The organism is Micromonospora sp. WMMD987 (genome assembly GCF_029581435.1).
In the GTDB taxonomy this organism is placed as follows: Bacteria; Actinomycetota; Actinomycetes; order Mycobacteriales; family Micromonosporaceae; genus Micromonospora; species Micromonospora rifamycinica.
Genome location: NZ_CP120861.1, coordinates 1,839,318 through 1,954,660 on the forward strand (window position 1 = coordinate 1,839,318; position 115,343 = coordinate 1,954,660).

Genomic DNA, 115,343 nt, shown 5'->3' on the forward strand with positions numbered 1-115,343 from the left:
GTTGCGCTCGTAGGACCAGAGGGTGTTCCACTCGGTGCTGGTCAGGCCGCTGAGGTAGTTCCCGCCCGACTCGTAGAGCTGCATGCTGTTGGTGAGCAGGACCGCGTTGTACTTGCCCACCCCGTTGCCGTCGACCAGCGTGCTCGGCGAGAGCGTCTGCGTCGTGGTGTACAGGATGTCGTAGCTGGCACCGACCCGGTTGAGGGTGGTGGTGAGCGTGGCCACGCCGAAGTCCGTCGGGTCGGTGGCCAGGATCAGCGACCTCAGCGCGACCTTGTCGTTGATCGCCTGGGTGCCGACGCCGCCGCTGCGCGCGGCCGACCGGGACGGGGCGACCTTGACGGTGCCGGACCGGGTGGGCAGCGGGCCGGGCCGGGCCTCCTTCTTGCTCGCGACCTGACCGAGACCGGGTGCGCTCGGCGGCTGGGCCGCCGCGCTCGGCGCGGCCGGCTGGGCGAGGCCCGGAGTCTGGGTGCCGAGCAGGACCGTGAGTGCGGTCAGCCCGGCGAGGGCGAGTCGTTTCGCGCGCGGACGCGCAGGTCCGGTGTGGACCATGTGGGTGACCTCCGATGAGGAGACGAACAATGCCGCGATCCTGTATGGACTGCGGGGTTGCCATCGAAGGCTAGCAATTACGCGTCCGGATTCCGCGCTAGATCCTGTCGCATGTGGAGCATTGACGCAAGCGTGATCGGATGTTAGCGCCGTACCTGCGAAGGTGACTTCCGGTAACGTGTTTTCCGGCGACCGTGAAGGCGAGTCATGTGGTGCCGGGTGTGCTGACGTGCTCTTTCCCCGGGGTGCTGAAACACGGCATTCACGTTCGCTTCACAGCGACGTAGCCGGCGGCGTCCAGAATGTGGTCGTCGGGTGGGGGTGAACGTCCGATCGGGTCGGCCATTCGCTCGGGCTGCGGCAATTGACGAGCGACAAGTGTGGCCGATCAGTCCATGCTGGCCCACCGATCAGCCGATCGCGGACCCGTCCCTTTGGCCGGCGTGATGGGTTTTGGTTGCTTTGGGAAGCCCATGCAGCGGATCTCCAGGTGTTTTCCCAGGTGAAAGCCATATTGATTGTGGTGACTGGCGCTCCTGCCTGTCTTTTGTCGGGCAAATCGCATGATCGACCGCAGATCGTGGGGAATGTCGAATTTCTTCGACAGTTCATCCGGCGGACCTGTTCGTGAATGACGAATGTCGCGGCGGTGGCCGGGGGAGTCGACCGGTGCCACCGTGCTCCGTTCCCGGTGCCGTGACTTGCCGATTTCCGTCCACCGGAAGGGCTTCGCTGATTCGCCAATCAGGATTTCGGCCGGGTCGTTCCGGGTGCGCCCGATCGCTGCCGATGGAACTTCCACGGGACGCAAATGCAGAAGTGGGGGTGCGCGGCGGTCAACCGTCGGCGGGACCGGACAGGGAACAGCGGACGCCGAACAGCCCGAACCACCCCCGGATCGGCGGGCCACGGGTCGACGGAAGGGGTCGAGCGCCACCCGACCGTGCGCATTTCCCGGCCGCTTTCCGCCGCGCGGGTCACCATCGCCGCCGGTCGGGCGTCGTCGCCAGCAGGAGCGTCGACCCGGCCGCGAAGACCGCCGCGCCGAGGAGGACCAGCCCCGGTGCCGCGTACGTCAGCGACCAGGCGAACACCGCCCCGGCCGCGACGGGCACCACCGTCTCGGCGGCGGCCCCGATCCCGGTCAACGCCCCCTGCACGGTGCCCTGCTCGTCGGGCCGGACCAGCCGGGAGAGCCACGCCTGCGCGGCGGCACCACCCACCGAGCCGAGCACGCCGGCCGCCTGAAGCAGGTAGAGCAGCCAGGGCGTGCTCACGAACGCCGTACCCGCCAGCGCGGCGACGCCGAACAGGCCACCGACCACCGCGGCCCGCCTGTCCCCGAGCCGGCGCACGATCGGCCCGACCGCCCCGGCCTGGAACAGTGCCCCGGCGAGCGCCCCCGCCGCGAGCACGACGCCGACCCGCGCAGTGCCCCAGGCGAACTGGTGCGTGAGGAAGAACGTCCAGGTGGACTGGTGGGTCATCCGGGCGACATCGGCGCAGCACCGGGCGTACGCGAGGCGTCCGAGCACCGGCCGACGCAGGACGACGAGGATGGCGCCCACCGGGTTCGCCGTCCGCAGGGTCAGCGGGGTCCTCCGGTCACCGGGCCGCGACTCGGGCAGCACGAACCATCCGTATCCGACGTTGGCGAAGGACAGCGCCGCCGCGGCGAGGAACGGCAGTCGCACGTCGACGGTGCCGAGCAGGCCGCCGACGGTCGGGCCGGCGACGAAGCCGAGCCCGAACGCGGCACCGACCAGGCCGTACGCGTGGGCCCGTGCCTCGGGTGCGGTGACGTCCGCGAGATACGCGTTGACCACGGTGCCGGTGCCGGCGCACGCACCGGCGAGGGCGTGGGACAGCAGCAGCGTCCACGGGTCGGGCGAGACCGCGTGCACCAACCAGTCGACGCCGAGACAGCCCAGCGAGACGAGCAGGACCGGCCGCCGGCCGTACCGGTCGGAGAGCCGCCCGAGCAGCGGCGAGACGACGAACTGCAACAGGCCGTAGGTCGAGCCGAGCAGGCCGGACCAGCGGACAGCGGCGGCGGCGTCCTCGGTGACGGCGGTCAGCAGGGCCGGCACGATCGGCACGATCAGGCCGAGCCCGAGCATGTCCAGGAAGACGGTGACGAGGAGGAACGGGAGAGCGGGCGTCCGGCGCACGGGGGCTCCTGGGGGCGAGGGGGCGGGCCCCCTCGCCACCCACGGTCAGCCGCAGGTACGGAGGATCAGATTATCGGTGCGGTCAAACGGTTTTCGCCGTCCACGGCCGGACCGGAGTGCGGTGGGACGACCTCAGTCGCGGCAGCCGGCCGGGCTGTCGCCGCCGGACGGCACGGAGGCGACCACCACGTCGGAGATGGGGCTGAGCCACTGCAACGGCCCCTCGTACGCCCGGGGCACCGTCACCGTGACCGCGGTCTCCCGGTCGAGGGTGGTGAGCACCGTGGCGTCCGGCCGTTCGGCGGCGTACCAGCACACCCGGTTGACGGTCCAGACGTCGGCGGTGGGCTCGATGGTCGGCTCGGGACCGCCGCAGGCCACCGTCAACGCCGGGTCGCCGTACGCGGCGTTCTGCTCGGCACCGGCGGTCACCGGACGCTGGGCCAGTTCCCGGACGGTGGCCGGCAACTGCGACACCAGGGCACGGCACACCACACCGGGCCGCCCGGCCAGCACCGGGGCGGCCATCTCGACCGGAGCGCCGGACTGGGGGCGCAGGCTCGTCGGCGACGGGCTCGGTGCGGCGGCCGGTGGCTCCGGGGACAGCCGCGCGACGGTGAAGCCCGCCACGGCCACCGTCACCGGGACGGCGACCAGGGTGGCGAGCACCGCGGCCCGCCGGGTCGACCGGTCCCAGCCGGCCCGCCGGCCGTCGGCGGCCGACCCGTCGGGCAGCCGTCCGGGTGCCCGGTCGGCGGTCGTGGGTGCCCCGGTCGCCCGGTCGGCGGCGGGCGCGGCGTCGGTCGGATTCTGCGGGGAGGAGGTCTTCTCGTCCACTTACAGGCGCACCACCGAACACGTGAGGGTGCGGGTGATGCCGGGCACCATCTGCACGTTGCTGACGATCAGTTTGCCCAGTTCGTCGACCGTGTTCGCCTCGGTGAGGACGACCACGTCGTACGGCCCGGTGACGGCGTCGACGCGTACCACGCCGGTAAGGTCCGCGATCAGACCGGCCACGTCCCGCGCCCGGCCCACCTCGGTCTGGATGAGGATGTACGCCTGTACCACGACTCGACCTCCGTCCGTCGCCGCCGGGGGCGGCCCGAAGGGTGAAAATACCCTACGGAGCAGGCGTGATCCCTATCGGTGGTCACGGACAAGCAGCTAGCGAGGGTGTCGGAAGGAAGACATGGGTGTCGCGGACGTCGGCGAGTTCGGCCTCATCGACCGGGTCACCGCCCGGCTGACGTACGGATCGTCGTGCCTGCTCGGGCCGGGTGACGACGCCGCCGTGGTGGCCACCCCCGACCGGCGGGTGGTCGCCTCCACCGACGTGCTGGTCGAGGGGCGGCACTTCCGGCGGGACTGGTCGAGCGCCCGGGACGTCGGACACCGGGCGGCGGCGGCCAACCTCGCCGACATCGCCGCGATGGGCGCCACCCCCACCGCCCTGCTGGTGGCCCTCTGCGCCCCCACCGACCTGGACACCGCCTGGGCGGAGGAGCTGGCCGACGGGCTGGCCGCCGAGGCGGCGCTGGTCGACGCGGGGGTGGTCGGCGGGGACATGTCGGCCAGCCCGACCCTGACCGTGGCGGTGACCGCCCTCGGTGACCTGGGCGGCCGGGCGCCGGTGGTCCGCTCCGGGGCGCGACCGGGCGACGTGGTGGCGCTCGCCGGCCGGACCGGGTGGGCCGCCGCCGGGCTGACCGTGCTCTCCCGGGGCTTCCGGACCCCGCGCCTGCTGGTCGAGGCGTACCGGCGGCCGGAGGTGCCCTACCCGGCCGGACCGGAGGCCGCCCGGCTCGGGGCGACCGCCATGATCGACGTCTCGGACGGGTTGCTGGCCGATCTGGGGCACCTGGCCGGGGCCAGCGGCGTCGGCGTCGACCTGCGTCGGGACGCCTTCGAGGTGCCCCGCCAACTCGCCGACGCCGCGCGGGCGCTCGGCGTCGACCCGTACACCTGGATCCTGACCGGTGGCGACGACCATGCCCTGGTCGCCACCTTCCCCCCGGCGGTGGCCCTGCCCCCGTCGTGGCGGGCGGTGGGCCGGGTGGCCGAGGGCGCGGGGGTGACCGTCGACGGTGACGCGCACGACGGACCGGCCGGCTGGGACCACTTCCGGTAAGGGGCGGTCGTACCCTTCACCCCGTGAGTGAGATCGAGATCAGTCCGGCCGGCTTCGACTCGCCGGTGGCGCAGACGCTGATCCGGGCGACCATGGCCGACCTGAGCGCCCGGTACGGCGGCACCGGCGACGAGACCCCCGTCGAGGCGGCCGAGTTCGCACCGCCGGACGGCGACTTCCTCGTCGCCCGCCTCGACGGCGAGCCGGTCGGCTGCGCGGGGTGGCGCAGCCACGGCGAGGACAGCGCCGAGCTGAAACGGATGTACACCGCGCCGGGTGTCCGGGGACGCGGGGTGGCCCGCGCGGTGCTGACCGCCGTCGAGGAGTCGGCCCGCCGGCACGGACGCAAGCGGCTCATCCTGGAGTGCGGTGACCGGCAGCCCGAGGCGATCGCCCTGTACACCTCGGCCGGGTACGAGCGGATCCCCAACTTCGGCTACTACGCCGACGCACCCGGCTGCCTGTCGTTCGGCCGGGTGCTCTGACCGCCGCCGGGCACACGACAGTACCGGCGGGCCGTGATGGCCCGCCGGTACCGGTCGGAGCTGAAGCGGCGGCGGTGCTACCGGGTCAGGCGCGGGTGACCTTGCCGGCCTTGATGCACGAGGTGCAGACCTTGAGCTTCTTGGTGTTGCCGCCACCGGCCGGGGTACGCACCGACTGGATGTTCGGGTTCCAGCGGCGGTTGGTCCGCCGGTGCGAGTGGGACACGTTGTGGCCGAAGCCCGGCCCCTTGCCACAGACGTCGCACACGCTAGCCACGGGATACTCCTGAGATTGATACGTTCATGAGGTCGCCGGCAGGCGCTGCCCGGACAACCTGGTCAGGTTACCCGATGGACCCCGGGCCGGACCAACCGGCCCGGGACGCGGGGACACGCCGGCCGACCCCGGCGGGTGTCGGCCACCGCCAGTAGGCTTCTGGCCGTGCCGGACACCCTCGACGCCGCCGCGGTGGGCCACTGGTGCGCCAGCGGTCTCGCCGCGCTGCGCCGGCACCAGGGCGAGATCGACGAACTCAACGTCTACCCCGTCCCCGACGGGGACACCGGCACCAATCTCGTGCTCACCCTCACCTCGGCCCAGCAGGCGCTGGCGATGGACCTCGGCACCCTGCCCGGGGACGGCACCACCGCGCACGGCCACGCGCTGCGGCTGCTGGCCCGGGGCGCGCTGCTCGGTGCCCGGGGCAACTCCGGGGTGATCCTCTCGCAGATCCTGCGCGGCCTCGCCGACACGCTCGGCGGCGTGCCCACCGTCGCCGGCCGGGCGCTCGCCGCCGCGCTGCGCGCCGCCACCACCGCCGCCTACGCCGCGGTGGCCCGGCCGGTCGAGGGCACCGTGCTCAGCGTGGTCGCCGCCGCCGCGACCGCCGCCGAGCAGGCCGACAGCGACGACCTGCGCGCGGTGGCGCGGGCCGCCGCCGCAGCGGCCACCCACGCGCTCGCCCGCACCCCGCAACAGCTCCCCGCGCTGGCCCACGCCGGTGTGGTCGACGCCGGGGGCCGGGGGCTCTGCCTGCTGCTCGACGCGCTGGTCGAGGTGGTCACGGGGGAGTCCCCGCCCGAGCCGACGCCGGTGGTCCGCCCGGCCCGCCCGCCGCTGACCGGCGTCCGGGAGACCGGCTCCCCCGAGTACGCCTACGAGGTGCAGTTCCTGCTCGACGCCCCGCACGAGGCGGTGACCCGGCTCCGCGCCACCCTGGCCACGCTGGGCGACTCGCTGGTGGTGGTCGGCGACGCGGGCTCACCCGCGGAGTCCACCACCTGGAACGTGCACGTCCACGTCAACGACGTCGGGGCGGCCGTCGAGGCCGGGGTGGCCGCCGGGAGGCCGTACCGCATCTCGGTGACCCGCTTCGCCGACCAGACCGCCGCCCCCGATGCCGTGCCCGCCCCCGGTGCCGAGCGGACCGCCGCCGGGGTCGTGCCCGCCGCCGACCTCCGGTCCGTGCCCGCCCCCGGGAGCCGGGCCGCCGTGGTCGTCGCGGCCGGGGCCGGCATCGCCGAGCTGTTCGGCGCGGAGGGGGCGACGGTGGTGCCGGGCAACCCGTCCACCGGCGAACTGCTGGACGCGATCCGGGCCACCGCCGCCGCCCGGGTGGTGGTGCTCCCCAACGACCCGGACACCCAGGCGGTGGCGAGCGCCGCGGCCCGGGAGGCGCACCGGCTCGGGGTGAAGGTCAGCGTGGTGCCGACCCGCTCGCCGGTGCAGGCGCTGGCCGCGCTCGCCGTCCGGGATCCGCAGCGCCGGTTCGCCGACGACGTCATCGCGATGGCCGAGGCGGCCGGCGCCTGCCGGTACGCCGAGGTGTGCCGCGCCAGCCGGGAGGCGCTGACCGTCGCCGGCCCGTGCCGCCCCGGTGACGTGCTGGCCCTGGTCGAGGGGGAGGTGCACCTGATCGGCAGCGACCTGGTCGACACCTGCGCCGCCGTGGTCGACCGGATGCTCGGCGGCGGCGGGGAGCTGGTCACCCTGCTCACCGGCGCGGACGCCCCGACCGGTCTCGCCGAGGCGGTCCGGGCGCACATCGGCCAGCGCTGGCCGTTCGTCGAGGTCCAGGCGTACCCGGGCGGGCAACCGCACTATCCGCTCCTGGTGGGGGTCGAATGACGACGACCGAGCCGGCCACGGTCGACACCGCGCTGTCGAAGCTGGTGGGGGAGAAGACCGCCAAGGCGCTCGCCGGTCACCTCGACCTGCACACCGCCGGTGACCTCATCTACCACTTCCCGCGCCGCTACGACGAGCGTGGCGAGCACACCGACATCCGCTCGTTGGACGTCGGTGAGCAGGTCACCGTGCTGGCCCAGGTGCAGCGCACGGCGGTCCGACCGATGCGCCAGCGGCGGGGCAACCTGCTGGAGGTGACCGTCGGCGACAACTCCGGCGGGACGCTGACGCTCACCTTCTTCGGCAACCAGGCCTGGCGGGAGCGGGAGCTGCGCCCCGGCCGGTGGGGACTGTTCGCCGGCAAGGTCACCGAGTTCCGGGGCAAGCGGCAGCTCAACGGCCCGGAGTACGTCCTGCTCGGCGAGGGGGGCGAGGGTGAGGTGGCGGCCTCGGAGGAGGTCGAGGAGTTCGCCGGGGCGCTGATCCCGGTCTACCCGGCCGCCGCCGCCGTGCCGACCTGGGTGATCGCCCGGTGCGTCCGGGTGGTGCTGGACACCGTCACCATGCCGGACGATCCGCTGCCGGCGTCGATGCGGGTCGACCGGAAGCTGGTCGGCATCGGCACCGCGCTGCGGGAGATCCACCGGCCCTCCAGCAAGGAGGGGCTGTACCGGGCCCGCCGCCGGCTCACCTGGGACGAGGCGTTCGCGGTGCAGCTCACCCTGGTCCAGCGCAAGCTGCGGGCCGCGTCCTGGCCGGCCACGCCGCGCCCGGCGAAGGCGGGCGGCCTGCTCGACGCGTTCGACGCCCGGCTGCCCTACGAGCTGACCCCGGGGCAGCGGGACGTCGGCGTCGAGATCGCCGCCGACCTGGCCACTCCGCACCCGATGCACCGGCTGTTGCAGGGCGAGGTCGGCTCGGGCAAGACCGTGGTGGCGTTGCGGGCGATGCTCCAGGTGGTCGACGCGGGCGGGCAGGCGGCCCTGCTCGCCCCGACCGAGGTGCTCGCCGCCCAGCACCACCGGGGCATGCTCGACCTGCTCGGCCCGCTGGCGCAGGCCGGTGAGCTGGGTGCGGCCGACGACGCGACCCGGGTGGAGCTGGTCACCGGTTCGCTGGGCGCGGCGGCCCGCCGCCGGGCGCTCGCGGAGGTCGCCGGGGGGCGGGCCGGCATCGTGCTCGGCACCCACGCCCTGCTCTACGAGGGGGTCGACTTCGCCGACCTCGGCCTGGTGGTGGTCGACGAGCAGCACCGCTTCGGCGTCGAGCAGCGCGACGCGCTGCGGTCCAAGGCCGACCAGCCGCCGCACGTGCTGGTGATGACCGCCACCCCGATCCCGCGCACGGTGGCGATGACCGTCTACGGCGACCTGGAGACCTCCACCCTGTCCCAGTTGCCGCAGGGCCGGTCCCCGATCGCCTCGCACGTGGTGCCGGTGGCCGAGAAACCGGCCTTCCTGGACCGGGCCTGGCGGCGGGTCCGCGAGGAGGTCGACGCCGGTCACCAGGCCTACGTGGTGTGCCCGCGGATCGGTGAGGGGCCGGCGGACGAGGACGAGCCGCCCCGCGAGGACGACAACGGACGACGCCCGCCGCTGGCGGTGACCGAGGTGGCGCCGCTGCTCGCCGAGGGGCCGCTGCGCGGGCTGCGGATCGGCGTCCTGCACGGCCGGCTGCCCGCCGACGAGAAGGACGCGGTGATGCGGTCCTTCGCCGACGGCGACCTGGACGTGCTGGTCGCCACGACGGTGGTGGAGGTGGGCGTCAACGTGCCCAACGCCACCGTGATGATCGTGCTGGACGCCGACCGGTTCGGTGTCTCGCAGCTGCACCAGCTCCGGGGCCGGGTCGGTCGGGGTACGGCCCCTGGGCTCTGCCTGCTGGTGAGCGAGGCGGCCGAGGGCTCGTCGGCGCGGGAGCGGCTGGACGCGGTCGCCTCCACCACCGACGGCTTCAAGCTGGCCGAGCTGGACCTGGAGCAGCGCCGGGAGGGCGACGTGCTGGGGGCGAGCCAGTCCGGTCGCCGCTCGCACCTGCGGCTGCTGTCCCTGCTGCGCGACGCCGACCTGATCCGGGACGCCCGCGCCGAGGCACTCGTCCTGGTCGAGGAGGATCCGGCGCTGGCGCGGCACCCGGCGCTGGCGGCCTCGGTCGCCGCCCTGGTCGACGAGGAGCGCGCGGAGTACCTGGAGAAGGGCTGACCGCCGCCCCCGCCGTCGAGTGGCAGGGGCAGCAGCCGGGCGGCGGGGCAGCAGCCGGGCGGCGGCGGGTGCCGGCCGGGCGGTGTCGTCCGGACCGGCTGCGTCACCGCCCGGCGGGCGGCTCAGGGCCGGCGCTTCTCGACGACGGTCCAGCCGGTCCACCCCCGGTCGGCGACCAGCCTGCGCAGCCGCCGGACGACGGGATGGGCCGCGTCGGCGAACGAGTCCATCAACCGGACGAACGCGGGGTCGGGGGTGACCTCCTTCTGCATGTCGAGCTTTCCGGCGGCTTCCGCCTGCGCGAACATCTCGGCCATCAGGTCCGCCGTCTCGTGCAGCAGTTCCTCGTCCTGCCAGTTCTCGGCGATCCGTCCGATCAGCCGGTAGAACTGGACGACCTGGGGGTTGTCGAGCTGGGCCACCTTGTCGGCCATCATCGCCGGGATCGCGTCCGGCCACCGGGCCGCCATCAGGATCCACCCGTCGCGTTCGCCCTCGACGGCGACCGGTGGCACCCCGGCGGCGCGGAGCCGGTCCAGATAGTCGACCACCTCGGCGGGGACGGCGAGGGTGTCACCGTCACGGAGCCTGGCGATCCGCCGTCGGTGCTCCTGGAGTGCCCGGATCTGGGCCCGTAACTGGTGGTCGATCTCGGTGGTGGCGGCGGCGAACGTCGCCGGGTCGGCGTCGAGCAGCTCGCGGACCCGGCTCAGCGGGACGCCGGCCTCGGCGAGGGTCCGGATCCGGATCAGCCGCACCACCGCGGCGGCGTCGTACGTCCGGTAGCCGGAGGCGTCGCGTTCCGGTTCCGGGAGGAGCCCGATCTGGTGGTAGTGCCGTACGGCCCGGATGGTCACCCCGGCGTAGGACGCCAGCCGTCCGATCGTCAGCATGGTGTCAAGCCTGCCCTACGCCGGGGCACCGTCAACCGACCTTGCGGCGGTGGACGGCCATCGCGCCGCCCCACGCGACGACGAGGATGCCGGCGCACCAGGCGAGCGCGGTCCACACCTCGCCACCGACCTGCTGCCCGGCGAAGAGGGCGCGGATCGTGTTCACGATGGACGTCACCGGCTGGTGCTCGGCGAAGGCCCGCACCGGGCCGGGCATGCTCTCGGTGGGCACGAAGGCCGAGCTGACGAAGGGCAGCAGGATGAGCGGGTAGGAGAACGCGCTCGCGCCGTCGACGGACGTGGCGGTCAGGCCCGGGATGACCGCGAGCCAGGTCAGCGCCAGGGTGAACAGCAGCATGATGCCGGCGACCGCCAGCCAGGCCGGCACGCCGGCCCCGGAGCGGAAGCCCATGGCGAGGGCCACCAGCACCACCAGCACCAGCGAGATCAGGTTGGCGACCAGCGAGGTCAGCACGTGCGCCCAGAGTACGGCCGAGCGGGCGACCGGCATGGACAGGAACCGCTCGAAGATGCCGCTCTTGAGGTCCAGGAACAGCCGGTACGCGGTGTAGGAGATGCCGGAGACGACCGTGATCAGCAGGATGCCGGGCAACAGGTAGTCGACGTAGCGGTCGGAGCCGGTTTCGATCGCGCCGCCGAACACATAGACGAAGAGCAGCAGGAACGCGATCGGCATGATCGAGGTGGTGATGATGGTGTCCGGGCTGCGGCTGATGTGCCGCAGCGAACGCCCCAGCAGGGCGGCGGTGTCACCGAGGAGGTGTCGGGTCATCGGGGGTCCTCAGTCGCTCGTGCCGTCGGGGCGGCGGTGTCCACGGTGGTGCCGGTGCCGGTGCCGTTCCCGCCGACGATGGCGAGGAAGACGTCCTCGAGCGTCGGTTGCTTCTCGACGTACTCGACGGTGGCGGGCGGGAGCAGTCGGCGCAGCTCGGCCAGGGTGCCGTCGGCGATGATGCGCCCGTCGTGCAGGACGGCGATCCGGTCGGCGAGCTGCTCGGCCTCGTCGAGGTACTGCGTGGTGAGCAGCACGGTGGTGCCCTGCCGGGCGAGTTCCCGGACGGCCTGCCACACCTCCAACCGGCCCTGCGGGTCGAGTCCGGTGGTCGGTTCGTCGAGGAAGATCACCGGTGGTTCGCCGACCAGGCTCATCGCGATGTCGAGGCGACGGCGCATGCCACCGGAGTACGTCGACACCCGGCGGCCGGCGGCGTCGGTCAGGATGAAGCGCTCGAGCAGGTCGTCGGCGATCCGGCCGGGGTGTCTCAGGTGCCGCAGCCGGGCGACCAGCACCAGGTTCTCCCGGCCGGTGAGGATCTCGTCGACGGCGGCGAACTGACCGGTCAGGCTGATGGACTCCCGCACCGTGGCCGCCCGGGTGGTGACGTCGAGGCCGTGCACGTGGGCCGTGCCGGCGTCCGGTTTGAGCAGGGTGGACAGGATGCGGATCACGGTGGTCTTGCCGGCCCCGTTGGAGCCGAGCAGGGCGAAGATGCTGCCCCGGGCCACGTCGAGGTCCACCCCGCGCAGCACGTGCAGCTCGCGGTAGGACTTCTGGAGACCCCGGATTCGGATGGCGGGTCCGCCGGTGGCCGGCGGTTCGGTCGATGCTGTCGTGGGCACGGCATCAGCATCCGGGGTTGCCGTTGCGTCAGGGTCAAGCCCGCAACGCACAGGGCGCGTCGACCGGTGGGTCGACGCGCCCTGTGGGGGTGCCGCGGGTCAGGCGGTGAAGCGGATCCGGCGGCGTCGGGCGACGACGAAGAGCACCGCGCCGGCCGTCAGGAGCGCGGCGGCGCCGGCCGCGATGGCACCGGCCGCCGCGCCGGTCACCGGGAGGCCGCCGTCCTGGTCACCGCCGCCGGCACCACCACCACCGGTGGACGGGCAGTCCTTCGGCTGCTCCCACTTGAGCGGGCCGCCGGAGTCGAGGTCGCCGGTGACGGTGACGGTGAGGCCCTTGCTGGCCGGGAAGCTGACCGTGCCGGTCCGGCCGGGCTCGACGGTCAGCTTCTTGGGCTCACCCTTGTTGGGGGTGAAGACCGAGGTCAGCGAGGTGCCGTCCTCCGGGTTGCTGATCCGGAAGACCATTTTGTCGCAGGTGGACTCGTAGCTGGCGTCCGGCGTGCCGACCTCGGGCTGCTGGCAGTCCTCGGGCTTCTGCCAGCCGCCGGTGAAGTCCTTCATGCCGGTGGCGGCCACGGTGATCTCCTGCGCCTCCCCGGCGCTGAGCTTCCGCTTCTCGATCTTGCGCAGCGGGACGGTCACCTTGTCGGTGAAGCCGCCGCTGCCGGTGATGGTGAACGTCGCGTCGGCGTTGCCGCTGCGGTTGACCAGGGTCAGCTCGACGTTGCCGTCGCAGTCGGACTCGGCGATCACCTCGGGCGCGGCCGAGCAGGTGCCCGAGCCGCCGTTGAACCAGGCGCGCGGGCCGGTGGAGCGGGCGCCGATGCCGGTGGGGCTGCCGACCTTGCGGTCGCCGTACCGGTCGCTGGTGTCGGTCAGCGGGTCGATCAGCTTGCTGCCGAAGACGAAGTCGACCTGGGTGTAGCAGTTCGGCACCTCGACGGCGAAGTCGAGGGTGGCCACCCCCAGCTCGCCCGGGGCGACCCCGGTGAACTTCTTGATCGACTTGTCGAGCACGTACTGCGGGACGGCGAACTTCGCCGACGGCGTCACGTACGACACCAGGGCCAGCTCCTGCTCCTGGCCGCGGCAGAGCGGGCCGTTGGTCAGGGTGATCGAGGCCTTGCCCGCCGGGCCGTCGAAGGTGTGCGTGTAGCGCGCGTCGGCGGCGGCGACGCAGGGCGGCTCGCCCGACCCGACGGTCGCGGTCGGGCTCGGTGCGGCGGTCGCCGTGGGGGTGGCCGTCGGCGTCGGCGAGGCCGGGGCGGCGCTCGCCGGGGCGGTGCAGGCGAGGACCGTGGCCAGGCCGGCCAGGGCGGCGGCGGTCACGGCGAGCGGTCGCCGGAGCGACAGCTGGGGACGGATCACGCGTACTCCCGGGGTGAGGATGCGTCAGGGGCGCGACGGGGGTGGCGTTGCCTGGTCGCGGTGCGCGTGCGGAGCGCCGCGACGGCGCCTTCCGGCGCCCCGGCCGGCGGAGCGGCACCGGCACCGGGCAGACCTTAGTGGGCCTACGGAGGCGGGCACAGCGCACAGGATGACCCGTGCGCGTTGTTATCTATTTGACATCATTGATGTACTCCAGGTGATCGGATGGACACGAAGCGGCCGTCCACCGTGCCGCCCGCCCGCTCCGGGCTTCGCGTAGCGTCGCAGGCATGGACAGGGGGAGACGGTGACCCGGATCGTGGCCGGCACGCTCGGTGGGCGGCGGATCGCCGCGCCCGCCGGGGCCGGCACCCGACCCACCTCCGACCGGGTGCGGGAGGCGCTGTTCAGCGCCGTCGCCGCCGAGGTGGAGCTGGTGGGCAGCCGCTTCGCCGACCTGTACGCCGGCTCCGGCGCGGTCGGACTGGAGGCGCTGTCCCGGGGGGCCGGGCACGTGCTGCTGGTCGAATCCGATCCCCGGGCCGCCCGGGTGATCCGGGAGAACGTGGCCGCGCTCCGGGCCGCCCCGACGGCCCGGCTGGTCACCGGCAAGGTGGCTGGCGTGCTCGCGGCCGGCCCCGACGGCGGGCCGTACGACGTGATCTTCGCCGATCCTCCCTACGCGGTGCCGGACGCCGAGGTCACCGCCCTGCTGACCGCGCTGGTGGAGCACGGCTGGCTCGCCGCCGACGCGCTGGTGGTGGTCGAGCGGTCGACCCGTACCGGCCCGGTCGACTGGGTGCGGGGCATCACCGCCGGGCGCAGCCGGCGTTACGGCGAGACCACTCTTTGGTACGGTCGCCGATCATGAGACGTGCGGTGTGCCCCGGCTCCTTCGACCCGGTCACCAACGGACACCTGGACATCGTCGGACGGGCCAGTCGGCTCTTCGACGAGGTGATCGTCGGTGTGCTGGTGAACCAGTCCAAGAGCGGCCTGTTCACCGTCGAGGAGCGGATCGACATGCTCCGCGAGGTGACCTCCTCGTACGGCAACGTGCGGGTCGAGTCCTTCCGGGGCCTGCTGGTCGACTTCTGCCGCGCGCAGGAGGCGAGTGTGCTGATCAAGGGCCTGCGGGCGGTCAGCGACTTCGACTACGAGTTGCAGATGGCCCAGATGAACATCGGCCTGGCCGGCGTGGAGACCCTGTTCATGCCGACCAACCCGCTGTACTCGTTCCTCTCGTCCAGCCTGGTCAAGGACGTGGCCAAGTGGGGTGGCGACATCTCCTCGCACGTCCCCGACACGGTCCGCCGGGCGCTCACGGCCCGGCTCACCGTCCCCCGCCCCTGACCACCCGGGCCGGGCGTCGTCGGGTCCGGCGGCGCGTCGGGCCGGGGTGGTGACGGCGGTGGTGGCCGGAGCACGACATCATGTGGTGCAGCGCCGAAGCCGGGCGCAGGCCGCATCATGTAGGTCGGCCGACGAACGACAGGAGTGAGGTACCGGTGGACCCGCTCGATCGCATCGACGAACTGATCACCATGGTGGAGCAGGCGCGCTCCGTCCCGATGTCGCGCAACAACTGCATGGTCGACCGGGGAGAGATGATCGCCGCCCTCGACGAGATGCGGGCCGACCTCCCCGCCGACCTGCGCCGCGCCGCCGCCCTCCTGGAGGAACGGGACAAGATCATGGAGGCCGGCAAGCGGGAGGCCGACCGGATCATCAGCGAGGGTGAGGCGGAACACGCCCGACTGGTGTCGGTGAACGAGATCACCGTCTCCGCCGAGCACGAGGGGGCGCGGATCATCGCCGAGGCCCGCGCCGAGGCGCAGCGGCTGCGGGAGGAGGTCGACGACTACGTCGACACCGCGCTGGCCAACTTCGAGCAGTTCCTCACCCGGGCGCTGGCGTCGATCGAGCGCGGGCGGGACAAGATGCACGCGCTGCGCGAGATCGGCACCTTCGGTGGGGACGAGGCGGAACGCCCGTTACCCTTCTGAGCGGCACCTCATCCCACCGACGGACGGGTCGGGCGTCGCCCCCGGTTCGACGACCCGGTGGCCGCCCAGGTAACCTTTTTTGTCGGCCTCTCACCGGCCGGAGTCTGACTATGCCCAAACACTCGCCATCATCACTCAACCCCAGGGCGCCGCTGGTCCTCGACACGAGGGACCTGCCGCGTCGCCCTGGTGCGTTGCGTACGCATCGGCGGGTCGTGCCGGCACCGGTGGACCTCGGCGTGGAGTTGATCGGCGTGCCGGCGGGCGCGGACCTCGACCTCGATCTGAGGTTGGAGTCGGTGTCCGAGGGCGTGCTCGTCTCCGGGACCGTCACCGGTCCCGTCCAGGGCGAGTGCGGCCGTTGCCTGCGTACGATCGACTACTCGTTGACCGTGAACGTCCAGGAGCTGTACGCGTACGAGAACAGCACCACGGACATCACGACCGACGAGGACGAGGTGGGCCGGATGCAGGACGATCTGATCGACCTGGAGCCGGCGCTGCGGGACGCGGTGGTGCTCACGCTGCCGACCAACCCGCTCTGCCGGGAGGACTGCCCAGGACTGTGCCCCGAGTGCGGGGTGCACTGGGACGATCTGCCGGCCGATCACAGCCACCAGCAGATCGACCCGCGTTGGGCGAGCCTGTCGCAACTGAACCGTACAGAGGAGTAGGAACCGTGGCCGTCCCGAAGCGCAAGATGTCGCGCAGCAACACCCGGTCCCGCCGGGCGAACTGGAAGGTGGCCGCGGTCGCGACCGTTGCCTGCCCGCAGTGCAAGTCCCCCAAGCTGCCGCACGCGGCGTGCTCCGTCTGCGGCACGTACAACGGCCGCCAGGTTCTCGAGGTCTGACCTGGACGCCGAGTGACGCCCCCGACGACGGGTCGGGTGGTGCGCGCACCCAGGCGATCGCCCGGTGCCCCGGCCCCGTCCGACGCCGGCCGGCCCGCCCCGGCCGGTGTCACGGCGGAGCCGGGCACCGCGCGGATCGCCGTTGACCTCCTCGGCGGGGACGATGCTCCCGCCGTCGTGGTTGACGGCGCTCTGCGGGCCGTGCGTGCCGACCCGGACCTGCACCTGCTGCTCGTCGGCCCGATCGAGGCCGCGGCCGGGGTGGTCGACGCCCTGACCCCGGCCGAGCGGACCAGGATCACGGTGCGGGCGACCCGCACCGCCGCCGGTCCGGCCGACCACGCCCCCCGCGCCGACAGCACCGTCCGCGCGGCGGTTTCCGCCGTCCGCGACGGCGCCGCCGACGCGCTCGTCTCCGCCGGCTCCACCGGTGCCACCGTCTCCGCCGCCGCCCTCGGCTTCGGCCGCTGGGCCGACGTGCGCCGCCCCGCCCTGGTGGCCACCCTGCCCGCCGTCTCCGGCCCGGTGGTCCTGCTCGACGTCGGCGGCTCGCTGGAACCCCGGCCCGCCACCCTGGTCGGGCACGCCGTGCTCGGCGCGGCCTACGCCGCCGTCGCGCACGCCGTCGCCGCGCCCCGGGTCGGCCTGCTGTCGGTGGGCACCGAGGCCGGAAAGGGGGACCGCCCGCGCCGGACCGCCGATCCGTTGCTCGCCGCCGCGCCGCTGCCCTGCGGTGCCCGCTACGTCGGCCTGGTCGAGGGGTACGACGTGGCGCTCGGCGTCCGGGCCGACGTGGTGGTCACCGACGGCTTCACCGGCAACGTGCTGCTCAAGGCCATCGAGGGGGCGTACGCCATGGCCGGGGGGCCGCCCGCCAGCGGTGGCGCACCACGGGCGGCGGCCCTGCTCGGGGTGGCCGGCACCGTGGTGGTCTGCCACGGCGCGGCGACCCCCGAGGACGTCGCCTCCGGGATCGCCCTGGCCGCCCACCTCTGGCGTCGCCGGGCCACCGACCGGGTCCGGGAACAGATCCCGCTGCTACCCGGCGGCGACGGCACCGACCAGGACGGCGGGGAACCACCGGCCCGGCCCGCCGGCCACCCCGCCGCGGACCACCGCGAGCCGGAGCGGCGGCCGTGAGCGGCGGCCGTGGGTCGGCCGGCGCCACGATCGTGATCGAACAGGTTGCCCGGCGTGCGGTCGGTGATTCCGCGCGCCCGGAGTCGGGAACGAAGCAGAGGTAGGGACATGACCAACGACAAGCGGCGGCGTGCGCCCGTCGGCCACCTGGAGGCGGCGTTCGGGCTGACACTCGACGCCGAGCTGCTGGAGCGGGCGCTGACCCACCGGTCGTACGCGTACGAGAACGGCGGGCTGCCCACCAACGAGCGGCTGGAGTTCCTCGGTGACTCGGTGCTCGGCGTGGTGATCACCACGGCGCTGTTCCGCAACCACCCGGACCTGCCCGAGGGGCAACTGGCGAAGCTACGGGCCAGCGTGGTCAACATGCGCGCCCTGGCCGACGTGGCCCGGGGTCTCGGCCCGGACGGTCTCGGCGCCTACCTGCTGCTCGGCAAGGGGGAGGAGAGCACCGGCGGGCGGGACAAGGCCAGCATCCTCGCCGACACCCTGGAGGCGCTGCTCGGCGCGATCTACCTCCAGTACGGCCTGGACACCGCGGCGATCGTCATCCACCGGCTGTTCGACCCGTTGATGGCCGAGTCGGCGGGCCGGGGCGCCGCGCTGGACTGGAAGACCAGCCTCCAGGAGCTGACCGCCGCGCTGGGGCTGGGCGTGCCCGAGTACCGGATCGAGGGCACCGGCCCGGACCACCTCAAGACCTTCACCGCCTGGGTGGTGGTGGCCGGCAACCGCTACGGCGGTTCCGAGGGACGCAGCAAGAAGGAGGCCGAGCAGCGGGCGGCCGAGGCGGCCTGGCGGGAACTCACCGAGCAGGCCGAGCGGGACCGGGTCGCCGCCGAGCAGCCCGACCCCGCCGCCACGACCGCCGCCGCCACGAACGCCGCCGGGTCGGCTGCCGCCGTCGGGCAGTCCGACACCGGCGGGTCGACCGCCGCCGACCCGGACGTCCACGGGACCAACGGGGCGGGCCGGGCGTACGGGACCGACGGGTCGGCGGGTACGCGGGAGCCGGTGGCCGACGAGACCGCCGAGGCGGGGCTGGGCCGTGCCTGAACTGCCCGAGGTCGAGACGGTCCGGCAGGGGCTGGCCCAGTGGGTCACCGGCCGGCGGATCGCCTCGGTGGAGGTGCGCCACCCCCGGGCCGTCCGACGGCACGTCCCCGGCGCGGCGCACTTCGCCGACGTGTTGGCCGGTCGGACGGTGACCGACGTGCGGCGGCGCGGCAAGTACCTCTGGCTGCCACTGGACAGCGGGGACGCGCTCGTCGGCCACCTGGGCATGTCGGGGCAACTGCTGCTCCAGCCGGCCGAGGCGGCCGACGAGCTGCACCTGCGGGTCCGGTTCCGGTTCGCCGACGACGGGCCGCAGCTCCGCTTCGTCGACCAGCGGACCTTCGGTGGGCTGGCGGTCAGCGAGGGCGGTGCCGAGCTGCCCGCCGAGATCGCCCACATCGCCCGTGACCCGATGGACCCGGAGTTCTCCGACGCCGGGTTCGTCGCCGCGCTGCGCCGCCGCCGTACGGAGGTCAAGCGCGCCCTGTTGGACCAGACCCTGCTCTCCGGGGTGGGCAACATCTACGCCGACGAGGCGCTGTGGCGGGCCGGGTTGCACGGTGCCCGCCCGACCGACGCGCTGACCGCCCCCGCCGCGGGCCGGCTGCTCGGGCACGTGCGGGACGTCCTCGGCGAGGCGATCAAGCAGGGCGGCACCAGCTTCGACGACCTGTACGTCGACGTCAACGGGGAGAGCGGCTACTTCGACCGGTCGCTGAACGTCTACGGGCGGGAGGGCGGGCCCTGCCGCCGCTGCGGTGCGCCGATCCGCCGGGAGGCGTTCATGAACCGGTCGTCGTACAGCTGTCCCCGCTGTCAGCCCCGCCCCCGGGGAGCCCTCAGGGGCTGACCCCGAGCCGGTTCGGGGTTGCGCCGGTGTGTCACGGCGTACCGTCGCCGGATTTTCCCCGATCCCGACGGTCCGTCCCCTCTCGGTGCGTCCCCGACCGCTCCCGCGCCGTCGGGGACGGGCCGGGGACGTTCCCCGATGTGCCCCACCGCCGCGGTCCCTACCGTCAGCACGGTCGGCAGGGCGTCGGCGGGAAGGGGACGACGATGGGCGGCAGACCGGTGACGGTGCGGTTGGCGCGGTGGAGCGCCGAGCACCCGTGGCGTGCGATCGCACTCTGGGTGGTCTTCGTGGCGGTGTGCTTCGTCGGCGGCAACGCCGCCGGGCTCAACGAGGCCACCGCCGCGGACCAGGCGATCGGCGAGTCCGGCCGGGCCGACGTGATCGTCACGGAGGGCAGGTTCACCGATCCGGCGGTGGAGAACGTCCTCATCACCCCGCGTACCGGCACCCTCGACCGGGCCGCCGCGCAGGCCGCGGCGACCGACGCGACCGAACGGCTGCGACAGGTCGCCGGGGTGGCCTCGGTGGGCGAGCCGGTGCCGTCACGGGACGGGGCCGCGCTGCTGGTGCCGATCACCATGGCCGGTGACCCGGAGACCGCCGCCGACCGGGTGCAGCCGTTGCGCGACGCCACCGCCGCCGCCCAGGCGGCCCACCCGCAGCTCCGGGTCGAGCAGGTCGGCGGCCCGTCGATCAACCAGGCGCTGGACGACACGCTGGGGCGGGACTTCAAGCGGGCCGAGCTGCTCAGCCTGCCGGTCACCCTGGCCATCCTGATCGTCGCCTTCGGCGCGCTGATCGCCGCCGGGGTGCCGGTGCTGCTGGCACTCTCCTCGGTGGCCGCCGCGATGGGACTGTCCACCCTCGCCTCCCACCTGGTGCCCGCCACGGACACCACGGCCAGTGTGATCCTGCTGATCGGGATGGCCGTCGGAGTGGACTACTCGCTGTTCTACGTCCGGCGGGAACGGGAGGAACGGGCGAAGGGCCGGTCCGGGCTGGACGCGGTGGAGATCGCCGCCGAGACGTCCGGGCACGCCGTGGTCGTCTCCGGCTTCGCGGTGATCATCTCGATGGCCGGACTGCTGCTCGCCGACGACGTGGTCTTCTCCTCCCTCGCCGTCGGCTCGATCCTGGTGGTCGCCGTCGCGGTGACCGGCTCGCTGACCGTGCTGCCGGCGCTGCTGGCCAAGCTGGGCCGTTGGGTCGACCGGCCGAGGGTGCCCCTGCTGTGGCGGCTCACCGCGCCCCGCACCGGCCGGCACGGGCAGCCCGCCCGACCCCGGTTCTGGCCGGCGGTGCTGCGGCCCGCGCTGCGCGCCCCCCGGGCCACCCTGATCGTCTCGGTGGGGCTGCTGCTCGCCCTGGCCGCCCCGGCACTCGGCATGAAGCTGAAGTTCCCCGGCATGGAGGACCTGCCCCGGACCACCCCGGCGATGCAGGCGTACGACCGGTTGACCGCCGCCTTCCCGGGCACCGGCACCAGCCACACGGTCGCCGTCCGCGCCCCGGCCGACCAGGCCGACCAGGTACGTGCCGCGCTGACCGGGCTGGCCCGCAACGCCGCCGCCGACCCGCTCTTCGCCCCGGTCGAGGCGGACGGCCCGAAGATCGAGGTGTCGGCGGACCGCCGGGTGTCGGTGCTGGAGGTGGCCACCCCGTACGCCAGCCGGGACGACCGGGCGGTGCGGTCGCTGCACGAACTCCGCACCGACCTGCTGCCGGCCGCCCTGCGCGGCGTCCCCGGCGTCGAGTACGCCGTCGGCGGCGGGGTGGCCGCCAGCGAGGACTACGCCCGGCACATCCGGGAGAAGCTGCCACTGGTGATGGCCTTCGTGCTGGCGTTGACCTTCCTGGTGATGACCTGGACGTTCCGGTCGGTCGTGGTGGCCCTCACCTCGATCCTGCTCAACCTGCTCTCCGCCGGAGCCGCCTACGGCCTGCTGGTGCTGGTCTTCCAGGGCGGTTGGGCGCAGGACCTGCTCGGCTTCACCTCGATGGGGGCGATCGTCTCCTGGCTGCCGCTGTTCCTGTTCGTGGTGCTGTTCGGGCTCTCCATGGACTACCACGTCTTCGTGGTCAGCCGGATCCGGGAGGCGGTCCGCGCCGGCAGGTCCAACGCCGACGCGGTGGCGTACGGCATCACCTCCTCGGCGGGGGTGGTGACCAGCGCGGCGATCGTGATGGTCGGGGTGTTCGCGATCTTCGCCTCGCTCAGCACGATCGACATGAAGCAGCTCGGTATCGGGCTGGCCGCGGCGATCCTGCTGGACGCCACGATCATCCGGGCGGTGGTGCTGCCGTCGGTGATGACCCTGCTCGGCGGAGCCAACTGGTGGGCACCCCGCTTCCTGCGCGGGCGCGGGCGGCCCGCCGCCACCCCACCGACCACCCCGCCCGCCGAGCCGACGCCGGAGCTGGTCGGGGCACACTGACCGGCCCACCCGCCGCCGGCCGCCCGCCGGGGTGGTGCGGTGCCGTGACCGCCCGCCCGGGTGGTGCGGCGAGGGGGCAGGCGGCGACGGGTGACCCGGACCGCGACCTGCGGTCCGGGTCAGCCGGGTGTGCCGGGCACCGGCCCCGGCGGGCTGGGGCACGGTGCCCGCCAGGCGTCCAGGGTGCGGTTCTTGCGGATCGAGGCGAAGCCGTAGCCGACGGTCGTCACGCAGAAACGCGCCGGATCGCCGACGTACTCGACCTGGAACACCGGCTTGTCCGCGTCGGCGAAGGGGAGCAGCCTGGCGCAGCGGCGCAGCCGGACGCACTCCTCGTCGACCGCGAAGTCGAAGTCCGGCGCCAGCGCGGCCACCTGCGCGACGTCGCCGACCAGGCCCGGGGAGAGGCCCAGGTTCCGGGCCAGCCCGGCGGACCGTCGGTTGAACGCCAACTGGTCGTCGAAGTCGAGCGGGAAGCCCGACCGGTGGGCGTACCCGTCCGCGTCGACGAGGGCCACCGCGCCGAACCCCTTGCCCCGACAGAGCCGGAACCGGTCGGCCAGCACGGGACGCAGCAGCTCCCAGCGCCGGACGTCCACCCACCGGCTCCCGGGCCGCCCGGCCGCGGCACCTCCGACCGCTGCCGGGTAGCGCCCGGCGTCCGGGTCGGTCCCGGCGTACGTCCCGACCGGCACGTGACAGATCAGCCGCCGGTCCCGCCGCCGCAGCGCCCCGGTCTCGGCGGTGCTCACCCGGACCGGGTCGAGGAGGAACACGTCGGCCTCGACGGTGGTGTCGACCGGTCCGGTGAGCTGCCACTGCCACCGCCACTGCCGGGCGGCGGCGGGCGGCCAGGGGGTCGGTGCGCCGGGTGGCCCGAGATCGGGCCGGCAGGCGTACACCGGGGTCAGCAGGGCCAGCGCCACGGCGGCCGGTAGCGCCCGGCGGCGTCGGGGCCGGGCGGACGCGGCGGACCCCCCACCGTGCGTCGCGGACGCTGGCAGCCGGACGCGCATCGGCAGCTCCCGGGTCCGGTGCGGTGCCCGCCGCACCCCTCACCCGGTGCAACGAACGCCCCCCGGTGACGATGCGGGCACGTCGTCACCGGGGGGCGTTCGTTTCGCTGGTCAGCGCGGGGCGGCGAAGTCCTGCGTCCAGTACGGCCCGTTGCCGTTGGCCACGCCGACGCCGATCTCGGTGAACGCGCAGTTGAGGATGTTGGCCCGGTGGCCGGAGCTGTTCATCCAGGCGTTCATCACCGCGGCCGGGGTCGGCTGGTTCCAGGCGACGTTCTCCCCGTAGGTGCGCCAGGAGTAGCCGGCGCGGTCCAGCCGCTGCCCGGCGTCGCTGCCGTCGCTGCCGGTGTGCGTCATGGTCTTGTGGTCGGCCTGGTCCTGGCTGTGCCGCTGGGCGGCGAGGGTCAACTTCTCGTCGACGGTGACGGCGGCGCAGCCGGCCTTGGCCCGCTCGGCGTTGACCAGGTCGACGACCTGCTGGGTCTGGCTGCCCCCGCCGCCACCGCTGACCGCGGCCCGGGTGGTGGGGGCCGCGGTGGGGATGTCACCACCCCGGGTGGTCCGCCGGGAAGCCGGCTCGGTGCGGCTCGGGGCGGGGGTCGGCGTGGCGGTCCGGCTCGGCGACGGGCTCGGCGACGCCGTGGCCGGGCTCGGCGACGCGCTGGGGGAGGGGGAGGCCGGGGCGGTGGTGGCCGGGCCGGTGTCCGAGACGACCGGCGCGGTGGCCACCGGCTCGTCGAGGGCGGCCCGGTCGGTGGGCCCGTCGTCGGGCAGCATCAGCGCGCCGACACCGAGGCTCACCGCCAGGGTCGCCGTGGCGGCGGCCCCGCCGATGAGCAGGGGACGCTTCAGCCGGCGGCGCGGCCGGGCGGGTGCGTTCGTCGACGGCCGCCCACCGACCGGCACGACCGCCGGGGCGAGCGCGGTGGCGTCCGGCTCGGGATCGGCGGACCACGGCGCGACCCCGGCCCGGTCTGCCGTCCGCCCGTCCGCCTCGTTCCCCCAGGGACCGGGCCGCCCGGCGACCCCGGCCGTCCCGTCGTCCCACTGCCCGGCCGGCTCTCCGTGCCACTGCCCGGTCTGTTCGCCGGCCCACTGCCGCCCGGTCTGTTCGCCGGCCCACTGCCCGGCCTGGTCGTCGTGCCACTGCCCGGCGCGCTCTCCGTGCCACTGTCCGGCGTGCTCGTCGGCCCACTGTCCGGTCTGTTCGCCGTGCCACCGCCCGGCCTGGGCGTCGTCGTGCTCTCCGTGCCACTGCCCGGTCTGCTCGTCCCGCCAGGGCTCGGCCTCTCCGCCCGGCCACGGCCCGCTCTGTTCTCCGTGCCACTGCCCGGTCTGCTCGCTCCGCCACGGCTCGGCCTGCTCGCCCGGCCATGGTCCGGTCGGCGCGTCCGGCCGGCTCCCGGTCCGTCCGGCGGCTCCCCACTGCCCGGTGGGCTCGCCGGTCCACTGTCCGGTCGGCTCGTCCCGCCACCGGCCGGTCGCACCGGCCGACCCCTGGCCGACCTGCTGGTCCCGCCACCGTGCGGTCGGCTCCGTCGGCTGACGGCCGGGTGCGGAGTCGGCCCAGGCGTCGCCGGAGGGCGTGGAGTGTGCCGGCCCGCCGTGGTCGTCCCACCGGTCCCGTCCGCCCCCGGAGCGCCCGCCCGAGTGGGGGTGTGCCGGCCCGTCGTGTCCCGGGGCCTCGTGTCCCGGAGCCTCGTGCGTCGGGGCGTGGTGTCCCGGAGTCTCGTGTACCGGGTCGTCACCGAAGAGGTACGCCGAGCGGGGCTCGGGGCGGTCGGTCAGCCAGGCCGGGTCGTCCGCCGACGGCTGCGGCCGTCGGTACGCGGCGTCCGGGTCGTTCGGATCGGTCGAGCCGTACACGCCTGTCGCCTCCACGGGTCGGTTGCGGGCCGGGGTGACGCTACGGCGGCGGCGACGGGAGCAGCAATGCGGCTAAGGAAGAGTTAAGGCGGGACAGCCGTCCAGGGTGACCGTACCCGGGTGGGAAGGCGTAGAGTCAAGAAGTCCGGACAGAGAGTGTCCGAGCCTTGCGGCCCCCGGCGCAGCGGTCAGGGTAGGCGTGTAGATGATCTACGGCCTGCGAGAACTTGACGAACGGCGGGTTGTCGCCCAATATATAGGTGTCGCCAGTCGCGCCCAGCCACGCCCGGATTCCGATGGCCTGGTAGTAGTCGCGAACACGAAATGGGCGCGCGTTGGCCGGCTTTTCCGGCAGCGCATATCAAGGAGTCAGCATGGCGAAGGCCCTCTACGGCCACGTAGGTGCAGCGCCCGACCGGCGTCTGCTCGACGAGGTCACCCGACTGCGTTCCAGGGTGCAGGCTCTGGAGTTCGAGATCACGCGCCTGCGTGCCGACAACGATCGGCTCGCGGCGGCCGCGGTGGAGGTCGACGACCTTCTCCGGCTGGCCGAGCCGGCGCTCACCTGATCTTCGGATCCGCAGAAAACTGAACAGCACCACCGCGAAAAAGCGCGCCGACACTATTGTGCCGGCGCGCAGTGCTGTCTCCGGCGCATTTCGCTGATCACCAATTCGCGATCTTGACGCCCGATGTGGCGTAACACACTCGACCATTCCTGCCGACCGGGCGGGGCGTCGGCGTCCCGGGCCGGGGCGGGTCGCGTGCCGGTCACCCCGCACCGACGGGTTAGTCTGCGGGTTCACCAGGTCCGCGCAGCCCGCGACGCCTGCGGTGGCCACCGGACGAGGATCGAGTAGGTGCATCTCAAGAGTCTGACGGTGAAGGGGTTCAAGTCCTTCGCCTCCGCCACGACGTTGAAGCTGGAGCCCGGGATCACCTGCGTGGTCGGCCCGAACGGCTCCGGCAAGTCCAACGTCGTCGACGCCATCGCCTGGGTGCTGGGCGAGCAGGGCGCCAAGGCGCTGCGCGGCGGCAAGATGGAGGACGTCATCTTCGCCGGCACCGCCGGGCGGGCACCGCTGGGTCGGGCCGAGGTCACCCTCACCATCGACAACACCGACGGCGCGCTGCCGATCGAGTACACCGAGGTCTCCATCACCCGCCGGATGTTCCGCTCCGGCGAGAGCGAGTACGAGATCAACGGCGACTCCTGCCGCCTGCTCGACATCCAGGAGCTGCTCAGCGACTCCGGCATCGGCCGGGAGATGCACATCATCGTCGGCCAGGGCCGGCTCGACGGCATGCTGCACGCCAAGCCGGAGGACCGCCGCTCGTTCATCGAGGAGGCGGCCGGCGTCCTCAAGCACCGCAAGCGCAAGGAGAAGGCGCTGCGGAAGCTCGACGCGATGCAGGTGAACCTCAACCGGCTGACCGACCTCACCGCCGAGCTGCGCCGCCAGCTCAAGCCGCTGGGCCGGCAGGCCGAGGTGGCCCGCCGGGCCGCCGCCATCCAGGCCAACCTGCGCGACGCCCGGCTCCGGCTGCTCGCCGACGACCTCTACACCCTGCGGGCCACCCTGGACAAGGAGATCGCCGACGAGACGGCGCTGCGGAGCCGACGCGAGGAGATCGAGGGCGAGCACGCCGAGGTCCAGGCCCGTCTCGGCGAACTGGAGGCGGCGCTCGCCGAGGACGCGCCGCTGCTCGCCACCGCGCAGGACACCTGGTACAAGCTCTCCGCGCTCTCCGAACGGTTCCGCTCGGTGGAGCAACTGGCCCGGGAACGACTGCGCCACCTCAGCGCCACCGGCGACGACGAACGCCCCGGCCGCGACCCCGACCAGTTGGAGGCCGAGTCGCAGCGGGTCCGCGAGCAGGAGGAGGAGCTACGCGCGGCGCTCACCGACGACCAGATCCGGCTCGCCGAGGCCGTCGAGCACCGGCAGGAGCTGGAACGCCAGCTCGCCGCCGCCGAGCGGGAACTGGTCGCCGCGGCCAAGGCGATCGCCGACCGGCGGGAGGGGCTGGCCCGGCTGACCGGCCAGGTGAACTCCGCGCAGGCCCGGACCACCAGCGCCGGTGAGGAGATCGACCGGCTCGCCGCCGCGCACGCCGACGCCCTGGCCCGCGCCGACCAGGCCCAGGCCGAGCTGGACGCGGTGGCCGAACAGTCCACCGAGGCCGACCGGGACAACGCCGAACTCGACGACCGGCACGCCGAAGCGGTGGCCGCCCACGAGCGGGCGCAGGCCGTCGTGCGGGCGTTGACCGACACCGAGCGGGCCGCCGAGAAGGACGCCGCGACCTGGAAGGCCCGCGAGGAGGCACTCGCCCTCGGCCTGCGGCGCAAGGACGGCGCCGGGGCGCTGCTCGCCCGCGCCGACGAGGTGCCCGGCCTGCTGGGCAGCCTGGCCGGACTACTCACCGTGGCCCCCGGCCACGAGGCGGCGCTCGCCGCCGCGCTCGGCGGGCTCGCCGACGCGGTCGCGGTCAGCGGGGTCGACGAGGCCGTCGAGGCGATGCGGCTGCTGAAGATCACCGACGCCGGGCGGGCCGGTCTGCTGGTCGGCAGCCCCGCCGGGCCGGGTATGACCGGCTCCGCCGACGCGCTGCGCCCCCGGCTACCGGAGTCCGCCCGGTGGGCACCGGACCTGGTGGAATGCGCTGCCGAGCTGCGTCCCGCCGTCCACCGGGCGCTGCGTGACGTGGCGCTCGTCGACGACCTCGCCGCCGCCGCCGAGCTGGTCGCCGGCAACCCCGAACTGCGCGCGGTCACCCCGGACGGGGACGTGGTCGGGGCGTACGCGGCGGCGGGCGGGTCGGCCAAGGCGGCCAGCTTCATCGAGGTGCAGGCCGCCGTGGAGGAGGCCCGTACCAACCGGCACACCGCCGAGCGGACGGCCGCCGAACTGCGGGAACAGCTCGTCGACGCGCGGGCCGAGGTGGCCGCCGCGAAGGAGGCGGTGCAGCACGCCGCCGCCGCGAAACGGGAGGCGGAGAGCCACCGTAACGCCGCCGCCCGCCGGCTGGCCGAACTCGGCGCGGCGGCCCGGTCGGCGAAGGCGGAGACCGACCGGCTCGGCGAGAGCCGGTCCCGCGCCGAGGCAGCCCGGGAACGGGACCTGGCCGCCCTCGCCGAGCTGGCGGAACGGTTGCGGCTCGCCGAGGACACCCCGATCGACGCGGAACCCTCCACCGAGGAACGGGACCAGCTCGCCGCGCTGGTGCCCCGGGCCCGGCAGAACGAGATGGAGGTCCGGCTCGCGGTGCGTACCGCCGAGGAGCGGGTCGCCTCGATCGCCGGCCGGGCCGACTCGCTGGCCCGCCAGGCCACCGCCGAGCGGGCGGCCCGGGAACGGGCGGCGGCGCGGCGGGCGGCGCGGACCCGGGGGGCGGCGATCGCCCGCGCCGTGGTCGGCGGCGCCCGCGAGGCGCTGACCCGGCTCGGCACCTCCATCGCGCGGGCCGAGGAGCACCGCGACGCGGTCGCCCGCGAACGCGCCGCCCGGGAGGCCGAACTCCAGGAGGTACGCGGCGCGGCCAAGCGGCTCGGCGCGGAGTTGGAGCGGCTGACCAGCCAGGTGCACCGGGACGAGGTGGCCCGCGCCGAGCAACGGCTGCGCATCGAGCAGCTGGAGGCCAAGGCCGCCGAGGACTTCGGCCTGGACGTGGAGACCCTGGTCGCCGAGTACGGCCCGACCCAGCCCGTCCCGCCGACCCCGGTGGACGTCGCGACGGCCGAGCGTGACGGGCTGCCGGTGCCCGAGCCGGTCCGCTACGAGCGGCCGGTGCAGGAGAAGCGGGCCGCCAAGGCGGAACGGGAGCTGGCCCTGCTCGGCAAGGTCAACCCGCTGGCGCTGGAGGAGTTCGCCGCCCTGGAGGAGCGCTTCAAGTTCCTCTCCGAGCAGTTGGAGGATCTCAAGGCGACCCGGCGTGACCTGCTCACCGTGGTCAAGGACGTGGACGAGCGGATCCTGGAGGTCTTCGCCAGTGCGTTCGCCGACACCGCCCGCGAGTTCGAGCAGGTCTTCACCGTGCTCTTCCCCGGCGGTGAGGGCCGGCTGATCCTCACCGAACCCGACGACCTGCTCACCACCGGTGTGGAGGTGGAGGCCCGGCCGCCCGGCAAGAAGATCAAGCGGCTGTCGCTGCTCTCCGGTGGCGAGCGCTCGCTGACCGCGGTGGCGATGCTGGTGGCGATCTTCCGGGCCCGGCCCAGCCCGTTCTACATCATGGACGAGGTGGAGGCGGCCCTCGACGACGTGAACCTGGGCCGCCTGATCACCCTGCTGGCCCAGTTGCGGGAGAAGAGCCAGTTGATCGTCATCACCCACCAGAAACGGACCATGGAGATCGCCGACGCGCTCTACGGCGTCACCATGCGCAGCGGCGTCACCCAGGTGATCAGCCAACGGCTCAACCGGACCGACGACGAGCGGTCCGACCGAACTGAGGAGAACCAGTAGTGGCACGGGAACGGCCGACGGCACTCCTGCTCGACTTCGACGGCGTACTGCGGCACTGGGATCCGGCGGTGGCCGCCGGCATCGAGCGGGAATACGGCCTCTCCGCCGGGGTGCTCGGCGAGATCGCCATGCACTGGGGGCGGCTCCAGCCGGTGCTGACCGGCCAGGTCAGTCACGCCGACTGGGTGTCCAGCGTGGCCGACGCGCTGACCGAGTCGGTCGGCCCGGAGCGGGCGCGGGCGGCGGTCGAGCAGTGGCAGCGTTACCGGGGCGAGGTCGACGCCGACGTGCTGGCCTTCGTCCGCGCGGCGCGGGCCGCCGGGATCCGGGTCGGGCTGGGCACCAACGCCACCGACCTGCTCGACACCGACCTCGCCGAGTTGGGTCTGGTGGGCGAGCTGGACGTGGTGGTCAACTCCTCGGTCGTCGGGGTGCACAAGCCGGCGAAGGAGTACTTCCAGGCGGCCTGCGCCGCCCTGGAGACCCTGCCCGCCCGGGTGCTCTTCGTCGACGACGAGGACTGGGCGGTCCGGGGGGCGCGGGCGGCCGGGCTGTCGGCGTACCGGTGGAGTGGGCCGGAGGGGTTGCGGTACCTGCGGGCGGCGCTGGGCTGCTGACCCCGGGGAGTGGGCCGCGCCGAGCCGGCCACCGGATCACTCGCCGGTGACCCCGTCGAGGCGTTCCCGGAGCAGGTCGGCGTGGCCGTTGTGCCGGGCGTACTCCTCGATCAGGTGCAGGTAGACCCAGCGTAGGCTGAAGGTCCGCTTCTTGGCGCCGACCTCGGTGAACGTCTCGTCGAGCGAGCGGCCGGCGGCGGCGGCCCGGGCCAGGGCGACCTGCTCGTGGTAGGTGGCGAGGTCGGCCTCGGCGTCGGCGTCGCTCACGTCGAGGTCGGCGTCCGGGTTCCCGGGGGTGAAGTACGGGTAGTCGACCTGCTGCCCGGCGAAGTTCTCCCGGAACCACCAGGCCTCCACCTCGGCCAGGTGCCGGACCAGCCCGAGCAGGGTCAGCCCGGACGGCTCCACGCTCGGGGTGCGCAACTGCTCGGCGGTCAGCCCGGCGCACTTGAGCAGCAGGGTCTGCCGGTGGTAGTCGAGCCAGCTCTCCAGCATGGCCCGTTCGTCGCCGACGGGGAGTTCAGGGGTCCGGGTGATCTCCGGCGCTCTCCAGGTCATGCCGTCATCCTCGCCGTCCGGTCCGACATTCCGCGAGCCGGTTTCGGTCCGGGGCACCGCCCACGCCCCGACGGTCAGTCCCGGTTCCCGGTGCGGACCACCGCCGCTCCGGCCGAGGCCGCCACGGCGGACTCCTGCGCGACGGTGTCGGTCAGGGCGTCCCCGGTGTGCTGGCGCAGCGGGATCTCCTTGATGAAGATCACCGCGATCAGGGCGATCAGCCCGAACGGGGCGGCGGCCAGGAAGATGTCGCCGGCACCGTGGCCGTAGGCGCTCTCCACCACGATCCGGACCGGACCCGGCAGGGTGTGCACGTCGGGCAGCACGCCGCCGCTGCCCGAGCCGGCCCCGGGCAGGCCGAGCCCGGCCAGGCCGTCGGCGATGTAGTCCTTGACCCGGTGGCCGAGGACCGCGCCGAGCACGGAGACCCCGACCGCGCCGCCGAGGCTGCGGAAGAAGGCCACCACCGAGCTGGCCGCGCCGAGTTCGTGGGCGCTGACCGTGTTCTGCACGGCGAGCACGAGGTTCTGCATGGTCATGCCGAGCCCGAGGCCGATCAGCGCCATGTAGAGGGCGAGGTGCCAGTACGGGGTGTCGTAGCGGATCGTGCCCATCAGTGCGAACCCGGCGGTGAGCAGCGCCGAACCGGCGACCAGGTAGCGCTTCCAGCGGCCGGTCCGGGTGATGATCCGGCCGACGACGACGGAGGAGACCAGCAGGCCGAGGATCATCGGCATGGTCATCAGGCCGGACATGGTCGGGCTCTCGCCCCGGCTGATCTGGAAGTACTGGCCGAGGAAGACCGATGCGCCGAACATCCCGACGCCGACCGCGATGCTGGCCACGACGGCGAGGGTGATGGTGCGGTTGCGGAACAGCCGGGGCGGGATCATCGGCTCGCTGGCCCGGTTCTCCACCCGGACGGCGAGCACGCCGAGCCCGACCGCGCCGGTCACCATGACGGCGCTCTGCCAGGAGAGCCAGTCGTACCGGTCGCCGACCAGGGTGACCCAGATCAGCAGCAGCGAGACGGCGGCGGTGATCAGCGTGGCACCCCACCAGTCGATCTTCACCTGACGCCTGACCACCGGCAGGTGCAGGGTCTTCTGGAGGACCACCAGGGCGGCGATGGCGAACGGCACGCCGACGTAGAAGCACCAGCGCCAGCCGAGCCAGGAGGTGTCCACGATGACGCCGCCGATCAGCGGGCCGCCGATGGTGCCGGCGGCCATCACCGCGCCGAGGTAGCCGCTGTACCGGCCGCGCTCGCGGGGAGCGATCATCGTCGCCATGATCACCTGAGCCAGGGCGGTGAGGCCGCCCGCGCCGACGCCCTGGAGCACCCGGCAGGCGATGAGCTGCTCGGTCGACTGGGACAGTCCGGCCAGCACGGAACCCAGCACGAAGATCGCCAGGGAGAGCTGGACCAGGATCTTCTTGCTGGTCAGGTCGGCGAGCTTGCCCCAGATCGGGGTGGTCGCCGTGGTCGCCAGCAGGGTCGAGGTGACCACCCAGGTGTAGGCGGACTGGCCGCCCTTCAGCTCGGTGATGATCCGCGGCAGCGCGTTGGAGACGACCGTGGAGGAGAGGATCGCGACGAACATGCCCAGCAGCAGTCCGGAGAGGGCCTCCAGGATCTGCCGGTGGGTCATCTCGACACCGGTCGCCCTGGTGGGCGCTGTCGCCTGGGTCATCGTCGCTGCCTCCGGTGGTGAAAAGGGTGCCTCGGGCAACCGTAATCTTTTGTTGCCTCAAGCAACAACCGGAGGCGACGGACCGCTATTCCGGCCGGGACGGCGCGGGGGGCGGCGTGGCCGCCCCCACCCGCCGCCCGTTGCCGGGCCTCAGAACGTCTCGTTGAACCGGTGCATCAGCCGGGCGAACTCCTCGACGTCCCGCTTCGGCCAGGTCTCCAGAGACCGGTTGATCTGCTCCATCCGGGCCGCCCGTGCCGTGTCGAACCGTCGGGTGCCCTCCCCGGTCAGCCGGAGCTGCGCCGCGCGCCGGTCGTCCGGGTCGGGATCGCGGCGCACCAGGCCCAGCGTCTCCAGCCCCTGGATCTGCCGGCTCAGCGTGCCCTTACCGATGCCCAGCAGGGCGGCCAGGTCGGTGAGCCGGGTCGGGCCGGACCGCCGCAGCCAGAGCAGCAACCCGTACGCGTTGGGCTCCAGGTTGGGGTGCACCTCTCCGGCGATCTCCCAGGACAACGCTCGACCCCGGCGCAGCAGGGCCGCCAGTTCGTGTTCCAGCACGCGCAGGGTCTCGGGGAGATGATCGTCCACGGGACCGAGGGTACGTGTCAGAAGTCACTTCGCCGAGGAAAGTTGCTGCCGGGCAACTTCTCGGAGGTGCCCGTCACTGGTGGTCCCCTCGATCAGCACCTCGGCCTCCCGCCCCCGGTGGCGCAGCGTGCTCACCGCGTTGCCGAAGTACGGTCCGGCGAGCTTCTTCCAGCGCACCGTCGGGCGGCGCACGCCGGCCGAGCGGGCCAGCGCCCGGGTGGCCGCCGCCGGCCCGGCGCTCCACCCCAGCTTCATCAGCGGGCGCATCGCCGCCGGCACCTGGTTGTGGATCGGCGAGCAGGTGAGCTGGTGCACCGGGGTACGCACCGCCGGGTCGTCGAACCGGGCGCGGGCCACGTACGAGTGGTGCACGTCGCCGGAGAGCACGCTGATCGAGGCTGGCGCCGGGTACGCGGGGCCGGCGCCGACCCGGTCGCCGGCCGTGGCCGGTGTGCCGCTGCCCAGCCGGGCGAAGAGGGCGCCGAGGGCGTCGAACGAGCGGCGGAAGGCGGCCCAGTGCTCCAGGTCGAGCGCCCGGCGCAGCTTCTCGGCCAGCCCGGCCAGCCACGGCCTGCCGGAGTCGGCCAGCCTCTCGTTCCACGCCTCCACGTGGTGGATTCCCGGCGGCAGCAGCCAGGGCAGCGACGCCCCGATCACCAGGTGGTCGTAGACGCCGTGCGCCCGGTCCAGGAACCAGGACCACTCGCCGGCCGGCAGCATCGACCGGCCGCCCGGTTCGAGCACCCGGCTGCACCGGTTGTCCAGCATGACCAGCCGGGTGCGGCCCAGGTCCAGCGCGTAGCTCCACTGGTACTGCACGGCCCGCCAGCGCTCGGTGTCGTGCGCCTCGTCGGCCTCCCGGTCGACCCGCTCACCGAACTCCCGCAGCACGTCGGTGGCGTCCCCGGCGGCGAGCACCTTGGCGTAGAGCGGGTCGGCGACGATCTCGTCCGGGGCCAGGTTGCCCAGGTGCTGGTAGACCCAGTAGGAGGCCAGCCCGCTGCGGATCCGCTCGGCCCACCAGGCCTGCCGGCGCATGTCGGCCCGCCACGACTTCGAGGTGTTCCAGTCGTCGATCACCTCGTGGTCGTCGAAGATCATCACGCTCGGCACGGTGGAGAGCAGCCAACGGATCTCCGGGTCACGCCACGACTCCAGATAGAGCTTGGTGTACTCGTCGAAGCTCACCACCTGGTCGGCCGGGGCGTCCTTCGGCCGCCGCCGACGCCGCTTGAGCAGCCGCCTGACGGTGGGCGAGGTCACGTCGGCGTAGACCTGGTCACCGAGCAGCACCAGCAGGTCGGGCAGGTCGTCCGGGTCGGGCGCGGCCATCAGCCGCCGGGCGTACGCGTCCAGCGCGTCCGGGGGCAGCTTGCGGGTGGTGTTGTGCTGGGTGGTCTCCCGGCACGACCCGAAGATCAGGCTGACCGGCTGGTCCCGGTCGTCGGCCGCCCTGGTCCGGATCACGCTGGGCGGGAACCCGTCGCGGGCCACCGGCCAGACCAGCTCGTCGTCGACCAGCACCTCGTAGCTGGTGGCGTGGTCCGGGGTGAGCCCCTCCACCACCACCAGCGCGTAGTGGTGGTCGTACGCGGAGAAGGTCGGCGCGGAGCCGGTGGCGCCGTCGGCCGTGCGGACGGTGACCACCGCGGACCCGCTGGTCTCCACCCACACCGTGGCCCGGGTGCCGACGACCCGACGCAGCAACGGGCCGATGAGCAGGCGCGGCTCGGGCATGGGTGGCACCTTTCGAGGAGAGGACGGTTCATCTCTGCTACCCCGTGGGCGGGTGGGTCACCCCCGGCAGCGGCGAGCGTACCCGCAGCTGGCTCAGCTTCGGAGGCGGTGAGTGGGACGCCGTCGCCGGCATCTGACAGGATTTCGGCATGACGGACTACCTCCTCGTCGCACTGGCCCTGCTCGGCGTGCTGATCCTCGGCGGTCTCGGCCTGGTGGTGCCCCGGCTGCGGCGGCGGGCCGAGCCCCCGCTGCCGCAGACCGAGGTCGACACCCGGGCGGAGGAGGACCTGGCCGGGCCGCCCGTCGAGGCGGCGGAGTCCGACCTGTCCACCGGCGTCCTGGTCGAGCCGCCGGTGGTGGTGACCCCGCCGCTGGAGGTCCCCGAGCCGACCGCCGGCCGGCTGGTCCGGCTGCGGTCCCGGCTGGCCCGCTCGCAGAACGCCTTCGGCAAGGGCCTGCTCGGCCTGCTCGCCCGCGACCACCTCGACGAGGACGCCTGGGAGGAGATCGAGGACAGCCTGATCACCGCCGACGTCGGCATCGACGCCACCCGGGACATCGTCGACCGGCTCCGCGAGCGGACCCGGGTGCTCGGCACCCGCTCCGCCGGTGAGCTGCGCGACCTGCTCGCCGCCGAGCTGGTCAACGCCCTCGACCCGACCCTGGACCGGTCGCTGCGCACCACCGGCCGCGACGGCCAGCCGGCGGTGCTGCTGGTGGTCGGGGTCAACGGGGCCGGCAAGACCACCACCTGCGGCAAGATCGCCCGGGTGCTGGTGGCCGACGGGCGTTCGGTCACCCTCGGGGCGGCCGACACCTTCCGGGCCGCCGCCGCCGACCAGCTGGAGACCTGGGGCGGCCGGGTGGGCGCCGAGACGGTCCGTGGGGCCGAGGGGGCCGACCCGGCCAGCGTGGCCTTCGACGCGGTCCGGCGGGGCATCGACGCCGGCACCGACACCGTGCTCATCGACACCGCCGGCCGGTTGCAGAACAAGATCGGCCTGATGGACGAGCTGGGCAAGGTGAAACGGGTGGTGGAGAAGCACGGCCCGATCGACGAGACCCTGCTGATCCTGGACGCCACCACCGGGCAGAACGGGCTGGAGCAGGCCCGGGTCTTCACCGAGGTGGTGAACGTGACCGGTGTGGTGCTGACCAAGCTGGACGGCACGGCCAAGGGCGGCATCGTGATCGCCGTGCAGCGCAAGCTCGGCATCCCGGTCAAGCTGGTCGGTCTCGGCGAGGGCGCGGACGACCTGGCCCCGTTCGACCCGGCACAGTTCGTCGACGCGCTGCTCGGCGTCGAGCCGCTCGCCCGGGACGCGTAACCTCGCGTGGGCAACGACGATCGCGCGTACGCCGGGTGGCGTGACCCCCGCCATCCGGCACCGGGCCTGGGGAGACCGTACGTGACCTCGCAGGAGATCCCGCTGCACGGCGGGAACGTGAGCACCGTGGTCCGGGTCGGCGACACCGTCCGGCGCAACGCCGGCCCGTGGACGCCCTCGGTGCACGCCCTCCTGCGCCACCTGGAGTACGTCGGGTTCACCGGCGCCCCCCGGGCGCTGGGCATGGACGAGCGCAACCGGGAGGTGCTGTCCTACCTCGAGGGGGAGTGCGGGGAGTACCCGCTGGCCCCGCACTGGGTCACCGACGAGGCGCTGGTGACCGTGGCCACCATGCTACGGATGTTCCACGACGCCCAGTACGGTTTCGCCCCGCCGCCCGGCGCGGTCTGGCGCTCGTTCGGCCCGCCACCGCCGGACACCGAGGTGATCTGCCACCACGACGCCGCCCCGCACAACGTGATCTGGCGGCCCGACGGCACCCTCGGCCTGATCGACTTCGACCTCGCCTCGCCCGGCGCCCGGATCTACGACGTGGCGTACGCGGCCTGGACCTGGGTGCCGATCTTCGCCGACCGGGACTCGATCACGCTCGGCTGGAAGCACCCGGACCGGCCGCGCCGGCTGCGGCTCTTCGCCGACGCGTACGGGTTGATCCCCCGGGACCGGCACCGGCTGATCCGGACCATCCGCAAGCGGATCGTGGACCACGTGGAGGGCATCCGACGGATGGCCGCCGCCGGTGAGCCGGCGTTCGTCCGGATCGTGCACAAGGGTCACCTTCGTCGCCCGATGCGCGACCTGCGCCTGCTGGACTACGAGCGGCACGCCCTGGAGCACGCCCTGCGCTGACGTCGGGGCCGCGGACCGCGCCCGGCTCGGACCCGGCACGTCCCGCCCGCGTCGATCCCGGCACGTCCCGCGCTGGCCGTGCCCGGCGACCCCGCGCCCCGGGAGTCCGGGAGTGGCCTTCCGGCCGGTCGCCATCGGGGAAAGAGGGGCCGTTCGTCACCGGACGGCCACTCTTTCGTTCTCCGAATTTCATGATCGTGCTTCTTCACACGCCGGAAACAACCCGTCACGTGTCGGAAATCGAGGGGTGTCGGTCCGGAAACAGCGGCCGACCAAGCTTCCGCGCAACCGGCGTACGGGCGACGCTGCCCCGGAAGCCGCGAAGGAGGGAACTTCACCTTTAGGAGGCCAGCGTGCCTGAAGCACCGACGATCGACGGCGGCAACACCGTTTGGCTGCTGGTTTCGACCGCTCTCGTGCTGCTCATGACCCCGGGACTGGCGCTGTTCTACGGCGGCCTCAACCGGGCCAAGGGCGTGCTCAACATGATGATGATGAGCTTCTCCGCCATCGGGCTCATCTCTGTTCTGTGGTGGTTCTACGGTTTCAGCATCGCCTTCGGGACCGACGTCAACGGTTTCTGGGGCGACCCCGGTGCGTACCTGGGCACCAAGACCTTCCTCGCCGAGACCGACCTGTGGGGCGCCACGGCGGAGAACCCCAGCGGCATCGGCGTCCCGCTGTACGTGTTCATGGCGTTCCAGATGGTCTTCGCGGTGATCACCGTCGCGCTGATCAGCGGCGCGATCTCCGACCGGGCCAAGTTCGGCGGCTGGCTGCTCTTCGCCTTCGGCTGGGCCACCCTGGTCTACTTCCCGGTCGCCCACTGGGTGTGGGGCGGCGGCATCATCGGTGCCAAGATCCACGCGCTCGACTTCGCCGGTGGTACCGCGGTGCACATCAACGCCGGTGCGGCGGCCCTCGCCGTCGCCCTGGTGCTCGGCAAGCGTCTCGGCTGGCCGCGTGAGGGCATGAAGCCGCACAACATCCCGCTGGTCGCGCTCGGCGCCGGTCTGCTGTGGTTCGGCTGGTTCGGCTTCAACGCCGGGTCGGAGCTGACCGTCGACTCGGTCGCCGGATTGGCCTTCATCAACACCCAGCTCGCCACCGCCGCGGCGGTGCTCGGCTGGATCGCGGTGGAGTGGATCAAGGACAAGAAGCCGACCATGGTCGGTGCCTCGTCCGGTGCCGTCGCGGGTCTGGTCGCCATCACCCCCGCCTGTGGTTTCATCGCCCCCTGGGCCGCGGTCCTGCTCGGCATCGTCGCCGGTGTGGTCTGCGCGCTGGCCATCAGCCTGAAGTACAAGCTCGGCTACGACGACTCGCTCGACGTGGTCGGCGTGCACTTCGTCGGTGGCTGGATCGGGTCGCTCTGGCTCGGCCTGTTCGCCACCAACTCGGTCAACGCCGCGATCAGCGACGTGGTCGGGGCCTCCGACGGCCTGTTCTACGGCGGCGGCGTCACCCAGTTCGGTCGCCAGGCCCTCGCTGGTCTGATCGTCACCGCCTGGTCGTTCGGTGTCGCCTGGGTGCTCGCGTTCGTCATCGACAAGACCCTCGGTTTCCGGGTCAAGGCCGAGGACGAGGTCGAGGGCATCGACATCAGCGAGCACGCGGAGAGCGGCTACGACCTGTCCCCGAGCACCGGCGGTGCCGGTGGTGGGGCGTTCGCGATGGCCGGGATCACCCCGGGCGGCGCGAAGCCGGCCTCCCCGGAGGCATCCCCGGAGGCCACCGCGCCGGTGGACGAGAAGGTCGCCGGATAACGTTCGGAGAATGGAGGGCTTGGACATGAAGCTGGTGACCGCGGTCATCAAGCCGTACCAACTGGACGCGGTGAAGGAGGCCCTGCACGCCCTCGGCGTCGCCGGCCTGACCGTCAGCGAGGTCCAGGGGTACGGGCGTCAGAAGGGGCACACCGAGGTCTACCGGGGTGCCGAGTACACGGTCGAGTTCCTGCCCAAGATCCGGGTCGAGGTGCTCACCGACGAGATGGACGTCGACAAGGTGGTCGACGCGATCGTGGCCGCCGCCCGGACCGGCAAGATCGGGGACGGCAAGGTCTGGGTGACCGGCGTGGAAGAGGTCGTCCGGGTCCGTACCGGCGAACGCGGCCTCGACGCCCTGTAGGAGGACCACACCAGATGACCTCGTCGATCAAGAGGAATGCGTCGGACGACACCGGCGACGGAGACGGAAACCTCTTGGTCGACGGGGTCGTCCGGATTCCCGGGGGGATCGGGGAACCGGCCCGGGTGCGACGGGCCGGGGCCTTCGACGCGTGGCTGCGCGGCCTGCTGCCGGGGCGGGAGGGCATCGCCCTGGTCGCCGTCGGTGGACTCGGCCGTCGGCAGTGCTCCCCGAGCGGCGACCTCGATCTCGTCCTGCTGCACGCCGGGGTGGCCGGGGTGGACGAGTTGGCCGCCTCGCTGTGGTACCCGATCTGGGACGCCGGGATCCGGCTCGACCACTCCGTGCGTACCCTCGCCGAGGCCCTGTCGGTGGCCCAGGACGACGTCAAGGTCGCCCTCGCCCTGCTCGACGCCCGGTTCGTCGCCGGTGACCGGACGCTCGCCGACACCCTCACCCGCACCGCCACCGACCACTGGCGGCGGACCGCCGTCCGCCAGCTGCCCGCCCTGCGGGAGATCACCGAGGTGCGCTGGCGCACCCACGGCGAGCTGGCCTTCCTGCTCGAAGGTGACCTCAAGGAGGCCGCCGGCGGGCTCCGTGACGTGGGCATCCTGCGGGCCATCGCCACCGCCGGGATCACCGACGCGCTGCGCCCCGCCGTCCGCGCCGCCCACCTGCGGCTGCTGGACACCCGCGACGCCCTGCACCAGCAGGTGGGCCGCCGGGTCGACCGGCTGGTCGCCCAGGAACGTGCCGGGGTGGCCGCGCTGCTCGGACTGCGCCCGTCGACGGCCGAGGCCACCGACACCGGGGCACGGGCGGAGGCCGGCGACGGCGACGCCCTGCTGCGTCGGGTGGCCGGCGACGCGCGTACCGTCAGCCACGCCCTCGACGACGCCTGGCGGGCCGCCGACCGGCTCCGCTCCGGCCGACGCCGGGGCGCCGACGGTCGGCCGCTGCGTCGCCCGGTGGCCCGGGACGTGGTCGAGCACGACGGGGAACTGGTGCTCGCCCGGACCGCCATCGGAGCCCGCCCCGACCCGAGCCTGTCGCTGCGGATCGCCGCCGCGGCGGCCACCACCCGGCTGCCGATCGCCCGCGCCACCTGTGAGTGGCTGGCCGCGTACTGCCCGCCGCTGCCCGCGCCCTGGCCGCCGGCCGCCCGGAGCGCGTTCGTCACCCTGCTGGGTGCCGGCCCCGGGCTGGTGCCGGCCTGGGAGACCTGCGACCGGTACGGCCTGGTCGACGGCTGGCTGCCCGAGTGGACCCGGCTGCGCAGCCTGCCCCAGCACAACCCGGTGCACCGGTTCACCCTCGACCGCCACCTGGTGCAGGCCGCGTACGAGGCGAGCCGGCACACCCGCGACGTCGAACGCCCGGACCTGCTGCTGATCGGCGCGTTCCTGCACGACATCGGCAAGGGGCTGGACGGCGACCACTCCACCGTCGGTGCGCCACTGGCCGAGGCGGTGGCCACCCGGATCGGCCTGCCCGTCGAGGAGGCGGCGCTGATCGGCACGCTGGTCCGGCTGCACCTGCTCCTACCCGACGTGGCCACCCGCCGTGACCTGTCCGACCCCAAGACGGTCGCCGGGGTGGCCGAGCGGGTCGGCGACACCACCACCCTGGAGCTGCTGCACGCCCTGGTGCTGGCGGACGCGGCCGCCACCGGCCCGGCCGCCTGGTCCGGCTGGAAGGGCCGGCTGATCGCCGAGCTGGTGGCCCGGGTGCGGACCACCCTGGACACCGGCGTGGTACCCGCCCCACCGGACCCCGACCCGGCATTGGTCGCCGGGCCGCTGCCGGTGGTCCACCTGACCGACGACCGGGTTTCGGTGGCCGCGGCCGACCGGCGGGGGCTGCTCGCCACGGTGGCCGGCTGCCTGGCCCTGCACCGGTTGGACGTGATCTCGGCGGACGCCGCCACGGTCGACGACCGGGCACTGGTCGAGTGCCGGGTACAGCCGCGCTACGGGCTGGCCCCGGACCCGATCGCGCTCAGCGCCGACCTGCGTCGCGCGGTTGCCGGCGACGTCTCGGTCACCCAGCGGCTGCGCGGCCGGGCGCTCGCCGCGCGCAGCCAGGGCGCCGCGCCGAGGGTGGTCTGGCACCGGGAAGCGGCCACCGACGCGGTCCTGCTGGAGCTGCGCGCCGCCGACGCGGCGGGTCTGCTCTACCGGGTCACCTGCGCGTTGGACGAGGCCGGGGCGCAGGTGCGCGCCGCCCGCATCTCCACCCTCGGCGGTGACGTGGTGGACGCGTTCTACCTGGTCGGTGGCTGGCCGTCGGACGAGCAGCGGGACCAGATCGAGGCGGCCGTCCTCGCCGCCGTGTAGGACCGCGCCGCCCGCTCCCCGACCGCGCCGCCCGCTCCCCGACCGCGCCGCCCGCTCCCCGACCGCGCAGACGGTTCCCGGACGGCCTCCGGGTCGCGGGCCGCGCCCGTCGATGCGGCCTTCGGGTCGCGGGCCACGCCCGTCGATGCGGCCTTCGGGTCGCGGACTACGCCCGTCGATCTGGCCTTCGGGTCGCGGGCCACACCCGTCGACGTGTGCCGGGGCCCCGCCGCCGCCGCCGGGCCGCCGCGGCGTGGGCCCCGCCGCCGCGCGTACCCACGTCGGCCGGGGGGACGGTCGGGCTGGCTGCCCGGGACCGGGCCGACTGGTGGTGGTCGCCTACCGGTCGGGTCCGGTGGTTTCCTGACCCGGGTGGTGCCGGCGGGGTGACGACGCGCGTCCGTCGCCTTCGGCGCGGCGCGGGACGGGGCGAGCGGGGCCGGAGCGGGAGCACGGCCGGCGGGCTACCCTAACGGTGGGCTGGACAGCCGGCCCGGCCGCATTGTGCCCGCCGATGACGACAAACGGGATGTTCGCGTGTTTGACACCTTGAGTGACCGCCTGTCCGGAATCTTCACCAAGCTCCGTGGCAAGGGCCGGCTCACCGACGCCGACATCGACGCCACCGCGCGCGAGATCCGGCTGGCGCTGCTGGAGGCGGACGTCGCGCTGCCGGTGGTCAAGGGCTTCATCGCGAACGTCAAGGAACGGGCCCGCGGCGCGGAGGTCTCCCAGGCGCTCAACCCGGCCCAGCAGATCGTCAAGATCGTCAACGAAGAGCTGGTCAACGTGCTCGGCGGCGAGGGGCGACGGCTCCAGTTCGCCAAGCAGCCGCCCACGGTGATCATGCTGGCCGGTCTCCAGGGCTCCGGCAAGACCACCCTCGCCGGCAAGCTGGCCCGCTGGCTCAAGGCCCAGGGGCACCAGCCGCTGCTGGTCGCCGCCGACCTCCAGCGTCCCAACGCCGTCGGGCAGCTCCAGGTGCTCGGTGGCCGGGCCGGCGTCGAGGTGTACGCCCCGGAGCCCGGCAACGGCACCGGCGACCCAGTGCAGGTCGCCCGCGCCTCCATCGAGCACGCGAAGCGGGCCGCCCGCGACATCGTCATCGTCGACACCGCCGGCCGGCTCGGCATCGACGCCGAGATGATGCGGCAGGCGGCCGACATCCGCGACGCGGTCGACCCGGACGAGGTCATCTTCGTCATCGACGCGATGGTGGGCCAGGACGCGGTCCGCACCGCCGAGGCGTTCCGCGACGGCGTCGGTATCACCGGCGTGGTGCTGTCCAAGCTGGACGGCGACGCCCGGGGTGGTGCCGCGCTGTCGGTGCGGCAGGTCACCGGCCAGCCGATCCTGTTCGCCTCCACCGGCGAGAAGCTGGAGGACTTCGACGTCTTCCACCCCGACCGGATGGCCAGCCGGATCCTCGGCATGGGCGACGTCCTCACTCTGATCGAGCAGGCCGAGCAGGCCTTCGACACCGATCAGAAGGAGAAGATGACCGCCAAGCTGATGGGCGGTGAGCAGTTCACCCTGGAGGACTTCCTCGACCAGCTCATCGCGGTGCGACGGATGGGTCCGATCGCCAACGTGCTGGCCATGATGCCCGGCATGGGGCAGATGAAGGACCAGCTCGCCGAGCTGGACGACAAGCACTTCGACCGGGTCACCGCGATCATCCGGTCGATGACCCCGGCCGAGCGGACCAACCCGAAGATCATCAACGGCTCCCGGCGGGCCCGCATCGCCGGTGGCTCCGGCGTCACCGTGATGGACGTCAACCAGCTGCTCAACCGCTTCGCCGACGCGCAGAAGATGATGAAGCAGATGGGCGGCATGATGGGCCTGCCCGGCGGCGGGCGGCGCAAGGCCACCAAGTCGCCGAAGAACAAGCGCAAGGGCACCAAGGGCGGCAACCGGCCGCGCAGTGGCGCGGGTGCCGGGTTGCCGGGCGGCTTCCCGGGCGGCATGCCGCAGCTCCCGCCGGGGATGGACCCGAACGACCTGGCCGGTGGCCAGGGCCTGCCGCCGGGCTTCAAGCTGCCGAAGATCGACTTCAACAAGTTCGGCAAGGGCGACAACCGGCCCCGCTGACGCACGTCGGTGGCGGGGCCGGCGGGAGGTCCCCGTACGGGCGCTGCCGTGATCGGGTCGGGGGCGGCGGGAGGTCCCCGTACGGGCGCTGCCGTGATCGGGTAGGACTGTGCGCATGGCTCTGCATGTGCGCGGTGTGCTCCTGCCCGACGACGAGGTACGGGATCTCTGGCTCGACGGCGACCGGGTGACCTTCGACCCGGTGCCCGGTGCCCGGACCGTCGTCGACCGGGGATTCGTGCTGCCCGGCCTGGTCGACGCCCACTGTCACCTCGGCATCGCCCGGGGTGGTGCCCCGGTCACCTCCCTCGACCAGGCCCGCGCGCTGGCCCGTACCGACCGGGACGCCGGGGTGCTCGCGCTGCGTGACGCCGGCTCGCCGTTGCCGTACCCCGAACTCGACGACGAGCCGGAGCTACCGCGGCTGGCCCGCGCCGGCCGGCACGTCGCCCCGCCCAGGCGCTACCTGCGCGACATCGGCCTGGAGGTCGACGCGGCCGGGGTCACCGCGGCCGTGACGGAGCAGGCCGCCGCCGGCAACGGCTGGGTCAAGCTGGTCGGCGACTGGATCGACCGGGGGATCGGCGACCTCGCGCCGGCCTGGGACGCCGACACGATGACCGCCGCCGTGGCCGCCGCGCACGCCGCCGGGGTACGCGCCGCGGTGCACACCTTCAGCGAGTCGGCCGTGGAGATCATGGTGCGGGCCGGGGTGGACTCGGTGGAGCACGGCACCGGCCTGAGCCTCGACCTGATCGACCTTATGGCCCGGCAGGGCACCGCGCTGGTCCCCACGATGATCAACATTCGGACCTTCGGCGGCATCGCCGACGCGGCCCGGAACAAGTTCCCCGGGTACGCCGACCACATGATCGCGCTGCGCGACCGGTTCCCCGGGGTGGTGCGCGCGGCGTATGAGGCGGGGGTGCCGATCTACGTGGGCACCGACGCGGGCGGCGGCATCGACCACGGACTGGCCGCCGAGGAGATGCTGCTGCTGCACGAGCAGGCCGGCATGCCGGCGGTGGACGTGCTCGCCGCCGCCTCCTGGCGGTCCCGGGAGTGGCTCGGCTTCCCCGGTCTCGTCGAGGGTGGCCTGGCCGACCTGGTCGTCTACCCCGAGGACCCGCGCCGCGACCTGACCGTGGTGCGCACCCCCTCCCGGATCATCCTGCGCGGCCGGCTGATCCGCTGACCCTCGCCGCTCCCCGCCTCCCCGCCTCCCCGTGCCGTCCGTCCCCGTGCCGCCTGTCCCCGTGCCGTCCGTCCCCGTGCCGCCTGTCCCCGTGCCGCCTGTCCCCGTGCCGCCCGTCCCCGTGCCGCCCGTCCCCGTGCCGCCCGTCCCCGTGCCGCCCGTCCCCGTGCCGCCCGTCCCCGTGCCGCCCGTCCCCGTGCCGCCTGTCCCCGTGCCGCCCGCTGGCAAGATCGCGCTCGATCCAGGATGTAGTGGCCTCGCGGTACGGGGATGCCACTACATCCCGGAAGTAGCACGATCTTGGCGTGGGGCGTGGGGCGTGGGGCGTGGGGCGTGGGGCGTGGGGCGTGGGGCGTGGGGCGTGGGGCGTGGGGCGTGGGGCGTGGGGCGTGGGTTTTTGGTGGGTGGGATCCGGGTGGGGCCGCGCCCGATCGCGCCGGCCCGGAGGAGGGCGCATAGGATGTGCGGTCATGGCTCGCGTGCTCACTCCCCGTGCGGAGGACTTTCCCCGCTGGTACCAGGACCTGATCGCCAAGGCGAAGCTGGCCGACAACGGCCCGGTCCGGGGGACCATGGTCATCCGTCCGGCCGGCTACGCCATCTGGGAGCGGATGCAGGCCGAGATGGACGCCCGGATCAAGGCGGCCGGCGCGGAGAACGCCTACTTCCCGCTGTTCATCCCGGAGAGCTATCTCAAGCGCGAGGCCGAGCACGTCGAGGGCTTCTCGCCGGAGCTGGCGGTGGTCACCCACGGCGGCGGCAAGCAGCTCGCCGAGCCGGTGGTGGTGCGCCCCACCAGCGAGACGGTGATCGGCGAGTTCATGGCCAAGTGGATCGACTCGTACCGGGACCTGCCGTTGCTGCTCAACCAGTGGGCGAACGTGGTCCGCTGGGAGTTGCGCCCCCGGGTCTTCCTGCGCACCAGCGAGTTCCTCTGGCAGGAGGGGCACACCGCGCACGCCACCCGGGAAGACGCCCGCGCCTACGCCCGCCGGATCCTGCACGAGGCGTACGAGGACCTGATGGTCAACGTGCTGGGCATCCCGGTGGTGGTCGGGCTGAAGACCGCCCGGGAGCGTTTCGCCGGGGCGACCGCCACCTACACCTGCGAAGGCATGATGGGCGACGGCAAGGCGCTCCAGCTCGGCACCAGTCACGAGCTGGGGCAGAACTTCGCCAAGGCGTTCGACATCAGCTACTCCTCGGCCGAGGGGGGCCGGGAGCACGCCTGGACGACCTCCTGGGGTACCTCGACCCGGATGCTCGGCGGGTTGATCATGGCGCACGGTGACGACAACGGCCTGCGGGTGCCGCCGCGGCTGGCCCCGGTGCAGGCGTACGTCATGATCGTCAAGGACGGCGAGGGGGTCGGCGAGGCGGCGGCCAAGCTGCGCGACGCGCTGCGCGACGCCGGGGTCCGGGTAGCGCTCGACGACCGCGTCGACACCGCGTTCGGCCGCCGGGCCGTCGACGCCGAGCTGCGGGGCTATCCGGTACGCGTCGAGGTCGGCCCCCGCGACCTGGCCGCCGGCAACGCGGTCGTGGTCCGGCGTACGGACGGCTCCAAGGCGCCCACCCCGGTCGCGGACGTGGTCGGCGCGGTCCTGGCCGCCCTGGAGGCCGACCAGCAGGCGCTGCACGACGAGGCGCTCGCCCACCGGCGGTCCCGCACCGTCGAGGTGGCGACCCTGGCCGAGGCGATCGAGGCGGCGGCCACCGGCTGGGCGATGGTGCCGTGGTCGGCGGTCGGCCTCCCGGGTGAGGCCGAGGCCAACGGTCAGGGCGTCACCGTCCGCTGCCTGCTGCGGGCCGACGGCTCCGTCCCGGACCACGAGGACGAGCCGGACCTCACCGCCATCCTGGCCCGCGCCTACTGAGGCCCGGCCCACCGACATCGGCGGCGTACCACGGGTCCGGCTCCGCGGACCCGGCCCCGTGGTCCCGCGTCCGCCCGGTGCTGTCGGGGCACGGTGGGTGCCGTGGGCGTGGCCCTGTGGTCCCGCGTCCGCCCGGTCCTTCGGCGCACGGCGGGTGGCGTGGGCGTGGACCTGTGGTCCCGCTTCCGCCCGGTCCTTCGGGGCACGGTGGGTGCCGTGGGCGTGGACCCTGGTCCGCGTCCGCCCGGTCCCGGCGTGTCAGGGACGCCGTGGGCGCGACGCGCCCCGGCCGCGCCGCCGGGGCCGGCGTGCCGCAAGCCCTTCTAGACCAGTGGAGATGTGGTGCGTTTCACGCCAGGTCAGCTGATCATGCACCGGAACGTGCGGCACGGCCGCATCGGTTGGGTCCGGGCGGCCCGGGTGGTTCTCGACGACGACCGGGGGCTGCTGCTCTGGGTGGCCCGGGACACGCCGGTGGCGCACGAGGTGTCCGAGGCGGGTCTGGGCATGCGGGCGATGCCGTTCACCGAGTGGATCGCCACCTCCTACCGGCTGGCCCGGGGGCGGTGGAACGGCCCGCCGCTGCTGGAGTTCCTGCCCACCGGGGCGGACCACTCGGTGTGGTTCTTCCGCGACCAGCAGGGCCGCTTCGCCACCTGGTACGTCAACCTGGAGGAGCACGGCGTCCGGTGGGACGACGGGTCGGTGGCCGGGGTGGACGTGGTCGACCAGGACCTGGACGTGGTGGTCAGCCCCGACCGCAGTTGGCGGTGGAAGGACGAGGACGAGTTCACCGAGCGGCTGGCCTTCCCCGACCACTACTGGGTGGCCGACGAGAAGGCGGTCCGCGCCGAGGGTCAGCGGGTGATCGCCCTCGCCGAGGCGGGGGAGTTCCCGTTCGACGGCACCTGGTGCGACTTCGTCCCGCCGGCCGACTGGACGGCTCCGACGGAGCTGCCGCCCGGCTGGGACCGCCCGCCCGTACGCTGAGTGTGTCGTCGCTCACACCGGGCGGGCGTCGACCCCTTCGCCGGTCGGGCCGATGTGAGCGTCCGGCGGACGATCTGGCACAATGGGCCGCTGGTATCCGGCGCGCGTTCGGCGCCCTCTAACCCGGGCGTGTCGCCAGTCCACCGAGCAGCCTCCGGCGCAACCCCACTGCGCCGGTCGACGCTCACCCGTGCACCGCCCGTAGTCGGGCCGGTGAAATCGCAACAGGAGCGAAACAACTGTGGCCGTAAAGATCCGGCTCCTGCGGATGGGCAAGATCCGCAACCCGCAGTACCGCATCGTCGTCGCCGACTCGCGCACCAAGCGTGACGGTCGCGCGATCGAGTTCGTGGGCGTGTACCAGCCGAAGGAAGATCCTTCGATCATCGAGGTCAAGTCGGAGCGGGTCCAGTACTGGCTCTCGGTCGGCGCGCAGCCGAGCGAGGCCGTCCAGCGTCTGCTGGAGCTGACCGGCGACTGGCAGAAGTACAAGGGCCTGCCGGCCCCGCCGCCGCTGAAGGTCGCCGCCGAGCGGGCCGACCGCAAGGCGGCGTACGAGGCCGAGGCGAAGGCCGCTGCCGGGCTGGCCCCGGAGACCCCGGCCAAGCCGGCCCGCAAGGCCGCCAAGGCGGAGGCTCCGGCCGAGACCAGCGCACCGAAGGCCGACGCCCCGGCCGCTGCTGCCGACGCCGGTGAGCAGGCCTGACATGCCGCTGCGTCCCGCCCTGGAGCACCTGGTCAAGGGAATTGTCGACCACCCGGACGACGTGCGCGTCCGGATGGTCGACTCCCGTCGGGGCAAGCGGCTGGAAGTCCGCGTGCACCCTGAGGATCTGGGCACGGTGATCGGACGGTCCGGCCGGACCGCCAAGGCCCTGCGTCAGGTGATCGGCTCCATCGGTGGACGCGGGGTACGCGTCGACATCGTCGACTCGTACTGATGCTGCTCATCGTCGGCAGGATCGGCAAGCCGCACGGGATCCGCGGTGAGGTCACCGTGGAGGTGCGGACCGACGAGCCCGAAGCGCGTTTCGCCCCCGGCTCGGTGCTGCGTACCGAGCCGGGGGCGACGCCCCGGGCCGGGGGACGGGCCGCCGAGCCGGTCCCGACCGGCGGCGCGTCGGGGGTGGCCTACCAGGTCCCCGGTGAACTGACCATCGAGTCGGCCCGGATGCACCAGGGTCGGATGCTGGTGGCCTTCGAGGGGGTCCTCGACCGGGAGACCGCCGAGGCGTTGCGCGGCACCCTGGTCGGGGTGGACAGCTCCACCGTCGCCCCGCCGGAGGACCCGGAGGAGTTCCACGACCACCAGTTGGTCGGTCTGGCCGTGGTGACCCCGGCCGGTGAGCATCTCGGCGAGGTGGCGAAGATCGACCACGCGCCCGCGTCCGACCTGCTCGTCCTGCGCCGCCCGCAGGGTGGCACCGCGTTGATCCCGTTCGTCAGGGCGATCGTCCCGGAGGTCGATCTCGCCGGCGGACGCGTCGTCGTCGACCCGCCGGCCGGTCTGCTCGACCTTTAGCCCGGAAGTCACCCACATGCGCGTCGACATCGTGTCGATCTTCCCGGAGTACTTCGCCCCGCTGGACCTGTCGCTGATCGGGCGGGCCCGTGAGCAGGGCCTGCTCCGGTTGGCCGTACACGATCTGCGGAGCTGGACCCACGACGTGCACCGCACGGTCGACGACACGCCGTACGGCGGCGGGCCGGGCATGGTGATGCGGCCGGAGCCGTGGGGCGCGGCGCTGGACGCGTTGGCCCCCGACGAGCTGGCCCCGGACGGCCTGACCCTGCCCCGGCTGCTGGTCCCCTCCCCGGCCGGGGTGCCGTTCAGCCAGGCGATGGCGCACGAGCTGGCGGCCGAGTCGCACCTGCTCTTCGCCTGCGGCCGGTACGAGGGCATCGACCAGCGGGTGCTCGACCACGCGGCGACCCGGCTGCGGGTGACCGAGGTCTCGCTCGGCGACTACGTGCTCTTCGGGGGCGAGGTCGCGGTGCTGGTGATCCTGGAGGCGGTCACCCGGCTGCTGCCCGGGGTGCTCGGCAACGCCGGCTCGCTGGACGACGAGTCGCACGCCCACGGCCTGTTGGAAGCCCCGATGTACACCAAGCCGGCGAGTTGGCGGGGGCACGAGGTGCCCGAGGTGCTCCGTTCGGGCGACCACGGCCGGATCGCCCGCTGGCGACGGGACGAGGCGTTGACCCGGACGGCCACCCGACGGGCCGACCTGATCGCCGCGCTGCCCCCGGAGAGCCTGGACAAACGGGACGTGGAGACGTTGGAGCGGGGTGGGTTTCCGCTGCCCCCATCAGATGTGGCAAAGTAGGGGGGTTGCCGCATCCACCCACGCCCGTGGGGGGCTGCGAGGATTCCCGACCGGAGCCGGCCCGTCCGGCCGCCACCCGGGGATCAGGATCACCCATCCGCGCACCGAGTGACGGTGCGCCGTGAGCATCACGAGGACGCAGCGATGAACATCCTGGACGCCCTTGACGCCCAGTCGAAGCGCACCGACCTCCCCGACTTCCGTGCCGGTGACACCGTCAAGGTGCACGCGCGGGTCGTCGAGGGCAACCGGTCCCGGGTCCAGATCTTCCAGGGCGTCGTCATCCGCCGCCAGGGTGACGGTCTGCGCGAGACCTTCTCGGTCCGCAAGGTCAGCTTCGGTGTGGGTGTGGAGCGGACCTACCCGCTCAACGGCCCGGGTATCGACCGGATCGAGGTCGTGACCCGCGGTGACGTCCGCCGGGCCAAGCTCTACTACCTGCGTGAGCTGCGCGGCAAGAAGGCCAAGATCAAGGAGAAGCGGGAGAAGCAGCCCAGCTGACTTCCCTCCACCAGGCCGCCTGACCTGCACGGATGTCGTATCGAGCAGAGCGCATTACGCTGATCGGTACGGGCGCAGACCGGCAGGTGGCGTCGCGACGTTGGTCGCGGCGCTCCGATCGTCCACTGCCGCCCGTGGGGCCTCGACGAGGCTCCCGGGCGGTAGTGTCGTTTCGGCGGACCGGGGAGTGGCGTGGTGCAGGTGCTTGACTCGAACGGCACAGCCGACCCGTGGCGTCGGCGGAGCCGACCCGCCCGTCGGCAGATGCCCCTCTGGCAGGAGCTGCCGCTCCTGCTGATCGTGGCCTTCTGTCTCGCGGTGCTGATCCGCACCTTCCTGCTCCAGGCCTTCTTCATCCCCTCCAGCTCGATGGAGGACACCCTCCTCATCGGCGACCGGGTCCTGGTCAACAAGGTCGTCTACGACGTCCGTGACCCGCTGCGCGGTGAGGTGGTGGTCTTCCGGGGGACCGACAAGTGGGTCGCCCTGGAGAGCCCGGCCCCGCCGGTCGGCACCCTCGGCAGGATCGGCCGCACCCTCGGCGACCTGGTCGGGGTGGGCCGTCCCGGCGAGAAGGACTTCATCAAACGGGTGATCGGGGTGCCCGGCGACCGGGTCAAGTGCTGTGACGACCAGGGCCGCGTGCTGGTCAACGGCATCCCGCTGGACGAGCCGTACGTGGTGCGGGACTCGCCGCTGGACGTACCGCCGAACCCGAAGGAGTGCCGGTCCCGCCGGTTCGACGAGGTGGTCGTACCCCCGGGTCAGATCTTCGTGATGGGCGACCACCGGCTGGTCTCCCAGGACGCCCGCTGCCAGGGTCCGGTGCCGATCGACAACGTGGTGGGCCGGGCGTTCATGGTGGTGTGGCCGTCCTCCCGCTGGACGTCGCTGCCGGTTCCGGACACCTTCGCCCGGCTGTCCGACTCCGCCGCCGCGCCCACCGCCCCGTCGCCGGTCCGGCCGACCCCGTCCGGTGACGTGGCCCTGCTCCTCCCGGTCACCGCCCTGCTCGCCATGGTCGCCCGGTCCGGGCGGCGGACCTGGTCGGGCGGTGCCGGCGGGCGACCCCGGTGGCACCCGGGCCGGCCCCGGCGTTCCCGGTGCCCGGAACACCTCCGGCGTTCCGGGCGGCCCCTTCGGCTCCGGCGACGTAGGCTCCACCCGTGATTGACGAGCAGACCGAAAAGCCGCGCAGCTCCTTCTGGAAGGAGCTGCCCATCCTCCTGGGCGTCGCGATCCTGGTGGCGGTGCTGGTCCGCGCATTCGTGCTGCAGACCTTCTTCATCCCGTCGCCGTCCATGGAGAACACTCTCAAGATCGACGATCGGGTGCTGGTCAACAAGCTGGTCTACGACTTCCGCTCACCGCACCGTGGCGAGGTGGTGGTCTTCAAGGCGCCGACCGAGTGGAGCGGCAACCCCGACGGCGAGGACTTCATCAAGCGGGTGATCGGGGTCGGCGGCGACCACGTGGTCTGCTGCGACGCGCAGGAACGGCTGACGATCAACGGCAAGTCCCTCGACGAGCCGTACATCTACTCCGCCAACGGGCAGCAGGACAAGCCCGCCGACCAGGAGTTCGACATCACCGTCCCCGCAGGCCGGCTCTGGGTGATGGGTGACCACCGGTCGGCCTCCGGCGACTCCCTGGAGCACTGGCAGCAGTCCGGCCGCAACATCGACAGCGCCACCATCCCCGAGGGCGAGGTGGTGGGTCGGGCCTTCACCGTCTTCTGGCCGTTCGACCGGGCCACCTGGCTGACGGTGCCCAAGTCGTTCGACGGCATCCCCAACCCCTGAACCGGTTCTGGCCGCCGGGGCGTGGCCGACCGCCGGCACCGTCTGGCAGGCTGGTACGGTGACCGACTTCCACCCCCGCCGCGCGGCCCGTGTGCTGCTCGTCGACGCGTCCGGTCGGGTGCTCCTCTTCGCCGGCTTCGACCCGGCCCGGCCGGGCCACCGGTACTGGTTCACCCCCGGCGGTGGGCTGGAACCGGACGGAGAGTCCCCGGCCGCCGGGGCGGCCCGCGAGCTGGCCGAGGAGACCGGCCTGCGACTGACCCCCGCCGAACTGGGCGCACCGGTGCACTCCGAGACGATCGAGTTCCCCTTCAACGGCGTGTGGTACCGCCAGGAACAGGAGTTCTTCGTGGTCCGGGTGCCCACCTGGCAGGTGGACACGGCCGGGTTCGACGACATCGAACGGGCCAGCGTCACCGGGCACCACTGGTGGTCGGTGGCCGAGCTGGCCGACACCGACGAGCGGTGCTACCCGGTCGACCTGGCGGCCCTGCTCACCCGGGTGCTGGCGACGACCCCCACGTCGGAGGCGTCGTGCTGACCCCGCCGCGCACCGTGGTCCGCCGCGACGGTGGGCTCTACGCGCTGGAGCGGGCACTGCAACGTCGCGGTTTCCGGCACGTCGCGGGCGCGGACGAGGCCGGCCGGGGAGCCTGCGCCGGCCCGCTGGTGGCCGCCGCCGCGGTGCTCCCCGAGGGACGACGTGGCGAGATCGAGGGACTGGCCGACTCCAAGCTGCTCACCCCGACCAGCCGGGAGCGGGTGTACGCCGAGGTCGTCGCCCGTGCCCTGGCGTACGCGGTGGTGGTCATCCCGGCCGATGAGGTCGACGCCCGGGGACTGCACGTGTGCAACCTGGCCGCGATGCGCCGCGCCCTGGCCTCGCTGACCACCAGGCCCGACTACGTGCTCACCGACGGCTTCGGGGTCGACGGGCTGGACGTGCCGGGGCTGGCGGTCTGGAAGGGCGACCGGGTGGCGGCCTGCGTGGCGGCGGCCAGCGTACTGGCCAAGGTCACCAGGGACCGGATCATGGTGGAGCTGGACGGACGGCACCCGGGCTACGGCTTCGCCGAGCACAAGGGGTACGCCACCGCCGAGCACACCGAGGCGCTGCGGGACCGTGGCCCCTGCGTGGAGCACCGGTTCTCGTACGTCAATGTGGCTGCCGCCTCCGGCCGGGAGGGTGCCCCGCCCCGGGCCCGCCGGCCGCTCGGCACGGCCGCTGCGGAGCCGATGGAGCGCTCAGGCCCGCCAGGGGGTACCGTCGGCGTGGCGTTGGGCGAGCAGCCTCGGCCTCCGGCACCGGTGGGGGAAGATGTGGTCATGGAAGGCGGAGTGCGATGAGCGCGGAAGATCTCGAGAAGTACGAGACCGAGATGGAGCTGCAGCTCTACCGGGAGTACCGCGACATCGTCCGTCAGTTCTCCTACGTGGTGGAGACGGAACGCCGTTTCTACCTGGCCAACCAGGTGGACCTGCACGTGCGCAACTCCGACGGCGAGGTCTACTTCGAGGTCGAGATGCACGACGCCTGGGTGTGGGACATGTACCGTCCGGCGCGCTTCGTCAAGAACGTCCGGGTGATGACGTTCAAGGACGTCAACGTCGAGGAGCTGGAGAAGCCGGACATCTCGCTGCCCGCCGACTCGGGTTTCGGTAGCTGATCCCCGCCCCGCGTCGGCCGCCCACCGCCGACGCCGGGCCGGGACCGGGCCGCCTCACTCCGCGACGACGAGCACGTCCACCCGCTGGACGAGGTTGTTGGCGAAACCACCCCGGTTCCACGGCTGCTCCACCGGCTGGGTACGCCCCGACGCGTCGGTCGCCCGCGCCCCCAGCGAGTATCGGCCGGGCTGCGGGGTCCAGTCGTACCACCAGCGTCGCCAGGACCACTCGCCGCCGCCCGGCCCGTCCAGGATGGCCGGCCCCCAGCTCGCCCCGCCGTCCGTGGTCACCTCCACCGACACCACCGGGGCGTGCCCCGACCAGGCCCGCCCGTCCACCGTGCACGGTCCGGGCCGCAGCACCCTGCTACGGGACATGAAATCCGGGAAACCCGGTGGCCGGACCAGCGCCCGGGGCTCGATCCGGGTCACCGGCACACCCGGATCGTCGGCGTCGCGCCGCAGCCGGTAGGCCACCGCGTTCTGGTAGCCGTCGAACTCCCCGGTCAGCACGCTGATCGCGCGCAGCCACTTGACGTGCGCCATGCCGTACCAGCCCGGGACGATCAGCCGCAGCGGTGCGCCGTGCTGAGGCAGCAGGGGAGCGCCGTTCATCTCGTACGCCAGCAGCACCTCGTCGCGCAGCGCGTCGGCGACCGGCAGGGCCCGCTGGTAGTCCTGCTCCACCCCGCGTTCCACGCCGTGGTCGGCACCGGTGAACACCACGTCGACCGCGTCGGGCGCGATCCCGGCCTCGCGTAGCAGCGGTGCCAGCGGGGTGCCGGTCCACTCGGCGTTGCCCACCGCCTCCACCAGCCACGGCTGACTGACCGGGCGCGGGTGCAGCAGCGCCCGCCCGTTGCCGGCGCACTCCATCGTGACCCGACGGGTCACCCGGGGACGCTCACGCAACCCGGCCAGGTCGAGCCGGAGCTGCCGACCCACCGCGCCGTCCACGGTCAGCGTGTGGGCGACCGGGTCGAGGTCCGGGATGTCGTAGTGGATGAGGAGGTAGTGCAGACCGGCCGGGGTGACGTCGTACCGCAGCGCTTCGAGCGGGATGCCGTGGTTACGGGCGGCCAGCTGGAGTTCCTCCGGACTGATCGCCTCGTCCGCTCCGGCGACCCGCGACGGTCGGCTCACCTCGTCCATGGTGGTCATCGGTGCCCTCCCGCTCCGCGCCCGGCTGCGCTGTCGCCAGCCTAGACCGCTCCCTGGCCGACCCACCGCGCGTCCGGTCCTCCCCGATCGGTCGCCGCGGTGCCGCCGTCCCCCCGTCGGTCGCCGCGGTGCCGCCGTCCCCCCGTCGGTCGCCGCGGTGCCGCCGTCCCCCCGTCGGTCGCCGCGGTGGTGGCCGTCCACCGGTCGGTCGCCCGGACCGGCGGGTGGTGGGCCTCCCTCGCCGGGTCAGGCCCCGGGCCGTCGCAGTGGCATAGCAGATCGACGGGGTGGGTGGAGGCTTTTCCCCAGCCGGTCCCGTTGTCCACAGCGGACGACCGGTCCGTGGCGTCGGCCCGGTGGTCCCGCCATGCTGCGGTGATGCGTACGGGACTGCGGCAGGTGGTGGCGCTCGGGACCGCCGGGCTCGTGTTCGGCTCGCCCTGGCTCGCGGGGTCCGCCGGGCTCGCGGGGTCCGCCGGGCTCGCGGGGTCCGCCGGGCTCGCGGGGTCCGCCGGGCTCGCCGGGTCCGCCGGGCTCGTTAGGTCGGCCGGGCTCGCCGGGTCCGCCGGGTCCGTGGCGGCCAGGTCCGCCGGGCGGGCCACCCCACCACCGTCCGTCCCGGCCCGGGTCGAGCCGGCGCCGGTGTTCCGGTGGCCGCTCGACGGCCCGCCCCGGCCGGTACGGCGGTTCGACCCGCCACCGCTGCCGTGGCTCGCCGGTCACCGGGGCGTGGACCTCGCCGCCGCGTCCGGTGCCACCGTCCGGGCCGCCGGTGCCGGCACCGTGCTCTTCGCCGGCATGGTTGCCGGCCGGCCGGTGGTCACCGTCGGCCACCCCGGCGGCCTGCGGACCACCTACGAACCGGTCCGCCCCGGGGCGCGTCCCGGTGCCGTGGTGGCGGCCGGCGCACCGCTGGGCGTCCTGCTGCCCGGTCATCCGGGCTGCCGACCGGCGGAAACCCCCGCCCCGACCGGGAGCTGCCTGCACTGGGGGGTGCGGCGGGGTCCGGACTACCTGGACCCGATGGCCCTGCTCGGCCTCGGCCCGGTTCGCCTGCTCCCGGTGGCCGATGACCGATCGACCCCGGTCAGCTTCCCCCCAGCAGCGCCGGCAGCCGGGCAGCCAACCGGTCGTACTCGTCGGCGGTGTTGTAGACCTGGCCGCAGAGCCGTAGCCACCCCTGGTGGTGCCAGGCCATCACCGACACCTCGGCGGCGAGCCGATCGGCGATCCGGGCACGCAGGGCACCCGCCTCCTCGAGGGTGCCGGCGATGCCCGGTGGTAGCGGCACGATCCGCATGGCCACCCCCGGCCCGCCCGGGTCGGGCAGGTCGGCCGGCGGCACCCCGAGTGCCTCCCCGACCACCCGCTGCCCGTACGCCGCGAGCGCGGCGTTGTGCGCGCGGACCCGCTCCACGCCGAGGCTACGGAGCGTGTAGAGGCCGGCCGGGGCGCTCAGCCAGCCGGTGTAGTCGAGGGTGGCCTGCCACTCGACGTTGCCCGGGAAACCACCGGCCTGCTGCCAGGACACCACCAACGGCTCGATCCGTTCCCGCCACGGCGGTGCGACCACCAGGACGGCGGTGCCGCGCGGGGCGAACCCCCACTTGTGCAGATTGCCCACCCAGAAGTCGGCCCCGATCGCGTCCACCTGGACCGGCAGCATCCCGGGCACGTGCGCGGCGTCCACCAGGACGGGGATACCGTGCTCGTGGGCCACGGCCACCAGCGCGGCGACCGGCAGCACCCGGGCGGTGGCCGAAGTGAGCTGGTCGATCAGGAGCAGCCGGGTACGCCCCGGGCGGAGCCCGGCCCGGACGATCTCCACGATCTCGGCGTCGCCGGCCGACCGGGGTAGGTGCAGGGAACGGGTGGTCGCGCCGGTCCGCCGGCATTCCCGGGCCACCGAGAAGTTCACTGCGCCGTACCCGTGGTCGGTGCCGAGCACCTCGTCGTCGGGGCGCAGACCGAGCGACTGGAGGGCCACCGCCACCCCCGTGGTGGTGTTCCCGACCAGGGCGGTGCCCTCCGGGTCGGCACCGAGGAAGGCGGCCAGGTGCCGTCGGGTGTGGGCGAGCCGGTCGATCAGCGCCTGGCCGAAGAAGCGCTGCGGGTTGGCCTCCATCTCGTCGCGCAGCCGTTGCTGGGTCCGCTGCACCCCGAGCGGCACCGCGCCGAAAGCCCCGTGGTTGAGATAGCTGACCGAGGGGTCGAGGGTGAAGAGCAGTCGTGCCCCGGGAATCGGCTCGGGTGGCGGCGGGACGCTCATCCGGTGATGGTAGCCCCCGGATGATCGTCGACCGACCGGTCGCCCATCGACGGCTGTGCCCTACCGGCGGTGCTGGCCTGTTCGGTGGCGACGGTGCGGTGGCGGCTGTGCTGTGGTGCTGGCTGTGCTGTGCTGTGGTGCTCGCTGTGCTGTGGTGCTGACTGTGCTGTGGTGCTGACTGTGGTGCGGTGGCGGCTGGGCGGCGGTGGCCCGTCGGGACCTGGGCCTGTCGGTGGCGGTGGCGGTGGCGCGACGGCCCGGCGACGGCGACGGCCGGTCGGCGCGGTGACCGGTGGATCCGACCCGACCTGGCGCGTCAGGCGCGGGGATGAGCCTGACGGTAGGCGGCGCGCAGCCGCTCCATCGACACGTGGGTGTAGATCTGGGTGCTCGCCAGGGACGCGTGCCCCAGCAGTTCCTGCACCACCCGCAGGTCCGCACCGCCGTCGAGCAGATGGGTGGCCGCCGAGTGACGCAGCCCGTGCGGGCTGGTCGGGGGCAGGCCGGCGGTCCGGGCGTAACCGGCGACGATCCGCCGGGCCATCGTCGGATGCAGCCGTCCACCCCGGGCACCGAGGAACAGCGCCCGGTCGGAGGCCGACCCGGCCAACTCGGGCCGACCCACCGCCAGCCACCGGTCGATGGCCCGCTGGGCCGGCAGCCCGTACGGGACCGTCCGCTCCCGGTTGCCCTTACCGAGGACCCGGATCACCCGGCGTTCGTGGTCGACGTCCGGGACGTCGAGTCCGCAGACCTCGCTGATCCGCGCGCCGGTCGCGTAGAGGATCTCGAGCAACGCCCGGTCCCGCAACAGGACCGCCCCGGTCACCGCGCCCGCCTGCGGCGGGGTCGCCGTCGCCGTTCCGGGTGGCACCGGCCCGGCCGCCGCCTCCTCCTCCGGCCCGGCCGCCGCTTCCTCCGGCCCGGTCGCCGCCTCCTCCTCCGGCCCGGCCGCCGCCGCTTCCTCCGGCCCGGCCGCCGCTTCCTCCGGCCCGGCCGCCGCTTCCTCCGGCCCGGTCGCCGCTTCCTCCGGCCCGGTCGTCGTGGCCGTCGCCGGTGGGGCTGTCGTGGTCGTTCCCGGTGGCACCGCTGGGGACGTCGTGGTCGTCGCCGATCGTGGCACGGGGAGTCCGGCACCGACCGGTGCGGGAGTTCCGCCGCCAGGTGCCTCGACGAGGGCGGCGGCCTGATCGGCGCGGAGCACCGCCGGCAGCTCCCGACGCGTCTTCGGGGTGGCCAGCGGGGCGGCCACGTCGGTGGCCAGCAGACCGGACCGGTGTGCCCATCCACTGAAGGTCCGCGCCGCTGCGGCCCGCCGCGCCGACGAGCTGTGCGCCGCGCCGGTCGTCCGTTGCTTCGCCAGCCAGCTACGCAGTACGCCCAGCTCCAGGTCGGCGGGCTCCGCGCAGCCCATCCGGACGGCGTGGTCGAGCAGCGAGACCAGGTCGGCGACGTACGCCCGGACGGTGTGCGTGGACCGGTTGCGTACCTGGGCGAGGTGGGTGGCGAACTCGTCCACCGCGTCCCGCATGGCCGGCGGCAGCGCCTGGTGGGTGGCCCGGGTGCCCGTACCGCGTCGACTCATCGTCCCGCCCCCGGCACGACCGACCGGTGGCGGCATCCCCGGCGGGTCGGCGGTAGCCGAAGGGGGGTAGAGCGGTCGTCCGGGGCCACCGGCCCAGTTTACGGACGCCGACGGGCAGGCTGCTGTCTGCCGCGTCGGCGGTGCCGTCACGTGCCGGCCGCAGCGCCGGCAGGGGAATCCGGTCGCCACCTGCCGTCGGGGAGGGTCAGGCGAAGGTGTCGGCGACGGCCACCCGGACCGGGTCCGGGTCGGCCCAGCTCCAGTTCGGATGGGCGCGGTTGGTGAGCAGGACCAGCACCCGGCGTCGGTCGGGTTGGACCAGGAACGAGGTGCCGGTGAAGCCGGTGTGCCCGAACGTGGTGGGCCGGGAGTGCCTGCCCATGAACCAGGGCTGGTGGAGGACCACTCCGAGGCCGTGGTCGGAGGTGCGGCGCGGTCGGTCCGGGTCGACCGCGGGCAGGCCGGTGTTGGCGTTGCGCAGCATCCGGGCGACGGTGCTCTCGGCGAGGATCCGCTTGCCGCCGTAGCTGCCGCCGTCGAGCAGCAGTTGCCCGATCACCGCCACCTCGTCGGCGGGGGCGAAGATCCCGGCATGGCCGGCGACGCCGCCCAGGTGGTTGGCGACGTCGTCGTGCACCACACCCCGCAGTAGACCCCGGGACGAGCGGGCGTCGGTGGCGACCAGGCGGTTGGCCCGGTCGGCCGTACCGAGCCAGGTGTTGGGGTTGAACCCGGTGTAGCGCAGCCCCAGCGGGGTGGTCAGGTGGGTCTTCAGCGCCCGGTCGAGGCTGAGCCCGGTGACCTTCTCGACGATCTTCCCAGCCACCATCAGGCCTACGCTGGAGTAGCGGAACACGGTTCCCGGGGTGGCGCCGCTGACCAGCGGCGTGGTCAGCACCGCGCGCCAGCGTTCGGCCATCGTCGTGTAACCGGTGACCTTGGCCCCGACCGGCAGGCCGCTGGTGTGGGCCAACAGCATGGCCACGGTGACGGCGGACTTGCCGGCCCCGGTGAACTCGGGAAGGTAGCGCACCACCGGTGCGTCCAGGTCGATCCGGCCGGCGTCGACCTGTTGCAGGGTGAGGATGGCGGTGTAGACCTTGGTGAGCGAGGCCAGGTCGAAGATCGAGTCGGGGCGCATGGCGACCCGCTTCGCCGCAGGCAACAGGACCGGCCCGGCACCGTAGCGCAGCGCCTCACCGACCGCCAGGTGGTCGGTCGGCTCACCGTCGGTCGTCGCCAGCACCACCGCCCCGGCGTACGTCGGGTGCTTCGGGTTCTCGGCGGTCGGCTGGAGGTAGCGCTGGAGCGCCACGGTGAGGGTGCGTGGCTTCGCGGCGGCGGTGGGGGCGGTGCCCCGGGCCGCCGTCCCCGGCCGACCCGCCGCGGCGGCGCCCTGGCCACCGGACGCACCGTCACCCGACACACCGTCACCCGCCGCGGCCGTGGCCCAGGAGCCGGCCGATCCTGCGGGCGGGTTCTCGGCGCAGCCGGTCAACCCGAGGGCGGTAGCGAACCCGAGACCGAGGAGGGAACGCCGGGGAATCGACACGGCAGTGATCATCGCATCCGGACCCGCCCCGGACGTCATCGGCTCACCCGGGCAGAGGCGCGACCGTCGGGTGGTTGCGGGCGGCTGAGGGCGTAACCGTCGTCGCGGCGGATCACCAGGCCCAGCTCCTCGAGCAGGGCGAGTTTGCGCAACGCCGTCCGGACCGGCACACCGGCCCGAGCGGCCAGCGCGTCCGCGCTGATCGTGCCGCGTCGGGGCATCGACTCGCGTAACAGGGCCGCGTCGTCGTCGAGGACGTCCGTCGGGCGGTCCTCACCCCGGGCGGGCGGCGCCAGATCGGACCCGATCCGACCCACCTCCTCGAGGACGTGCGCGAGCCCGGTGACCAGTCGGGCCTCCCGGTAGTCCCGCAGCAACTCGTGCGCGCCGACGGACAGCGCCGAGGTGACCGGACCGGGCACCACCATCGCCGGTCGGCGCAGGGCCACCGCCCGGTGCATGGTCTGGGCCGCACCGCTGCGCGCCGCCGCCTCCACCAGCACGCTGCCCCGGGTGCCGGCGGCGATCACCCGGTTACGGATCAGGAAGCGGGGACGCAGCGGCTCGGCCCCCGGCAACCATTCGCTGACCAGCAACCCCGTCTCGGCGATCCGGTCGAAGAGGGCGGAGTTGCCCATCGGGTAGGGACGGTCCACACCACAGGCCAGCACCGCCACCGTCACCCCACCGGCGTTCAACGCGCCCCGGTGGGCGGCGGCGTCGATGCCGAACGCGCCACCGGAGACCACCGTCCATTCCCGGTCGGCCAGGCCGTACCCGAGTTCGGTGGCGACATGCACGCCGTACCCGGTGGCGGCCCGTGCGCCGACCACCGCGACCGAACGGTCCAGCACCTCGGCCAGCGGCCACCCGCCACGGACCCAGAGGCAGAGCGGTGGGGCGGTCTCCCGGTCGACCTTCCGGCTCGCCCCGGGCAACACCAGACGGGCCAGGTCGCCCAGCGGGGCGGGCCACTCGTCGTCGGCCGGGGAGACGATCCGCGCGCCGAGCCGGTCGGTGAGCGCCACCGCCTCGGCGGCCACCGTCCGGGGGTCTCCCGCGGGCAACCGGGCCGCCACCGCCGCCCGCAGCGTCTCGTCCGGGGCGCCGCCGTCGAGCAGCAGGTGCAGTGTGGCGACCGGCCCCAGCCGGTCCACCAGTCGATGTACCGAGCGGGTACCCGGCTCGGTGAGCCAGGTCAGCGCCACCCGGGCGTGCAGGTCCTCGGTGCCGGTCACGCTTCCTCCCCCGTCCTGAGTCCGGTGGCCTCCCGGACGTCCTCCCGGTCGGGCCTGGCCCGACCGTCGAGATCGGCGATCGTCCAGGCGAGCCGAATGATCCGATCGAAGCCCCGGGCCGACAGCGAACCCCGGTCGAGCCGTCCCCGCAGTTCGGCGGTGGCCTGGGCGGCGAGCCGCCACGGTGGCCGACGGAGCAGCGGGCCGGACACCTCCGCGTTGAGCCGGTACCCGACCGGTGTCCACCGCTCGGCCGCCGCCCGACGGGCCACCGCCACCCGGGCGGCGACCGTCGCCGACGGCTCGCCGTCCGGATCGGTGCCCAGCAACTCGGCCGCCCGCACCGGCAGCACCCTGATCTGCACGTCGATCCGGTCGAGCAGCGGACCGGAGAGCCGGCCGAGATAGCGCCGCCGGGCCAGCGGACTGCACTCGCAGAGCGTGTCGCCGCCGGGCCGGGCACAGGGGCAGGGGTTGGCGGCCAGGACCAGTTGCACCCGGGCGGGGTAGCGGGTGCCGCCCCTGGCTCGGGCGAGGTGGACGTACCCACTCTCCAGCGGCTGCCGCAGCGCCTCCAGGGCGCCCTTGCTGAACTCGGCGGCCTCGTCGAGAAAGAGCACCCCCCGATGGGCCAGCGACAACGCGCCCGGTCGGGCCAGCCCCGAGCCGCCACCGACCAGCGCCGGCACGGTGGCCGAGTGGTGCGGGGCCTGGAACGGCGGCCGGCGCAACAGCCGACCGTCCGGCGGCAGCGTGCCGGCGATCGAGTGCAGCGCGGTGACCTCCAGCGCGTCCTCGTCGTCGAGTTCCGGCAGGATCGACGGCAATCGCTCGGCGAGCATGGTCTTTCCGGTCCCGGGCGGCCCCAGCAGGGAGAGGTGGTGCCCGCCGGCCGCCGCCACCTCCAACGCCCGGCGGCCCAGCGCCTGCCCGGCGACGTCGGCGAGATCCGGCCCGGACAACGCCTCGGCGGGCGGGACCGGCGGCGGCTCCAGCAGGGGAGTCCCGTCCCGGACGAAGGCGACGAGCCGGTGCAGGGTGTCCACGGCGCGAACCCGCACCCCCGGGACCACCGCCGCCTCCGCGGCGTTCCCCGCCGGCACCACCACCCGGACCAGGCCGGCGCGGGCAGCGGCGGCCACCATCGGCAGCACCCCCCGGACCGGCCGGACCGTGCCGTCGAGACCCAGTTCGCCCAGCACCACCACCCCCTCCATCGGCAGCAGCGGCAACTCACCGGCGGCCCCGAGCAGGGCGACCGCGATGGCCAGGTCGAACGCCGAACCGTGCTTGGGGAGCGTGGCGGGCAGCAGGTTGAGAGTGATCCGGCGGTTGGGCCAGCGCTGGCCGGAGTTGACCACGGCGGCCCGGACCCGGTCCCGCGCCTCGTGCAGCGCGGTGTCGGGCAGGCCCGAGATGATCACCGCCGGCAATCCGGGGGAGAGGTCCGCCTCGACCTCGACCAGGTGGCCGGTGACCCCGACCAGGCCCACCGCGAGCACCTTGGCGTAGCTCACCGCGAGGCCCTCTCGGGGAGGCCCCGGACCGTCCGGGCACCGGTCGCCGGATCGCCCGGCGGGAGAACGACGGTCATCAGAAGGCTCCCTTGACGTGCTCGACCCGGGCCGGTCCGGCCTGCGGCAACCGGACCGACAGGACGTCGAAGCGCAGCTCGTCGGCGGTGGTCCCGGTCTCGGCCAACCACCGGGCGGCGAGCCCGCGCAACCGCCGGGCCTTGGCCGGGACGATCGCCTCGGCGGGACTGCCGTAGGCGTCACCCCGGCGGGTCTTCACCTCGCAGAAGGCGAGCACCGGACCGTCCCAGGCGATGACGTCGATCTCTCCCTCCCGGCAGCGCCAGTTGCGGGCCACCGGGCGCAGCCCGGCCCCGATCAGGTGCTGCACGGCGCACCGTTCGCCGTACGCGCCAACCGCCTGGTTCCGCTTCGTCATGCCCGCCAGGTTGCCGGCGGGCCGGGGTCGGTGCGACACCGGCCGGCGCGGCTGTGGATGACGTGACGCCCTGTGGACGACCGGACGATCACGGCCCAGACGTGCTATAGGAGCCGGTAAAACCCCTGGTCCCGGGGTGGTGAACACCTGTGCGGGATCCGTCCGATCGGTTCTGTCTGCCGGGCCGACCTGCGAATGGCGCCCGGCGGATCGGTCGCATACGGTGCCGGACGTGGACGCACGACGGAGCTACCCCGAAGATCAGGAGTCACGCTGGTACCCGGCCGGCGGGGAACGCGGATACGACGACTCGGACTGGCGGACGGCGAGCGGCGTACGCCGACGGGACGACGGGCTGCGCACTCCTGACCAGCGCGCCGGCGAGGAGGGCCGGTACGCCGACACGAACCGCTTCGACTCGGGGCGCTTCGACACAGCCGACCCGTTGGGTGACGGTGGCGGTGACAGCACCGGATACCGGCCGACCCGGTCCCGCCGGGAGGACCCGGAGGTCTCCGGCGAACTGCCCACCGACCGGGTGGGCCGTCGCGCCGCCCGGGAGGCCGCCAACAGCGGCGTCGGCCCCCTGGGCGACGGCGGTGCGGGGGCCACCGGCCGGGGTGTCGGTGACAGCGGGGTGGGTCCGCTCGGCGGTGCGGGGGCCACCGGCCGGGGTCTCGGTGACAGCGGGGTGGGCCTGCTCGGCGGTGCCGTAGGTCGCGGTGTCGGTGACACCGGCACGGGCCGGTTGGCCGACACCGGCACCGGGCGGGGTGTGGGTGACACCGGCACCGGACGGGGTGTGGGTGACACCGGCACGGGCCGGCTGAGCAGCACCGGCACCGGTCGCCTGGCCGGGGGTGGCAGCGGCACCGGTCGTATCGCCGGGGGTGACAGCGGGACCGGTCGGTTCACCGCCGACTCCGGCGTCCTGGGCGTCAGCGGTGTCGGCCCGTTGACCGGGGGTGCTTCCGATCCCGCCGTCCCGGCCCGGCCGGCGGCGTTGGGCGGCTACCCGATCATCGAGCCCCACCGGCCGGCGGAGCCCTCCCCGTTAGAGGTGCCGACCGGCCCGATGGCCCCGGTCACGCCCCGGCGGGACGGAGCGACCGGCACCGACGGGGCGTACCGGGTGGGTGGACCGGCCTCCGACGGCGTCTACCGGACCCGACGGCCGGTGCTGGCGGTGCTGCTGGGACTGCTGGTCCTGGTCTTCGAGGTCCCGGCGTTGCGGGTGCTGCTGCACGGCCTCACCGGCGATCCGGTCCCGGTGTCGCACGTCGTCGTGGGGATCTTGCTGGTGGTCGGGCTGCCGATCTTCGCCGGTGGCCTGTACGGGCTGCGGGCCGGCGGTCTGGCGATGGCCGACGGCGACCGGGGCTGGCTGCGCCCGCCGACCGCCTACCTGACCGTGGGGCTGGTGCTCTTCCTCGCCGCCGCCCTCGCGGCCCGCTGACCCGCCATCCGGGTCGACCGCGGCCCGCTGACCCGCCATCCGGGTCGACCGCGGCCCGCTGACCCGCCATCCGGGTCGACCGCGGCGCGCTGACCCTACACCCGCATCGACCGCGGACCGCTGACCCGGCCCCGACCGGGCGGGAGTGCCCGCCTCGACCGGGCGGGGCGGGACAGGCAGGACCCGGGCGCGTACCCGGAGGTGGGGTGGAGGGGCGGAGGCGTACACTGGTCACTTGGCGACCGCCTCGTGCGGTCGACCTCGCGTGCCCTCTCCACGTTTCGTCGTGGGGCGACGGCCTCCCTGGTCCCGATCTCCTTCGGGCCCACCATGGCCGGCGACCAGGCGCCAGGACGCCCGGCCACCGGCCGGGCGTGACAACCAGGGATCTTGAGGAGTACCCCACCATGGCCGTCGTGACCATGCGTCAGCTGCTGGAGAGCGGTGTCCACTTCGGGCACCAGACCCGGCGCTGGAACCCGAAGATGAAGCGCTTCATCATGACCGAGCGCAACGGCATCTACATCATCGACCTGCGCCAGACCCTCGACTACATCGAGAAGGCGTACGACTTCGTGCGCAACACGGTGGCCGAGGGCGGCAGCATCCTGTTCGTCGGCACCAAGAAGCAGGCTCAGGAGGCCATCTCCGAGCAGGCCACCCGGGTGGGTCAGCCGTACGTCAACCACCGTTGGCTCGGTGGCATGCTGACCAACTTCCAGACGGTGTACAAGCGGCTCCAGCGGATGAAGGAGCTGGAGGCGCTGGGTGACCTGACCGGCACCGCCGCCGGCTACACCAAGAAGGAGACCCTTCAGCTGTTCCGCGAGAAGACCAAGCTCACCAAGACCCTCGGTGGTCTGCGGGACATGCAGAAGCTCCCGGCCGCGGTCTGGATCGTCGACACCAAGAAGGAGCACATCGCCGTCGACGAGGCCCGCAAGCTGGGCATCCCGGTGATCGCGGTGCTGGACACCAACTGCGACCCCGACGAGGTCGACTTCCCGATCCCGGGCAACGACGACGCGATCCGCTCCGCCGAGCTGCTGACCAAGGTCGTGGCCGCCGCCGTGGCCGACGGTCTGATCGCCCGTTCCGGTCGGCGTCGTGGTGGCGACGAGAAGCCGGAGGGCCAGGTCGGCAGCGACGAGCCGCTGACCGAGTGGGAGCGCGAGCTGCTCGAGCCGAAGAAGGCCGAGGAGCCGGCTGCCGCCGAGACGCCGGCGGCCGCCGCCGAGCAGCCGGCCGCCACCACCACCGAGCAGCCGGCCACCGCCGCCGCCGAGTGACCGCGCCGCCGCGTCCCGCCGCCGGTTCGGGCGGCGGGGTGCGGCGGTCACTGCCGGCGAGCTCCGGCCCCGGGCCGGGTGTCCGGCACCTCAGACCACCCACCGCAGTCTCAACACCGAAGAGAGAGTCATGTCCAACTTCACCGCCGCGGACGTCAAGAAGCTCCGCGACCTCACCGGCGCCGGCATGATGGACTGCAAGAAGGCGCTCACCGAGGCCGAGGGCGACTTCGACAAGGCCGTCGAGATCCTGCGCGTCAAGGGCGCCAAGGACGTCGGCAAGCGGGCCGGCCGGACCGCCGCCAACGGCCTCGTCGCGCACTCCGGCAAGGCGCTGCTGGAACTCAACTGTGAGACCGACTTCGTGGCCAAGAACGACGCGTTCATCGCGCTGGCCCAGCAGCTCGTCGAGCACGGCGAGCGCAGCGGCGTCGGCACCGCCGAGGAGCTGCTCGCCACCGAGCTGGACGGCAAGACCGTCGCCGACGTGGTCCAGGAGCAGTCCGCCAAGATCGGCGAGAAGCTGGTGCTCAACCGGTTCGCCAAGCTCGACGGCACCGTCGCGGTCTACCTGCACCGCAAGAGCCAGGATCTGCCGCCGGCCGTCGGCGTGCTGGTGGAGTACACCGGCAAGTCCGACGAGGCCGCCGACGCCGACGCGCGGGGCACCGCCATGCAGATCGCCGCGATGCGGCCGAAGTACGTCACCCGCGACGAGGTGCCGGCCGAGGTCGTCGAGTCCGAGCGGCGGATCGCCGAGCAGACCGCCCGCGAGGAGAACAAGCCCGAGGCGGCGCTGCCGAAGATCGTCGAGGGTCGGGTGAACGCCTTCTTCAAGGACTACGTCCTGATCGAGCAGGCGTCGGTCTCCGACAACAAGAAGACCGTCAAGCAGGTGCTGGCCGAGGCCGGCATCGAGGTGACCCGCTTCCTGCGGTTCGAGGTCGGCCAGGCCTGAGCCGCCACCGTCCGGCGCGTGGCACGCGCCGGACGGCACGCAACGTCGACGAGGAGGCCGCCGGTGTACGCGACAGGCACCGCGGCCTCCTCGTCACATAGGGTCGGCAACGGGCAGGTACGCGGTGACGCGGCGCGGTCGACGTGCACGCGGGAGGGGCGGGGCGGATGACGCAGGTTGTGAACGACCGGAGCCTGGAGGCGGACGACCCGACGGCACCGCCGCCCGGCCGGGCCCGTCGGGTGGTGCTGAAGCTCTCCGGCGAGGTCTTCGGCGGTGGGGCGATCGGTGTCGACCCGGACGTCGTACAGGCCATCGCCCGGCAGATCGCCACCGTGGTACGTCGCGGTGTGCAGGTCTCCGTGGTGGTCGGCGGCGGCAACTTCTTCCGCGGCGCGGAGTTGCAGAAGCGCGGCATGGACCGGGCCCGCGCCGACTACATGGGCATGCTGGGCACCGTGATGAACTGCCTGGCGTTGCAGGACTTCCTGGAGAAGGAAGGCATCGAGACGCGGGTGCAGAGCGCGATCACGATGGCCCAGGTCGCCGAGCCGTACATTCCGCTGCGGGCGATCCGGCACCTGGAGAAGGGGCGCGTGGTGATCTTCGGGGCGGGTGCCGGGATGCCGTACTTCTCCACCGACACGGTGGCCGCCCAGCGGGCCCTGGAGATCCGCGCCGACGTGGTGCTGATGAGCAAGAACGGCGTGGACGGCGTCTACTCCGCCGATCCGCGGATCGACCCGGCCGCCAGCAAGTTCGACTCGATCACCTTCTCCGAGGTGCTGCGACGCAACCTGCGGGTGGCCGACGCGGCGGCGTTCAGCCTGTGCATGGAGAACGGGTTGCCGATGCTGGTCTTCGGCGCGCAGGGCGAGGACACGATCATCCGGGCCGTCGGCGGCGACAAGATCGGTACGCTGATCACCGCCTGACCGATTCCGCCGGCCACCACTGCGGTCCTCCGTACCAGAGCAGCAGCTTCAGCCACGACGAGCAACAGAAGGAGGCGAGGAGACCGGTGATCGACGACACCCTCCTCGAGGCCGAGGAAAAGATGGAGCGTGCGGTCGAGCACGCCAAGGAGGAGTTCGGCGCCATCCGTACCGGCCGCGCCAACGCCACCATGTTCTCCAAGGTCATCATCGACTACTACGGCACGCCCACCCCGCTGCCCCAGATGGCTTCCATCGGGGTTCCCGAGCCGCGCATGGTCATCATCAAGCCGTACGACAACTCGCAGATCAACGCCATGGAGCGGGCGATCCGCGACTCCGACCTCGGGGTGAACCCGAACAACGAGGGCAACCAGCTCCGCATCCTGCTCCCGCAGATGACCGAGGAGCGCCGCCGAGAGATGATCAAGGTGGCCCGGAACAAGGGCGAAGAGGCCAAGGTGGCGGTGCGCAACGTCCGCCGCAAGGGCAAGGAAGAGCTGGACCGGCTGGTCAAGGACGGCGAGGTCGGTGAGGACGACGGCCGTCGCGCCGAGAAGGAACTCGACGACCTGACCCAGCGTTACGTCGCCACCGTGGACGAGTTGCTCAAGCACAAGGAGTCGGAGCTGCTCGAGGTCTGACCCGGCTGTCACGGCACCGGCGTGCCGCCGTCCCCGGGCGGCGCGACGCCGTTGCCGTCGCCGGCCGACCGGGCGCCCGGACGGCACCACGGCCGACGGGCCGGGGCATCCGGCGCGGCCGGCAGGCCGACGTGCGCCGTTCCCGGAGGGCCGGTGCAGTAGGCTCGGCACGATTCCCGGGCCACCGCCCGGTGAACGGCGGGGATCGACCGGCCGTCGGGTCGGTCAACCGGAGTAGTCACGCGGGTAGGGGATGGTTGTGGTCTTGCGTCATGTGGTGGAACTCGTACCGTCGTCCGGTGCGTGATGTCCCACCTCGACCCCTATGGCAGCGCCGAGCCTCGCGGCTGGGACCGGTCCGACCGTCCGCCGGCGCTGCCCTGGCCGGAGCGCGGGGAGGTCGAGCCGTGGTCCCCCCGGCAGGCCGGCCCCGAGCTGTCCGCCGCACCGCAGGCCCCGCCCCGTCCACCTGCCCGCCGGCACGACGAGCCGAACGACGCGTCGTACGACGTGCCGGCCGGCGACCGGCTCGGCGGTGACCGGGTCGCGGGCCTGGTCCCGCCGCTGTCCGGCGGGACCGTCCCGCACCCGCCGACCCCGGTACGCGACGACGACGCCCCGACCGCGCAGCTGACCCCGGTGCGCGCCGACGCGCCGACCGCGCACCTCGCCCCGGTGCGCGACGACGGGGCTACGGCCGGGCAGCTCACCCCGGTGCGCGACGACGACGCTCCGACCGCACAGCTCGCCCCGGTACGCGACGAGGACCGGGCGCGGCCGGTGTCGCCGGCCGCCGACGTCGACCCCGCAGCGGTGCCGCCGCCCGGCCGGCGCTCGCCCGGCCGCCGACGGGCCGGCCCCGACCGGCCGGCGACCCAACTGCCGTCGACCGGCCGGGCCGGGCGTAACCTGCCGGCCGCCATCGGGGTCGGGCTCGGGCTCGGGGCGTTGGTCCTGGTGCCGCTCTTCTTCTTCCTCCCCGGGTTCCTGGCCGTGCTGGCCGGCGCGATCGGGGTGGGCATCTGGGAGATGACCCGCGCGGTACGGCGCAGCGGCGCCCACCCGCCGCTGGTGCCGCTGCTCGCCGGCGGAGTGCTCACCATCGGGTTGGCCTGGTTCGCCGGGCCGGACGCGCTCAGCCTGGGCCTGCTGGTCACCGTGCTGGGCACGATGGTCTGGCGGCTGGGTGACGGACCGGCCGGTTTCCAACGGGACCTCACCGCGGCCACCCTGATCGCGGTCTACGTGCCGTTCCTGGGCGGTTTCGCGGCGATGCTCGCGGCGGCCCCGGGCGACGGGCACCTGCGGGTGCTGGTCACCGTGGTCGGCGTGGTGCTCTCCGACACCGGTGGGTACGCCGCGGGGGTGACGTTCGGCAAGCACCCGATGGCACCCCGGATCAGCCCGAAGAAGTCCTGGGAGGGGTTCGCCGGTTCGGTCGCCGCCGCAGCCCTGGGCAGCGCCCTGCTGATCTGGCTGCTCTTCGACGTGGCCCCCTGGTGGGGCGCGCTGTTCGGGGTGGCGGTCTCCGGTGCGGCGGTGCTGGGTGACCTCGCCGAGTCCATGATCAAGCGGGACCTCGGCGTGAAGGACATGAGCAGCCTGCTGCCCGGCCACGGCGGTCTGATGGACCGGCTGGACTCGATCCTGTTCGCCGTACCCACCGCTTATCTGCTGTTGGCGGTCCTCGTGCCGGTGGTGGGCTGACGGATGGACCACGCCGTGCCGCCCGGGCGTTTTCCCTGGTGTGAGCCGATTCGGCACCTCCGGACGGGCGGGTCCGGCGAGCGGCGTGACAGACTGGACCAGCCATGACGAGCCTACCCGTGATCCCCGTTGACCCTGACGCCCCTGGTCGCCGTCCGGCGATGCCGCCCCGGCACCTCGCCGACCTTGACCTGCCGGGTCGGCAGGCGCTCGTCACCGAGCTGGGCGAGCCGGCCTTCCGGGCCAAGCAGGTGTCCCACCACTACTTCGGCCGGCTGATCCGGGATCCGGCCGGGATGACCGACCTGCCGGCGGCCACCCGGGACCGGCTCGCGGGTGCGCTGCTGCCCCGGCTGCTCACTCCGGTGCGCGAGCTGGCCTGCGATGACGGCGCCACCCGCAAGGCACTCTGGCGGTTGCACGACGGTTCGCTGGTGGAGAGCGTGCTGATGGGTTACCCGGACCGGGTCACCGTCTGTATCTCCAGCCAGGCGGGCTGTGGCATGGCCTGCCCGTTCTGCGCCACCGGTCAGGCCGGGCTGACCCGTAACCTCTCCACCGCCGAGATCGTCGACCAGGCGGTCTACCTCGCCGGGGTCGCCGCCTCGGGGGCGGTGGCCGGGTCGCCGCCCCGGTTGTCGCACGTCGTGTTCATGGGCATGGGCGAGCCGTTGGCCAACTACTCCCGGGTCGTCGCGGCGATCCGCCGGTTGGTCGCGCCGGCCCCGGAGGGGTTGGGGTTGTCGCAGCGTCACGTCACCGTCTCCACGGTGGGTCTGGTGCCGGCCATCCGGCGACTGGCCAGCGAAGACCTCTCGGTGACCCTTGCGTTGTCGCTGCACGCGCCCGATGATGAGCTGCGCGACGAACTCGTGCCGGTCAACCAGCGCTGGAAGGTAGCCGAGGTGCTGGACGCAGCGTGGGACTACGCGGCGACGACAGGGCGCCGGGTGTCGATCGAGTACGCGATGATCAAAGACGTGAACGATCAGCCGTGGCGGGCCGACCTGCTCGGACGCCTGCTGGCCGGGAGGTCGGCGCACGTCAACCTCATCCCGCTCAATCCGACGCCGGGTAGCCGCTGGGACGCCAGCGCCAAGCCGGTGGAGCGGGAGTTCGTCCGACGATTGCGGGATTCCGGCGTCTCCACCACGGTACGTGACACCCGGGGTCGTGAGATCGACGGTGCGTGCGGTCAGTTGGCTGCCGCGGTGGACAGTGACATCGAAGCGCCGCGCGGGCGCGACCGGGCGTAGCGGTACGAGACCAGGAGACATAGTGGCGAGTCAGGGTCAGCGTTTCCGGCGTAAGGCGCTCCGCCGGGGCTACAAGGTCGACGAGGTCGACGCCTTCCTGGACCGGGTGGAGGCGACCCTCGCCGGTCAGCCGGTCGGTGCTCCCGTGGCCTCCCAGGAGGTCCACGACGTGGTCTTCCGGGTCCGTTTCAACGGCTACGACGAGTGGCAGGTCGACCTGCACCTGGACCGGGTCGAGCGGCAGCTGGCCGAGCTGGAGGAGCGCGGTGCCCCGAGCGGCCGGGGGGCCGACCCGCGCGGTGTTGACCGGCTCGCCCCGTCGATGCGCGACGACCACCGGGGTGTGCCGTCCGCGCCGCCGCCGATGCCGCCCCGGGCCATGCCGGCCCAGTCCGGTCCGCCGGACCGTTTCGGCAGCCGCTACGACGAGCCGACCGGTGCCTTCGCCGGCGGGTACGACGCCCCGCGGGGCGGGTACGACGCCCCCCGCGGCGGGTACGACACGCCACGGGGCCAGTTGGGGCCGGGCCCCGGTGGGCCGATGGGTCCTGGTCCGGGTGCGCCGATCGGGCATGGTGGGCCGATGGGTCCTGGTCCGGGTGGGCCGATGGGGCACGGCGGCCCGCCGCAGCGTGGGCTGCCGGCCGGTCCGGGGAGTGGCTACGGTCCCCCGGACGAGCAGCGTTTCGACGGGTTCGAGGCGGGCCGGCACGGTCGCGCGGACATGACCGCCGAGATCCGAATGCCGGACCGCGACCGGATGCCCGAGCGGGATCGCATGCTGGAGCGGGATCGCATGCTGGAGCGGGACCGCATGCCCGAACGGGACCGGATGCCCGAGCGCGATCGCATGCTGGAACGGGACCGGATGCCGGAGCGGGATTCGCGGGACCTGCGTGGCCCCGCCGGACCGCCGTCGCTGCCGCAGCAGCCGCTGGGTGGTCCACCGCCGATGGCCGGCCCGCCGATGGTGGGTCCGCCGATGGCCGGCCCGCCTGGCAGCGAGCTGTACCGGGTCGACCAGATCCGTCGCAGCTTCCAGGTACGCCGCTTCGGCAGCGGATACGATCCCGACCAGGTGGACCGGTTCTTCGAGAGCCTGCTCGGCGGCATGCAGGGCCGCAACCAGATGCCGGTCAACCCGAAGGACCTGGACACGCTGCGTTTCGGGCTGGTGCCCGGTGGCTACTTCGAGGCCGAGGTCGACGCCGCGCTCAAGGACGTGCAGGACATCCTCTTCGGCCGCTGAACACCGACGGCCGCAGCCGTGTGTGAACACCGACGGCCGCAGCCGCCGTGCGACCACCGACGGCCGCAGCCGCGTGTGACCAACGACGGCCGAAGCCGCGTGTGAACACCGGCGGCCGCAGCGCTGCTGCCGATGCCGGCTCCTGCCGTCGGGGCGTCGGCCGAGAGTCGAGACGACGAAGGCCCGCCCCGGACCGGGGCGGGCCTTCGCACGTCGGTGGAACGGGTCCGTCAGGAGCGCAGCCCGCTGCGGCGTAGCACGGCGTCGCCGACGACGATCCCCAGCAACAGCACGGCCAGGCCGACGAGCCAGATGTCCTCGACCTTGCCCTCGTGGTTGCCGCACAGCATCGCCAACAGCGCCAGCGCGGAGACCACCGCGCCGATCCGTCCGGCCTTGCGGTGCCCGGGCCTGTGCTGATCTGGCGCGGTTACCGGCTCGCTTCCTGCCACTGTCGGTCCTTCCCTCGCGATCGGAACTCCGGTTAGTCTGGCACGCCCTGCCCTGCGTCCGGTGCGGGGTCCGCCCTGCTGGGGCGCGACAGACCGGGGAGGGCGGCCGCGGGTAGCGGGCCGAAGGACCGAGCCGGGGGCTGCGGGCCGAAGGACCCCACCCGGGGGCTGCGGCCCGAAGGACCCCAGCCGCAGGCTGCGGCCCGAAGGACCCCACCCGGGGGCTGCGGGCCGAAGGACCCCTTCGCGGTGGGGCGGATCGGCTCTACCGGCGTCGCGGGCCGTCGACCACACTGCCTCCGGTAGCGTTCTGACGTACACCATGATTGTCGGTTTGAGGGGGACTGCGGTGCGAGTGACCGGTACGGGGCATGCCAGCATGCGGATCGACACGGCTGCGGGCAGCATCCTGTGCGACCCGTGGGTCAATCCGGCCTACTTCGCCTCCTGGTTCCCGTTCCCCGACAACTCCCTGCTCGACTGGGAGTCCCTGGGCCAGGTCGACTACCTGTACGTGTCGCACCTGCACCGGGACCACTTCGACGCCAGGCACCTGCGCGACTTCGTCTCGAAGGACGCCACCGTGCTGCTGCCCGAGTTCCCCACCTCCGAGATGGCCGACGAGCTGCGGGCGCTGGGCTTCACGAAGTTCCTGGAGGCACCCAACGAGCAGGTGGTGGAGCTGCCCGGCGGCCTGAAGATCATGATCCAGGCGTTGACCAGTCCGACCGACGGTCCGATCGGCGACTCGTCGCTCTGGGTGGAGTACGACGGGGTCCGGCTGCTCAACCAGAACGACGCCCGCCCGACCGACCTGACCGTCTTCGCCGAGCTGGGCCACGTGCACGCGCACCTGCTCCAGTTCTCGGGCGCGATCTGGTACCCGATGGTGTACGAGCTGCCGCAGGCGGCGAAGACCGCGTTCGGCAAGCAGAAGCGGGAGCGGCAGTTCGACCGGACCTGGCGGTACATCGACGACCTGAAGGCCGACCACGTCTTCCCGATCGCCGGCCCGCCGTGTTTCCTCGACGACGCGCTGTGGCAGTTCAACGACATCCACGGCGACGAGGGCAACATCTTCCCGGACCAGTCGGTGTTCCTGTCCGAGTACGCGAAGGTCGGCGGGACCAACGGCATCGTGCTGCTGCCGGGCAGCGTGGCCGAGGTGACCACCTCCGGGGCGACCACCACGCACCCGCAGCCGGTCGAGGAGTTCTTCGCGAACAAGAAGGCCCACCTGGAGGAGATGCGGGAGCGCAAGCGCGGCGTCATCGAGGCGGAGAAGGCGTCCTGGCAGCACCCCGAGATCGACGTCCTGGCCGGGATGAAGAGCCGGATCGAGCCGCTGCTCGACGAGTCGATCTACCTGGCCAAGGGGGTCGGCGGGCCGGTCCGCTTCGACCTGGTGGGCACCGACGGGTCGGGCCGGGAGACCGTCGAGTCGATCGTGGTGGACTTCCCCGGCAAGGAGGTCCGGCCGTACGCCGACGAGAAGGTCCGGTACCGGTTCCGGACCGAGCGGGCGCTGATCGAGCACCTGTTGCACATCGGCGAGGTCGACTGGGTGAACTCCCTCTTCCTGTCCTGCCGCTTCTCGGCGGCCCGGATCGGCCAGTACAACGAGTTCGTGTACGCCTTCTTCAAGTGCCTGTCCACCGAGCGTCTCCAGTACGCCGAGGGCTGGTACGACGAGCACGAGCGCAGCACCGACGCCGAGGACATCACCCTGGGTGACTGGGTGGTGCAGCGCCGTTGCCCGCATCTGAAGGCGGATCTGACCCGGTTCGGCATCGTCGACGGCGACCAGCTCACCTGCCAGTTGCACGGCTGGAAGTTCGACCTCCCCTCCGGCCGCTGCCTCACCAGCGTCGGCCACAAGATCCGCGCCGCCCGCACCCAAACCCCCACCCCCTAACCCCCACCCCCTCCCCCTCCCCCCGGTTCCCCCGTTCCACCCCAACCCACCCCCGTTTCCGGCGATCATGGAGTTGTGCTGGGCCGTAAAAGCCCTGAACCGGTACACCCCGGGCACCATAACTCCATGATCGACACAGGCATGGAGGGTGGGGGTGGGGTGTGGAGGGGACGGTGGGGGACGAGGGGGCGGGGGAGGAGGGGGTGGCGGGGGAGGAGGGGGTGGCGGGGGCGGAGGGGGCGGAGGGGTATGAGTTTGGGCGGTGGCGGGAGAAGGAGCGGGACGCGTCGCGGGTGGAGGCGTTCAGCGACGCGGTGATCGCGATCGTGCTGACCCTGATGGCGGTGGAACTGCTCCAACTCAGTCCGCAGCGGCCCGAGGGGCAGGACCTGCCCGAGGCGCTGTTCCACGAGTGGCCCGCCTACCTGGCGTACGTGATCACCTTCGTGATCGTGGGACAGGTCTGGCTGACCCACCACAACATGTGGCGGTACGTCGTCAAGGTCGACCAGCTCCTGCTCGTCCTCAACCTGCTGTTGCTGCTGTTCGTGGCGGCCATCCCGTTCGCGGCCATCCTGCTCGCCGACAACCTGCGCGGCCCCGTCGTCGACCAGCGGCTGACCGCCACGCTCTATGTGGGGACGGTGCTCGGTGAGGCGCTGTTCTTCAACCTGAGCTGGTGGTGGGCCCGCCGTCGACGGCTGCTCGATCCGGGGCTGGATCCCCGGTTGGCCCGCGCGGTGGCCCGCCGTTTCCTGCTCGGCCCGTTGCTCTACGTGGTGGCGTTCGGCATCTCCTTCGTCGACCCGGTGCTCAGCCTCGGGGCGTACCTTCTGCTCACCGGGATCTACCTGATCCGTGGCCCGGGCGACCTGCCGTCGTCCCGCCCGGCCCGCGCCTGAGCAGGGGCGGCGAGCCGGACGGGGGAGGTGGGCAGGCCGGACCGTCCCGGGGCAGGGGAGCGGGCCGGGGCACGGGGTCAGCGGCCGAGGTCGGCGAGGATGCGTCGGGCCGCGTTGTGGCCGGCCGCGCCGATCACGCTGCCGGCGGGGTGGCAGCCGGCGCTGCCCGCGTACACGCCGTCGATGCCGGTGGCGTACGGCATCCGGTCGGTGAACGACACGGTGTTGTCGACGTGGTGGATGTGTCCGCCGGTGATGCCGAAGTGCGCCTCGATGCCGGGCGGCGGCAGCGGCACCGCGTCGGCGATCAGGTCACCGGTGCCCGGGGCGTACCGTTCGCAGATCTCTACCAGGCGGGTGACGTAGCCGGGCAGCGCGGTGTCCCAGTCGGTGCCGGCCAGCGTGTAGGGGACCGACTGGACGAACAACGCCGACGAGTGGTGCCCGGCCGGGTCGGACAGCGACGGGTCGACGGTGGTGTGCAGGTACCACTCGATGGTCGGCTCGTCGGGCAGTCGCCCGGCCTGGACGTCCGCCCACATCGCCCGCAGCGCCGCCATCGGCGACGCGCCGCCCGCCCCGACCAGCGACGCCGACCCGGGCAGCAGGTGGATGGTGGACCCGAACGGGCTGGGCGCGTCCGCCGGCAGGCAGGAGAACCGGGGCAGCCCGGTCAGCGCCAGGTTCAGTTTGAACGTGGTACCGGGCCGGCGGACCGCCGTCATCCGCGCGCCCAGCTCCGCCGGCAGCGCGCCGTCGGGCACCAGCTCCATCAGCCGGTACGGGTCACACGCGCCGAGCACCACCTCGGCGGCGACCTCCCGCCCGTCGGCGAGCCGGACGCCGGACGCCGCGCCCCCGGACAGGGTGACGGCCTCGACCCGGGCCCCGGTCAGGATGGTCGCCCCGGCGGCGCGGGCGGCCTCGGCGAAGGTGCGGGAGACGGTGCCCATGCCGCCTTCGGCGATCATCCAGGTGCCGTCGGAGCCGGGCAGCCGGCACATGTTGTGCACCAGGAAGTTGTGGCCGGTGCCAGGATCGTCGGGGCCGGCGTTGAGGCCGGACAGCCCGTCGGTGACCGCGTACATGCTGACCAGCAGCTCGGAGCGAAAGTCGAAGCGGGCCAGGTGGTCGGCGACCGAGCCGCGTACCAGGTCGACGAAGACCTGACGCAGCCTCGGACGGACGTACCGCTCGGCGGTCTGCTCCACCGGCAGCGGCTCGGTCAGCCAGGCCGGGGCGAGGTCCGCGCGGAGCTGCGCCAGTTCGGCCTGGAGCGCGTCGTCGGCGGCCACGTCGGCGGGGGAGAAGAATTCGGTGAGCTGCCGCCGGGTGGCCGCGGTGTCGCTGCCGAAGAGCAGGTACGGCGCTCCCGGCCCGCCCGGGGTGGGCAGGAAGTAGTGCGGGTCGCGGCGCAGCACCGGGATCCGCACGTCGAGCGCGGCGAGCAGCTCCGGTGGCATCAGCCCGAGCAGGTACGACCCGGTGGAGTGCCGCAGCGCGGGCACCTTCGGGAACGGGTTCTCGGTGCGGGCGGCCCCGCCGATCACCTCCGCCGCCTCCAGCACCAGCACGTCGAGCCCGGCGCGGGCCAGTAGGACGGCGGAGACCAGCCCGTTGTGCCCCGCTCCGATGATCACGACGTCGGCGTGGGACGGCAGCGCACTCGCATCACTCATGCCTGGGCAGCCTAGTGCGGCGGGCGGTGTGCGTCTGCCGGCTCAGCCGGGCCGGCTGGTGCGGTGTGGGGCATGGGTCTGCGCTCGGCCGGCCGGCTGGTACGGCGGGCGGTGTGCGTCTGCCGGTTCGGCCGGGCCGGCTGGTGTGGTCGGCGGTGCGGCGTGTCTGCTGGCTGGCTCGGTCGGGCTGGTCGGTGCGGTGTGTGTCTGTTGGCCAGCCGGCCGGACCGGCTGGTGTCGTCGGCGGCGGGCGGTATGCGTGTCCCGGCTGCGCCGGGTCGGCCGGGTGTCGACACCATCATGCGCGGAACCCGTCATGCCGCTGCGGCATGAATATGACTTTCAGGCATATCGGTCACCACGGAAAGCGGTGCCCGTCCGCCTCGGTCGGAGACCGGGGAGGGGCGGGAAGCGGTGCCCCTGCCGCTCCGGCAACCGGGAAGAGACGGTGTCCCTGCCGCTCCGGCAACCGGGAAGAGACGGTGTCCCTCCGCCCCCGGCAATCAGGGGAGGAAGCGGGGAACGGTGTCCCCCCCCGTGCCGGCAACCGGAGGACAGCGGGTGTCCCCCGCGCGAGGGCAATCAGGGAGGAGGCGGGGAACGGCGTATCTCCCGTGCCGGCAAGCGGGGGAGAGGGGTGTTCCTCGCGCTCGGGCAATCAGGGAGAGGCCGGCCCGGCCCGCTGAACGTGAACGGTTGTTGCGATAGTGGACGGCGGTCGCTGCGGCGCCGATCCCGGTCGCCGCCGGTCGACGGCCCGGGTGCGGGTGCCGGTGCCGGTGGGCCGGTGGATCGACGAGGGGAGAGCCGATGTTCGCCTGGTGGGGGCGGGTGGTGGTGCGGACCCGGTGGGCGGTGCTGGCCGCCGCCGGGGTGCTGGTGGTCGTCGGGGTGACCTGGGGCAGCGGGGTGTTCGGGGAGCTGACCGGGGGCGGGTTCGACGACCCTTCCAGCGAGTCCAGCCGGACCGTGCAGCGGGTCACCGCCGAACTCGGCCGGCAGGGCGCGGACGTGATCGTGCTCTGGTCCAGTGACACCGCGTCCGTCGACGATCCGGGGTTCCGCGACCCGGTCACCTCCACCGTGGCCGGGCTGCGCCAGCGCGCCGAGGTGGCCGAGGTGACCAGCTGGTACGACGCCCCCGCGCCCGCGCTGGTCGCCGAGGACCGGCGGGCGACCTACGCGTTGGTCAAGCTGACCGGTGGCGACGAGGACGCCCGGTCGGCACAGTTCACGGCGTTGCGCCCCGCACTGGACGCGCCGGGGCTGCGGACCGACGTCGGCGGGCTGGTGGCGTTCCAGGCGGCGGCCACCACCCAGAGCACCGAGGACATCACCCGGGCCGAGCTGCTGTCCATGCCGGTGCTGCTGGTGCTGCTCGTGCTGATCTTCGGTGGACTGGTCGCCGCCGGCACGCCGTTGCTGGTCGGTGGGCTGGCCATCCTCGGCGCGTTCGTCGCGGTACGACTGGTCAACCTGGTCACCGACGTGTCGATCTTCGCGATCAACGTGATCACCCTGATCGGGCTCGGGATGGCGGTGGACTACGCGCTGTTCATCATCAGCCGGTTCCGGGAGGAACTGGCCGCCGGCCGGAGCACCGCCGAGGCGATCCGGCGCACCATGCTCACCGCCGGCCGGACGGTCTTCGTCTCCGGGCTGACCGTCGCGCTGGCCATGGCCAGTTTGTTGATCTTCCCGCAGCCGTTCCTGCGGTCGATGGGCTTCGGCGGGATGGCCGCCGTGCTGATCGCCATGCTGGCCGCGCTCACCGTGCTGCCGGCCCTGCTGGTGGTGCTCGGCCACCGGGTGGACGCGGTGCGCGTACCGCTGCCGTGGCGGCGTGGGACGCGGGGTGCGCGGCGGGCGGCGGGTGACGCGGGCGGCGCCTGGGCCCGGATCGCGCGCAGCGTGATGCGCCGGCCGGTGCTCTACCTGGTGGGGGTCGCGGCGCTGCTCGCCGTGCTGGCCACCCCGTTCGCGCGGATCACCTTCGGCGGGGTCGACGAGCGGGTGCTGCCGGCGGACGCCGCGCCCCGGGTGGTCTCCGAGCGGATCTCCGCCGAGTTCCCCGGCGGCACGGTCGCCCCGGTCGAGGTGCTGGTCTCCGGTGCGCCGGCCGACGCGGTGCGCCCGTTCGCCGACCGGATCGGGACGCTGCCCGGGGTGACCGGGGTGCAGGTCACGGCGGCCCGGGGGGAGTCCACCCTGCTGTCGGTGAGCTACCCGGGGGAGCCGACCGGCGACGCCGCCCGGGACCTGGTCCGGACGCTGCGTGACCTGCCCGGCCCGGCCGGGGCGCAGGTACTGGTCGGTGGTCGGCCCGCCGCCGACGTGGACCTGCTGGACAGCCTCGGCGACCGGCTGCCGTGGATGGCCCTGCTGATGGCCGGCGCGACCCTGCTGCTGCTCTTCCTGGCCTTCGGCTCGGTGGTGCTGCCGGTCAAGGCGGTGCTGATGAACCTGCTGTCGATCGGCGCGTCGTTCGGCGTGGTGGTCTGGATCTTCCAGGACGGGCACCTGTCCGGTCCGCTCGGCTTCACCTCCACCGGGTTCATCGAGCCGAGCAACCTCATCCTCATGCTCGCGGTGCTGTTCGGGCTGGCCACCGACTACGAGGTGTTCCTGCTCAGCCGGGTACGCGAGGAGTGGGACCGCAGCGGCGACAACACCGCCTCGGTCGCCACCGGCCTGCAACGTACCGGGCGGATCATCACCGCCGCCGCACTGCTGCTGATCATCGTGGTGGCGGGCTTCACCACCGGCGGGATGGCCTACATCAAGCTGATCGGCGTCGGCATGATCGTGGCGATCGTGGTGGACGCGACCCTGGTCCGGGCGCTGCTCGTGCCGGCCACCATGCGGCTGCTGGGCCGGTGGAACTGGTGGGCGCCGGCACCCCTGGCCCGGCTCTGGACCCGCTACGGCCTGCGCGAGACCGACGACCCGGCGGCGTCCCCGGACCCGGCCGCAGCCCCGGACCCTGCCGCGGCTTCGGACCCGGCCGCGGCCCTGGACCCGGCCGCGTCCCCGGACCCTGCCGCACCTTCGGACACCTCCCCGGGGGAGTCGCCGGAGGAGGCGGCGCGGCGGACCCGCCACCGGGACAGCGCGAGGGTGGCCGAGTAGCCGGCCAGCACGATCACGTGGAACAGGTAGAGCCAGAGCAGCACCGCGACGCCGGCCCCGACCGGGTCGAAGCCGCCGAACGGGACACCGAGGTCCAGCGGGAGCGAACAGAACAGCACGAAGCCGTGCAGGAAGCCGGACAGGTTGGCGGCGGTGAACGAACCGACCGCCAGGGTCGACAGCCAGTCCGGTGAGGCCGGCCCGACCACCCGGAACACCCACATCAGCACCGGGGTGAGCACCAGCCACACCGCCAGGAACGACAGCACGATGCCGAGGGCGGCGACCCAGCCGCCCTGCCGGATCAGCCGGGTGGTGGTGGGCAGCGCGATGAGGATCGACAGCAGCAGGGCGGGGGCCGGGGCGAGCAGCGGCAGCAGCAGCAACCGGCCCCGCCAGCCGACCAGTGACTCGTCCGGGTTGGGCGCGGTGGCCACCGAGACGAAGGCCCGGCGCAGCCCCTCACCGTAGAGCGAGGCCGGCAGCAGGGAGGCCAGCGCCAGCAGCGGGGTCAACTGCACCCCGGCGTTGACCAGCGCGTCCACCGCGTCGGGCGCACCGATCGCGTCCGGCAGCGTCTCCACGGCGTACGCGGTGAGCCGGCGTACCCGGTCCGCGCCGGCCAGCAGCGAGGTCAGCCAGATCGCCAGCAGGGCCACCGGCACCACGGCGATCGCCCCGTAGAAGGTGATGGCGGCGGCGTGCAGGGAGAGGTCGCGACCCCGTACCGGTCGGAACGCGGCACTGGTGATCCGCTTCGTACGCTGCCATGCGTCGCCCATCGCGATGTTCTTCCCCCTGACGGTGGTGGGCACGCATTACGATCCCGCGACATGACCGTGCTCACCACCGCCCGGCTTATCCTGCGGGACTGGACCGACTCGCCGGCCGACCTGGCCCGGATCTTCGACCTCTACTCCCGCAACGAGGTGGTGCGCTGGCTGGGCGCGGCTCCCGGCCTGCCGTTGACCGATCCGGGGCAGGCGGCCGACCGGCTGGCGCTCTGGCGGACCCGGCACGCCGACCACGGCGACCGGTACGGCACCTGGGCGGCGCAGGCGCGCGACACCGGCCTGGTGGTCGGCACGATCCTGCTCAAGCCGCTGCCCGGCCGGGACGAGCAGGTGTCCACCGGGGACATCGAGGTGGGTTGGCACCTGCACCCCGACTCGTGGGGCCACGGCTACGCCACCGAGGCGGCCCGCGCGCTGGTCGACCGGGAACTCGCCACCGGCACCCCGCAGGTGTACGCGGTGGTCGCCCCCGGCAACGTGGCGTCGGTGGCGGTGGCCCGCCGGCTCGGCATGACCCACCTGGGCCGGCGTACCGACTGGTACGGCGGCGAGGAGTTGGAGACCTTCGTCCAGCGGGCCACGCCGGGCACATGACGGGGTGGGGCCGTGTCGGCCGCGTGGCGTGGCGTGGTCGTGTCGGCCGCGTGGCGTGGCGTGGCGGGGCGGGCCGGGCACTGGGCGGGCCGAGCCCGTGTCGGCCGCGTGGCGTGGCGGGCGGGCCACGCCGGGCACATGGCGGGCCGGGCTCGTGTCGGCCGCGTGGCGTGGCGGGGCGGGCCACGCCGGGCACATGGTGGGCCGGGCTCGTGTCGGCCTCATGATCAAATACGCCTCTCGTGCGCCTGGTACGGCGTGTCGGCTCGCTCACCCGTAGACGATCATGTGGCAACCGCTGGTCGGGTGCGGGTGCGTTGGGCTTGGCCAGCGGGGTGGGTGGCATGGGCGGTGGGTGGCGTGGGGTGGGGTGTGGGGTGGGTGGTTTGTGTCGGCGGGGTGGGTGGAGTGTGGGGTGGGTGGACTGTCGGGTGGGTGGCTGTGGGGTGGGCGGCGTGTGAGGTGGGTGGGGGCGGTTGACGCGTGATGGGGGCGCAGGGTGGTCATTACGCCGCAATCCGGGCGACACCTTGCGATGTTATAGACGTCACTCTATTGTCGGTCTCGGAAAGCGCTTTCCAGATGCCTGGAGTGGGTGCCCCGGCGGAGCTCTGCCGCCGCCGCCGGCACCAGTCCGGCTTCTGCGCGGCAGTCCGCTGTGCGCGCACCAGCCCGGCGGGCACCGCAGTCCGGCGGGCAGAACAGTCCGGCGGGCAGAACAGTTCGGCGGGCAAGGCAGTTCGGCGGGCAGAACAGTCCGGCGGGCAAGGCAGTCCGGCGGGCACCGCAGTCCGGCGGGCAGAACAGTCCGGCAGGCAGAGCGGGCCCGACCCCGATCGGGGCGGAGTCCGGGCGCGATCACCCCGTGGCCCGGACTGACGGTCGGTGTCCTCGACGGCTGGCCGGGACGACCACGGCTCCCAGTGCCACCACGGCTCCCAGTGCCACCACGGCCCGCAGCGGAAACCCCGTACCACCACCCGTACTCCAGCAGCACCACCTACACCACCACCCGCACCCCACCAGCACCACCACCGGCACGGAGAAAGGTGACGCGAGGATGAGACGACCAGTGACACGACGGGTCCAGGCGGGGCTGGCCACCGCGGCCGTCGGCGCGGCGATCTGCGTGGCCCTGCCGATGCACCAGGCTTCGGCGGCGGCCGGCAGCGCCAGCGGCTACGCGACCCAGAACGGCGGGACCACCGGCGGCGCGGGCGGGCAGACCGTCCGGGCCAGCACCGGCACCGCGATCCACGCGGCCCTGTGCAACCGGGCCAGCAGCAGCACCCCGATCGTCATCGAGGTGCAGGGCACGATCAACCACGGCAACACCACGAAGGTGTCCGGCAACAGCTGCAACACCGCCGCCGACCGGATCGAGCTGAAGGAGATCAGCAACGTCACCATCGTCGGGGTCGGCAGTGGCGCGGTCTTCGACCAGCTCGGCATCCACATCCGCGACTCCCGCAACATCATCATCCAGAACGTGACGGTGCGGAACGTCAAGAAGTCGGGCTCGCCCACCTCCAACGGCGGTGACGCCATCGGCATGGAGAGCAGCGTGCGCAACGTCTGGGTCGACCACACCACGCTGGAGGCGTCGGGTGGTGAGTCGGCGGGTTACGACGGGCTGTTCGACATGAAGGACGACGTCCAGTACGTCACGTTGTCGTACAGCATCCTGCGCAACTCGGGGCGGGGCGGCCTGATCGGCTCCAGCGAGAGCGACCGGGGCAACGGCTTCGTCACCTTCCACCACAACCTCTACCAGAACATCGACTCCCGTACGCCCCTGCTACGGGGCGGGATCGCGCACGCCTACAACAACTCGTACGTGCAGTTGAACGAGTCCGGGATCAACTCCCGGGCCGGCGCGCGGGCCAAGGTGGAGAACAACTACTTCAAGAACTCCCGGGACGTGCTGGGCACCTTCTACACCAGTGAGGCCGGCTACTGGCAGGCCAGCGGCAACATCCTGGACAACGTGACCTGGTCCAGCCCTGGCAGTGAGACCAACCCCGCCGGCCCCGGCATGCCGTCCAACACCAGCGTCAGCATCCCGTACTCGTACCGGCTTGACGGGGCGAGCTGCGTGCCGGACATCGTCCGGCAGACGGCCGGCGCGAACACCGGTCTCAAGGAGTCGAACGGAAGCTGCACGCCGACCACCCCCAACCCGACCACCCCCAACCCGACCACCCCGGGACCGACCACCCCGGCTCCCACCACCCCCGCCCCCACCACGCCCCCGCCGACCACCCCGCCGCCCACCGGCAACCCCGGCGGGACCAACCTCAGCATCGGGGCCGGCTCCGACGGCTCCAGCAAGGCCAGCGGCACGAGCTACGGCGACGTGCGGGACGGCAACATGGGCACCTACTGGTCGCCGGCCGGGTCAACCGGTGACATCTCGATCAAGTGGGGCTCCGCGACCAGCATCTCCTCGATCAACATCCGGGAGGCGTCCGGCTCGGTCGGCAGCGTCACCTCCTGGCAGGTCCTCAACGGCGACACCGGCGCGGTGCTGGCCTCCGGCACCCGGGCCGGCGTGATCACCTTCGCCCGGACCTCGCTCAAGAAGGTCACCTTCCGGATCAACAGTTCTGCTGCCACCCCGAGGGTCGCCGAGTTCGAGACCTACGCCTGATCAACCCGTTAGGGCTGGTGCGGGGGTGTCCGTCGACGCGGACACCCCCGCGCCGGCGGCCCCGCGCCGGCGGCCCCGCGCCGGCGGCCCCGCACCGATCAATGCGCGTCGGCGGGCGCGGAAGCGGGCGCGGAAGCGGGCGACGAGCCAGATGGCGGCTCGGCCGGGCAGGTCGGCGGCTGGTGCGTGGCCCGGAGTGCGGCTCGGTCGGGCGGGTCGGCGGCCGGTTGTGGCGGGTCCAGGCGAGGAACCGGGTGACGTACGCGGCCGGGTCGACCGTGCCGGTGCCGATCCGCAGCGCATCGGTGATCGCGTCGTGCATGAGCAGGCACAGGTAGATGGTCAGCATCGGCCGGTCGTGGGCGTACTCCCGCCGTAGGCGCAGCTTGGCCGGCTGGCAGGGCCACGGGGCGGCGCAGCCCGGCACCGCCAGGCGGGCCGTGCGGCGACGTGCGGCCCGGCACCGTCCCGCCGGGCTGTCGACGGCCGTCTCCGCAGGGGGTGCTGCACCGGGGAATCGGTGAACCGGCGGTCATGATCGAGCAGTTCGAGCGTCTGCTGCGGCTGACTGAGCACCCGCACATCAGCGTGCACGTGGTGGCGGCGGATGCGGGGATGCACGCCGGCCTGCCCGGCCAGTTCATTCTGGTCCGCTTGCCCGACGGAGGAGAGGTCGTGCATCTGGACAGCGCCCTGCGGACGCACATCACCGACCGGCCGGACGACGTTGATAGCTTCCGCGCAACGGGAGAGCCTGCGCGGTGAGGCACTGCCAGGCCGAGCCTCCCGGGATCTCATACGGGAGTCGGTGACTCACGCGTCTCCGCGCAAGATCGTGCTCGATCCAGGATGTAGTGGTATCCGTGTGGTTCGAGGCCACTACATCCTGGATCGAGCACGATCTTGGCGCCGGGCGGCACGGGGATGGGGACGTGGGGGACGGGCGGGGAGGCGGCAGGCGGGATCGGCGGCGGGACGCGGGAGGCGATCGGCGGCGGGACGCGAGAGGCGAGAGGCGGCTGGCGGGATCGGCGGCGGGACGCGAGAGGCGGGAGGCGGCTGGCGGGATCGGCGGCAGGCGGGATCGGCGGCGGTGGGCGGGAGGGGCAGCCGGGGGACGGGTGGTGCCACGGGTCTGCCGTAGACGGGCGGGTGCGAGTCCGGGCGCGGAGGGGGACGTCGAGGGGTGAGGCTCCCAGCGGGAGTACAGCGCGGCCGGGGCAGAATGACCGCGTGACAACTCCCCGGGATCTCGTACTGCTCGGCTCCACCGGTTCGATCGGCACCCAGGCGATCGACATCGTCAGGCGCAATCCGGACCGGTTCCGGGTGGTGGCGCTCGGTGCGGGCGGCGGCAACGTCGAGTTGCTCGCCACCCAGGCGCTCGGACTGGGGGTGGACGCGGTCGGGGTGGCCAAGGCGTCCGCCGCGCAGGATCTCCAGCTCGCCTTCTACGCCGAGGCGAGCCGGCGCGGCTGGGCCACCGGGGACTTCAAGCTACCGAAGATCATCGCCGGTCCGGACGCGATGACCGAGCTGGCGCAGTGGCCCTGCGACGTGGTCCTCAACGGGGTGGTCGGGTCGCTCGGGCTCGCGCCGACGCTGGCCGCGCTGCGCTGTGGTCGTACCCTCGCCCTGGCCAACAAGGAGTCGTTGGTGGCCGGCGGCCCGCTGGTCAGGGCCGCGGTGACGCGGCCGGGGCAGATCGTGCCGGTGGACTCGGAGCACTCGGCGCTGGCCCAGTGCCTGCGCGGCGGCACCCGGGGCGAGGTACGGCGGCTGGTCGTCACGGCCAGCGGCGGACCGTTCCGGGGGCGGCGGCGCGACGAGTTGACCGCTGTCACCCCGGAGCAGGCGCTGGCCCACCCGACGTGGAACATGGGGCCGGTCGTCACGATCAACTCGGCCACGATGGTCAACAAGGCGCTGGAGGTGATCGAGGCGCACGAGCTGTTCGACGTGCCCTACGCCGACATCGCCGTGATGGTGCACCCGCAGTCGGTGATCCACTCGATGGTCGAGTTCGTCGACGGCTCCACCCTCGCCCAGGCGAGCCCGCCGGACATGCGGCTGCCCATCGCGCTCGGCATCGGCTGGCCCGACCGGGTGCCCGACGCCGCCGCCGCCGTCGACTGGACCACCGCCCACACCTGGGAGTTCACCCCGCTGGACGACGAGGCGTTCCCGGCGGTGGCGCTGGCCAAGGCGGCCGGTACGGCGGGCCACTGCCGCCCGGCGGTCTACAACGCGGCGAACGAGGAGTGCGTGGCGGCGTTCGTCGCCGGCCGGCTGCCGTTCCTCGGCATCGTCGACACCCTGGAGCGGGTCCTGGAGGACACCCCCGATTTCGACGAACCAGGTACCGTCGTGGACGTGCTCGCCGCCGAATCATGGGCGCGCGCGCACGCGCAGGAGATCATCTCGGGGTCGGGGAAGGAAGCCTGATGCTCTATCTGCTCGGGGTGGTGGTGATCGCCCTGGCGATCCTCATCTCGGTGAGCCTGCACGAGGCGGGTCACATGCTGACCGCCAAGGCGTTCGGGATGAAGGTCACCCGCTACTTCGTCGGCTTCGGACCGACCATCTGGTCGTTCCGCCGGGGTGAGACGGAGTACGGCCTCAAGGCCATCCCGCTCGGCGGCTTCTGCAAGATCGTCGGGATGACGCCGCAGGACGACGACGTCGAGCCGGGTGACGAGAAGCGGGCGATGTGGCGCTACCCGGTGTGGAAGCGGACGATCGTGATGTCCGCCGGCTCGGTCACCCACTTCGCGCTGGCCGTCGTCGCGATCTGGCTGGCCGCCATGTTCATGGGCCTGCCCAACAAGGACCTGCCCAACCCGCTGCCGGCGCACGTCAAGGTCGTCGACTGCGTCATCCCCACCGACGCGGTCCGCGAGTGCGCCCCGGGCGACCCGGTCAGCCCCGCCAAGCAGGCCGGGCTGCGCGACGACGACCGGATCGTCGCCGTGAACGGGGTCGCGGTCGCCGACTACACCGCGCTGGTCAAGACCGTCCGCGACCTGCCCCCGGGCCAGCCGGCGACGATCAGCTACGAGCGCGACGGCGTGTCCGGTGAGGTCCGCGCCGACCTCGCCGCCGTGCAGCGCCGGCCGCTGGACGACCCGAACGGCCCACCGGTCACCGTCTCCGCCCTCGGGGTCGCCGGCCCGATGCTCCCGCCCGGCGTGCCGGCGAACGTCACCTACGGCCCGGTCGAGGCGATCCCGGCCACCGCCGGCTACACCAAGGACCTGGCCGTCGGCACCTACGAGGCGATCAAGCGGATCCCGGACAAGGTGCCCGCCCTGTGGACCGCCATCACCGGTGGCGAACGGGACAAGGACACCCCGATCAGCGTGGTCGGCGCGAGCCGGCTCGGCGGCGAGGCGCTGGAGAACGGCGTCTGGCAGCTCCTGGTCCTGCTGTTCATCTCGCTGAACTTCTTCGTCGGTGTGTTCAACCTGCTGCCGCTGCTGCCCCTCGACGGCGGTCACATCGCCATCGCCTGGTTCGAACGGGCGCGCTCCTGGCTCTACGCCCGGATCGGCCGACGCGACCCGGGCCGGGTCGACTACCTCAAGCTGATGCCCATCACGTACGCGGTGATCCTCATCGGTGGCGCGTTCACGCTGCTCACCGCCACCGCGGACATCGTCAACCCGATCACGCTCTTCACGAGGTGAGTGCTCAAGTGACCGCTGTCAGTCTCGGTATGCCCGCCGTCCCGCCCCCGCCGCTGGCCCCCCGCCGGATCAGCCGTCAGATCATGGTCGGCTCGGTGCCGGTCGGTGGAGGTGCCCCCGTCTCGGTGCAGTCGATGACGACCACCCTCACCTCCGACGTCAACGCCACCCTCCAGCAGATCGCCGAGCTGACCGCGTCCGGCTGTCAGATCGTCCGGGTCGCCGTGCCCAGCCAGGACGACGTGGAGGCGCTGCCGGCCATCGCCCGCAAGTCGCAGATCCCGGTGATCGCCGACATCCACTTCCAGCCGAAGTACGTCTTCGCCGCGATCGACGCCGGCTGCGCGGCGGTCCGGGTCAACCCGGGCAACATCCGTCAGTTCGACGACAAGGTCAAGGAGATCGCGGCAGCGGCCTCCGCCGCCGGTACGCCGATCCGGATCGGCGTCAACGCCGGCTCGCTCGACAAGCGGCTGCTCGCCAAGTACGGCAAGGCCACCGCCGAGGCGCTGGTCGAGTCGGCGCTGTGGGAGTGCTCGCTGTTCGAGGAGCACGGCTTCCGGGACATCAAGATCTCGGTCAAGCACAACGACCCGGTGGTGATGATCCGCGCCTACCGGCAGCTCGCCGAGCAGTGCGACTATCCGCTGCACCTGGGTGTGACCGAGGCCGGGCCGGCGTTCCAGGGCACCATCAAGTCGGCGGTCGCCTTCGGGGCGCTGCTCGCCGAGGGCATCGGCGACACGATCCGGGTGTCGCTGTCGGCCCCGCCGGTCGAGGAGATCAAGGTCGGCAACCAGATCCTGGAGTCGCTCGGCCTGCGCGAACGCGGCCTGGAGATCGTCTCCTGCCCGTCCTGCGGTCGGGCGCAGGTGGACGTCTACAAGCTCGCCGAGGAGGTCACCGCCGGCCTGGAAGGGCTGCCGGTGCCGCTGCGGGTCGCCGTGATGGGCTGCGTGGTGAACGGCCCGGGCGAGGCCCGCGAGGCCGACCTCGGGGTCGCCTCCGGCAACGGCAAGGGGCAGATCTTCGTCAAGGGACAGGTGGTCAAGACCGTCCCCGAGGGGCAGATCGTCGAGACACTGATCGAAGAGGCGCTGCGGATCGCCGACGAGATGGGCGCGGAGATCCCCGAGGAACTGCGCGAGCTGGTCCCCGGCCCCACCGTCACCGTGCACTGAGCCACGTCGGAAAGGGCGGCCCTCCCGGTGGGAGAGCCGCCCTTTTTCCGTACGGCGGGGTGTGCGGGCTCGCCGGGGTGTTCCCGGCGGTCACTCGGATTCGGCGAGGATCGCGTACAGCTTGCGGCGGGTCTCGTCGAGCACCTGGGCGGCGCGTTCCCGCTGGTCGTCCGTGCCGGTCATCATCACCTGCCGTAGCGCGTGCATGGCCTGCGCACCGGCGTCCCGGATGTCGTGCCAGCTGTTGACCGTGTTCTCGGCGAACTCCGCCCAGGGCGGGGTCTGCGCGGCCGTGGTGGCCTCCTCCTGGCCGGCGTCGGTCAGGGCGAACCGCTTGCGCCCGCCGCCGGCCGGATCGGTGCTGGCCGCGATGACGCCCTCGTCCTCCAGGAGTTGCAGGGTCGGGTAGATCGAACCCGGGCTGGGCCGCCAGGCCCCGCCGGTGCGGGAGTCGATCTCCTGGATCATCTCGTAGCCGTGCATCGGCCGCTCGGTGAGCAGGGCCAGCACGGCGGCCCGGACGTTCGGCCGGCGGCCCCGGCCCCGCCCGCGACCGCCCCGCCCGCCACCCCAACCGCCGGGGCCGCCGCCCCAACCCGCGGGCCCGTGCGGGCCGGGCGGAACGGGCGGGAACCCGAAGCCGCGTTGCCGTGCCTCGTGCAGTGCGTGGATTCGACGGTGAAATCCCATCGTGTCGTCCTTCCTTGGACTGTCGGTGATGCATCAACGATATATCGGCAATGTGTTGTCGACAAGTCTCTCACGGGCTGTGCCGGTCGCCCGGCGAACCACCGCCCCCATCTGGCAGGCTGGTAACCGTGCTGACGGTGCCGGTACGCCAACTGGGAGAGTCGGAACGTCGCGCGGTGGAGCGGCTGCTCGACCTCGACCCGTTCGCCGGTGCGCAGGTCGCCGAGCGGATCTCGGCCCGGGGTCTGGCCTGGTGGCGGGCCGAAGGACGGATCCTCGGCTACGGCACCCGCCGCAACCTGGAGTCGATCTGCTGGCTCGGCGGCAACCTCACCCCGATCCTCGCCACCGACGCCGCCGTCGCCGCGTTCGCCGAGCAGCTCTCCGGCGAGGAACGACTCTGCTCCTCCATCGTCGGGCGGGCCGACGCGGTGCTCGGCCTCTGGGAACGGCTCGCCGACCACTGGGGGCCGGCCCGCGACGTACGCCCCAACCAGCCGCTGCTGGCCACCGACACCCTGCCCACCGTCCCCGCCGACCCGGAGGTACGCCGGGTCCGGCCCAGCGAGGTGCACCGGCTCTTCCCGGCCGCGGTCGCCATGTACGCCGAGGAGGTGGGCGTCTCCCCGCTGGCCGACGACGGTGGCCGGGCCTACCGCCGCCGCGTCGAGGACCTGGTCCGCGCCGGCCGGGCGTACGCCCGCCTGGTCGACGGGGAGGTCGTGTTCAAGGCCGAACTGGCCGTGGTGACCCGCCGGACCGCCCAGATCCAAGGCGTCTGGGTGGCGCCGCAGTGGCGCGGACGCGGCATCGCCACCGCCGCGATGGCCGCCGTGGTCCGCGACGCGCTGCTCCGGGTCGCCCCCACCGTCAGCCTCTACGTCAACGACTTCAACCGCCCTGCCCGCCGGGTCTACGAACGCTGCGGCTTCCACCCGGTAGGCACCCTCGCCACCATCCTCTTCTGACCGGTCCCGACCCCGGCTCGCCCCGCCCTCCGGCCCCGGGCTGGTGTGCGGACGGGCAGCCGGGCGGGCGGGGTGTAATGCGGTAAATGCGTTGAGGGGAGGCTCGGGGAGGGTCAGGCTGGGGGGTACCGCCACCCCGGTCCGGAGGGATTCTCCATGCGCCTGCTCCGTGATCTCTGGGCCTCCGCGCCGCGCCGCGTGCCGGTGGTGATCGTCCTCGTCGTGCTGGGTGCCGCCGGTCAGGCCGCCGCTTCGGCGGTCGCCGGTCCGGTGCTGGTGCACCGGTCGGCGGGCTGGTTCGTGGCGTTGGTGGTGGCGCTGGTCCTCGCCGTCTTCAGCGAGTTGGTGATCGCGCTGCTGATGGCCGGCATCACCGCCGACTGGTCGGCCGACGTACGCCGCAGGCTCTGCCGGGTCGCCCTCGGCCAGGATCTGCCCACGCTGGAGGGCACCCCGGTCGGCGAGCTGCTGGACCGGATCGACAACGACGTCTACCAGGTCGCCGCCGAGCTGCGGAACACCGGCGTACGGCTCGTCCAGGGCGTGGTGCTCTGTCTGCTCGCCGCGGTCAGCGCGTTGTTCGTCTGGTGGCCGGCCGGCGTCGCCATGCTGCTGCTCACCGTGCTGCTCGGGGTGCTGCTGCGCCGCCCCACCGCGGCCATCGCGCCGGCCCGGATGGCCGAGGAGGAGGCCTGGTCCGACCTGGCCGCCGTGATGGAGGAGGCGGTGCACGGCCAGGACGACGTACGCACCAGCCTCGCCCAGCCGTACGTGCTGCGGCTGTTCGCCCGGCGGGCCGCCGAGGTGCTGGCCCGCTGCCGCCGGGTCTTCCTGATGTCGGCGCGGGTCACCGCGTCCGCCGCCGGCATCGTCCGGATCGGGATCGCCGGGGTGGTGCTGGTCGGGGCCTGGGCGTTGGCCACCGGGCGGGTCGACGGGGCACGGTTGACGGCGATCTGGCTGCTCGCGTTGAGCTTCGGCGCCACCGTCGAACACCTCGCCCGCTGGGTGCCGCACCTCCAGTACGCGCTCGGGGCCTGGGCGCGGGTGCTGTTGCTCTCCGACGCCCGGCAGGAACCCTCCGGCGGGGTCACCCCCACCGACGGCGACCTGACGTTGCGCGGGCTGACCTTCCGCTACCCGGCCGCCGAGGGCGACCGGGGGCCGGCCCTGCGCGACGTCCGGCTCAGCTTCGTCCGGGGCCGGTCGTACGCGCTGGTCGGCCGGACCGGGTCGGGCAAGTCCACCCTGGCCAAGGTGCTCACCCGGGCGGTAGAGGTGCCGCGCGGCACCGTCCTGCTCGGCGACACCGACCTGTGTGACCTGGACGTCGAGGAGCTGCGCCGGTGGATCGCCGTGGTGCCGCAGCGGACCGAGATCCTGGCCGGCACCCTGGCCGAGAACGTCGCCCTGTTCGACCCGGACCTGCTCGACGCGGCTCCCCGGGCGCTGGCCGAGCTGGGCCTCACCGGGTGGGTCGCGGAACTGCCGGACGGCATCCGGACCCGGCTCGGCGAGGGCGGGTACGTGCTCTCCGCCGGTCAGGAGCAGTTGGTCGCGTTCGCCCGCATCCTGGTCCGCGACCCGCACGTGGTGATCCTCGACGAGGCCACCGCGCGGCTCGATCCGGTGACCGAGAGCCGGGTACGCGAGGCGACCGAACGCCTGCTCACCGACCGGATCGGCATCGTCATCGCGCACCGGCTCTCCTCGGTGCAGCGCTGCGACGAGGTGGTGGTGATGGCCGACGGGGCGGTCCTGGAGGCGGGACCGTTGCGCTCCTCGGCCCGCTTCGCGGAGCTGCTCGCCACCAGCCGCGCCGCCGCGTACACCCCGGCCGGTACCGCCCGGGGCGGGGTGGGCCTGCTCGACGGCCCCGCTCCGACGTGCCCGGACGACGGCGGCCGGGAGTGGAACGCCGCCGACGGTGGAACGGCCCGGGGAGTCTCCGGCCAGGCCACCGGGGAAGCGGTCGGGGAGGCCGGGCGGGGATCCCCCGGCCAGGCCACCGGAGGAGCTGTCCGGGGCGCCGCCGGCGGGGGAGCGGGGGCGGTCGGCGGGACGGCGGTGGTCGTACCCAAGAGGGATCCGCCGCCGCTGCCACCCGCCGCCCCCGCGCGGACCATGCGGGAGATCCTGCGGTTGGGTGTCAACGACCCGCGTTTCGGCCTGCTGTCCATCGTGATGTTCGTGGTGATGAGCGTGCTCGGCCTGGACGGCACGGTGCTGCCCTGGCTCTGGGCGGACGTGGTCGACGGTGGCAGCCCGTGGTTGCCGGCGATCGGCATCGCGGCCGCGCTGTTGATCGTGCTGCCGCTGCCCTACTGGACCAACCTGCGCTTCCCCCAGTGGTGGGTACGGCAGATGCTGCGGATGAGCCTGCGGCTGGTGCACGGGCAGACCGGTGCCCGGCGGACCAGTACGCACACCCCGGCCGAGGTGGTGGCCCAGAGCGGCGACACCGAGCGGGTGGTGCAGCTCGCCGACAACCTGATGGACCAGTTCATCGCCCTGACCATCGTGGTGGTCATGACGGTGGTGACGGGCAGCCCCGTGCCGGCGTTGTTCTTCCTCGGCACGATGGCCGTCTCCGGGCTCGCCGCCACCCTGTTCGGACCCCGGCTGGAACGCTCCGCCCGGGACACCGTCGCCGCCCGCGCGGCCTTCGCCACCGCGCTGGTCTCCTCGCTGTCGGCGGCCCGGACGGTCAAGCTGGCCGGTGCGACCCGGCCGGTGCTCGACCATCTCTCGGCCCTGGACCTGGTCCGCAGCGACCGGCAGCGGCGGGAGATCGCCGCGCAGGTGTGGGCCCGCTCCACCCCGTCGGTGGCGAGCGGGCTGCTGCCGATCGGGGCGTGGGTGCTCTATCTGTCCGGCGGGCTGTCCGCCGGTGCCACCCTGGTCGCCGTCTCCACCCTCGGCGCGGCCCGCTGGTTCGCCTGGACCACCGCGGCGCTGGTCTCGCAGTACCCGTCGGCCCGGGTGTGGACCCGGCGGACGGTGGCGATGACCGGGGTCGGGGCGTACTCGGCGAAGGTGCCCGGCGTGGACCTGGTCGCCGGCACCGCGCCCGCGCCGGAGCCGCCGCCGCGTCGGCCGCTGCGCCGGCTGGCACTGGCCGGCTTCGGGGCGCTGCACTCCGACGGCACCCTCGCCGTCCGAGACGTCGACCTGACCGTGGACCGGGGGCAGCTCGTGCTGGTGGTCGGGCCGGTCGGCGCGGGCAAGTCGTCGCTGCTACGGGCGCTGGCCGGGATCGTGCACCACGTCGGCGAGCTGCGCTGGAACGGTCAGCCGGTGACCGAGCCGGAGCTGTTCCTGCGGCCCGGCCAGGTCGGCTACGTCGGCCAGCTCCCCCGGGTGCTCTCCGGCACGGTGGCCGACAACATCGCCCTCGGGCACGACGTGGACGCCGCCGGTGCGGTGACCACCGCCCAGCTCACCCCCGACCTGGCGACCGGGGGCGGGTTGGGGCTGCTCATCGGGCACAAGGGCACCCGGCTCTCCGGCGGGCAGTTGCAGCGGCTCGCGTTGGCGCGGGCGCTCGCGCCGCGTACCGAACTGCTGGTCGCCGACGACGTGTCGTCCGCGCTGGACGTCACCACCGAGCTGGCGCTCTGGGCGGCGTTGCGCGAGCACGGGGTGACCGTCGTCGGCTCCACCGCCAAACGGGCCGCGCTGGTCCGCGCCGACCACGTGGTGGTCCTGGTCGACGGCACGGTCGCCGCGCAGGGGCCGTGGCGCGACCTGGAGAACGACTGGGGTCACCTGGCCGGCTGACCCCACCCCCGGGGGTGGGGTCAGCCGGTGACGGCCCGTCGGCGGTCAGAAGGCGCGGGCGTACGGGTCGGGCCACTCGGGGGTGGCACCGAGCTTGGCGGCGGCGCGACGCGGCCAGTACGGGTCGCGGAGCAGCTCCCGGCCGAGCAGCACCAGGTCGGCCTCGCCTGCGGCGACGATCTGCTCGGCCTGCTCCGGCTCGACGATCAGACCCACCGCACCGGTGGGGACGCCCGCCTCGCGGCGGATCTGGGCGGCCAGTGGCACCTGGTAGCCCGGCCCGACCGGGATGCTCGCCCCGGCCGCCGCCCCGCCGGAGGAGACGTCCACCAGGTCCACCCCGGACGCGGCGAGTTCGGCGGACAGGGCCACGCTGTCGTCCACCGTCCAGCCGCCGTCCACCCAGTCGGTGGCGGAGATCCGGGTGAGCACCGGCACCTGCTCGCCGACGGTGGCGCGGACCGCGCGGGCCACCTCCAGGGTGAGCCGCATCCGGGCGGCCCGGTCGCCGCCGTAGCCGTCGGTGCGGTGGTTGGTCAGCGGGGACAGGAACTCGTGCAGCAGGTAGCCGTGCGCGGCGTGGATCTCCACCACGGCGAAGCCGGCGTCGACGGCCCGGCCGGCGGCGGTGGCGAAGGCCGACACCACCCCGGCGATCCCGGCGGAGTCCAGCGCGGTCGGCTGCCGGTAGTCGGGCAGGAACGGGTCGGCACCCGGGCCCACCGGCGTCCAACCACCCTCGGCGTCCGGCACCCCGCCGTGCTGCCGCGCCCAGGGCCGGTAGGTGCTGGCCTTGAACCCGGCGTGGGCGAGCTGCACGGCGGGCACCGCCCCCTGGCCGGCGACGAACGCGGTGACCGGACGCCACGCGTCGACGTGCGCGTCGGACCAGATGCCGGTGTCCTGGGGGCTGATCCGTCCCTCGGGGACGACCGCGGTGGCCTCGGTGACGATCAGGCCGGCACCGCCGACGGCCCGGGAGCCGAGGTGCACCCGGTGCCAGTCGGTGGGCAGGCCGTCCGGGCCGGAGCTGTACTGGCACATCGGCGCCAGGGCGATCCGGTTCGGCAGGGTGACGCCGCGCAGGGCGAGGGGGGTGAACAGGGAACTCATGCGGGTGATCCTCCGGTACGGGCAGGTGGCGGTGCGGGGCGGGGCGCGGTGTCCGGGGGAGCGCCCGGCGTGCTCAGGCGGGTGCCGGTGCGAGGTCGTCGCGGCGGGCCGGCGGCTCGGCCCCGACGGTCTCGTCGGCGTCGGTCAGGTCCCGCTTGCCGGCGGTGGCGTACGCGTCCCGGTCCAGGGTGCCCTCGCGGGCGGCCACGATGGTCGGCACGACGGCCTGCCCGGCCACGTTGGTGGCGGTGCGGATCATGTCCAGGATCGGGTCGATCGCCAGCAGCAGACCGGCCCCGGCCAGCGGCAGGCCCAGCGTGCTCAGGGTCAGGGTGAGCATCACGATGGCACCGGTCAGGCCGGCGGTGGCGGCCGAGCCGACCACCGAGACGAAGGCGATCAGCAGGTAGTCGCCGACGCCGAGGTCCACCCCGAAGACCTGGGCCACGAAGATCGCGGCGAGGGCCGGGTAGATCGCGGCGCAGCCGTCCATCTTGGTGGTCGCGCCGAACGGCACCGCGAAGGAGGCGTACTCGCGGGGGACGCCGAGCCGCTCGACGGAACGCTGGGTCACCGGCATGGTGCCCACCGAGGAGCGGGAGACGAAGGCCAACTCGATCGCCGGCCAGGCCCCGGCGAAGAAACGCAGCGGGTTGAGCCGGGCGGCCGTCACCAGCAGCAGCGGGTAGACCACGAACAGGACGATCGCGCAGCCGACGTAGACGGCGGTGGTGAACCTCGCCAGCGGGGCCAGCAGGTCCCAGCCGTACGCGGCGACGGCGTGGCCGATCAGGCCGAGGGTGCCGATCGGGGCGAGCCGGATCACCCACCACAGCGCCTTCTGCACGATGGCCAGCACCGCGCGGTTGACCTCGACGAACGGTTCGGCAGCCGCACCGACCAGCAGCGCGGCGGCACCGACGACCAGGGCGAGGAAGACGATCTGGAGCACGTTGCCCTCGACGAACGCGCCGACCGGGTTGGTCGGCACGATGCCGGTGAGGAAGTCCGTCCACGAGCCGGTGGTCTTCGGCGCGGTGGCGCCGCCGACGTCCAGGCTCACCCCCCGGCCCGGGTTGGTCACCAGGCCGAGACCGATGCCGATGCTCACCGCGATCAGCGCGGTGGCCCCGAACCAGAGCAGCGTCTTGAGCGCCAGCCGGGCGGCGTTGGCCACCCCGCGCAGGCTGACCACGCTGATCACGATGGCGGTGAAGACCAGCGGCGGCACGGCCAGCTTGAGCAACTGGACGAAGAGCCCGCCGACGGTGTCGAGGGTGCCGGCCAGCCAGCTCAGGTCGTTGGCGCGGGCGAGGAAGCCCAGGGCGACGCCGAGCACGAGGCCGAGCAGGATCTGGGCGGAGAAGGGGAACTTGCGCAGGGTGGAAGACATGGGGCGTCCCGGGTCTGAGGGGGTGGTCGGTGTGCAGCGTCAGGAGCGTGGCTGCGCCGGACAGACCCCGCTGGCCTGCCGTCGGAGATCGACGTACAGGCGCACGGTGAGGTGCCAGACATTGGTCATCGCCAGCCGACGCTACTCCGGGCCGCTCGGCAGGTGGAAGGAGCGCTCGGCGTGAGGCTCCTTACAGGGACGTTCTCGACACGGCGACCGGTTCGTCATGTTCGGCACCGTCCGGCACGCCCTGCGCCGGGGGTCGCTGCCGGGCCAGCAGCAGCGCGGTGAGCAGGCCCCAACCGACGCAGATCGCCAGCAGCAGCCGTTCCAGCCCGCCCAGCAGGTCGCTCCGGCCCACCGTCAGCAGCCCCAGGGCGGTCGCCCCGGCCACCGGCAACGCCATCACCCCGGACACCCGGGCCACCCGTCGCAGGGCCGGCGTCGCCGGACGGAGGAAACCGATCACCAGCATCGCGAGCACGGTCACCCCGACCGCCGCGATGCTCGCCCCGCCGTGCACCAGGTCCGCCGGGGTCGCCGCCTCGAACGGTGGCAGCGGGCAGCCGGCGCTGCAGGTGACCGCGCCGGAGAGCAGCGCGCCGACCGCGCCGGCCGCGAGCAGGACGGCCGCGGGCCGCAGCGCCGTCGGCAGCGCGGTGGCCAGCAACAGCAGCGCCGCCGCCAGGGTGAAGACCCCCGTCCGGTACGTCGACGCGAGAGCGCTGTCGGGGACACCGGCCTCGCTGACGTACCCGCCCGCCGGGCTGCCGGGACCGGCCGCGACGGCGACGGTCACCGCGGCCGTGCCGAGCAGCACGCATCCGGCGGCGGCCCACCCGGCGACGGCCCGGACCGACGCGTGGTCAGGCACGGTCGTGCGGGGTGACCCGGCCGGTGGACCGGTCGGGCCGGGGGACGACCGCCCCACCGGTGGAGGTCTCTGCGCGCAACGGGGCCATGTCCCCAACCTATCCGCTCCGGACACGGCCGGCTCCGGGCGTCACTGCGGGGTCCGACCGGCGCGGATATCCTGACGGCCGGCGTCCCCGTGACCCGGGCCACGCCGGCCCGCCAGCCCCTTCCCACCCCCCCGAAGGACGTGCGTCGATGACCGTGGCATACCTCGTGGCCGGAGTCCGTACCCCGATCGGCCGGTACGCCGGTGCCCTCGCCGGGGTACGCCCCGACGACCTGGCCGCCCACGTGCTGCGCGAACTGGTCGCCCGCCACCCCTCGGTGGACTGGACCCGGGTCGACGACGTGGTGCTGGGCTGCGCCAACCAGGCCGGCGAGGACAACCGCAACGTGGCCCGGATGGCGGCACTGCTGGCCGGGCTGCCGCAGGAGGTGCCCGGCAGCACCGTCAACCGGCTCTGCGGTTCCGGGCTGGACGCGTTGGCCACCGCCGCCCGCGCCGTGGTGGCCGGGGAGGCCGACCTGGTACTCGCCGGGGGCGTCGAGAGCATGAGCCGCGCCCCGTTCGTCCTGCCGAAGGCCGCCACGCCCTACTCCCGCGCCGCCGAGGTGTACGACACCACCCTCGGCTGGCGGCTGGTCAACCCGCTGATGGAAGCGGGCTGGGGCATCGACTCGATGCCGGAGACCGCCGAGAACGTGGCCGCCGAGTTCGGTGTCGACCGGCGTGCGCAGGACGAGTTCGCCCTGCGCTCGCAGCACCGGGCCGCCAAGGCGCAGGCCGACGGCCGGTTCGCCGAGGAGATCGTGCCGGTGACCGTGCCGGCCGGCCGCCGGGAGACGCAGTTGGTCGAGGTCGACGAGCACCCCCGGGAGACGACGCTGGCGAAGCTGGCCGCGCTGCCCACCCCGTTCCGGGACGGCGGCACGGTCACCGCCGGCAACTCCTCCGGCGTCAACGACGGCGCGGTCGCCCTGCTGGTCGCCTCCGCGGCGGCGGTGTCCCGGTACGGCCTCACCCCGCTGGCCCGGATCCGGGGCGCGGCGGCGGCCGGCGTACCGCCGAGGATCATGGGGATCGGGCCGGTGCCGGCCACCCGGCGGTTGCTGGACCGGCTCGGCGTCGCGCTGGCCGACGTCGACGTGATCGAGCTGAACGAGGCGTTCGCCGCGCAGGGGATCGCGGTGCTCCGCGAGCTGGGCCTGCCGGAGGACGCCGAGCACGTCAACCCGAACGGCGGGGCGATCGCCCTGGGGCACCCGCTCGGGGCCAGCGGCGCCCGGCTGGCGTTGACCGCCGCCCTGGAGCTGCGCCGTCGGGGTGGGCGACGGGCGCTGGCCACCATGTGCGTCGGGGTGGGCCAGGGCATCTCGCTGCTGCTCGAGTCCGTCGACTGAACCGGCGGACCGGTCACCGGGGGCGTCGGGCCGCCCGACGGTGGTGACGGCGACCCGATCGGTCGCCGTCACTGTCCGGTGGATGCCCGGCTGCCCAGGGTGACCGCCGGTCGTTCGGGCCGTCCGCCCTGCTGGGGCGGCCACAGATCGGGGTGAGCTGATCTCCCGCACCTGGACGGACGGGCCTAGAGTGGTCAGCACCACACGATCCGCGGGTCGGCCGGTGCGGCTCCGCGTGCCCGCGCACGCCGTCGACACCGGTGCCCTCCCGCACCGCGGCGACGAACTGGGGGCCAGACAGCGATGCAGACGCCGGACGGACTTCCCGCCGAGATCGACCTGAGCCGGCCCAGCGCCGCCCGGGTCTACGACTACTTCCTCGGCGGCGCGCACAACTTCGAGATCGACCGGCGGCTCGCCGAGCAGATCGCCAGCATGACCCCGAACCTCGCCGACACCATGCGCTCAGGCCGGGAGTTCCTGCGCCGCGCGGTCCGGGTGCTGCTCGACGCCGGCATCGACCAGTTCCTCGACATCGGGTCGGGCATCCCCACCGTCGGCAACGTCCACGAGGTCGCCCAGGCCGCCAACCCGCAGGCCCGGATCGTCTACGTCGACATCGACCCGGTGGCCGTGGCGCACAGCCGGGAACTGCTCGCCGGCAACGACCGGGCCGTCGCCGTCCACGCCGACCTGCGCGAGCCGAAGCTGATCCTGGACGAGGCCCGGTCCAGCGGTCTGATCGACTTCGACCGGCCGCTCGGCATCCTGCTCGCCGGGGTGGTCCACTTCGTCCCGGACGCCGACCGGCCGGCGGAGATCCTGGCCACCCTGCGGGCCGCCGCCGCCCCGGGCAGCTTCCTGGTCGTCTCCCACTCCACCTTCGAGGACCAGCCCCAGGAGATGCTGGACGCGCAGCGGCTCTCGGCGCGGACCGACACCGCGATCACGCTGCGGTCCCGCGCCGAGGTCACCGGCTTCTTCGGTGACTGGACGGTGCTGGAGCCCGGCGTGGTGCACATGCCGTTGTGGCGGCCCGACTCCCCGTCCGACGTGGACGAGCACCCGGAGCGGGTCGGGGCGTTCGGCGGCGTCGCCCGGTACGACCACACAGCCGGCTGAGCCGACCATGTCCGCCGTTCCGGACACCGGCGGCACCGACCCCCGGCCGGGTGCCCAGGGCTACGCCGCCGACTGGGCGCGGGCGGTACGCCGGCTCGGGTTCGTGCCGATGAGCGCGGACGAGACCGAGCGGCTGCTGCTCGTGCACACCGTACGGCTGGCGCAGGCCCTGCTCGCCGACGACTTCTCCACCACCCCGGCCCAGGACGTCGGCCGGGCGCTGGTGGAGGCGCACCTGACCGAGCCGCGGATCCTAGACTGGTCGGTGCGGGCGCTCGGCGAGCAGTTGCCGCAGCGGGTGCTGCCTCCGGTCGACCTGCCGTCCGACCTGGCCGCCCGGGTGGCCGCCCTCCAGGGTGGGCTGGCCGCCGGATTCGGCCGCGCGCTGCGGGACCGCACCTTCAGCCAGCAGGAACGGATCGCCCGGTCGGCGTGGCAGGCCCGGGACGCGGTGGAGCGGGCGTTGCGGGACAGCGAGGCCCGGTTCCGGGCGGTCTTCACCGGCGCGGCCATCGGCATCGGCATCGCCGGCATCGACGGTCAGATCATCGACGTCAACCAGTCCTTCGCCGACATGCTCGGCTACACCCCGGAGGAGCTGCGGCAGACCAACGTCGCGTCGCTCTTCCACGCCGAGGACGCGGCCGGCATGTGGGAGCTGTACCAGGAGCTGATCGAGGGCAAGCACGACAGCGTACGGGTGGAGAAGCGCTACTACCGCAAGGACGGCAGCGTCGTCTGGACCGACCTGGCCGTCTCGCTGATCCGGCACGACGACGGCCGCCCCCGGTTCACCGTCGCGATGATCGAGGACATCACCCAGCGGTACGAACTCCAGCAGCGGCTGCGCTTCCAGGCGCTGCACGACCCGCTCACCGGCCTGCCCAACCGGACGCTGTTCTTCGAGACCCTCGGCCAGGTCTTCGCCGACGCCGGCCCGGAGCAGCGGATCGGCGTCTGCTTCCTCGACCTGGACGGCTTCAAGGCGGTCAACGACAGCCTCGGCCACGACCTCGGGGACCGGCTGCTGGTCACCATCGCCCGGCGGCTCTCGGACTGTGTGATCGGCCAGGGCCACCTGGTGGCCCGGATGGGCGGCGACGAGTTCGTCATCCTGGTCAACGGCGGTGAGGGGATCGACGACGCGGTGGGGGTCGCCGAGCTGGCGCTCGCCGCGGTGGCCGCACCGGTGCTCGTCGGCGACCACCAGCTCGCCGTCTCGGCCAGCATCGGCGTGGTCGAGTGCCCGGCCAGTGAGACCAGCGTCTCCGAGCTGATGAAGGCCGCCGACACCACGCTGTACTGGGCGAAGGCGGAGGGCCGGGGCCGTTGGGCGGTGTACGACCCGGAGCGCAGCGCCGCCGACATCGCCCGGTCCGCCCTGGCGGCGGGCCTGCCGGCGGCCCTGGACCGGGGCGAGTTCGTGGTCCACTACCAGCCGATCGTCTCCCTGCTGGACGGCTCGATGATCGCGGTGGAGGCGCTGGTCCGCTGGGCGCATCCGGAGCTGGGTCTGGTCGGCCCGGACCGGTTCATCGGGCTGGCCGAGGAGACCGGGCTGATCGTCCGGCTCGGTGAGTGGGTGCTGCGGCAGGCGTGCCGCGACGCCCGCGCCTGGCACCGCGAGTTCCCCGAGGCGAAACTGGTGGTCAGCGTCAACCTGGCGGCCCGGCAGGCGGACGACCCGGCGATCGTGGACACGGTGGCCAGCGCGCTGAGCCGGACGGGCCTGCCGGCGGAGCTGTTGCAGTTGGAGCTGACGGAGAGCGCCGTGATGGGCACCGCCGGGGAGCCGTTACGGTCGTTGTACCGGTTGGCCGACCTGGGCGTACGGCTGGCCATCGACGACTTCGGCACCGGCTACTCCAACCTGGTCTACCTGCGGCGGCTGCCGATCCACTGCCTGAAGCTGGCCGGTCCGTTCGTCGAGGGCATCCGGGGTGCCGGCGACGGGTCTCCGCCCGACCACCGGGACGAACGGATCGTCGACGCCCTGGTCAGGTTGGCGCACGCGCTGGAGCTGTGGGTGACCGCCGAGGCGGTGGAGACCGGGGAGCAGGCGGAACGGTTGCGGGCACTGCGCTGCGACACCGGGCAGGGCCGCTGGTTCGGCCCGCCCGCCCCGGCGGAACAGATCACCGCCCGCCTGCGGGGCGGGATCGGATCGGGACCGGACGGGGGAGAGGTGGCGGGGTGAGCCTGACCGACGGCGGGACGGCGGCCTCGGTGATCGCGGCGCTCGCGATCGTCGCCGGTCTGGCCGGGGTGGTGGTGCCCGGCCTGCCGGCGTTGCCGCTGTGCTGGGGCGGGGTGCTGGTCTGGGCGCTCTTCGGCGGTGCCGGGCCGGGCCGCTGGGCGGTGCTCGGCGCGGCCACGGTGGTCGCCGCCGCCGGTGCGGTGGTCAAGTACGCCTGGCCGGGGCGCAACCTCAAGCGCACCGGGGTGCCCACGTCGTCCCTGCTCGTCGGGGGTCTGCTCGGGTTGGTCGGGTTCTTCGTCATCCCGGTGGTCGGCCTGGTGATCGGCTTCGTCGGCGGGGTGTGGGGGGCCGAGCGGCTGCGGCTGGGCAGCAACCAGCTCGCCTGGCCGGCGACCGTGCAGGCGTTGAAGGCGGCCGGGCTGTCCATGCTGGTGGAGTTTCTGGCCGGGCTGCTCGTCGCCGCCCTCTGGGTGGCGGGCCTGCTGCTCACCTGACCATCGGCGGCGAGACGATCCACTCGTGGGCCGGTGTCGCGGTGTCCGGTCGCCGGAACCCCGCAGCGTCGACCTGGGCGATCGATCAGGACGCGGCGGGCGATGGTCGGGGGAAGGTCAGGCAGCGGGGCCGATCTGTTTGGCCAGCCCGACGAACGCCTGCCAGCCGGCCGGCGCGAAGGCGAGGGCGGGGCCGGAGGGGTCCTTGCTGTCGCGGACCAGGACGACACCGGGCAGGTTGTCGGCCACCTCGACACACGAGCCGCCGTTGTTGCCACTCCTGGTGCTCTTGCGCCACTGCGCTCCGGTCATGTCCATGATCCTGCCGCTTCCCTGATCAGGTCGAGAGATTGGCTTCGGGGGAGGGCCTCACCCCTGATGCGCTCCCACCTACGACTGAGGGTAGCAACATCGGTGGCCTCGTGGAGGATCTGCGCGGGCGCTTGACTGTCCACGTGAGCGACATGTTCACCACTGGGCAGCTCAGCGATGATGAAGCCACCCCCAAGGCCTGGATACATGCCAATGTCTCTCGGCACGATGTGCACCCGCACCATGGGCAAAGCCGCGCAGCAGGCAAGTTGCTCGATCTGCTCCCGCATAAGCCCACGGTCGCCGTAGACCGACTGGTACAACACGCCCTCGAAGATGACGGCGACGAACAGCGGTGGTCGGTCCCTGCGTAGAACGGCCTGTCGCTCGATGCGCGATGCCACCAGTTCGTCTGCCTCCCCGGTGGTCAGCGCCTCTCCGGCGAGGGTCGCCCGCGCATACGCCTCGGTCTGCAGTAAGCCTGGTATCCAGCAGTGTTCAAACCAACGAAGAGCTAAGGCTTCCCGCTCCCAGTCGACCCATTTTCTCAGCCACTGTGGCTCGCGGCGCTTGAGGACATCGGGCCATAGGTCACCAACGTCCCGACCGAGGATCGCGGCCACGGTCGCCCGTCGGCGCGGTTGCGGTACCCGTCCCGGAGATATCCACCGCGCTGCCGTCTTCGGGTCGACACCCGTCTGAGCCGCCAGACTCTCTGCTGTCTCGCCGACCTCGGCCATGGCCTCCTGAAGCGCGTGGTTCATCCCACCTCCATCGTGGATGTCACGAACGTCCGTGAGCATAGATTAACGTCGTGTACTGATCCCGTCGCACTGGGCAAGGTTGCCTCAGGTGGGCCTGCTTCACGCACGAGGTGCTGGGGCTGGCTTCGCGGGGACCGTTCCCTGCTCCCGGAGGGAACGGTCCCCACTCCAGCCATGCGAGGAGGTCGACATGAGGGATGCGGTCGGATGGGCGAGGTGCCGGAGGACACCGCCCGGCCGGGCGGTCGGCGGCGGTGCTGCCGCGCTGAGGGTGTGGTGATGGTGGTGGTCCGTCCGCCCGTCCCGCACGTCGCGATGCGTCCGCTGTGGCGTTGTCGCAACTGCGGCCGGCAGTGGCCCTGTCAGCCGGCCAAGCTCGCGCTGCTCACCGAGTACCGCCACGACCGGATGTCCCTGCTGATCTACCTCGGCACCCTCATGCACGAGGCCACGATCCAGCTCACCCGACTCCACCCGGCCCATCCACCGAGCGGCATGACCGAGCGCTTCCTGTCCTGGGCCAGAGCCCGGGGCTGACCCCCACCCGCACCGGACGAGGCCGCCGTGCCGTTGGCGGACAACCAGCGGAACGGCGGCCCTCGTCCTGCATGGCTGATCAGGCCGCTCGACGGGTGCCGACAGCAGATGCGATCTGACACGTTGCACGACTGGTGCCCCTTCGCCGCAATTATTGAGAGTGCGGTTCGGCCACTACGCCAGCGCCAGGTGTGATGCCCACCGGTCGAAGCCGACTACCGAAAATTGGTACGAAATGCTTGCCGGGATGCAGCGACCAGAGTTGGCCGCTCGGTTCCGAAGCCGATTCCGAGTTTTTAGTCAGTTTCGTGACAAGGGCCAACACCCTGGTGTCATCGCCGGCGTAGATTGGATGTCCACCTGCGCGATTCTGCGGCTGACCGCCGTCAAGCCGCACCGGGCGCACCCTCGGGAGGCGACCATGCGCTGGCTCATCATCCTCGTTGTCGTACTGCTGGCGGTCGTGGCCCTGGCACTGTGGCGGCGCAGTCGGCGGACGGCGATCGACGGGGACCGGCAGGTCCGCGACCTGGCGGCGTCGGCGGAGGCCCGCCGCCGGCTGGACGACCACCGGAACCCGACGGACGGCAGCAACCTCCGCAGCTCCGGTGGGAGTCTCTGACGGGGGCGGTCACCCTTTTGTCGACATCGACGGGCAGCACGTCGACCGCGCCGTCGCCGTCAGCAGGAGTGGCCGGTCCGGTGTCGACCGGGTACGGCGGAGCGGGACGTCCGTCGGGTACGGCGGGACGCCGTACGTGAGAGAGAGGTGGACGCCCCGCGCCGCCGTGAGCCGGGCTCCTGCCGAGCGCCCGGCGTCGGCCCGTCGCGATCGGGCCTGGTCACAGGCTCAAGGATGCGTCGGTGCGCGGCTCGGGGCAACCTGATTACCGCCCGGTCGGGCACCTGATCATCGCGCGATGGGGTATCCCGGCCACCGCCCGGTCGGGGCACGCCGATTTTACGAGTTCGGCACCGGCGACGGATTGACCGTCGTGATCGGCGGGACGAGACTCGGGCGCACTCGCACCGGGACCACCCGGGCGGTACCGGGTACCACCTCACGGAGGTGTGCTGTGGCCACGACGCCCCCGCCGACCAGCGGACGACCGACCAACGGGCAATCGACAGCCGGGCAACCGCCGGCCGCCGCGCCGCCGCCGGACGACGATGCCCGACGGCTCGCCGAACTCGGCTACCAGCAGGAGCTGCACCGTAAGTGGAGCGGCTTCTCCAACTTCGCCATCTCGTTCTCGATCATCTCGATCCTGGCCGGTTGCTTCACCACGTTCGGCCAGGCATGGAACAACGGCGGGCCGGTCGCCATCTCCTGGGGCTGGCCGCTGATCTCGCTGTTCATCCTGATCATCGGTTTCTGCCTGGCCGAGCTGGTGTCGGCGTACCCGACCGCCGGGGGGATCTACTGGTGGGCGGCGAAGATGGGCCGGCCGGTGCACGGCTGGTTCACCGGCTGGCTCAACCTGATCGGCCTGGTCGCGGTCACCGCGTCGGTGGACTACGGCTGCGCCACCTTTCTCAACCTCACCCTGTCGGCGCTCTTCGACGGGTGGGAGGGGACACTGCGGCAGGCGTTCGTCCTGTTCGTGATCATCCTGGCCCTGCACGGGCTGATCAACATCTTCGGGCACCGGATCATCGACGTACTCCAGAACGTGTCGGTCTGGTGGCACGTGGCCGGCGCGGCCGCCGTGGTCGCCATCCTGCTGCTGGTGCCGGACGAGCACCAGAGCTTCCAGTTCGTGTTCACCGAGCGGTTCAACAACTCCGGGTTCGGTGACGGCGACACCGGCGGGTTGACCTTCTGGTTCTACGTGCTGCCGCTGGGATTCCTGCTCACCCAGTACACGATCACCGGCTTCGACGCCTGCGCGCACGTCTCCGAGGAGACCCGGGGCGCGTCGAAGGCCGCCGCCCAAGGGCTGTGGCGGTCGATCTTCTATTCGGCGGTGGGCGGCTGGATCCTGCTGCTGGCGTTCCTGTTCGCCGCCACCGACGTGGACGCGGTGAATGCCGCCGGCGGGTTCTCCGGGGCGATCTTCGAGTCCGCGTTGACGCCGTTCTTCTTCAAGACGGTCATCATCATCTCCACCATCGGGCAGTTCTTCTGCGGGATGAGCTGCGTGACCTCGATGAGCCGGATGACGTACGCGTTCAGCCGGGACCGCGCGGTGCCCGGCTGGCGGCTGTGGTCGAAGGTCGACCGCAACGGCACCCCGGCCAACGCGATCATCGGGGCGACACTGGCCGGTCTGGTGCTCACCCTGCCGGCGCTCTACCAGAGCGGCGGTGTCCCGGTCGCCTTCTACGCGGTGGTGTCGGTGGCGGTGATCGGCCTCTACCTGTCCTTCGTCATCCCGATCGCGTTGCGGCTACGCCTCGGTGACCGGTTCCAGCCGGGGCCGTGGACCCTCGGCCGGAAGTACAAGCTGTTCGGTTGGATCGCGGTGGTCGAGATCGTGATCATCTCGGTCTACTTCGTGTTGCCGATCGTGCCGGCCGGGGTGCCCGGCAACGCGGAGTTCAGCTGGTCGGCGGTGAACTACGCGCCGCTGGCCGTCGGCGGGGTGCTGCTCGGCGTGGGCATCTGGTGGTACGCCTCGGCCCGGAAGTGGTTCACCGGCCCCCGCCGGACCGTCGACCTCCCCGCACCGGGATCGCCCGCGGCGGTGGACCCCGCGCGGGCCGACGAACCGGCCTGACCCCGGTCGCGCGGACCACGGGCAGCCCCTGGCTGAGGGCCTCCGGGAAGGAGTGTCCGGCCGGATGGCTGCCCGTGGTCTCGTCGGCGGTTGTCGCGCCGTCACGGACCCGCGCGCCGGGTCCGCTCCAGCCCGTCCACCGTCAGAGGTAGACGCTGTTGCTGAAGGTCAGCGGGATGAAACTGGTGGAGCCGCCGTAGCTCCAGGTGATGAAGGCGTCCGCGCCCGTCTTGTACTCCCCGCTGGACCGGGGGTATTCCGTGTCGGAACCGGCGGTGGTGGTGCTGTAGAGGGTGTGCGTGTTGTAGGTGACCTGGGTGCCGTAGCGGAACAGGGCCACCTCCACCTGGATCGCGTAGACGGGATAGGTGCACCGCACGGTGGCCAGGCCCTCCTCGCCGCCGCCGTACGGGCCGCCGTAGTAGACGAACGGCGTGCTCGGCGTCAGCGTGCAGGTGACGGTGATGGAACCGACGGTGCCCGTCACCGAGGTCGAGGCGAGCGTGCCGACGGAACCGGCCGACCGGCCGATCGTCGCGGCGGACAGGGAGGACAACGGACCGGTCGACTCGGCGCCGGCGGCGGGTGCGGCCTGGGCCGGGGCGGCCACCGCGAGCAGCACGGTGGACAGGGCGGTCGCCACCAGTGCGGCGAAGGACCGGGGCTTACCACGCAGAATTACTCTCGTCATGACGCGTCCTTTGTTGCGGCCCGAGAGGGCAGTTCGGGCGATACGGAAATCCGGTCGGGTGCGACGGATACGCCGACCAGCCGTTTTCCCGCAGGCGGCACCGGCGCATGGCGCGCACATGCGCAGATGGTCGGCGGGAGAGTGGGGGCGGGTCGGGCGACTAAATGGGGGCACGTCGCACCCGATTGGTCAGAGTCTGGCAAGGCGACGAGCTACCCGCAAGGTCACTGCGTGATTATCGATAGCCGTGCCGAGGGTCTGTCCGAACGGATGAAATTCGTGTCGCCGCAGACCTTTCCCGGGCCGGAAAGAATTGTTTCCGACGTTGTGTTCCCCGGCAATTCCCGTTGGTGACCGATGCCACCGCAGCACGTCGGCAGCCGGGAGGAGCGGCGGGCGCGACGACCGGCGGGAGCCGCCGCGACGGACACCCCACCACGGAGTCGCCGGGGGCCGGGATCCGGTCCGGGCGGGCTCCCCGCCACGGAGCCGGCCGGGGCCGGGATCCGGTCCGGGCTGGCGTGCCCCGGGGCGGGGATCCGGGTCGGGCCGGCATACCGCGGGGGCGGGTTTGCCGGGACGCGCGGACGGGGCATTGACGGTGATCCGCTAGGCCGGTAGACCTTGGTGATGGAGGCGCACGGATGAGGAAAGCCCCGCTCACGCTGGAACAGCTCCGGGTCGCCGTCGCCGACGGCGAGATCGACACGGTGGTGCTCGCCCTGACCGACATGCAGGGCCGCCTCCAGGGCAAACGGTTCCATGCCCCGTTCTTCCTCGACCAGGTGGTCGCCAACGGTAGCGAGGGCTGCAACTACCTGCTCGCCGTGGACGTCGACATGAACACCGTCGACGGGTACGCCATGTCGAGCTGGGAACGCGGCTACGGCGACTTCGCCATGCGCCCGGACCTGTCCACCCTGCGCCGGATGCCGTGGCAGCCGGGCAGCGTCCTGCTCCTGGCCGACCTGGAGTGGCTGGACGGCTCCGGCCCGGTGGTCGCCTCGCCCCGGCAGCTCCTGCGCCGGCAGCTCGACCGGCTGGCCGACCACGGACTGACCGCGTACGCCGGCACCGAGCTGGAGTTCGTCCTCTACCGCGACTCGTACGAGGACGCCTGGCAGCGCGGCTACCGCGACCTCACCCCGGCCAACCAGTACAACGTGGACTACTCGCTGCTCGGCACCGCCCGGGTGGAGCCGCTGCTGCGCCGGATCCGCACCGAGATGGCCGGCGCGGGGCTGACCCCGGAGAGCGCCAAGGGCGAGTGCAACCTCGGCCAGCACGAGATCGCCTTCCGTTACGACGAGGCGGTGGCCTGCGCCGACCACCACGTGATCTACAAGAACGGGGCGAAGGAGATCGCCGCCCAGGAGGGCATGTCGATCACCTTCATGGCCAAGCCGAACGCCCGGGAGGGCAACTCCTGCCACATCCACTTCTCGCTGCGCGACGTCGACGGCCGCTCGGCGATGCTCGGCGACGGGCCGGCGCAGCTCAGTGTGACCGGGCAGCGGGTGCTGGCCGGGCTGCTCGCCACCATGCGGGAGATGAGCCTGCTGTTCGCTCCCAACATCAACTCCTACAAGCGTTACCAGCCCGGCTCGTTCGCGCCGACCGCGCTGCGCTGGGGCACCGACAACCGCACCTGCGCGCTGCGGCTGGTCGGTCACGGGCAGGGCATGCGGGTGGAGAACCGGGTGCCCGGTGCGGACGTCAACCCGTACCTGGCGATCGCCGCTCTGGTCGCCGGGGCGGTGCACGGCATCGAACAGGAACTGGAACTGGCCGACGAGTGCACCGGCAACGCCTACGACGACCCGTCCGCCGAACGCGTCCCGCCCACCCTCCGCGACGCCCTGACCCTCTGGCAGACCTCCGACATCGCCAAGGCAGCCTTCGGCGAGGAGGTACACGCCCACTACACCAACATGGCGAAGGTCGAGCTGTCCGCCTTCGACGCCGCCGTAACCGACTGGGAACTGACCCGTGGCTTCGAACGCCTCTAACCCCACCCCTCCCCTCCCCACCCCCACCCCCCACCCCCACCCCCACCCCCCACCCCCACCCCCCACCCCCACCCCCACCCCCCACCCCCACCCCCAACCCCCAACCCCCTTCCCGCGTCGATCTTGGAGTTGTGGTGGACGATATGTGGTGTGACGTGGCTTATGTGGGGCACCACAACTCCATGATCGACGGGGAAAGGGGTGGGGTGTGACGCGGGTGGTGGATCCGGCTCGGGGGGAAGTGGTGGCGGAGGTTCCGGGCGTGGAGGTGGGGGAGGTGGATGGGGCTGTCTCGCGGGCCGCCGTCGCGTTCGAGGCGTGGCGGGGGGTTGCGCCGGGGGAGCGGGGGCGGATTCTGCGGCGGTTCGCCGGGTTGGTCGACAGCCACCTCGAGGAGTTGGCGCGGTTGGAGGTGCGCAACGCGGGGCACACCATCGGTAACGCGCGGTGGGAGGCGGGCAACGTCCGTGACGTGCTCGACTACTACGCGGGGGCGCCGGAGCGGTTGACCGGGCAGCAGATCCCGGTGCCCGGCGGCTGGGACGTCACCTTCCACGAACCGCTCGGCGTGGTCGGGGTGATCGTGCCGTGGAACTTCCCGATGCCGATCGCCGCCTGGGGGTTCGCCCCGGCGCTGGCCGCCGGCAACACGGTCGTGCTCAAGCCCGCCGAGCTGACCCCGCTGACCGCGCTGCGGCTGGCCGAGCTGGGGCGCGACGCCGGCCTCCCGGAGGGGGTGTTCACCGTGCTGCCCGGCCGGGGCGACGTGGTCGGCGAACGGTTCGTCACCCATCCGGCCGTCCGCAAGGTCTGCTTCACCGGCTCCACCGAGGTGGGCACCCGGATCATGGCCGGCTGCGCCGCCCAGGTGAAGCGGGTCACCCTGGAGCTGGGCGGCAAGAGCGCCAACCTGGTGTTCGCCGACGCCGACCTGGAGAAGGCGGCGGCCACCGCACCGTACGCCGTGTTCGACAACGCCGGCCAGGACTGCTGCGCCCGCTCCCGGATCCTGGTCCAGCGTCCGGTCTACGACCGGTTCCTGGAACTGCTCGAACCGGCGGTCCGGGCGCTGCGGGTGGAGGACCCGGCCGCCGAGACCGCCGAGATGGGACCGCTGATCTCCGCCGCCCACCGGGACCGGGTCGCCGGCTACCTCGACGGCGCGAGGGTCGCCTTCACCGGCACCCGCCCCGACGGCCCCGGCTTCTGGCACGCCCCGACGGTGCTGCTCGCCGACTCCCCGGCCGACCGGCACTGGCGGGAGGAGATCTTCGGGCCGGTCGTCTCGGTACTCCCCTTCGACGACGAGGCCGACGCGGTCCGGCTCGCCAACGACACCGAGTACGGCCTGTCCGGCTCGATCTGGACCCGGGACGTCGGCCGGGCGCTGCGGCTGGCCCGCGCGGTGGAGGCGGGCAACCTCAGCGTCAACTCGCACTCCTCGGTGCGGTACTGGACCCCGTTCGGTGGGATGAAGCGTTCCGGGCTCGGCCGTGAGCTGGGTCCGGACGCGCTGCACGCCTTCACCGACGTCAAGAACGTCTTCATCGGCACGGAGGAGTGACGCCAGTGCAGGGTCGGCTACAGGACCGGGTCGCCGTGGTGACCGGAGCGGGCAGCGGGATCGGGTTGGCCACCGTGCGGCGGTTCGCCGCCGAGGGGGCCCGGGTGGTCTGCGTCGACATCGACGACGAGGCCGGCGGGCGGGCTGCCGAGGAGGTCGGCGGGGAGTACGTGCGCACCGACGTCGCCGACGAGGCGGCCGTGCGGAGCCTCTTCGACGGGGTGGCCGAGCGGCACGGCCGGGTCGACGTGGCGTTCAACAACGCCGGCATCTCCCCGCCCGACGACGACTCCATCCTGGACACCGGGCTGGACGCCTGGGAGCGGGTGCTGCGGGTCAACACCACCAGCGTCTACCTGTGCTGCAAGTACGTCATCCCGCACATGCGCCGGCAGGGCAAGGGCTCGATCATCAACACCGCCTCGTTCGTGGCGCTGATGGGCGCGGCCACCTCGCAGATCGCGTACACCGCGAGCAAGGGCGGGGTGCTGGCGATGACCCGGGAGCTGGGCGTGCAGTTCGCCCGGGAGGGCATCCGGGTCAACGCGCTCTGCCCCGGTCCGGTCGCCACCCCGCTGCTGCTGGAACTGTTCGCCGCCGACCCGGAGCGGGCCGCCCGTCGGCTGGTGCACGTGCCGATGGGCCGGTTCGGCGCACCGGAGGAGATCGCCGCCGCGGTGGCGTTCCTGGCCAGCGACGACGCGTCGTTCATGACCGCCGCGCAGTTCGTCGTCGACGGTGGCATCACCGGCGCGTACGTCACCCCGCTGTGAGCGGGTCCGCCCGGCCCGGCCCGGTCGGCGACCACCCCGGCCACCCACCGGCCCGTGCCACCCGGCCCGCGGGGAGCGGCCGGCGGGCGCGTCCGCTGATCGGGATCACCGGGTACGTCGAGCCGGCGGGCTGGGCGGTCTGGCGGGACGTCCCGGCGTCGCTGGTGCCCCAGGCGTACGTCCGCTCGGTGACCGCCGCCGGGGGGCGGGCCGTGGTGCTGCCCCCGGACGACCTGGACGCCGACGTGGTCGACGTCCTCGACGGGCTGCTGCTGGCCGGGGGCGCGGACATCGGCCCGGAGCGGTACGGCCAGCCGGTGGATCCGCGCACCGAACCCCGGCCGGACCGGGACGCCGGGGAGTCCGCCCTGCTGGCCGCCGCGTTCGCCGCCGACCTGCCGGTGCTCGGGGTGTGCCGGGGCATGCAGTTGCTGGCCGTGGCGTACGGCGGGACGCTGCACCAGCACCTGCCGGACGTGGTGGGTCACGACCGGCACCGCCCCGCCCCCGGGGTGTACGGGGCGCACCCGGTGCGGTTCGCCCCGGGGAGCCGGACGGCGACCGTGCTGGCCGGGGTGGAGCGGGTCAACTCGTACCACCATCAGGGGGTGGCCGACCCGGGTGGTCTCACCGTCACCGGCTGGGCCGACGACGGGGTGGTGGAGGCGGTGGAGGACCCGGCCCGGCGGTTCCTGCTCGGGGTGCAGTGGCATCCGGAGAACGACGACGACCCGCGCCCGGTGACCGCCCTGGTCCGGGCGGCCCGCGGAGGCTGACCACGGAGCGTTCCGGCGGGCCGGCCTACGATGTCGGCGGTCCCCGGTCCGGCCGCCTGGCCCGTGATGCCGGCGGTCCCCGGTCTGGCCGCCCGGCCCGTGGTGCCGGCGGTCCCCGGTCCGGCCGCCCGCTCTGCGACGACAGCGCGGTTCCTGTCACACTGTTCCTATCTGTTGGGAAGCGCGTTCCCGGAATGCGGTCGATGGCGGCAGGATGGCCTCATGGGGACCGTGTATCCGGCGCTGGACGGGCGACTGCGGGAGTTCGTCGAGGCGCAGCCGATGTTCTTCGTGGCCACCGCGCCCAGCGGCGCCGAGGGGCACGTCAACGTCTCGCCCAAGGGGATGCGCGGCACCTTCGTCGTGCTCGGCCCGCACCGGGTGGCCTGGCTGGACTACCACGGCAGCGGGGCGGAGACGATCGCCCACCTGCGGGACAACGGCCGGATCACGCTCATGTTCTGCGCCTTCGACGGCCCACCGAAGATCCTCCGGCTGCACGGCCGGGGCGTCGCCACCCCGGTCACCGACCCGGGCTTCGCCGCGCTGCTGGCCGACTTTCCCGATCCACCCGACCTGCACGCCGTCCGGGCCGTGATCGGCGTGACCGTGGAACGGGTCAGCGACTCCTGCGGCTTCGCGGTGCCCCTGATGGACTACCGGGGCGACCGGGACCTGTTGCTCACGTCACACTCCCGGCGCACCGCCGACGACCTGGTCACCTACCGGGCGACCAAGAACGCCGCCAGCATTGACGGTCTGCCGGTGTTCTGAGTCCGGTCCGCCCGCCCCACCGCTCCCGCCGGGCGCCGACGGCGCAGTCCCGCCGTGCGCCGACGGCGCAGTCCCGCCGTGCGCCGACGGCGCAGTGACGGCAGGATGAGGCACGGGTTACCAGCGTCTGCCGGAACCCACGCGTTACGTTCCTGACCCGGCGGGGTAGAAGACGCGACGCGGCCGGCGTCAGCCGGGGCGTACTGGGGGGCACGACCGGCCGAAGCAGGGGGCGCGGATGAGCTCGTCCTATGGGGGCGAGGAGGGACGACGGCTCTCCTTCCTGTCGGCTGCCGACGCCACGTCGTCCGGGAACGGCGCCCCGTCCGGGAGGGCGGCGTCGGCGGAGATCGGCAGCCGGTCCGGCGACGCGGCGTCGGGCGGGACCGCAGCCTCCGCTGGGAACACGGCGTCGGCCGGGAGCACGACGTCGGGCGGGAACGCCATGCCGTCGGGGGACGCCGCGTCCGGTGGCCCTGAGCTGCCGAGGCTGCCGCCGGCCCTGGCGGCGTCCTTCACCTCAGGT

97 protein-coding genes and 5 pseudogenes (1 of these 102 only partly in view) are annotated in these 115,343 nt (G+C 73.2%); 67 read left to right on the plus strand and 35 right to left on the minus strand.

The window, feature by feature from the left end:
* The 5 genes from O7612_RS08095 to O7612_RS08115 all read right to left on the minus strand — a co-directional run.
* Nucleotides 1–555, minus strand: the start of a protein-coding gene (locus tag O7612_RS08095) for a hypothetical protein (protein WP_282271873.1). It extends 1,578 nt beyond the left edge of the window; the window shows 555 of its 2,133 coding nt (coding positions 1–555); its start codon is at nt 553–555; its stop codon lies off the left edge, out of view.
* A 388-nt stretch (nt 556–943) separates the two neighbouring features.
* The gene (locus tag O7612_RS08100) at nt 944–1,357 is read right to left on the minus strand and encodes a hypothetical protein (protein ID WP_282271874.1); all 414 of its coding nucleotides are present in this window, start codon (nt 1,355–1,357) and stop codon (nt 944–946) included.
* 175 nt (nt 1,358–1,532) lie between these two features.
* A complete protein-coding gene (locus O7612_RS08105) occupies nt 1,533–2,726 on the minus strand; it encodes an MFS transporter (protein WP_282271876.1) in 1,194 nt (397 codons plus the stop codon).
* A 132-nt stretch (nt 2,727–2,858) separates the two neighbouring features.
* The gene (locus tag O7612_RS08110) at nt 2,859–3,461 is read right to left on the minus strand and encodes a DUF3515 family protein (protein ID WP_282273838.1); all 603 of its coding nucleotides are present in this window, start codon (nt 3,459–3,461) and stop codon (nt 2,859–2,861) included.
* Between the two features lie 102 nt (nt 3,462–3,563).
* The gene (locus O7612_RS08115) at nt 3,564–3,797 is read right to left on the minus strand and encodes an Lrp/AsnC ligand binding domain-containing protein (RefSeq protein ID WP_067305404.1); all 234 of its coding nucleotides are present in this window, start codon (nt 3,795–3,797) and stop codon (nt 3,564–3,566) included.
* 121 nt (nt 3,798–3,918) lie between these two features.
* Here O7612_RS08115 and O7612_RS08120 point away from each other — a divergent pair, with 121 nt between their 5' ends.
* Both O7612_RS08120 and O7612_RS08125 read left to right on the plus strand, forming a co-directional pair.
* Complete coding sequence (locus O7612_RS08120) at nt 3,919–4,857, plus strand: thiamine-phosphate kinase (protein WP_282271878.1); 939 nt, start codon at nt 3,919–3,921, stop codon at nt 4,855–4,857.
* A gap of 23 nt (nt 4,858–4,880) precedes the next feature.
* Nucleotides 4,881–5,342, plus strand: coding sequence for a GNAT family N-acetyltransferase (locus tag O7612_RS08125; RefSeq protein WP_282271880.1), 462 nt, complete (start codon nt 4,881–4,883; stop codon nt 5,340–5,342).
* Nucleotides 5,343–5,427: 85 nt separating this feature from the next.
* Here O7612_RS08125 and rpmB read toward each other — a convergent pair whose 3' ends face one another.
* Nucleotides 5,428–5,619: a 50S ribosomal protein L28 gene (gene rpmB / locus O7612_RS08130; protein WP_011905179.1), complete on the minus strand. Its 192-nt coding sequence runs from the start codon at nt 5,617–5,619 to the stop codon at nt 5,428–5,430.
* A 165-nt stretch (nt 5,620–5,784) separates the two neighbouring features.
* Here rpmB and O7612_RS08135 point away from each other — a divergent pair, with 165 nt between their 5' ends.
* Nucleotides 5,785–7,470, plus strand: coding sequence for a DAK2 domain-containing protein (locus O7612_RS08135; RefSeq protein WP_282271882.1), 1,686 nt, complete (start codon nt 5,785–5,787; stop codon nt 7,468–7,470).
* Nucleotides 7,467–9,671: an ATP-dependent DNA helicase RecG gene (gene recG, locus O7612_RS08140; RefSeq protein WP_282271884.1), complete on the plus strand. Its 2,205-nt coding sequence runs from the start codon at nt 7,467–7,469 to the stop codon at nt 9,669–9,671. The genes O7612_RS08135 and recG overlap by 4 nt, the downstream gene beginning before the upstream one ends.
* 122 nt (nt 9,672–9,793) lie before the next feature.
* Here the strand turns inward: recG and O7612_RS08145 are convergent, their stop codons facing one another.
* From O7612_RS08145 to O7612_RS08160, 4 genes are all read right to left on the minus strand, one after another.
* On the minus strand, nt 9,794–10,564 hold the full coding sequence (locus O7612_RS08145) for a MerR family transcriptional regulator (RefSeq protein ID WP_282271886.1): 771 nt from the start codon (nt 10,562–10,564) through the stop codon (nt 9,794–9,796).
* 31 nt (nt 10,565–10,595) lie between these two features.
* Nucleotides 10,596–11,357, minus strand: coding sequence for an ABC transporter permease (locus tag O7612_RS08150; protein ID WP_282271888.1), 762 nt, complete (start codon nt 11,355–11,357; stop codon nt 10,596–10,598).
* Nucleotides 11,354–12,205 (minus strand): ATP-binding cassette domain-containing protein, encoded by an 852-nt coding sequence (locus O7612_RS08155; RefSeq protein WP_282271890.1) that lies wholly within the window; start codon nt 12,203–12,205, stop codon nt 11,354–11,356. The genes O7612_RS08150 and O7612_RS08155 overlap by 4 nt, the downstream gene beginning before the upstream one ends.
* Before the next feature lie 99 nt (nt 12,206–12,304).
* Nucleotides 12,305–13,576 carry a hypothetical protein gene (locus tag O7612_RS08160; protein ID WP_282271892.1) on the minus strand — a complete coding sequence of 424 codons (1,272 nt, stop codon included), beginning with the start codon at nt 13,574–13,576 and terminating at the stop codon, nt 12,305–12,307.
* Between the two features lie 307 nt (nt 13,577–13,883).
* Here O7612_RS08160 and rsmD point away from each other — a divergent pair, with 307 nt between their 5' ends.
* From rsmD to O7612_RS08205, 9 genes and pseudogenes are all read left to right on the plus strand, one after another.
* The gene (gene rsmD, locus O7612_RS08165) at nt 13,884–14,447 is read left to right on the plus strand and encodes a 16S rRNA (guanine(966)-N(2))-methyltransferase RsmD (RefSeq protein ID WP_282271894.1); all 564 of its coding nucleotides are present in this window, start codon (nt 13,884–13,886) and stop codon (nt 14,445–14,447) included.
* Nucleotides 14,444–14,929 carry a pantetheine-phosphate adenylyltransferase gene (gene coaD / locus O7612_RS08170; protein ID WP_282271896.1) on the plus strand — a complete coding sequence of 162 codons (486 nt, stop codon included), beginning with the start codon at nt 14,444–14,446 and terminating at the stop codon, nt 14,927–14,929. Before rsmD ends, coaD begins: the two co-directional genes overlap by 4 nt.
* A 155-nt stretch (nt 14,930–15,084) precedes the next feature.
* Nucleotides 15,085–15,582 (plus strand): hypothetical protein, encoded by a 498-nt coding sequence (locus O7612_RS08175; RefSeq protein WP_067305370.1) that lies wholly within the window; start codon nt 15,085–15,087, stop codon nt 15,580–15,582.
* Nucleotides 15,583–15,692: 110 nt separating this feature from the next.
* Entirely contained in the window at nt 15,693–16,256 is a 564-nt protein-coding gene (locus tag O7612_RS08180; RefSeq protein ID WP_282271899.1) for a YceD family protein, read from the plus strand.
* A gap of 5 nt (nt 16,257–16,261) precedes the next feature.
* Nucleotides 16,262–16,435 carry a 50S ribosomal protein L32 gene (gene rpmF, locus O7612_RS08185; protein ID WP_067305365.1) on the plus strand — a complete coding sequence of 58 codons (174 nt, stop codon included), beginning with the start codon at nt 16,262–16,264 and terminating at the stop codon, nt 16,433–16,435.
* Between the two features lie 135 nt (nt 16,436–16,570).
* Entirely contained in the window at nt 16,571–17,575 is a 1,005-nt protein-coding gene (locus tag O7612_RS08190; RefSeq protein ID WP_282273839.1) for a phosphate acyltransferase PlsX, read from the plus strand.
* A gap of 108 nt (nt 17,576–17,683) precedes the next feature.
* A pseudogene (gene rnc / locus O7612_RS08195) lies at nt 17,684–18,400 on the plus strand (ribonuclease III); the annotation flags it as partial.
* Between the two features lie 223 nt (nt 18,401–18,623).
* Nucleotides 18,624–19,481, plus strand: a complete 858-nt coding sequence (gene mutM, locus O7612_RS08200; RefSeq protein ID WP_282271906.1) for a bifunctional DNA-formamidopyrimidine glycosylase/DNA-(apurinic or apyrimidinic site) lyase — start codon at nt 18,624–18,626, stop codon at nt 19,479–19,481.
* A gap of 206 nt (nt 19,482–19,687) precedes the next feature.
* Entirely contained in the window at nt 19,688–21,919 is a 2,232-nt protein-coding gene (locus O7612_RS08205) for an MMPL family transporter (protein WP_282271908.1), read from the plus strand.
* Nucleotides 21,920–22,038: 119 nt separating this feature from the next.
* Here O7612_RS08205 and O7612_RS08210 read toward each other — a convergent pair whose 3' ends face one another.
* Together O7612_RS08210 and O7612_RS08215 are read right to left on the minus strand one after the other, a co-directional pair.
* Nucleotides 22,039–22,935 (minus strand): endo alpha-1,4 polygalactosaminidase, encoded by an 897-nt coding sequence (locus tag O7612_RS08210; protein WP_282271910.1) that lies wholly within the window; start codon nt 22,933–22,935, stop codon nt 22,039–22,041.
* A 111-nt stretch (nt 22,936–23,046) separates the two neighbouring features.
* A complete protein-coding gene (locus O7612_RS08215) occupies nt 23,047–24,801 on the minus strand; it encodes a CAP domain-containing protein (RefSeq protein ID WP_282271912.1) in 1,755 nt (584 codons plus the stop codon).
* A gap of 374 nt (nt 24,802–25,175) precedes the next feature.
* Between O7612_RS08215 and O7612_RS08220 the strand changes: the two genes are divergently transcribed.
* The 3 genes from O7612_RS08220 to O7612_RS08230 all read left to right on the plus strand — a co-directional run bounded on the left by O7612_RS08220 (nt 25,176) and on the right by O7612_RS08230 (nt 29,887).
* Nucleotides 25,176–25,370, plus strand: coding sequence for a hypothetical protein (locus O7612_RS08220; protein ID WP_282271914.1), 195 nt, complete (start codon nt 25,176–25,178; stop codon nt 25,368–25,370).
* Between the two features lie 291 nt (nt 25,371–25,661).
* Nucleotides 25,662–29,270 (plus strand): chromosome segregation protein SMC, encoded by a 3,609-nt coding sequence (smc, locus tag O7612_RS08225; protein WP_282271916.1) that lies wholly within the window; start codon nt 25,662–25,664, stop codon nt 29,268–29,270.
* Complete coding sequence (locus tag O7612_RS08230) at nt 29,270–29,887, plus strand: HAD-IA family hydrolase (protein WP_282271918.1); 618 nt, start codon at nt 29,270–29,272, stop codon at nt 29,885–29,887. Before smc ends, O7612_RS08230 begins: the two co-directional genes overlap by 1 nt.
* 36 nt (nt 29,888–29,923) lie before the next feature.
* Here the strand turns inward: O7612_RS08230 and O7612_RS08235 are convergent, their stop codons facing one another.
* The 4 genes from O7612_RS08235 to O7612_RS08250 form a co-directional block, all read right to left on the minus strand.
* On the minus strand, nt 29,924–30,445 hold the full coding sequence (locus tag O7612_RS08235) for a DinB family protein (protein ID WP_282271920.1): 522 nt from the start codon (nt 30,443–30,445) through the stop codon (nt 29,924–29,926).
* A 74-nt stretch (nt 30,446–30,519) separates the two neighbouring features.
* A complete protein-coding gene (locus O7612_RS08240; protein ID WP_282271922.1) occupies nt 30,520–32,139 on the minus strand; it encodes an MDR family MFS transporter in 1,620 nt (539 codons plus the stop codon).
* A 150-nt stretch (nt 32,140–32,289) separates the two neighbouring features.
* A complete protein-coding gene (locus O7612_RS08245; RefSeq protein ID WP_282271925.1) occupies nt 32,290–32,727 on the minus strand; it encodes a MarR family winged helix-turn-helix transcriptional regulator in 438 nt (145 codons plus the stop codon).
* Nucleotides 32,728–32,751: 24 nt separating this feature from the next.
* Nucleotides 32,752–34,464 (minus strand): alkaline phosphatase D family protein, encoded by a 1,713-nt coding sequence (locus tag O7612_RS08250; RefSeq protein ID WP_282271926.1) that lies wholly within the window; start codon nt 34,462–34,464, stop codon nt 32,752–32,754.
* A 149-nt stretch (nt 34,465–34,613) separates the two neighbouring features.
* Between O7612_RS08250 and ftsY the strand changes: the two genes are divergently transcribed.
* From ftsY to O7612_RS08345, 19 genes and pseudogenes are all read left to right on the plus strand, one after another.
* Nucleotides 34,614–35,795, plus strand: coding sequence for a signal recognition particle-docking protein FtsY (gene ftsY, locus O7612_RS08255; protein ID WP_282271928.1), 1,182 nt, complete (start codon nt 34,614–34,616; stop codon nt 35,793–35,795).
* Nucleotides 35,796–35,801: 6 nt separating this feature from the next.
* On the plus strand, nt 35,802–36,665 hold the full coding sequence (locus O7612_RS08260) for an aminoglycoside phosphotransferase family protein (RefSeq protein ID WP_282271930.1): 864 nt from the start codon (nt 35,802–35,804) through the stop codon (nt 36,663–36,665).
* Between the two features lie 353 nt (nt 36,666–37,018).
* Complete coding sequence (locus O7612_RS08265; protein WP_282271932.1) at nt 37,019–38,431, plus strand: ammonium transporter; 1,413 nt, start codon at nt 37,019–37,021, stop codon at nt 38,429–38,431.
* A gap of 25 nt (nt 38,432–38,456) precedes the next feature.
* Nucleotides 38,457–38,795, plus strand: a complete 339-nt coding sequence (locus O7612_RS08270) for a P-II family nitrogen regulator (RefSeq protein WP_067307311.1) — start codon at nt 38,457–38,459, stop codon at nt 38,793–38,795.
* 14 nt (nt 38,796–38,809) lie between these two features.
* On the plus strand, nt 38,810–41,134 hold the full coding sequence (locus O7612_RS08275; RefSeq protein ID WP_282271938.1) for a [protein-PII] uridylyltransferase: 2,325 nt from the start codon (nt 38,810–38,812) through the stop codon (nt 41,132–41,134).
* Nucleotides 41,135–41,671: 537 nt separating this feature from the next.
* Nucleotides 41,672–43,228 carry a signal recognition particle protein gene (ffh, locus tag O7612_RS08280; RefSeq protein ID WP_282271940.1) on the plus strand — a complete coding sequence of 519 codons (1,557 nt, stop codon included), beginning with the start codon at nt 41,672–41,674 and terminating at the stop codon, nt 43,226–43,228.
* A gap of 115 nt (nt 43,229–43,343) precedes the next feature.
* Nucleotides 43,344–44,423 carry an amidohydrolase family protein gene (locus O7612_RS08285; protein WP_282271942.1) on the plus strand — a complete coding sequence of 360 codons (1,080 nt, stop codon included), beginning with the start codon at nt 43,344–43,346 and terminating at the stop codon, nt 44,421–44,423.
* 470 nt (nt 44,424–44,893) lie between these two features.
* Nucleotides 44,894–46,300 carry a proline--tRNA ligase gene (gene proS / locus O7612_RS08290; RefSeq protein ID WP_282271944.1) on the plus strand — a complete coding sequence of 469 codons (1,407 nt, stop codon included), beginning with the start codon at nt 44,894–44,896 and terminating at the stop codon, nt 46,298–46,300.
* Nucleotides 46,301–46,642: 342 nt separating this feature from the next.
* Nucleotides 46,643–47,290 carry a DUF402 domain-containing protein gene (locus O7612_RS08295; RefSeq protein ID WP_282271945.1) on the plus strand — a complete coding sequence of 216 codons (648 nt, stop codon included), beginning with the start codon at nt 46,643–46,645 and terminating at the stop codon, nt 47,288–47,290.
* A 241-nt stretch (nt 47,291–47,531) separates the two neighbouring features.
* Nucleotides 47,532–47,996 (plus strand): 30S ribosomal protein S16, encoded by a 465-nt coding sequence (gene rpsP, locus O7612_RS08300; protein WP_282271947.1) that lies wholly within the window; start codon nt 47,532–47,534, stop codon nt 47,994–47,996.
* Nucleotides 47,971–48,231, plus strand: a complete 261-nt coding sequence (locus O7612_RS08305) for an RNA-binding protein (protein ID WP_172862164.1) — start codon at nt 47,971–47,973, stop codon at nt 48,229–48,231. The genes rpsP and O7612_RS08305 overlap by 26 nt, the downstream gene beginning before the upstream one ends.
* Nucleotides 48,232–48,233: 2 nt before the next feature.
* Nucleotides 48,234–48,812 (plus strand): ribosome maturation factor RimM, encoded by a 579-nt coding sequence (gene rimM / locus O7612_RS08310; protein ID WP_282273840.1) that lies wholly within the window; start codon nt 48,234–48,236, stop codon nt 48,810–48,812.
* A gap of 16 nt (nt 48,813–48,828) precedes the next feature.
* Nucleotides 48,829–49,617 carry a tRNA (guanosine(37)-N1)-methyltransferase TrmD gene (trmD, locus tag O7612_RS08315; protein ID WP_282271950.1) on the plus strand — a complete coding sequence of 263 codons (789 nt, stop codon included), beginning with the start codon at nt 48,829–48,831 and terminating at the stop codon, nt 49,615–49,617.
* A 144-nt stretch (nt 49,618–49,761) separates the two neighbouring features.
* A complete protein-coding gene (gene rplS, locus O7612_RS08320; protein WP_030335223.1) occupies nt 49,762–50,118 on the plus strand; it encodes a 50S ribosomal protein L19 in 357 nt (118 codons plus the stop codon).
* Nucleotides 50,119–50,310: 192 nt separating this feature from the next.
* Nucleotides 50,311–51,156, plus strand: a pseudogene (gene lepB / locus O7612_RS08325) (signal peptidase I); the annotation flags it as partial.
* 128 nt (nt 51,157–51,284) lie between these two features.
* The gene (lepB, locus tag O7612_RS08330; protein WP_067307338.1) at nt 51,285–51,920 is read left to right on the plus strand and encodes a signal peptidase I; all 636 of its coding nucleotides are present in this window, start codon (nt 51,285–51,287) and stop codon (nt 51,918–51,920) included.
* Nucleotides 51,921–51,978: 58 nt separating this feature from the next.
* Nucleotides 51,979–52,461 (plus strand): NUDIX domain-containing protein, encoded by a 483-nt coding sequence (locus O7612_RS08335; RefSeq protein WP_282271955.1) that lies wholly within the window; start codon nt 51,979–51,981, stop codon nt 52,459–52,461.
* Complete coding sequence (locus O7612_RS08340; protein ID WP_282271957.1) at nt 52,455–53,267, plus strand: ribonuclease HII; 813 nt, start codon at nt 52,455–52,457, stop codon at nt 53,265–53,267. The genes O7612_RS08335 and O7612_RS08340 overlap by 7 nt, the downstream gene beginning before the upstream one ends.
* A complete protein-coding gene (locus O7612_RS08345) occupies nt 53,264–53,587 on the plus strand; it encodes a DUF2469 domain-containing protein (protein WP_011905215.1) in 324 nt (107 codons plus the stop codon). The genes O7612_RS08340 and O7612_RS08345 overlap by 4 nt, the downstream gene beginning before the upstream one ends.
* A 54-nt stretch (nt 53,588–53,641) precedes the next feature.
* Here O7612_RS08345 and O7612_RS08350 read toward each other — a convergent pair whose 3' ends face one another.
* Nucleotides 53,642–54,748, minus strand: coding sequence for a sulfite oxidase (locus O7612_RS08350; protein ID WP_282271958.1), 1,107 nt, complete (start codon nt 54,746–54,748; stop codon nt 53,642–53,644).
* A gap of 627 nt (nt 54,749–55,375) precedes the next feature.
* On the opposite strand from O7612_RS08350, the pseudogene O7612_RS29475 reads away from it, so the two are divergent.
* Nucleotides 55,376–55,813 (plus strand): annotated as a pseudogene (locus O7612_RS29475) (M23 family metallopeptidase); the annotation flags it as partial.
* A 22-nt stretch (nt 55,814–55,835) separates the two neighbouring features.
* Here the strand turns inward: O7612_RS29475 and O7612_RS08360 are convergent.
* The 6 genes from O7612_RS08360 to O7612_RS08385 all read right to left on the minus strand — a co-directional run bounded on the left by O7612_RS08360 (nt 55,836) and on the right by O7612_RS08385 (nt 63,345).
* Nucleotides 55,836–57,017, minus strand: coding sequence for an aminotransferase class V-fold PLP-dependent enzyme (locus tag O7612_RS08360; RefSeq protein WP_282271961.1), 1,182 nt, complete (start codon nt 57,015–57,017; stop codon nt 55,836–55,838).
* 316 nt (nt 57,018–57,333) lie between these two features.
* A complete protein-coding gene (locus O7612_RS08365; RefSeq protein ID WP_282271963.1) occupies nt 57,334–58,602 on the minus strand; it encodes a tyrosine recombinase XerC in 1,269 nt (422 codons plus the stop codon).
* A 205-nt stretch (nt 58,603–58,807) separates the two neighbouring features.
* Nucleotides 58,808–60,154, minus strand: a complete 1,347-nt coding sequence (locus O7612_RS08370; protein WP_282271965.1) for a serine hydrolase domain-containing protein — start codon at nt 60,152–60,154, stop codon at nt 58,808–58,810.
* A 35-nt stretch (nt 60,155–60,189) separates the two neighbouring features.
* The gene (locus O7612_RS08375) at nt 60,190–61,392 is read right to left on the minus strand and encodes a DNA-protecting protein DprA (protein WP_282271967.1); all 1,203 of its coding nucleotides are present in this window, start codon (nt 61,390–61,392) and stop codon (nt 60,190–60,192) included.
* Nucleotides 61,389–62,909: a YifB family Mg chelatase-like AAA ATPase gene (locus O7612_RS08380; protein WP_282271969.1), complete on the minus strand. Its 1,521-nt coding sequence runs from the start codon at nt 62,907–62,909 to the stop codon at nt 61,389–61,391. The genes O7612_RS08375 and O7612_RS08380 overlap by 4 nt, the downstream gene beginning before the upstream one ends.
* A 76-nt stretch (nt 62,910–62,985) precedes the next feature.
* On the minus strand, nt 62,986–63,345 hold the full coding sequence (locus tag O7612_RS08385; protein ID WP_282271971.1) for a YraN family protein: 360 nt from the start codon (nt 63,343–63,345) through the stop codon (nt 62,986–62,988).
* A 232-nt stretch (nt 63,346–63,577) separates the two neighbouring features.
* Here O7612_RS08385 and O7612_RS08390 point away from each other — a divergent pair, with 232 nt between their 5' ends.
* The 8 genes from O7612_RS08390 (at nt 63,578) to O7612_RS08425 (ending at nt 72,839) form a co-directional block, all read left to right on the plus strand.
* On the plus strand, nt 63,578–64,801 hold the full coding sequence (locus O7612_RS08390; RefSeq protein ID WP_282271973.1) for a hypothetical protein: 1,224 nt from the start codon (nt 63,578–63,580) through the stop codon (nt 64,799–64,801).
* Between the two features lie 407 nt (nt 64,802–65,208).
* On the plus strand, nt 65,209–66,090 hold the full coding sequence (gene rpsB / locus O7612_RS08395) for a 30S ribosomal protein S2 (RefSeq protein ID WP_282271975.1): 882 nt from the start codon (nt 65,209–65,211) through the stop codon (nt 66,088–66,090).
* A 130-nt stretch (nt 66,091–66,220) separates the two neighbouring features.
* Nucleotides 66,221–67,048, plus strand: coding sequence for a translation elongation factor Ts (gene tsf, locus O7612_RS08400; protein WP_282271977.1), 828 nt, complete (start codon nt 66,221–66,223; stop codon nt 67,046–67,048).
* Nucleotides 67,049–67,215: 167 nt separating this feature from the next.
* Nucleotides 67,216–67,983: a UMP kinase gene (gene pyrH / locus O7612_RS08405; RefSeq protein WP_282271979.1), complete on the plus strand. Its 768-nt coding sequence runs from the start codon at nt 67,216–67,218 to the stop codon at nt 67,981–67,983.
* Nucleotides 67,984–68,069: 86 nt separating this feature from the next.
* A complete protein-coding gene (frr, locus tag O7612_RS08410) occupies nt 68,070–68,627 on the plus strand; it encodes a ribosome recycling factor (protein WP_282271981.1) in 558 nt (185 codons plus the stop codon).
* 306 nt (nt 68,628–68,933) lie between these two features.
* Nucleotides 68,934–70,334, plus strand: a complete 1,401-nt coding sequence (locus tag O7612_RS08415; protein WP_282273841.1) for a phosphatidate cytidylyltransferase — start codon at nt 68,934–68,936, stop codon at nt 70,332–70,334.
* Between the two features lie 104 nt (nt 70,335–70,438).
* A complete protein-coding gene (gene rlmN, locus O7612_RS08420) occupies nt 70,439–71,590 on the plus strand; it encodes a 23S rRNA (adenine(2503)-C(2))-methyltransferase RlmN (protein WP_282271983.1) in 1,152 nt (383 codons plus the stop codon).
* A gap of 22 nt (nt 71,591–71,612) precedes the next feature.
* The gene (locus O7612_RS08425) at nt 71,613–72,839 is read left to right on the plus strand and encodes a DivIVA domain-containing protein (protein ID WP_282271985.1); all 1,227 of its coding nucleotides are present in this window, start codon (nt 71,613–71,615) and stop codon (nt 72,837–72,839) included.
* 230 nt (nt 72,840–73,069) lie between these two features.
* Here O7612_RS08425 and O7612_RS08430 read toward each other — a convergent pair whose 3' ends face one another.
* Nucleotides 73,070–73,291: a DUF2631 domain-containing protein gene (locus O7612_RS08430; RefSeq protein WP_282271987.1), complete on the minus strand. Its 222-nt coding sequence runs from the start codon at nt 73,289–73,291 to the stop codon at nt 73,070–73,072.
* A 349-nt stretch (nt 73,292–73,640) separates the two neighbouring features.
* On the opposite strand from O7612_RS08430, the gene O7612_RS08435 reads away from it, so the two are divergent.
* Both O7612_RS08435 and O7612_RS08440 read left to right on the plus strand, forming a co-directional pair.
* Nucleotides 73,641–75,206 (plus strand): Rieske 2Fe-2S domain-containing protein, encoded by a 1,566-nt coding sequence (locus tag O7612_RS08435; protein ID WP_282271989.1) that lies wholly within the window; start codon nt 73,641–73,643, stop codon nt 75,204–75,206.
* Between the two features lie 221 nt (nt 75,207–75,427).
* Nucleotides 75,428–76,108 (plus strand): TMEM175 family protein, encoded by a 681-nt coding sequence (locus tag O7612_RS08440; RefSeq protein ID WP_282273842.1) that lies wholly within the window; start codon nt 75,428–75,430, stop codon nt 76,106–76,108.
* A 77-nt stretch (nt 76,109–76,185) separates the two neighbouring features.
* Here O7612_RS08440 and O7612_RS08445 read toward each other — a convergent pair whose 3' ends face one another.
* Entirely contained in the window at nt 76,186–77,787 is a 1,602-nt protein-coding gene (locus O7612_RS08445) for an NAD(P)/FAD-dependent oxidoreductase (protein ID WP_282271990.1), read from the minus strand.
* Between the two features lie 810 nt (nt 77,788–78,597).
* Between O7612_RS08445 and O7612_RS08450 the strand changes: the two genes are divergently transcribed.
* Complete coding sequence (locus tag O7612_RS08450) at nt 78,598–80,916, plus strand: MMPL family transporter (protein ID WP_282271991.1); 2,319 nt, start codon at nt 78,598–78,600, stop codon at nt 80,914–80,916.
* On the opposite strand, the pseudogene O7612_RS08455 reads toward O7612_RS08450, so the two are convergent.
* Nucleotides 80,883–81,698, minus strand: a pseudogene (locus O7612_RS08455) (YhjD/YihY/BrkB family envelope integrity protein); the annotation flags it as partial. The gene O7612_RS08450 and the pseudogene O7612_RS08455 sit on opposite strands and share 34 nt — an antisense overlap.
* A gap of 51 nt (nt 81,699–81,749) precedes the next feature.
* Here O7612_RS08455 and O7612_RS08460 point away from each other — a divergent pair.
* Nucleotides 81,750–82,304 (plus strand): GNAT family N-acetyltransferase, encoded by a 555-nt coding sequence (locus tag O7612_RS08460; RefSeq protein WP_282271993.1) that lies wholly within the window; start codon nt 81,750–81,752, stop codon nt 82,302–82,304.
* A gap of 1,060 nt (nt 82,305–83,364) precedes the next feature.
* Nucleotides 83,365–84,954 (plus strand): pectate lyase, encoded by a 1,590-nt coding sequence (locus O7612_RS08465; protein WP_282271995.1) that lies wholly within the window; start codon nt 83,365–83,367, stop codon nt 84,952–84,954.
* 310 nt (nt 84,955–85,264) lie between these two features.
* Here O7612_RS08465 and O7612_RS08470 read toward each other — a convergent pair.
* Nucleotides 85,265–85,452: pseudogene (locus tag O7612_RS08470) on the minus strand (flavin reductase); the annotation flags it as partial.
* 3 nt (nt 85,453–85,455) lie between these two features.
* Here O7612_RS08470 and O7612_RS08475 point away from each other — a divergent pair.
* From O7612_RS08475 to ispG, 4 genes are all read left to right on the plus strand, one after another.
* Nucleotides 85,456–85,719, plus strand: coding sequence for a Scr1 family TA system antitoxin-like transcriptional regulator (locus O7612_RS08475; RefSeq protein WP_282271997.1), 264 nt, complete (start codon nt 85,456–85,458; stop codon nt 85,717–85,719).
* Between the two features lie 468 nt (nt 85,720–86,187).
* Complete coding sequence (dxr, locus tag O7612_RS08480; protein WP_282271999.1) at nt 86,188–87,399, plus strand: 1-deoxy-D-xylulose-5-phosphate reductoisomerase; 1,212 nt, start codon at nt 86,188–86,190, stop codon at nt 87,397–87,399.
* A complete protein-coding gene (locus O7612_RS08485) occupies nt 87,399–88,640 on the plus strand; it encodes a site-2 protease family protein (RefSeq protein ID WP_282272001.1) in 1,242 nt (413 codons plus the stop codon). Before dxr ends, O7612_RS08485 begins: the two co-directional genes overlap by 1 nt.
* Before the next feature lie 8 nt (nt 88,641–88,648).
* A complete protein-coding gene (gene ispG, locus O7612_RS08490; protein ID WP_067304906.1) occupies nt 88,649–89,821 on the plus strand; it encodes a flavodoxin-dependent (E)-4-hydroxy-3-methylbut-2-enyl-diphosphate synthase in 1,173 nt (390 codons plus the stop codon).
* Nucleotides 89,822–89,911: 90 nt separating this feature from the next.
* Here ispG and O7612_RS08495 read toward each other — a convergent pair whose 3' ends face one another.
* Entirely contained in the window at nt 89,912–90,511 is a 600-nt protein-coding gene (locus tag O7612_RS08495; RefSeq protein ID WP_282272005.1) for a PadR family transcriptional regulator, read from the minus strand.
* A gap of 128 nt (nt 90,512–90,639) precedes the next feature.
* On the opposite strand from O7612_RS08495, the gene O7612_RS08500 reads away from it, so the two are divergent.
* Entirely contained in the window at nt 90,640–91,479 is an 840-nt protein-coding gene (locus O7612_RS08500; protein WP_282272007.1) for a DUF4081 domain-containing GNAT family N-acetyltransferase, read from the plus strand.
* A 156-nt stretch (nt 91,480–91,635) separates the two neighbouring features.
* Complete coding sequence (locus tag O7612_RS08505; RefSeq protein WP_282272010.1) at nt 91,636–95,259, plus strand: ATP-binding cassette domain-containing protein; 3,624 nt, start codon at nt 91,636–91,638, stop codon at nt 95,257–95,259.
* 45 nt (nt 95,260–95,304) lie between these two features.
* Here the strand turns inward: O7612_RS08505 and O7612_RS08510 are convergent, their stop codons facing one another.
* The 3 genes from O7612_RS08510 to O7612_RS08520 all read right to left on the minus strand — a co-directional run bounded on the left by O7612_RS08510 (nt 95,305) and on the right by O7612_RS08520 (nt 98,639).
* On the minus strand, nt 95,305–96,372 hold the full coding sequence (locus O7612_RS08510) for an NADH:flavin oxidoreductase/NADH oxidase (RefSeq protein ID WP_282272012.1): 1,068 nt from the start codon (nt 96,370–96,372) through the stop codon (nt 95,305–95,307).
* A gap of 73 nt (nt 96,373–96,445) precedes the next feature.
* Nucleotides 96,446–97,753, minus strand: a complete 1,308-nt coding sequence (locus tag O7612_RS08515) for a dicarboxylate/amino acid:cation symporter (protein ID WP_282273843.1) — start codon at nt 97,751–97,753, stop codon at nt 96,446–96,448.
* Between the two features lie 202 nt (nt 97,754–97,955).
* Nucleotides 97,956–98,639, minus strand: coding sequence for a DUF998 domain-containing protein (locus tag O7612_RS08520; RefSeq protein ID WP_282272014.1), 684 nt, complete (start codon nt 98,637–98,639; stop codon nt 97,956–97,958).
* A 236-nt stretch (nt 98,640–98,875) separates the two neighbouring features.
* On the opposite strand from O7612_RS08520, the gene pcaF reads away from it, so the two are divergent.
* The 4 genes from pcaF (at nt 98,876) to O7612_RS08540 (ending at nt 103,897) form a co-directional block, all read left to right on the plus strand.
* A complete protein-coding gene (gene pcaF, locus O7612_RS08525) occupies nt 98,876–100,081 on the plus strand; it encodes a 3-oxoadipyl-CoA thiolase (protein ID WP_282272016.1) in 1,206 nt (401 codons plus the stop codon).
* Nucleotides 100,082–100,384: 303 nt separating this feature from the next.
* Nucleotides 100,385–101,203, plus strand: a complete 819-nt coding sequence (locus O7612_RS08530) for an SAM-dependent methyltransferase (protein WP_282272018.1) — start codon at nt 100,385–100,387, stop codon at nt 101,201–101,203.
* Between the two features lie 7 nt (nt 101,204–101,210).
* A complete protein-coding gene (locus O7612_RS08535; RefSeq protein ID WP_282272020.1) occupies nt 101,211–103,400 on the plus strand; it encodes an EAL domain-containing protein in 2,190 nt (729 codons plus the stop codon).
* Nucleotides 103,397–103,897, plus strand: coding sequence for a DUF456 domain-containing protein (locus O7612_RS08540; RefSeq protein WP_067304939.1), 501 nt, complete (start codon nt 103,397–103,399; stop codon nt 103,895–103,897). Before O7612_RS08535 ends, O7612_RS08540 begins: the two co-directional genes overlap by 4 nt.
* A 117-nt stretch (nt 103,898–104,014) precedes the next feature.
* On the opposite strand, the gene O7612_RS08545 is transcribed toward O7612_RS08540, so the two are convergent.
* On the minus strand, nt 104,015–104,215 hold the full coding sequence (locus tag O7612_RS08545) for a DUF397 domain-containing protein (protein ID WP_282272024.1): 201 nt from the start codon (nt 104,213–104,215) through the stop codon (nt 104,015–104,017).
* Complete coding sequence (locus O7612_RS08550) at nt 104,206–104,973, minus strand: DUF5753 domain-containing protein (RefSeq protein ID WP_282272025.1); 768 nt, start codon at nt 104,971–104,973, stop codon at nt 104,206–104,208. Before O7612_RS08550 ends, O7612_RS08545 begins: the two co-directional genes overlap by 10 nt.
* Nucleotides 104,974–105,180: 207 nt before the next feature.
* Here O7612_RS08550 and O7612_RS08555 point away from each other — a divergent pair, with 207 nt between their 5' ends.
* The 3 genes from O7612_RS08555 (at nt 105,181) to O7612_RS08565 (ending at nt 108,230) form a co-directional block, all read left to right on the plus strand.
* Nucleotides 105,181–105,510 (plus strand): flavin reductase, encoded by a 330-nt coding sequence (locus tag O7612_RS08555; RefSeq protein WP_282272027.1) that lies wholly within the window; start codon nt 105,181–105,183, stop codon nt 105,508–105,510.
* 421 nt (nt 105,511–105,931) lie between these two features.
* On the plus strand, nt 105,932–106,132 hold the full coding sequence (locus O7612_RS08560; RefSeq protein WP_282272029.1) for a hypothetical protein: 201 nt from the start codon (nt 105,932–105,934) through the stop codon (nt 106,130–106,132).
* 454 nt (nt 106,133–106,586) lie between these two features.
* Entirely contained in the window at nt 106,587–108,230 is a 1,644-nt protein-coding gene (locus O7612_RS08565; protein ID WP_282272032.1) for an amino acid permease, read from the plus strand.
* Nucleotides 108,231–108,372: 142 nt separating this feature from the next.
* Here the strand turns inward: O7612_RS08565 and O7612_RS08570 are convergent, their stop codons facing one another.
* Nucleotides 108,373–108,921 carry a hypothetical protein gene (locus O7612_RS08570; RefSeq protein ID WP_282272034.1) on the minus strand — a complete coding sequence of 183 codons (549 nt, stop codon included), beginning with the start codon at nt 108,919–108,921 and terminating at the stop codon, nt 108,373–108,375.
* A gap of 644 nt (nt 108,922–109,565) precedes the next feature.
* Here O7612_RS08570 and O7612_RS08575 point away from each other — a divergent pair.
* The 5 genes from O7612_RS08575 (at nt 109,566) to O7612_RS08595 (ending at nt 114,817) form a co-directional block, all read left to right on the plus strand.
* Nucleotides 109,566–110,930, plus strand: coding sequence for a glutamine synthetase family protein (locus O7612_RS08575; protein ID WP_282272035.1), 1,365 nt, complete (start codon nt 109,566–109,568; stop codon nt 110,928–110,930).
* Between the two features lie 208 nt (nt 110,931–111,138).
* The gene (locus O7612_RS08580) at nt 111,139–112,494 is read left to right on the plus strand and encodes an aldehyde dehydrogenase family protein (protein ID WP_282272037.1); all 1,356 of its coding nucleotides are present in this window, start codon (nt 111,139–111,141) and stop codon (nt 112,492–112,494) included.
* A gap of 5 nt (nt 112,495–112,499) precedes the next feature.
* Nucleotides 112,500–113,267, plus strand: a complete 768-nt coding sequence (locus tag O7612_RS08585) for a 3-oxoacyl-ACP reductase (protein ID WP_282272039.1) — start codon at nt 112,500–112,502, stop codon at nt 113,265–113,267.
* 95 nt (nt 113,268–113,362) lie between these two features.
* Complete coding sequence (locus O7612_RS08590; protein WP_282273844.1) at nt 113,363–114,043, plus strand: gamma-glutamyl-gamma-aminobutyrate hydrolase family protein; 681 nt, start codon at nt 113,363–113,365, stop codon at nt 114,041–114,043.
* Nucleotides 114,044–114,265: 222 nt separating this feature from the next.
* The gene (locus O7612_RS08595; protein ID WP_282272041.1) at nt 114,266–114,817 is read left to right on the plus strand and encodes a pyridoxamine 5'-phosphate oxidase family protein; all 552 of its coding nucleotides are present in this window, start codon (nt 114,266–114,268) and stop codon (nt 114,815–114,817) included.
* A 249-nt stretch (nt 114,818–115,066) separates the two neighbouring features.
* On the opposite strand, the gene O7612_RS08600 is transcribed toward O7612_RS08595, so the two are convergent.
* Nucleotides 115,067–115,336 carry a hypothetical protein gene (locus O7612_RS08600; protein WP_282272043.1) on the minus strand — a complete coding sequence of 90 codons (270 nt, stop codon included), beginning with the start codon at nt 115,334–115,336 and terminating at the stop codon, nt 115,067–115,069.
* Nucleotides 115,337–115,343: the final 7 nt, after the last annotated feature.

Bases quoted from the DNA above. Each gene is read 5' to 3' on its own strand.
- O7612_RS08120 (WP_282271878.1), top strand. From the start codon at position 3,919: ATGGGTGTCGCGGACGTCGGCGAGTTCGGCCTCATCGACCGGGTCACC.
- recG (WP_282271884.1), top strand. From the start codon at position 7,467: ATGACGACGACCGAGCCGGCCACGGTCGACACCGCGCTGTCGAAGCTG.
- O7612_RS08145 (WP_282271886.1), bottom strand. From the start codon at position 10,564: ATGCTGACGATCGGACGGCTGGCGTCCTACGCCGGGGTGACCATCCGG.
- O7612_RS08150 (WP_282271888.1), bottom strand. From the start codon at position 11,357: ATGACCCGACACCTCCTCGGTGACACCGCCGCCCTGCTGGGGCGTTCG.
- coaD (WP_282271896.1), top strand. From the start codon at position 14,444: ATGAGACGTGCGGTGTGCCCCGGCTCCTTCGACCCGGTCACCAACGGA.
- O7612_RS08180 (WP_282271899.1), top strand. From the start codon at position 15,693: ATGCCCAAACACTCGCCATCATCACTCAACCCCAGGGCGCCGCTGGTC.
- O7612_RS08205 (WP_282271908.1), top strand. From the start codon at position 19,688: ATGGGCGGCAGACCGGTGACGGTGCGGTTGGCGCGGTGGAGCGCCGAG.
- O7612_RS08210 (WP_282271910.1), bottom strand. From the start codon at position 22,935: ATGCGCGTCCGGCTGCCAGCGTCCGCGACGCACGGTGGGGGGTCCGCC.
- O7612_RS08220 (WP_282271914.1), top strand. From the start codon at position 25,176: ATGGCGAAGGCCCTCTACGGCCACGTAGGTGCAGCGCCCGACCGGCGT.
- O7612_RS08235 (WP_282271920.1), bottom strand. From the start codon at position 30,445: ATGACCTGGAGAGCGCCGGAGATCACCCGGACCCCTGAACTCCCCGTC.
- O7612_RS08240 (WP_282271922.1), bottom strand. From the start codon at position 32,139: ATGACCCAGGCGACAGCGCCCACCAGGGCGACCGGTGTCGAGATGACC.
- O7612_RS08250 (WP_282271926.1), bottom strand. From the start codon at position 34,464: ATGCCCGAGCCGCGCCTGCTCATCGGCCCGTTGCTGCGTCGGGTCGTC.
- ftsY (WP_282271928.1), top strand. From the start codon at position 34,614: ATGACGGACTACCTCCTCGTCGCACTGGCCCTGCTCGGCGTGCTGATC.
- O7612_RS08270 (WP_067307311.1), top strand. From the start codon at position 38,457: ATGAAGCTGGTGACCGCGGTCATCAAGCCGTACCAACTGGACGCGGTG.
- O7612_RS08275 (WP_282271938.1), top strand. From the start codon at position 38,810: ATGACCTCGTCGATCAAGAGGAATGCGTCGGACGACACCGGCGACGGA.
- O7612_RS08285 (WP_282271942.1), top strand. From the start codon at position 43,344: ATGGCTCTGCATGTGCGCGGTGTGCTCCTGCCCGACGACGAGGTACGG.
- proS (WP_282271944.1), top strand. From the start codon at position 44,894: ATGGCTCGCGTGCTCACTCCCCGTGCGGAGGACTTTCCCCGCTGGTAC.
- trmD (WP_282271950.1), top strand. From the start codon at position 48,829: ATGCGCGTCGACATCGTGTCGATCTTCCCGGAGTACTTCGCCCCGCTG.
- rplS (WP_030335223.1), top strand. From the start codon at position 49,762: ATGAACATCCTGGACGCCCTTGACGCCCAGTCGAAGCGCACCGACCTC.
- O7612_RS08345 (WP_011905215.1), top strand. From the start codon at position 53,264: ATGAGCGCGGAAGATCTCGAGAAGTACGAGACCGAGATGGAGCTGCAG.
- O7612_RS08350 (WP_282271958.1), bottom strand. From the start codon at position 54,748: ATGACCACCATGGACGAGGTGAGCCGACCGTCGCGGGTCGCCGGAGCG.
- O7612_RS08360 (WP_282271961.1), bottom strand. From the start codon at position 57,017: ATGAGCGTCCCGCCGCCACCCGAGCCGATTCCCGGGGCACGACTGCTC.
- O7612_RS08365 (WP_282271963.1), bottom strand. From the start codon at position 58,602: ATGAGTCGACGCGGTACGGGCACCCGGGCCACCCACCAGGCGCTGCCG.
- O7612_RS08385 (WP_282271971.1), bottom strand. From the start codon at position 63,345: ATGACGAAGCGGAACCAGGCGGTTGGCGCGTACGGCGAACGGTGCGCC.
- rpsB (WP_282271975.1), top strand. From the start codon at position 65,209: ATGGCCGTCGTGACCATGCGTCAGCTGCTGGAGAGCGGTGTCCACTTC.
- tsf (WP_282271977.1), top strand. From the start codon at position 66,221: ATGTCCAACTTCACCGCCGCGGACGTCAAGAAGCTCCGCGACCTCACC.
- pyrH (WP_282271979.1), top strand. From the start codon at position 67,216: ATGACGCAGGTTGTGAACGACCGGAGCCTGGAGGCGGACGACCCGACG.
- O7612_RS08415 (WP_282273841.1), top strand. From the start codon at position 68,934: ATGTCCCACCTCGACCCCTATGGCAGCGCCGAGCCTCGCGGCTGGGAC.
- rlmN (WP_282271983.1), top strand. From the start codon at position 70,439: ATGACGAGCCTACCCGTGATCCCCGTTGACCCTGACGCCCCTGGTCGC.
- O7612_RS08445 (WP_282271990.1), bottom strand. From the start codon at position 77,787: ATGAGTGATGCGAGTGCGCTGCCGTCCCACGCCGACGTCGTGATCATC.
- O7612_RS08450 (WP_282271991.1), top strand. From the start codon at position 78,598: ATGTTCGCCTGGTGGGGGCGGGTGGTGGTGCGGACCCGGTGGGCGGTG.
- O7612_RS08460 (WP_282271993.1), top strand. From the start codon at position 81,750: ATGACCGTGCTCACCACCGCCCGGCTTATCCTGCGGGACTGGACCGAC.
- O7612_RS08465 (WP_282271995.1), top strand. From the start codon at position 83,365: ATGAGACGACCAGTGACACGACGGGTCCAGGCGGGGCTGGCCACCGCG.
- O7612_RS08485 (WP_282272001.1), top strand. From the start codon at position 87,399: ATGCTCTATCTGCTCGGGGTGGTGGTGATCGCCCTGGCGATCCTCATC.
- O7612_RS08495 (WP_282272005.1), bottom strand. From the start codon at position 90,511: ATGGGATTTCACCGTCGAATCCACGCACTGCACGAGGCACGGCAACGC.
- O7612_RS08505 (WP_282272010.1), top strand. From the start codon at position 91,636: ATGCGCCTGCTCCGTGATCTCTGGGCCTCCGCGCCGCGCCGCGTGCCG.
- O7612_RS08510 (WP_282272012.1), bottom strand. From the start codon at position 96,372: ATGAGTTCCCTGTTCACCCCCCTCGCCCTGCGCGGCGTCACCCTGCCG.
- pcaF (WP_282272016.1), top strand. From the start codon at position 98,876: ATGACCGTGGCATACCTCGTGGCCGGAGTCCGTACCCCGATCGGCCGG.
- O7612_RS08530 (WP_282272018.1), top strand. From the start codon at position 100,385: ATGCAGACGCCGGACGGACTTCCCGCCGAGATCGACCTGAGCCGGCCC.
- O7612_RS08535 (WP_282272020.1), top strand. From the start codon at position 101,211: ATGTCCGCCGTTCCGGACACCGGCGGCACCGACCCCCGGCCGGGTGCC.
- O7612_RS08545 (WP_282272024.1), bottom strand. From the start codon at position 104,215: ATGGACATGACCGGAGCGCAGTGGCGCAAGAGCACCAGGAGTGGCAAC.
- O7612_RS08550 (WP_282272025.1), bottom strand. From the start codon at position 104,973: ATGAACCACGCGCTTCAGGAGGCCATGGCCGAGGTCGGCGAGACAGCA.
- O7612_RS08555 (WP_282272027.1), top strand. From the start codon at position 105,181: ATGGGCGAGGTGCCGGAGGACACCGCCCGGCCGGGCGGTCGGCGGCGG.
- O7612_RS08560 (WP_282272029.1), top strand. From the start codon at position 105,932: ATGCGCTGGCTCATCATCCTCGTTGTCGTACTGCTGGCGGTCGTGGCC.
- O7612_RS08570 (WP_282272034.1), bottom strand. From the start codon at position 108,921: ATGACGAGAGTAATTCTGCGTGGTAAGCCCCGGTCCTTCGCCGCACTG.
- O7612_RS08575 (WP_282272035.1), top strand. From the start codon at position 109,566: ATGAGGAAAGCCCCGCTCACGCTGGAACAGCTCCGGGTCGCCGTCGCC.
- O7612_RS08595 (WP_282272041.1), top strand. From the start codon at position 114,266: ATGGGGACCGTGTATCCGGCGCTGGACGGGCGACTGCGGGAGTTCGTC.